This is a genomic window from Pseudomonas sp. LAIL14HWK12:I1, assembly GCF_003202095.1.
GTDB classification, from domain to species: domain Bacteria; phylum Pseudomonadota; class Gammaproteobacteria; order Pseudomonadales; family Pseudomonadaceae; genus Aquipseudomonas; species Aquipseudomonas monteilii.
The window spans coordinates 507358-622700 of the sequence record NZ_QJKG01000002.1 but is presented as its reverse complement, the minus strand read 5'-3'; the positions used below and the strand labels follow the sequence as shown (position 1 = coordinate 622700).

The 115343-nt window shown below is 63.3% G+C and carries 96 protein-coding genes, 2 pseudogenes and 1 riboswitch (2 of these 99 only partly in view); of the genes and pseudogenes, 51 read left to right on the top strand and 47 right to left on the bottom strand.

The features are described 5' to 3' along the window. From D906_RS07760 to putP, 6 genes are all read right to left on the bottom strand, one after another. On the bottom strand, window positions 1-1003 hold the 5' portion of the coding sequence (locus tag D906_RS07760; RefSeq protein ID WP_027610045.1) for a PIG-L deacetylase family protein. 401 nt of this gene lie to the left of the window's left edge; 1003 of the gene's 1404 nt are visible here — the first part of the coding sequence; it begins with the start codon at window positions 1001-1003; its stop codon lies beyond the left edge, outside the window. After that, entirely contained in the window at window positions 1000-1896 is an 897-nt protein-coding gene (locus tag D906_RS07755) for an antimicrobial resistance protein Mig-14 (RefSeq protein WP_025752394.1), read from the bottom strand. Before D906_RS07755 ends, D906_RS07760 begins: the two co-directional genes overlap by 4 nt. Beyond that, entirely contained in the window at window positions 1896-3026 is a 1131-nt protein-coding gene (locus D906_RS07750; protein ID WP_019097677.1) for a glycosyltransferase, read from the bottom strand. The genes D906_RS07755 and D906_RS07750 overlap by 1 nt, the downstream gene beginning before the upstream one ends. Then, on the bottom strand, window positions 3010-4767 hold the full coding sequence (locus tag D906_RS07745) for a carbamoyltransferase (protein ID WP_016712363.1): 1758 nt from the start codon (window positions 4765-4767) through the stop codon (window positions 3010-3012). The genes D906_RS07750 and D906_RS07745 overlap by 17 nt, the downstream gene beginning before the upstream one ends. Window positions 4768-4976: 209 nt before the next feature. Continuing rightward, complete coding sequence (locus D906_RS07740) at window positions 4977-5813, bottom strand: 23S rRNA (adenine(2030)-N(6))-methyltransferase RlmJ (protein ID WP_016712364.1); 837 nt, start codon at window positions 5811-5813, stop codon at window positions 4977-4979. A 106-nt stretch (window positions 5814-5919) separates the two neighbouring features. Beyond that, a complete protein-coding gene (gene putP, locus D906_RS07735; protein WP_025752393.1) occupies window positions 5920-7398 on the bottom strand; it encodes a sodium/proline symporter PutP in 1479 nt (492 codons plus the stop codon). A gap of 357 nt (window positions 7399-7755) precedes the next feature. On the opposite strand from putP, the gene putA reads away from it, so the two are divergent. Together putA and D906_RS07725 are read left to right on the top strand one after the other, a co-directional pair. After that, window positions 7756-11709: a trifunctional transcriptional regulator/proline dehydrogenase/L-glutamate gamma-semialdehyde dehydrogenase gene (gene putA / locus D906_RS07730; protein ID WP_027614859.1), complete on the top strand. Its 3954-nt coding sequence runs from the start codon at window positions 7756-7758 to the stop codon at window positions 11707-11709. Between the two features lie 440 nt (window positions 11710-12149). Further along, window positions 12150-13952, top strand: coding sequence for an acyl-CoA dehydrogenase (locus tag D906_RS07725; RefSeq protein WP_027614858.1), 1803 nt, complete (start codon window positions 12150-12152; stop codon window positions 13950-13952). A gap of 30 nt (window positions 13953-13982) precedes the next feature. On the opposite strand, the gene D906_RS07720 is transcribed toward D906_RS07725, so the two are convergent. The 3 genes from D906_RS07720 to D906_RS07710 are packed head-to-tail and all read right to left on the bottom strand — an operon-like array spanning window position 13983 to window position 16872. Then, window positions 13983-14906 carry a DMT family transporter gene (locus D906_RS07720; protein WP_016712368.1) on the bottom strand — a complete coding sequence of 308 codons (924 nt, stop codon included), beginning with the start codon at window positions 14904-14906 and terminating at the stop codon, window positions 13983-13985. 2 nt (window positions 14907-14908) lie between these two features. Continuing rightward, window positions 14909-15868, bottom strand: coding sequence for a 2OG-Fe(II) oxygenase (locus D906_RS07715; RefSeq protein WP_016712369.1), 960 nt, complete (start codon window positions 15866-15868; stop codon window positions 14909-14911). Between the two features lie 23 nt (window positions 15869-15891). After that, window positions 15892-16872: a hypothetical protein gene (locus D906_RS07710; RefSeq protein WP_019097672.1), complete on the bottom strand. Its 981-nt coding sequence runs from the start codon at window positions 16870-16872 to the stop codon at window positions 15892-15894. A 125-nt stretch (window positions 16873-16997) separates the two neighbouring features. Between D906_RS07710 and D906_RS07705 the strand changes: the two genes are divergently transcribed. From D906_RS07705 to yccS, 7 genes are all read left to right on the top strand, one after another. Further along, on the top strand, window positions 16998-17891 hold the full coding sequence (locus tag D906_RS07705) for a LysR family transcriptional regulator (protein ID WP_016712371.1): 894 nt from the start codon (window positions 16998-17000) through the stop codon (window positions 17889-17891). 87 nt (window positions 17892-17978) lie between these two features. Next, on the top strand, window positions 17979-19421 hold the full coding sequence (locus D906_RS07700) for a TldD/PmbA family protein (RefSeq protein WP_027610039.1): 1443 nt from the start codon (window positions 17979-17981) through the stop codon (window positions 19419-19421). Further along, window positions 19421-20740 (top strand): TldD/PmbA family protein, encoded by a 1320-nt coding sequence (locus tag D906_RS07695; protein WP_027614857.1) that lies wholly within the window; start codon window positions 19421-19423, stop codon window positions 20738-20740. Before D906_RS07700 ends, D906_RS07695 begins: the two co-directional genes overlap by 1 nt. Window positions 20741-20849: 109 nt before the next feature. Beyond that, on the top strand, window positions 20850-22277 hold the full coding sequence (gene mdtD / locus D906_RS07690) for a multidrug transporter subunit MdtD (RefSeq protein ID WP_019097669.1): 1428 nt from the start codon (window positions 20850-20852) through the stop codon (window positions 22275-22277). Window positions 22278-22389: 112 nt separating this feature from the next. Continuing rightward, window positions 22390-23727: an ATP-dependent RNA helicase DbpA gene (dbpA, locus tag D906_RS07685; RefSeq protein ID WP_232238295.1), complete on the top strand. Its 1338-nt coding sequence runs from the start codon at window positions 22390-22392 to the stop codon at window positions 23725-23727. Between the two features lie 138 nt (window positions 23728-23865). After that, the gene (locus D906_RS07680) at window positions 23866-25047 is read left to right on the top strand and encodes an NAD(P)/FAD-dependent oxidoreductase (RefSeq protein ID WP_016712376.1); all 1182 of its coding nucleotides are present in this window, start codon (window positions 23866-23868) and stop codon (window positions 25045-25047) included. An 83-nt stretch (window positions 25048-25130) separates the two neighbouring features. Beyond that, window positions 25131-27314: a YccS family putative transporter gene (yccS, locus tag D906_RS07675; protein ID WP_019097667.1), complete on the top strand. Its 2184-nt coding sequence runs from the start codon at window positions 25131-25133 to the stop codon at window positions 27312-27314. Window positions 27315-27329: 15 nt separating this feature from the next. Here yccS and D906_RS07670 read toward each other — a convergent pair whose 3' ends face one another. Then, window positions 27330-28067: an ABC transporter substrate-binding protein gene (locus D906_RS07670; RefSeq protein ID WP_019097666.1), complete on the bottom strand. Its 738-nt coding sequence runs from the start codon at window positions 28065-28067 to the stop codon at window positions 27330-27332. Between the two features lie 155 nt (window positions 28068-28222). Between D906_RS07670 and D906_RS07665 the strand changes: the two genes are divergently transcribed. Continuing rightward, window positions 28223-28675 (top strand): GNAT family N-acetyltransferase, encoded by a 453-nt coding sequence (locus D906_RS07665; RefSeq protein WP_016712379.1) that lies wholly within the window; start codon window positions 28223-28225, stop codon window positions 28673-28675. Window positions 28676-28707: 32 nt separating this feature from the next. Here the strand turns inward: D906_RS07665 and D906_RS07660 are convergent, their stop codons facing one another. The 9 genes from D906_RS07660 to tkt form a co-directional block, all read right to left on the bottom strand. Next, window positions 28708-29004, bottom strand: a complete 297-nt coding sequence (locus tag D906_RS07660; protein WP_016712380.1) for a helix-turn-helix domain-containing protein — start codon at window positions 29002-29004, stop codon at window positions 28708-28710. A gap of 12 nt (window positions 29005-29016) precedes the next feature. Further along, window positions 29017-29517, bottom strand: a complete 501-nt coding sequence (locus D906_RS07655) for a M48 family metallopeptidase (protein ID WP_026020381.1) — start codon at window positions 29515-29517, stop codon at window positions 29017-29019. A gap of 39 nt (window positions 29518-29556) precedes the next feature. Then, complete coding sequence (locus D906_RS07650) at window positions 29557-31683, bottom strand: bifunctional diguanylate cyclase/phosphodiesterase (RefSeq protein WP_019097665.1); 2127 nt, start codon at window positions 31681-31683, stop codon at window positions 29557-29559. Between the two features lie 210 nt (window positions 31684-31893). After that, a complete protein-coding gene (gene fba, locus D906_RS07645) occupies window positions 31894-32958 on the bottom strand; it encodes a class II fructose-bisphosphate aldolase (protein ID WP_012274520.1) in 1065 nt (354 codons plus the stop codon). Window positions 32959-33058: 100 nt separating this feature from the next. Beyond that, window positions 33059-33388: an MliC family protein gene (locus D906_RS07640; protein WP_016712384.1), complete on the bottom strand. Its 330-nt coding sequence runs from the start codon at window positions 33386-33388 to the stop codon at window positions 33059-33061. 63 nt (window positions 33389-33451) lie between these two features. Continuing rightward, the gene (locus tag D906_RS07635) at window positions 33452-33703 is read right to left on the bottom strand and encodes a hypothetical protein (protein ID WP_019097664.1); all 252 of its coding nucleotides are present in this window, start codon (window positions 33701-33703) and stop codon (window positions 33452-33454) included. After that, a complete protein-coding gene (locus tag D906_RS07630; RefSeq protein WP_016712386.1) occupies window positions 33703-34866 on the bottom strand; it encodes a phosphoglycerate kinase in 1164 nt (387 codons plus the stop codon). The genes D906_RS07635 and D906_RS07630 overlap by 1 nt, the downstream gene beginning before the upstream one ends. A gap of 12 nt (window positions 34867-34878) precedes the next feature. Continuing rightward, on the bottom strand, window positions 34879-35940 hold the full coding sequence (gene epd / locus D906_RS07625) for an erythrose-4-phosphate dehydrogenase (protein WP_012274524.1): 1062 nt from the start codon (window positions 35938-35940) through the stop codon (window positions 34879-34881). A 150-nt stretch (window positions 35941-36090) separates the two neighbouring features. Further along, window positions 36091-38088 carry a transketolase gene (tkt, locus tag D906_RS07620; RefSeq protein ID WP_019097663.1) on the bottom strand — a complete coding sequence of 666 codons (1998 nt, stop codon included), beginning with the start codon at window positions 38086-38088 and terminating at the stop codon, window positions 36091-36093. A gap of 229 nt (window positions 38089-38317) precedes the next feature. Between tkt and D906_RS07615 the strand changes: the two genes are divergently transcribed. From D906_RS07615 to D906_RS07600, 4 genes are all read left to right on the top strand, one after another. After that, window positions 38318-39310: a metalloregulator ArsR/SmtB family transcription factor gene (locus tag D906_RS07615; RefSeq protein WP_019097662.1), complete on the top strand. Its 993-nt coding sequence runs from the start codon at window positions 38318-38320 to the stop codon at window positions 39308-39310. Window positions 39311-39328: 18 nt separating this feature from the next. Continuing rightward, the gene (metK, locus tag D906_RS07610; RefSeq protein WP_003249375.1) at window positions 39329-40519 is read left to right on the top strand and encodes a methionine adenosyltransferase; all 1191 of its coding nucleotides are present in this window, start codon (window positions 39329-39331) and stop codon (window positions 40517-40519) included. A gap of 145 nt (window positions 40520-40664) precedes the next feature. Next, complete coding sequence (gene ligB / locus D906_RS07605; protein WP_027614856.1) at window positions 40665-42365, top strand: NAD-dependent DNA ligase LigB; 1701 nt, start codon at window positions 40665-40667, stop codon at window positions 42363-42365. A gap of 132 nt (window positions 42366-42497) precedes the next feature. Continuing rightward, window positions 42498-42890: a DUF1090 domain-containing protein gene (locus D906_RS07600; RefSeq protein WP_016712391.1), complete on the top strand. Its 393-nt coding sequence runs from the start codon at window positions 42498-42500 to the stop codon at window positions 42888-42890. Window positions 42891-42932: 42 nt separating this feature from the next. Here the strand turns inward: D906_RS07600 and D906_RS07595 are convergent, their stop codons facing one another. Beyond that, on the bottom strand, window positions 42933-43379 hold the full coding sequence (locus D906_RS07595; protein WP_025752378.1) for a cytochrome c: 447 nt from the start codon (window positions 43377-43379) through the stop codon (window positions 42933-42935). Window positions 43380-43498: 119 nt separating this feature from the next. On the opposite strand from D906_RS07595, the gene D906_RS07590 reads away from it, so the two are divergent. Next, on the top strand, window positions 43499-44650 hold the full coding sequence (locus D906_RS07590) for a murein transglycosylase A (protein ID WP_016712393.1): 1152 nt from the start codon (window positions 43499-43501) through the stop codon (window positions 44648-44650). A 49-nt stretch (window positions 44651-44699) separates the two neighbouring features. Here D906_RS07590 and D906_RS07585 read toward each other — a convergent pair whose 3' ends face one another. Both D906_RS07585 and D906_RS07580 read right to left on the bottom strand, forming a co-directional pair. Then, entirely contained in the window at window positions 44700-45086 is a 387-nt protein-coding gene (locus D906_RS07585) for an MAPEG family protein (RefSeq protein WP_019096159.1), read from the bottom strand. A 27-nt stretch (window positions 45087-45113) separates the two neighbouring features. Next, entirely contained in the window at window positions 45114-45947 is an 834-nt protein-coding gene (locus tag D906_RS07580) for an EamA family transporter (RefSeq protein ID WP_016712395.1), read from the bottom strand. 189 nt (window positions 45948-46136) lie between these two features. Between D906_RS07580 and D906_RS07575 the strand changes: the two are divergent. Further along, window positions 46137-47371 (top strand): annotated as a pseudogene (locus D906_RS07575) (cation:proton antiporter). A 33-nt stretch (window positions 47372-47404) separates the two neighbouring features. On the opposite strand, the gene D906_RS07570 reads toward D906_RS07575, so the two are convergent. Next, window positions 47405-47806: an acyl-CoA thioesterase gene (locus D906_RS07570; RefSeq protein ID WP_016712397.1), complete on the bottom strand. Its 402-nt coding sequence runs from the start codon at window positions 47804-47806 to the stop codon at window positions 47405-47407. A gap of 178 nt (window positions 47807-47984) precedes the next feature. Beyond that, window positions 47985-48081, top strand: a riboswitch (S-adenosyl-L-homocysteine riboswitch). 20 nt (window positions 48082-48101) lie between these two features. On the opposite strand from D906_RS07570, the gene ahcY reads away from it, so the two are divergent. The 5 genes from ahcY (at window position 48102) to D906_RS07545 (ending at window position 54601) form a co-directional block, all read left to right on the top strand. Next, on the top strand, window positions 48102-49511 hold the full coding sequence (ahcY, locus tag D906_RS07565; RefSeq protein ID WP_019096157.1) for an adenosylhomocysteinase: 1410 nt from the start codon (window positions 48102-48104) through the stop codon (window positions 49509-49511). Window positions 49512-49619: 108 nt separating this feature from the next. After that, on the top strand, window positions 49620-50465 hold the full coding sequence (gene metF / locus D906_RS07560) for a methylenetetrahydrofolate reductase [NAD(P)H] (RefSeq protein ID WP_016712399.1): 846 nt from the start codon (window positions 49620-49622) through the stop codon (window positions 50463-50465). Between the two features lie 93 nt (window positions 50466-50558). Further along, window positions 50559-51632: a hypothetical protein gene (locus D906_RS07555; RefSeq protein WP_027614855.1), complete on the top strand. Its 1074-nt coding sequence runs from the start codon at window positions 50559-50561 to the stop codon at window positions 51630-51632. A 66-nt stretch (window positions 51633-51698) separates the two neighbouring features. Further along, the gene (locus tag D906_RS07550; protein ID WP_019096156.1) at window positions 51699-52487 is read left to right on the top strand and encodes an ABC transporter substrate-binding protein; all 789 of its coding nucleotides are present in this window, start codon (window positions 51699-51701) and stop codon (window positions 52485-52487) included. Window positions 52488-52705: 218 nt separating this feature from the next. Further along, window positions 52706-54601, top strand: coding sequence for a DEAD/DEAH box helicase (locus D906_RS07545; protein WP_027610035.1), 1896 nt, complete (start codon window positions 52706-52708; stop codon window positions 54599-54601). A gap of 51 nt (window positions 54602-54652) precedes the next feature. Here the strand turns inward: D906_RS07545 and D906_RS07540 are convergent, their stop codons facing one another. The 3 genes from D906_RS07540 to D906_RS07530 all read right to left on the bottom strand — a co-directional run bounded on the left by D906_RS07540 (window position 54653) and on the right by D906_RS07530 (window position 57883). Further along, on the bottom strand, window positions 54653-55231 hold the full coding sequence (locus D906_RS07540; RefSeq protein ID WP_019096618.1) for a YceI family protein: 579 nt from the start codon (window positions 55229-55231) through the stop codon (window positions 54653-54655). Between the two features lie 32 nt (window positions 55232-55263). Beyond that, window positions 55264-55815 carry a cytochrome b gene (locus D906_RS07535; RefSeq protein WP_019096619.1) on the bottom strand — a complete coding sequence of 184 codons (552 nt, stop codon included), beginning with the start codon at window positions 55813-55815 and terminating at the stop codon, window positions 55264-55266. 211 nt (window positions 55816-56026) lie between these two features. Then, on the bottom strand, window positions 56027-57883 hold the full coding sequence (locus tag D906_RS07530; protein WP_019096620.1) for a flavin monoamine oxidase family protein: 1857 nt from the start codon (window positions 57881-57883) through the stop codon (window positions 56027-56029). A gap of 210 nt (window positions 57884-58093) precedes the next feature. Between D906_RS07530 and D906_RS07525 the strand changes: the two genes are divergently transcribed. The 3 genes from D906_RS07525 (at window position 58094) to D906_RS07515 (ending at window position 60901) form a co-directional block, all read left to right on the top strand. Continuing rightward, window positions 58094-58585: a hypothetical protein gene (locus D906_RS07525; RefSeq protein WP_016712406.1), complete on the top strand. Its 492-nt coding sequence runs from the start codon at window positions 58094-58096 to the stop codon at window positions 58583-58585. Window positions 58586-58664: 79 nt separating this feature from the next. Continuing rightward, a complete protein-coding gene (locus tag D906_RS07520) occupies window positions 58665-60071 on the top strand; it encodes an adenosylmethionine--8-amino-7-oxononanoate transaminase (protein WP_016712407.1) in 1407 nt (468 codons plus the stop codon). 110 nt (window positions 60072-60181) lie between these two features. Beyond that, a complete protein-coding gene (locus D906_RS07515; protein ID WP_019096621.1) occupies window positions 60182-60901 on the top strand; it encodes a 16S rRNA (uracil(1498)-N(3))-methyltransferase in 720 nt (239 codons plus the stop codon). Here the strand turns inward: D906_RS07515 and D906_RS07510 are convergent, their stop codons facing one another. From D906_RS07510 to D906_RS07480, 7 genes are all read right to left on the bottom strand, one after another. Next, complete coding sequence (locus D906_RS07510) at window positions 60902-61519, bottom strand: hemolysin III family protein (RefSeq protein WP_025752365.1); 618 nt, start codon at window positions 61517-61519, stop codon at window positions 60902-60904. Window positions 61520-61580: 61 nt separating this feature from the next. Then, window positions 61581-62054 carry a chemotaxis protein CheW gene (locus D906_RS07505; RefSeq protein ID WP_019096623.1) on the bottom strand — a complete coding sequence of 158 codons (474 nt, stop codon included), beginning with the start codon at window positions 62052-62054 and terminating at the stop codon, window positions 61581-61583. Continuing rightward, window positions 62047-66996, bottom strand: coding sequence for an Hpt domain-containing protein (locus D906_RS07500; protein ID WP_027614854.1), 4950 nt, complete (start codon window positions 66994-66996; stop codon window positions 62047-62049). The genes D906_RS07505 and D906_RS07500 overlap by 8 nt, the downstream gene beginning before the upstream one ends. Window positions 66997-67005: 9 nt before the next feature. After that, window positions 67006-69045 (bottom strand): methyl-accepting chemotaxis protein, encoded by a 2040-nt coding sequence (locus D906_RS07495; RefSeq protein WP_230852946.1) that lies wholly within the window; start codon window positions 69043-69045, stop codon window positions 67006-67008. Window positions 69046-69092: 47 nt separating this feature from the next. Continuing rightward, entirely contained in the window at window positions 69093-69647 is a 555-nt protein-coding gene (locus D906_RS07490; protein WP_019099365.1) for a chemotaxis protein CheW, read from the bottom strand. After that, window positions 69644-70009, bottom strand: a complete 366-nt coding sequence (pilH, locus tag D906_RS07485; protein WP_016712413.1) for a twitching motility response regulator PilH — start codon at window positions 70007-70009, stop codon at window positions 69644-69646. The genes D906_RS07490 and pilH overlap by 4 nt, the downstream gene beginning before the upstream one ends. A 47-nt stretch (window positions 70010-70056) precedes the next feature. Continuing rightward, complete coding sequence (locus D906_RS07480) at window positions 70057-70458, bottom strand: PleD family two-component system response regulator (RefSeq protein ID WP_019099364.1); 402 nt, start codon at window positions 70456-70458, stop codon at window positions 70057-70059. A 153-nt stretch (window positions 70459-70611) separates the two neighbouring features. Here D906_RS07480 and gshB point away from each other — a divergent pair, with 153 nt between their 5' ends. The 14 genes from gshB (at window position 70612) to D906_RS07410 (ending at window position 84389) form a co-directional block, all read left to right on the top strand. After that, entirely contained in the window at window positions 70612-71565 is a 954-nt protein-coding gene (gene gshB / locus D906_RS07475; protein WP_016712415.1) for a glutathione synthase, read from the top strand. Between the two features lie 91 nt (window positions 71566-71656). Next, complete coding sequence (locus D906_RS07470; protein WP_019099363.1) at window positions 71657-72562, top strand: energy transducer TonB; 906 nt, start codon at window positions 71657-71659, stop codon at window positions 72560-72562. Between the two features lie 138 nt (window positions 72563-72700). Further along, window positions 72701-73270: a YqgE/AlgH family protein gene (locus D906_RS07465; protein ID WP_016712417.1), complete on the top strand. Its 570-nt coding sequence runs from the start codon at window positions 72701-72703 to the stop codon at window positions 73268-73270. Then, window positions 73270-73695, top strand: coding sequence for a Holliday junction resolvase RuvX (gene ruvX / locus D906_RS07460; RefSeq protein WP_012312410.1), 426 nt, complete (start codon window positions 73270-73272; stop codon window positions 73693-73695). The genes D906_RS07465 and ruvX overlap by 1 nt, the downstream gene beginning before the upstream one ends. 49 nt (window positions 73696-73744) lie before the next feature. Continuing rightward, a complete protein-coding gene (pyrR, locus tag D906_RS07455) occupies window positions 73745-74263 on the top strand; it encodes a bifunctional pyr operon transcriptional regulator/uracil phosphoribosyltransferase PyrR (protein ID WP_019099362.1) in 519 nt (172 codons plus the stop codon). A gap of 12 nt (window positions 74264-74275) precedes the next feature. Then, the gene (locus tag D906_RS07450; RefSeq protein WP_011536054.1) at window positions 74276-75280 is read left to right on the top strand and encodes an aspartate carbamoyltransferase catalytic subunit; all 1005 of its coding nucleotides are present in this window, start codon (window positions 74276-74278) and stop codon (window positions 75278-75280) included. Next, window positions 75277-76548, top strand: coding sequence for a dihydroorotase (locus D906_RS07445; RefSeq protein WP_027614853.1), 1272 nt, complete (start codon window positions 75277-75279; stop codon window positions 76546-76548). The genes D906_RS07450 and D906_RS07445 overlap by 4 nt, the downstream gene beginning before the upstream one ends. A gap of 211 nt (window positions 76549-76759) precedes the next feature. Then, window positions 76760-77290: an ATP-dependent protease subunit HslV gene (hslV, locus tag D906_RS07440; RefSeq protein WP_003249309.1), complete on the top strand. Its 531-nt coding sequence runs from the start codon at window positions 76760-76762 to the stop codon at window positions 77288-77290. A 76-nt stretch (window positions 77291-77366) separates the two neighbouring features. Beyond that, complete coding sequence (hslU, locus tag D906_RS07435) at window positions 77367-78710, top strand: ATP-dependent protease ATPase subunit HslU (RefSeq protein WP_016712420.1); 1344 nt, start codon at window positions 77367-77369, stop codon at window positions 78708-78710. A gap of 86 nt (window positions 78711-78796) precedes the next feature. Next, a complete protein-coding gene (locus D906_RS07430) occupies window positions 78797-79174 on the top strand; it encodes a gamma-butyrobetaine hydroxylase-like domain-containing protein (protein ID WP_016712421.1) in 378 nt (125 codons plus the stop codon). A 268-nt stretch (window positions 79175-79442) separates the two neighbouring features. Then, window positions 79443-81122 (top strand): class II poly(R)-hydroxyalkanoic acid synthase, encoded by a 1680-nt coding sequence (gene phaC, locus D906_RS07425; RefSeq protein WP_027614852.1) that lies wholly within the window; start codon window positions 79443-79445, stop codon window positions 81120-81122. 62 nt (window positions 81123-81184) lie between these two features. Beyond that, the gene (phaZ, locus tag D906_RS07420) at window positions 81185-82036 is read left to right on the top strand and encodes a poly(3-hydroxyalkanoate) depolymerase (protein ID WP_019099360.1); all 852 of its coding nucleotides are present in this window, start codon (window positions 81185-81187) and stop codon (window positions 82034-82036) included. 42 nt (window positions 82037-82078) lie between these two features. Next, window positions 82079-83761 carry a class II poly(R)-hydroxyalkanoic acid synthase gene (gene phaC, locus D906_RS07415; RefSeq protein WP_027614851.1) on the top strand — a complete coding sequence of 561 codons (1683 nt, stop codon included), beginning with the start codon at window positions 82079-82081 and terminating at the stop codon, window positions 83759-83761. A 13-nt stretch (window positions 83762-83774) separates the two neighbouring features. After that, a complete protein-coding gene (locus D906_RS07410) occupies window positions 83775-84389 on the top strand; it encodes a TetR/AcrR family transcriptional regulator (protein ID WP_016712425.1) in 615 nt (204 codons plus the stop codon). Between the two features lie 151 nt (window positions 84390-84540). On the opposite strand, the gene D906_RS07405 is transcribed toward D906_RS07410, so the two are convergent. Further along, the gene (locus D906_RS07405) at window positions 84541-85326 is read right to left on the bottom strand and encodes a phasin family protein (RefSeq protein WP_027614850.1); all 786 of its coding nucleotides are present in this window, start codon (window positions 85324-85326) and stop codon (window positions 84541-84543) included. A gap of 10 nt (window positions 85327-85336) precedes the next feature. Next, window positions 85337-85756: a phasin family protein gene (locus D906_RS07400; RefSeq protein ID WP_016712427.1), complete on the bottom strand. Its 420-nt coding sequence runs from the start codon at window positions 85754-85756 to the stop codon at window positions 85337-85339. A 178-nt stretch (window positions 85757-85934) separates the two neighbouring features. On the opposite strand from D906_RS07400, the gene D906_RS07395 reads away from it, so the two are divergent. Further along, on the top strand, window positions 85935-90632 hold the full coding sequence (locus D906_RS07395) for a DUF6543 domain-containing protein (RefSeq protein WP_027614849.1): 4698 nt from the start codon (window positions 85935-85937) through the stop codon (window positions 90630-90632). A 12-nt stretch (window positions 90633-90644) separates the two neighbouring features. On the opposite strand, the gene D906_RS07390 is transcribed toward D906_RS07395, so the two are convergent. Then, complete coding sequence (locus tag D906_RS07390; protein ID WP_016712430.1) at window positions 90645-90920, bottom strand: polyhydroxyalkanoic acid system family protein; 276 nt, start codon at window positions 90918-90920, stop codon at window positions 90645-90647. Window positions 90921-91044: 124 nt separating this feature from the next. Between D906_RS07390 and ubiE the strand changes: the two genes are divergently transcribed. The 12 genes and pseudogenes from ubiE to D906_RS07335 all read left to right on the top strand — a co-directional run bounded on the left by ubiE (window position 91045) and on the right by D906_RS07335 (window position 101145). Then, window positions 91045-91815, top strand: coding sequence for a bifunctional demethylmenaquinone methyltransferase/2-methoxy-6-polyprenyl-1,4-benzoquinol methylase UbiE (gene ubiE / locus D906_RS07385; RefSeq protein ID WP_016712431.1), 771 nt, complete (start codon window positions 91045-91047; stop codon window positions 91813-91815). Next, complete coding sequence (locus D906_RS07380) at window positions 91815-92438, top strand: SCP2 domain-containing protein (protein WP_019099357.1); 624 nt, start codon at window positions 91815-91817, stop codon at window positions 92436-92438. Before ubiE ends, D906_RS07380 begins: the two co-directional genes overlap by 1 nt. After that, entirely contained in the window at window positions 92435-94054 is a 1620-nt protein-coding gene (gene ubiB / locus D906_RS07375) for a ubiquinone biosynthesis regulatory protein kinase UbiB (RefSeq protein WP_025752338.1), read from the top strand. The genes D906_RS07380 and ubiB overlap by 4 nt, the downstream gene beginning before the upstream one ends. Window positions 94055-94126: 72 nt before the next feature. Next, complete coding sequence (hisI, locus tag D906_RS07370; RefSeq protein WP_003249284.1) at window positions 94127-94519, top strand: phosphoribosyl-AMP cyclohydrolase; 393 nt, start codon at window positions 94127-94129, stop codon at window positions 94517-94519. A 1-nt stretch (window position 94520) separates the two neighbouring features. Continuing rightward, a complete protein-coding gene (locus D906_RS07365) occupies window positions 94521-94856 on the top strand; it encodes a phosphoribosyl-ATP diphosphatase (RefSeq protein WP_013974545.1) in 336 nt (111 codons plus the stop codon). 25 nt (window positions 94857-94881) lie between these two features. Continuing rightward, the gene (locus D906_RS07360) at window positions 94882-95169 is read left to right on the top strand and encodes a twin-arginine translocase TatA/TatE family subunit (protein ID WP_016712434.1); all 288 of its coding nucleotides are present in this window, start codon (window positions 94882-94884) and stop codon (window positions 95167-95169) included. A gap of 3 nt (window positions 95170-95172) precedes the next feature. Continuing rightward, window positions 95173-95550 (top strand): Sec-independent protein translocase protein TatB, encoded by a 378-nt coding sequence (tatB, locus tag D906_RS07355; protein ID WP_016712435.1) that lies wholly within the window; start codon window positions 95173-95175, stop codon window positions 95548-95550. Then, a complete protein-coding gene (gene tatC, locus D906_RS07350; protein ID WP_016712436.1) occupies window positions 95547-96335 on the top strand; it encodes a twin-arginine translocase subunit TatC in 789 nt (262 codons plus the stop codon). Before tatB ends, tatC begins: the two co-directional genes overlap by 4 nt. Beyond that, complete coding sequence (locus D906_RS07345; protein WP_019098458.1) at window positions 96332-97039, top strand: 16S rRNA (uracil(1498)-N(3))-methyltransferase; 708 nt, start codon at window positions 96332-96334, stop codon at window positions 97037-97039. Before tatC ends, D906_RS07345 begins: the two co-directional genes overlap by 4 nt. Before the next feature lie 46 nt (window positions 97040-97085). Continuing rightward, window positions 97086-98201: pseudogene (locus D906_RS26995) on the top strand (methyl-accepting chemotaxis protein); the annotation flags it as partial. After that, window positions 98184-99056, top strand: a complete 873-nt coding sequence (locus D906_RS26990) for a methyl-accepting chemotaxis protein (protein ID WP_371058789.1) — start codon at window positions 98184-98186, stop codon at window positions 99054-99056. The pseudogene D906_RS26995 and the gene D906_RS26990, both read left to right, overlap by 18 nt. A 148-nt stretch (window positions 99057-99204) precedes the next feature. Further along, window positions 99205-101145: a methyl-accepting chemotaxis protein gene (locus D906_RS07335; protein WP_019098456.1), complete on the top strand. Its 1941-nt coding sequence runs from the start codon at window positions 99205-99207 to the stop codon at window positions 101143-101145. 107 nt (window positions 101146-101252) lie between these two features. Here the strand turns inward: D906_RS07335 and D906_RS07330 are convergent, their stop codons facing one another. The 11 genes from D906_RS07330 to hutH form a co-directional block, all read right to left on the bottom strand. Continuing rightward, window positions 101253-101987: an amino acid ABC transporter ATP-binding protein gene (locus D906_RS07330; RefSeq protein WP_025752329.1), complete on the bottom strand. Its 735-nt coding sequence runs from the start codon at window positions 101985-101987 to the stop codon at window positions 101253-101255. Next, window positions 101980-102942 (bottom strand): amino acid ABC transporter permease, encoded by a 963-nt coding sequence (locus tag D906_RS07325; RefSeq protein WP_016712441.1) that lies wholly within the window; start codon window positions 102940-102942, stop codon window positions 101980-101982. Before D906_RS07325 ends, D906_RS07330 begins: the two co-directional genes overlap by 8 nt. A 79-nt stretch (window positions 102943-103021) precedes the next feature. Next, window positions 103022-103819 (bottom strand): transporter substrate-binding domain-containing protein, encoded by a 798-nt coding sequence (locus D906_RS07320; protein ID WP_025752328.1) that lies wholly within the window; start codon window positions 103817-103819, stop codon window positions 103022-103024. Window positions 103820-104070: 251 nt separating this feature from the next. Further along, window positions 104071-106644, bottom strand: a complete 2574-nt coding sequence (gene mdoH / locus D906_RS07315) for a glucans biosynthesis glucosyltransferase MdoH (RefSeq protein WP_025752326.1) — start codon at window positions 106642-106644, stop codon at window positions 104071-104073. Beyond that, complete coding sequence (locus tag D906_RS07310; protein ID WP_201296075.1) at window positions 106637-108376, bottom strand: glucan biosynthesis protein G; 1740 nt, start codon at window positions 108374-108376, stop codon at window positions 106637-106639. The genes mdoH and D906_RS07310 overlap by 8 nt, the downstream gene beginning before the upstream one ends. Before the next feature lie 263 nt (window positions 108377-108639). Continuing rightward, entirely contained in the window at window positions 108640-109077 is a 438-nt protein-coding gene (gene dtd / locus D906_RS07305) for a D-aminoacyl-tRNA deacylase (protein WP_019098637.1), read from the bottom strand. Then, window positions 109074-110045: a prolyl aminopeptidase gene (gene pip, locus D906_RS07300; protein ID WP_016712445.1), complete on the bottom strand. Its 972-nt coding sequence runs from the start codon at window positions 110043-110045 to the stop codon at window positions 109074-109076. The genes dtd and pip overlap by 4 nt, the downstream gene beginning before the upstream one ends. A gap of 250 nt (window positions 110046-110295) precedes the next feature. After that, complete coding sequence (gene hutG / locus D906_RS07295; protein WP_025752321.1) at window positions 110296-111099, bottom strand: N-formylglutamate deformylase; 804 nt, start codon at window positions 111097-111099, stop codon at window positions 110296-110298. 10 nt (window positions 111100-111109) lie between these two features. After that, window positions 111110-112315: an imidazolonepropionase gene (gene hutI, locus D906_RS07290; protein WP_025752319.1), complete on the bottom strand. Its 1206-nt coding sequence runs from the start codon at window positions 112313-112315 to the stop codon at window positions 111110-111112. Window positions 112316-112330: 15 nt separating this feature from the next. Beyond that, window positions 112331-113734 (bottom strand): amino acid permease, encoded by a 1404-nt coding sequence (locus D906_RS07285; RefSeq protein ID WP_019098305.1) that lies wholly within the window; start codon window positions 113732-113734, stop codon window positions 112331-112333. Window positions 113735-113881: 147 nt separating this feature from the next. Next, a protein-coding gene (gene hutH, locus D906_RS07280) for a histidine ammonia-lyase (RefSeq protein WP_019098304.1) crosses the window boundary here: on the bottom strand, window positions 113882-115343 show its 3' portion. The gene runs 71 nt beyond the window's last position; the window shows 1462 of its 1533 coding nt (coding positions 72-1533); its start codon lies off the right edge, out of view — the gene reads right to left on this strand; it ends in the stop codon at window positions 113882-113884.

Sequence of the window (115343 nt, the reverse complement as noted above, 5' to 3'; positions counted from 1 at the left end):
CGAGTTGCGGGTGCGGCATCACCAACACTTCCGGCTTGGCCATTTCCAGCAAGGCCCGCAGGTCGGCCAGCAGGTTGTGCCAGGTTGGCGCGCCATCGCGGTCGGCCGGTAGCGGGAACGGGTTGAACTGGCGGAACACGCGGATATCGGCCAGGTCAGCTTCACGGGAAGCAGCCGGCTGATCGGGCGCGGCCTGCATGGCAGGCAGTTGCAGGCAGAAGTAACCCAACTGCACACAACGTGACTCCGGCACACCAGCCCAGCGCGGCACGGCGATGCTGTCCCAGGCACGCAAGCGGCCCTTCAGGCGGGCGGCCTCGGCTTTTGGCAGGCCCATCTGCTGGTAGTGTTCGGCTTCGATCTCGCCAGCTGTCAGGGTGACCACCCAGGTTTCGTCGGCTTGGCTGTAGAGGCCATATGCAGCCAGCTCGGCGTCATCGGCGTGCGGCGCGATCACCATCACCCGGCGACGTTGCAGCTCGACAGCGGGGGTTATCCACAGGCGCGGCTGGCCTTGCAGCCGGCAATGACGACCGCGCAGGCGCAAGGTACCCGCTTGCAAGGGCACGGCCAGGCCGGTCAGGTTGAGAAAACGTACGCCATCGACACCACGCTCGAACGTTTGCCGGTCATACTGCTCAGCAGCATCCAGCTCTACCCGAGGGTCGAGAAACCGCCCCAGCCAGGAGCTTTTTACCTGCAGCTCAAGCATGAGGGTTTCGTCACCCTGCAGCACGCAATCGGCCTGGAGCCGGCCATCGCGCAGGCTGGCAGGCACTTCCCGCGCCTGTTCACCGAAGTCGTAGGCGTAATCCTCGCCCGGGGCGTAGAACAGATGGTCGGCAAACCAGGCTTCGTGAGCCGCCCAGACCAGCGGCAACAGCAGCAACGGCAGCCACCACCAACTGAAAACCCCCAAGGCGACCAACGCAACCAGGCCCGTCAGCAAGCCCAGGCGCTTGTTGCGCCGGTGGCGCTTGAGCAACTGCTGCTTGCGGCTCACGCCTGGTACACCGGCACAGGGTTGCACCAGCGGTCCTTGTACTCGCGGTCGGCACGGCCGAACGAGAACCGCAGTGGCTTGTTGCGCGTACGGGCGTCTTCCCAGGCGGCCTGGGTATTGAGGAAGCTCAGCACGCTACCCGGACTGAAAGCCTTGGTTTCAGGGTCTACGCCGCCATTGATGTACTCGACGCTGATCCATTCCGGCGCTTCGACGCGGTACACCAGCTGAATGGCAATCGGCTTGCCATCCAGCAGCAGTACCGAGCCGATCAGCAGCGCTTGCAGGCGCTCCAGCACCTGGGCCATGTGCTCGGCACCGGTGGCCGGGAAGCCCCAGCGGCGCTGGAACAGGTCGCAGTACATGCTGGCGATTTCCTGCGCACTGAAGTCGCTGATCGGGCGTACCAGGCCACCTGCTTCTTCCAGCAGGCGCAGTTCGCGGCGCTGGTTGTAGCGGAATTTTTTCGACAGGTCTTCAGGGGCGCGGGCCATGGCCAGCTGTTCCTTCTGCGCCTTGAGGCCGCTGAAGCGGCCCTGGTTCAGATCGGACAGGTAGCGCGCGGCATGGCGCAGCGGTGCAGCGGCATCGGCTGCCGCCGGCAGGATGATTTCGGCATTGCCCAGATCGAACAGGGCTTTCTTGCCAGCACGCTTGAGCACATCCTTGGACAGCGCCAGGTGACGCCCCCAGGTCGGGATGGCGGCCTTCAGCTCACCCGCCTGATGCCAGCCCAAGTATCGCACCGGGATCTGTGCCAGGTTTGCCAGCTGTTCGACCACCAGCGGATGAGTGGCAACACTGCCACCAAAGCGCGCCCATGCCTCGGCATAGGCCTTGGCATCTATAACTTGCCAACCGCGTTCGCGGAAGGCCTGGATTCGATTGAGCATCAGGCCTGCTCCACCAGCGCACGCACTTGCGGCAGCTGCCAGAAGGCCTCACGCACCGCGTGGTCGGAGAAGCGTTCACGCAGACGCTGCAGCATGTGCTCGGCACAGGCCTGGCGCTGCTCGCCGTCCAGCACGGCAAGATGCTTCAGCCCCTGCGCCAACTGTGCAGCATCGCCCAGCGGGAACAGCACCCCCACACCCTCGACCACTTCGCGAGCCCCGCCGCATGCCGTGGCGAGCACCGGCACACCGGCGACCATGGCTTCGAGCAGGACCATGCCGAACGGCTCATGGTCAGAGCTCAGGGCAAACACGTCGAACGCCTGGAAATAGCGCCGTGCATCCGGCACCTGGCCCAGGAAGTCCACTTGCCCGGCAATGCCCAGCTCGGCGGCCTGAGCCTTGAGCTTGGCCTCCAGCCGGCCCTTGCCGAGAATCGCCAGACGGGCGCCCGCTGGCAGCCCTGGCAACGCCTGAGCAAAACCACGCAACAGGGTTGCCTGGTCTTTGTCGGGGTGCAGGCGCCCGACATTGCCGACGATCCATGCCTGTGCATCCAGGCCCAAGGCCTGGCGTGCTTCGGCGCGCGGCACCAGTGCCGCTTGCAGGGCGTCGATATCGATGCGGTTGTACAGGGTCTGGATGCGTTCGGCCGGCCACTGCGGCAGGCAGCGGCGCATATCGTCACGCACGGCGTCCGACACGCCCAGCAAGCTCAGGCGCTTGCTGAACAGGTTGGCGAACAAACGGCGGCCTTTGCGCTCGTAGTCGCCAAAGGCATGATGCACGCCAATCACCGGCAGGCCGGTGCCCAGCAGGGCCACGTAGATCGGCTTGAAGCGGTGAGCAATGCAGAACGCGAAATTGCGCTCGGCCGCGATCCGCCGCAAGGCACGGATGGCGCCGAGCTTCAGGCCACGCACGGCCTTGGAGCTGAACGCCAGGAACAGCACCTCGTCCGACGCGCAGCCCGCCGCTACCTGCGGGTCGGCAGCGCCGGTAAGGAACACCGTGGTGACCTGGTAGCCACGGCCCTGGAACAGGCTGGCGTACTGACGGGCGCAATCCAGGAAAGGCCCGTCATAGCCATGGCAGAACTGCAGGATGCGCGGTTCAGAGCGGCTGGTCATAGGCGGCAGCGCCGTCCTTCACGACCAGGATGTCTTCCATGATCAGGTACTGCAGGTCCGAGCCGAAGAACATGTTCAGGGCATCGGTCGGCGAGCAGATCATCGGCTCACCACGGCGGTTCAGCGAGGTGTTCAGCGACACGCCGTTGCCGGTCAGGTCTTCCAGCGCCTTCATCATGTCGTAGTAGCGTGGGTTGTACTCACGCTTGAGCACCTGTGCACGCGAAGTACCGTCCTCGTGGACCACTTCCGGGACGCGGGTTTTCCACTCTTCAGCCACTTCGAAGGTGAAGGTCATGAATGGCGCCGGGTGGTCGACCTTGATCATCTGCGGGGCAACGGTGTCGAGCATCGACGGGCAGAAAGGTCTCCAGCGTTCGCGGAACTTGATCTGGTGATTGATGCGGTCAGCCACGCCCTCAACGCTCGGGCAGCCGATGATAGAACGACCACCGAGGGCGCGCGGGCCAAACTCCATGCGGCCCTGGAACCAGGCCACCGGGTTGCCGTCGACCATGATCTGGGCGATCTGCTGGGGCATGTTCTCCAGCTTGCGCCACTTCGGCTGGTTCGGGTGACGGGCGCAGGCCGCGATCACGTCTTCGTTGGAGTACGACGGGCCGAGGTAGACGTGTTCCATCTTCTCGACTGGTACGCCACGGGCATGGGAAACATAGGCTGCGGCGCCGACGGCAGTACCGGCGTCGCCGGAAGCCGGCTGGACGAACAGCTCTTTTACGTCCGGACGGGCGATGATCTTCTGGTTCAGTTTCACGTTCAGCGCGCAGCCGCCGGCGAAGGCCAGCTTGCCGGTTTCACGCAGGGTGTCGCCCAGGTAGTGGTCGATCATCTGCAGCGCCAGTTTCTCGAACAGCGCCTGCATGCTGGCCGCGTAATGAATGTACGGCTCGTCGGCGATGTCGCCTTCGCGCTTGGGGCCCAGCCATTCGATCAGCTTCGGCGAGAAGTAGAAGCCCTTGCCCTTCTCTTTATAGCGGCGCAGGCCGATAACGTTGGCATACTCGGTGTTGATCACCAGTTCGCCGTTTTCGAAGCTGGCCAGGCGCGAGAAGTCGTACTTGCTGGCATCGCCATACGGCGCCATGCCCATGACCTTGAACTCGCCGTCGAGCATTTCGAAGCCGAGGAACTCGGTAATCGCGCCGTACAGGCCACCCAGGGAGTCCGGGTCGAAGAACTCCTTGATCTTGTGGATCTTGCCGTTTTCGCCGTAGCCAAAGAAGGTGGTGGCGTATTCGCCTTTACCGTCGATGCCGAGGATGGCGGTTTTTTCCTTGAAGCCCGAGCAGTGGTAGGCACTGGAGGCATGAGCCAGGTGGTGCTCGACCGGCTCGATCTTGACCTTTTTCGGGTCGAAGCCCAGCTGCTCCAGGCACCAGACGATCTTCTTGCGGTAGCGCTTGTAGCGACGGTTGCCCATCAGGATGGCGTCGAGGGCACGATCCGGGGCGTACCAGTAGCGCTTGGCATAGTGCCAGCGCGCCTTGCCGAACAGGCTGATCGGGGCGAACGGGATGGCTACCACGTCGACGTCGGACGGCTTGATGCCTGCCTGTTCCAGGCAGAACTTCGCCGACTCGTAGGGCATGCGGTTCTTCGCATGCTTGTCACGCACGAAGCGCTCTTCTTCGGCGGCGGCAATCAGCTTGCCGTCAATGTACAGGGCCGCGGAAGGGTCATGGCTAAGGGCGCCGGACAGGCCAAGGATCGTCAATGCCAAGGGATTAGCCTCTTCATTCGGTAAAAATGCGCCAGCGGCCTCTTGGGCGGGTGGCGGCTAAAGGGCGGGATTATAACGCAAAGATCAGGAACTGCGCGGTCGTTGTGGGAGCTGGCTTGCCCCGCGAACACCGGCAAAGCCGGTGCCATACACCGCGTCGCCTGCTTCGCGGGACAAGCCTGCTCCCACAAGGGATAGGAGACAGCTGCTTACTCGGCGATCAACCAGTCCATACGGTAGCTGCCATCGGTCTGCGCCAACTCCTTGGCCAGCCAAGGCAGCAGCTCCTTGAGCTCTTCTTCCAGCCCCCACGGTGGATTGGCAATGGCCAGGCCAGAGCCATTGAGCCCCTGCGGGCTGTCCTGATGATGCACATACAGCTCGACCCGCAGCAGTTTCGGCGCACCGGTGCTGGTCAGGTCCTGGTAGTAGCGAGTCAGCGAGCGCTGGTCCTTGATCGGGTACCAGATGGCCGCAACAGTCTGGCGCATGCGGCCAATCGCCTCTTTCATGGCATTGGTGCAGCGCTTGAGCTCATCGGCCTGCTCGAACGGCGGGTCGATCAGCATGATCGCGCGCTTTTCCTGCACCGGCAGCAAGGCCCGCGGCACATGCCAGCCTTCACCCAGATGCACGACCACGCGCGGGTCTTTTTTCATGTTCTCCTTGAGCAGCGGCCCGTCTTCGGGGTGCTTCTCGTTGAGCAGGGCACGGTCCTGCTGGCGCATCAGGCGACGGGCCAGCTCGGGCGAACCGGGGTAGTAACGCAGCTCGCCGTCGGCGTTCAGGCGCTTGATGACGCGCAGGTAATCGGCAGCCATCGCTGGCAGGTCGTCACGATTCCACAAGCGGGCAACGCCTTCCAGATACTCGCCGGTACGGGTTGCCTGGTCGCCTTGCAGGTCGTACAGACCAAGCCCTGCGTGGGTATCGATGTAGGCGAACGGCTGCTCCTTGCGCGACATCAGGGCGATGAGGCGGGTCAGCACGATGTGTTTGAGGACGTCGGCGTGGTTGCCGGCGTGGAAGGCGTGACGATAGTTCATGGCAACTCCTGCGGGGGTGGCAAGTTTACCTTGCCTTGCAGGCGGAGTCAGGCCTTGCTGCTGATCGGTGGCGCCCGCGAAGCAGGCGCCGCCGATTCAACGGGTATTACTTGTCAGCGTGATAAGACGCATCAGCGGTTTCGAAGCGCTTGACCATCGACTGCGACGGGCTGCCCAGCTTGCTCACCAGCACAATGGCGATGCTGGCGAACAGGAAGCCCGGGATGATTTCGTACAGCCCGAGGGTGTCGAAGTTCTTCCACAGGATCACGGTCAGCGCGCCCACCACGATACCGGCCAGCGCGCCGTTACGGGTCATGCCTTTCCACAGTACCGAAATAAGCACTACCGGGCCGAAGGCCGCACCGAAGCCAGCCCAGGCGTAGGCCACCAGGCCCAGCACGCGGTTTTCCGGGTTTGCGGCCATGGCGATGGCGATCAGCGCAACGGCCAGCACCATCAGGCGGCCAACCCACACCAGCTCACCCTGCGAGGCGTTCTTACGCAGGAAGGCTTTGTAGAAGTCTTCGGTCAGGGCACTGGAGCACACCAGCAGCTGGCAGCTCAGGGTGCTCATTACTGCCGCCAGAATGGCCGACAGCAGCACACCGGCAATCCATGGGTTGAACAGGATCTTGGCCAGCTCGATGAACACACGCTCGTGGTTTTCAGTTACCGGACCCGCCAGGTCAGGGTGCGCCGAGAAGTAGGCGATACCGAAGAAGCCCACGGCACAGGTACCGGCCAGGCACAGGATCATCCAGGTCATGGAGATACGGCGAGCGTTGGCAATCGACTTCACCGAGTCGGCAGCCATGAAGCGCGCCAGGATGTGCGGCTGGCCGAAATAGCCCAGACCCCAGCCCATCAACGAGATGATACCGACGAAGGTCGCGCCCTTGAGCATGTCGAAGTTGGCCGGGTTCACCGCGTCGATGGCGGCGAAGGTGGTGTCGAAGCCACCGGTCGAGATCAGCACGATCACCGGGGTGAGGATGAGCGCGAAGATCATCAGCGACGCTTGCACGGTGTCGGTCCAGCTCACTGCCAGGAAGCCACCCACGAAGGTGTAGGCAATCGTGGCCGCAGCCCCCGCCCACAGGGCAGTTTCATACGACATGCCGAAGGTGCTTTCGAACAGGCGGGCACCGGCAACGATGCCAGAGGCGCAATAGATGGTGAAGAACACCAGGATGACGATGGCCGAGATGATCCGCAGCAGGCCGCTGTTGTCTTCGAAGCGGCTGGAGAAGTAATCCGGCAGGGTCAGTGCATCACCGTTGTGCTCGGTCTGCACGCGCAGGCGGCCGGCGACGAACAGCCAGTTCAGATAGGCACCGACGGTGAGACCGATGGCGATCCAGGCCTCGGAAAGACCGGAGAAGTAGATGGCGCCCGGCAGGCCCATGAGCAGCCAGCCGCTCATGTCGGAAGCGCCAGCGGAAAGCGCGGTCACCACGCTGCCCAGGCTACGACCGCCGAGGATATAGTCGGAAAGGTTGTTGGTGGAGCGATAGGCAGCGAAGCCGATCAGCACCATTGCCGCGATGTAGATCACGAAGGTGATCGTTAGTGGGTTGCCCATACGTGTGCCCTGGCGTTTGTTTTTATCTCATGCGCAACCGCAGCCATGGCGGTTGCACCCAGGCGGCGAATGCTATGCAACAACGCAAAGCGGGTGCAACCCTTTTTCATTTGCAAGTTGCACCTGCCGGTGCATTTTCCGATAAAGCTGCTTTCTTGCTCCTTTTTGGCGCATCAAGCCGTTTTTTCAGAATAAAAAGCACCGAAAACGACCCTTTCCATCGTGTGGAAATGACTGTCAGACGAGTTGCACCTTTTACACAAAAAATTCGGGTTGCACCTGGTTGCACCCGAATTGTCCTACAGATACTCTTGACGCCAGCTTAGGCCACAACCGTGGCAATAACGAGGATAAGAAATGGCGACTACCACCCTTGGGGTCAAACTCGACGACCCGACCCGTGAGCGACTCAAAGCAGCTGCGCAGTCCATTGACCGCACGCCGCACTGGTTGATCAAGCAAGCGATCTTCAATTACCTGGAGAAGCTCGAGGGTGGTGCCACCCTGACCGAACTCAACGGTCATGTCAGCAACCTGGCCGACGACGCCGGCGAAGTCCAGGCTGACCACAGCCACCAGTGCTTCCTGGAATTCGCCGAGAGCATCCTGCCGCAGTCCGTGCTGCGTTCGGCAATCACTGCCGCCTACCGCCGCCCCGAGCAGGAAGTGGTGCCAATGCTGCTGGAGCAGGCGCGCCTGAGCGCCCCGCTGGCAGAGGCAACCAACAAGCTGGCCGCCGGCATCGCCGAAAAACTGCGCAACCAGAAGAGCGCTGGTGGCCGTGCCGGCATCGTCCAGGGCCTGCTGCAGGAATTCTCGCTGTCGTCCCAGGAAGGCGTGGCGCTGATGTGCCTGGCCGAAGCCTTGCTGCGCATCCCCGACAAGGGCACCCGCGACGCGCTGATCCGCGACAAGATCAGCACCGGCAACTGGCAGCCGCACCTGGGCAACAGCCCATCGCTGTTCGTCAACGCCGCCACCTGGGGCCTGCTGCTGACCGGCAAGCTGGTCAGCACCCACAACGAATCCGGCCTGACCTCCTCGCTCACCCGAATTATTGGTAAAAGCGGCGAGCCGATGATCCGCAAGGGCGTCGACATGGCCATGCGCCTGATGGGCGAGCAGTTCGTGACCGGTGAAACCATTGCCGAAGCCCTGGCCAACGCCAGCCGCTTCGAAGCCAAAGGTTTCCGCTATTCCTACGACATGCTCGGCGAAGCGGCACTGACCGAGCACGACGCACAGAAGTACCTGGCGTCCTACGAGCAGGCCATCCACTCGATCGGCAAGGCCTCCCATGGCCGCGGCATCTATGAAGGCCCGGGCATCTCCATCAAGCTGTCGGCGCTGCACCCGCGCTACAGCCGCGCCCAGTACGAGCGCGTGATGGAAGAGCTGTACCCGCGCCTGCTGTCGCTGACCCAGCTGGCCAAGCAGTACGACATCGGCCTGAACATCGACGCCGAGGAGGCCGACCGCCTGGAGCTGTCGCTCGACCTGCTCGAGCGCCTGTGCTTCGAACCGTCGCTGGCCGGCTGGAACGGTATCGGCTTTGTTATCCAGGCCTACCAGAAACGCTGCCCGTACGTGATCGACTACGTCATCGACCTGGCCAAGCGCAGCCGCCACCGCCTGATGATCCGCCTGGTAAAAGGCGCCTACTGGGACAGCGAGATCAAGCGCGCCCAGGTCGAAGGCCTGGAAGGCTACCCGGTCTACACCCGCAAGGTGTACACCGACGTGTCCTACGTGGCCTGCGCCCGCAAGCTGCTGGCCGTGCCAGAAGCCATCTACCCGCAGTTCGCCACCCACAACGCCCACACCCTGTCGGCCATTTACCACATTGCCGGGCAGAACTATTACCCGGGCCAGTACGAGTTCCAGTGCCTGCACGGCATGGGCGAGCCACTGTACGAGCAAGTGGTCGGCAAGGTTGCCGACGGCAAGCTGAACCGCCCGTGCCGCGTGTATGCACCGGTCGGCACCCACGAAACACTGCTGGCCTACCTGGTACGCCGCCTGCTGGAAAACGGCGCCAACACCTCGTTCGTCAACCGCATCGCCGACCACTCGATTTCCATTCAGGAACTGGTTGCCGACCCGGTCGCCAGCATCGAGCGCATGGGCACCCAGGAAGGCAGCATCGGCCTGCCGCACCCGCGCATCCCGCTGCCGCGTGAACTGTATGGCAGCGAGCGCGCCAACTCGGCCGGTATCGACATGGCCAACGAACACCGCCTGGCATCGCTGTCCTGCGCCATGCTGGCCACCGCTCACAATGACTGGAAAGCCTCCCCGCTGTTGGCCTGCGCGGCCAGCCAAGGTGCCGCCGCGCCGGTACTGAACCCGGCAGACCACCGCGACGTGGTAGGCCATGTACAGGAAGCTACCGTCGCCGATGTCGACAACGCCATCCAGTGCGCGCTGAATGCTGCACCGATCTGGCAGGCTACCCCGCCCGCCGAGCGCGCCGCCATTCTTGAGCGCACCGCCGACCTGATGGAGGCCGAAATCCAGCCGCTGATGGGCCTGCTCATCCGCGAAGCGGGTAAAACCTTCGCCAACGCCATCGCCGAAGTACGTGAAGCCGTGGACTTCCTGCGTTACTACGCGGTACAGGCCCGCAACGACTTCAGCAACGACGCCCACCGCCCGCTGGGCCCGGTGGTGTGCATCAGCCCGTGGAACTTCCCGCTGGCAATCTTCACCGGCCAGGTAGCCGCTGCCCTGGCCGCCGGTAACCCGGTACTGGCCAAGCCAGCCGAGCAAACCCCGCTGATCGCCGCCCAGGCCGTGCGCCTGCTGCTGGAAGCCGGCATCCCTGAAGGCGTGCTGCAACTGCTGCCAGGCCGCGGCGAAACCGTTGGTGCCGGCCTGGTGGGTGATGAGCGCGTCAAAGGTGTGATGTTCACGGGCTCCACCGAAGTGGCCCGCCTACTGCAACGTAACGTCGCTGGCCGCCTGGACAACCAGGGCCGACCGATCCCGCTGATCGCCGAAACCGGTGGCCAGAACGCCATGATCGTCGACTCCTCGGCACTGACCGAGCAGGTGGTGATCGACGTGGTGTCCTCGGCCTTCGACAGTGCCGGCCAGCGTTGCTCGGCCCTGCGCGTGCTGTGCCTGCAGGAAGACTCCGCCGACCGCGTGATCGAAATGCTCAAGGGCGCCATGGCCGAAAGCCGCCTGGGCTGCCCGGACCGCCTGGCCGTGGACATTGGCCCGGTGATCGACGCCGAAGCCAAGGCCGGCATCGAGAAGCACATCCAGGGCATGCGCGAGAAAGGCCGCTCGGTCTATCAAGTGGCAATCGCCGATGCCGCCGAGATCAAGCGCGGCACCTTCGTGATGCCAACCCTGATCGAGCTGGAAAGCTTCGACGAGCTGAAGCGCGAAATCTTCGGCCCGGTGCTGCACGTGGTGCGCTACAACCGTCGCAACCTGGACCAGCTGATCGAGCAGATCAACAACTCCGGTTACGGCCTGACCCTCGGCGTACACACCCGTATCGACGAGACCATCGCCAAAGTCGTGGAAACCGCCAACGCCGGCAACATGTACGTCAACCGCAACATCGTCGGTGCGGTAGTAGGTGTGCAGCCATTCGGTGGTGAAGGCCTGTCTGGTACCGGCCCGAAAGCCGGTGGCCCGCTGTACTTGTACCGCCTGCTGTCGACCCGCCCGGCCGACGCGATTGGCCGCCACTTCCTGCATCAGGATGGCGAAGGCAAGCCGGACCGCACCCTGCACGATCAGCTGATCAAGCCGCTGCACGGCCTGAAGGCCTGGGCAGAAAACAACCAGCTGGCTGACCTGGCCGCGCTGTGCAGCCAGTTCGCCAGCCAGTCGCAGAGCGGCATCGCCCGCCTGCTGCCAGGCCCGACCGGCGAGCGCAACAGCTATACCATCCTGCCGCGCGAGCACGTGCTGTGCCTGGCCGACAACGAGGCCGACCTGCTGGCCCAGTTCGCGGCCGTGCTGGCGGTGGGCAGCTCGGCGGTATGGGCTGACGGCGAACCTGGCAAGGCGCTGCGCCAGCGCCTGCCACGCGAGCTGCAGGCCAAGGTGAAGCTGGTTTCGGACTGGAACAAGGATGAAGTGGCGTTCGACGCCGTGATCCACCATGGCGACTCGGACCAACTGCGCGGCGTTTGCCAGCAGGTGGCCAAACGCGCCGGGGCGATCGTGGGTGTGCACGGGCTGTCCAGCGGGGATCACCAGATTGCGCTGGAGCGCTTGGTGATCGAGCGGGCAGTGAGTGTAAACACTGCTGCTGCGGGCGGTAATGCCAGCTTGATGACCATTGGCTGAGGCTGAGGGTTGTTGATAAAGGAGAGCTTCGGCTCTCCTTTTTTATGGGCGCATGGCTTGAGATGTTCAGCGCCTATGATACCGAGCGCCGCCCGCGCGGCGCATCGCGAGCTGCGCTCGCTCCTACGTTTGTTTCGGGCCAATTATTCCTGCGGGATTTGCGCGCGAACGCTTTGGTGCATGACACGATATCGCGTCGTACAAACCAAGCGGTCGCGCGCCTCTGACACATGCATGACTGGCCCGAAACAAACGTAGGAGCGAGCGCAGCTCGCGATGCGCCGCGCGGGCGGCGCTCGATCGCGCAGGCGCCAAAAAACAAAAGACAAGCGCCTAAATGCCCCAAACCCTTTCTAAACCCATATCACCCAAACCTATTAACCTGTCCCCACCCCGACCTCGCCCCTACACTCGCAGCATCCCGCCTCAGGACCGCCACCATGCCCGAGACCCTGCTCAGCCCCCGCAACCTCGCCTTCGAACTCTATGAAGTCCTCGACGCCGAAGCCCTCACTCAGCGCCCGCGTTTCGCCGAACACAACCGCGAAACCTTCGACGCGGCACTGACCACCGCCCGCACCATCGCCGAAAAGTTCTTCGCCCCGCACAACCGCAAGGCTGATGAAAACGAGCCGCGCTATGTGGACGGCCGGGCCGAACTGATCCCGGAGGTGAAACCCGCGGTCGATGCCTTCCTCGAAGCCGGCTTCCTCAACGCCAACCGCGATTTCGAAGCCGGCGGCATGCAGTTGCCCAGCCTGGTCTCGCAGGCCTGCTTCGCCCACTTCCAGGCCGCCAACGCCGGCACTACGGCCTACCCGTTCCTGACCATGGGCGCAGCCAACCTGATCGAGAGTTTTGGCAACGACGAGCAAAAGCGCCTGTTCCTGCAGCCGATGATCGAGGGCCGCTATTTCGGCACCATGGCGCTGACCGAGCCCCACGCCGGCTCATCGCTGGCCGACATCCGCACCCGCGCCGAACCTGCCGGCGACGGCAGCTACCGGCTCAAGGGCAACAAGATCTTCATCTCCGGCGGCGATCACGAACTGTCCGACAACATCGTGCACATGGTGCTGGCCAAACTGCCGGACGCCCCGCCTGGGGTGAAAGGCATCTCGCTGTTCATCGTGCCGAAATACCTGGTGAACCAGAACGGCAGCCGTGGCCCACGCAATGATGTGCTGCTGGCCGGGTTGTTCCACAAGATGGGCTGGCGCGGCACCACCTCTACCGCGCTGAACTTCGGTGACAACGGCGAGTGCGTCGGCTACCTGATCGGCCAACCGCACCAAGGCCTGGCCTGCATGTTCCAGATGATGAACGAGGCACGCATCGGCGTCGGCATGGGCGCGGTGATGCTCGGTTACGCCGGTTACCTGTACTCGCTGGAGTACGCCCGCCAGCGGCCGCAGGGTCGGCTGCCGGATAACAAAGACCCGCACAGCCCGGCGGTGCCGATCATCGAACACAGTGATGTGAAACGCATGCTGCTGGCGCAGAAGGCCTACGTCGAAGGCGCCTTCGACCTGGGCCTGTACGCCGCTCGCCTGTTCGACGACACCCAGACCGCCAACGAAGAAAGCACTCGCAAGCAGGCTCAGGAGCTACTCGACCTGCTGACCCCTATCGTCAAATCCTGGCCCTCGGCCTTCTGCCTCAAGGCCAACGAACTGGCCATCCAGATTCTCGGCGGCCACGGCTATACCCGCGAATACCCGGTAGAACAGTACTACCGCGACAACCGCCTGAACCCGATCCACGAAGGCACCGAAGGCATCCAGTCGCTCGACCTGCTCGGCCGCAAGCTGGCGCAGAACAATGGCGCCGGCCTCAAGCAACTGATCCGCCTGATCGCCGGTACGGCCGAGCGCGCCAGCCATCACCCGAACCTCGACCCGCTACGCCAGCCGCTGGAGCAATTGGTCAACCGACTGCAAAGCGTGACGCTTGCCCTGCTCAGCGACCTGGCTCAGGGCAAAGTTGCTGGTGCCTTGGCCAACTCGGCCCTGTACCTCAAGGCGTTCGGCCACTGCGTGATTGGCTGGCGTTGGCTGGAACAGGCCATTCACGCCGAGCTTGGCCTGCTCAAGGGCAACGCCAGCGACCGCGACTTTTACCTCGGCAAGCTGCAAGCGGCGCGTTATTTCCTGACCTGGGAAGTACCGGGCTGCCATCATGAGCTGGCATTGCTCGAGGCACGCGACGCCACCTGCCTCGCGATGCAAGACGCCTGGTTCTAGGAGCGCATTGCGCGCCTTCATGCACGGTGCCTATCTCTCCACTGCATGTGCAGGCGAAGTCACCCTGCGCGGGCTACGCGCAATGGCGATTCCCGCAGCGACCACTGCGACGCCTGCATAGGTTGTCCAGTGGATCGCGTCCCCGAACATCAGTGCTGCCCATAGCAACGTCACTGGCGGCTCCAGATAGACCAGTGCCGAAACGCGAGTCGCCGACAGTTTTGTGAGCAGTATCCACAGGCTCAAGTAGGCGATGAACGTCGAGAACAAGGTCAGCCATGCAACAGCCGCCCAGACTTGCGTGCTGGCAGGCACCTCGATCAGGCCCAGCGGCAAGCCTGTGGCTGCCAGCAGTACCAACGTCGTGGTTGACTGCAAAAACAGCGGCATCAACAAGCCGTCCTTGCTGTGGTCGGTCGCCAGTACCGATTGCCGCCGCTGATAAAGGGTGGCAATGGACAACGTGACGGCGGCGATCAGCGGCAGAGCGTATAGCCAAAGCTCAAGCCGGGTCGTGGACAGGCTGTACTCTCCCAGCACGACCACACTTACGCCCGCGAACCCGACCCCAAGCCCCAGCCACTCCTGCCGGCCGCTGCGCTCATGCTGGTCCTTGCGGCTCATCGATGCCGTTATCAGTGGCTGCAGGGCGCAAATAATGGCAGCGATCCCGGCCGGTAGCCCACCTCGAATAGCGATGTAAACACTCACCAGGTAGGCGAACTGGGCCAAAAAGCCGATCACGGCGTTGTAGCGTATTTGTGCCCACGACAATGCCCCCAGTCGATGCGCGACAATGGGCAACAGGCAGATGCTGACCAGCAGAAAGCGCCAGAAGAGCAGGCTGATCGCACCCGCGTCCTCTGTACCCAGCCGGGCGCCAATGAAGCCCGAACTCCAGGACAGGACAAAAATGGCTTGCAGCAGGATCAGGTAGAGCACACTGCTTGGCATACTCACGCCCCTATGGGATGCAATTCCTCGAACGTAATCGGCTCAATGCCGATACGCGCATAGTGCCGGGCAGCCGGCCGGTGCAGTGCCCAGCGTAACCCCAGCCAATTCGGCAGGGTCGCGGGAATGCCGTCGTCAGAAGCCAGGTGCCAGAAACGGTTGGAGTCGTCACTGAACCAGGGACAATGGAACGACAACACCAGTGACATGCGTCGCCCGCTGAGTACCGGGCGAACACCGTGAAACAATCGGCTGCCGTAGATGAACAAGGCATCACCAGGCGCGTCCAGGCGTGCAGTTTCGAAGGTGCGGTAATCCAGGGCATCAAAGGTATCGACTGTACCGTTGTGGAACAGGAACTCGCCGCCGCTGTAATCGGAAGGCCCCGACAGCACGATGTTGAGCACATAATTGGTGCCGTCCGTGTGCCACATGCCCAGTTGCTGCTGTTGCTCCGCTGGCTTGGGATAGAAATAGTTGATCTGCGAGCGGGCGTTGAGCATGGGGTAAGGCACCAGCGGCACGCCCGCAATGCGCGACACGGCCAACAGGAATGCGCGACTGCACATCATGTCGTTGATGAACGACGACAGCGCGGTAACCCCTCGCGTGCGCCGGGAAATGATCCATTCACTGTCGCCAGCGGCTTCCTCCAGGCGTGTGCAGATGCCTTGCAAGGCCGCAACACCTTCAGGTGTGAACAGCCGATGGACAACCGCTACCCCAGTGATGGTATCGACCGAAATTTTGGCGTGCGGGCTGCGGGTATAGCCCAGCTCTCCCAGTGTTCGGGTATCGGCGATGGTGGCGCCTTGGGGCCAGAGCAGATCGTCCCGCCAGGCAACCTCCTCGCCGAGGCATATCGACGAAGGTCGCGGCGCGCGCTTCAGCGTTGACTTGAGCGCCAGCTTCACACGGCCAACGCCGCGCTCGAACAAAGGTAAGGTGTCTGAGTGGTTCATGATGAGTCTGTCCCTGTAAGCCGCTACTGGAGGTACTTCGCGATTTGATAGCGCACCGAGCCGTCGCCACTGGCGAATTCGTCCATCACGCTGCAGTTGCAGTGCTGTGCCCTGATGCGACGGAACTGTTCGGGCGTGTACTTGAGGCAGATATTGGTCAGCAGATACCCATGTTGATGTAGGCGTTGAACAGGCTGCAGGGTCACAGCCACATGGATCGACTCACCCAGCATTCGCAACGGCACGAGCATGGCTTCATGCGGCCCCGACGGTGTGAAGCCTTGTTGAAGCGCAACCATTCGGGAGAACTGCAGCATGTTGGGGTTGGCGTAGAACCCAAGGATGGGCTGTTCCAACCCTTCCTCGTACACCTGCATTTCCGAAAGAATGTAGGTCGTTTCACCTGCAAGACTACGGATCAGCCTTCCCGTGCTCACCGGCAACTCGTTACCCTCCTGAAAGCCCAGCAGGGTGATCAGGGTAAGCTCCTGGTCGTGACGTAAATCGTCATGGGTGACCGTGCGGTAGTCGGCGGCGATGTAGTTGAAGCTCCCGTCGCCTTGCACTATCGGCCGCACCGCATCACTCATCGCGGGCTCCGAAGTCTGGTTGATATCGATGGCGGTGTAGCGAATGGAGCTGGAAGTCTCGGCCATTCGCTTCAGCAGGCAAGCGCTCTTGATCGGCTCAGGGCCCAACTCGACATAGTGCACCCTGCGCCCATTGCCAAGTGCTGCCAGGCGGTCGGCAACATTGCTAATGACGCTTTTGAGCGCCCCCTGCCCTTGTGCGTCGGCACACAGCCCCTCCTGCCCCACACCCTGTTCATTCAAGGCCCGCATCAGCAGAAATATCTCGTGGTTAAAACGATGATCGCTTTGCGGCCCAAGCTCAGGCTGAGACAGGGTCGAGTACTTCTCGTGGTTCTCGACCGTCCATAGCCGAGCGTTCTGGTACGAAGGGGTATGCACAAGTGCATCTACAACGAAGTCGTTCAGGCTCATCCGTATCATTCCATTGCATTTTCGGGAGGTAGGCGTGCTTTGACCTCACAGTAAGAGGGGGTATAAAGCCTGTACAGTTGAATAAATCGAAGCGCTGGTTCGATCCGGCTAAATCAGGTGGCGCAATGGGCAAAGGCCTCGACATCAACGTACTGAGAACCTTCCAGGCAGTAGCGCGGCTGGGCCGCTTCAAGGATGCAGCCGACTACGTCCACCGCAGCCCTTCGGCGGTAACCACACAAATCCAGAAGCTGGAAGAAAAGGTCGGGCAACAACTGTTTGCCCGCAGCAACCAATCGGTGGAGCTGACCCCGGCAGGCCGGCACTTGCTGGGCGAGGCAACACGTTTTCTGATGGCGCATGACAGGTTGCTGGCTACGCTGTCACCGCAGCAGATCACCGGAAAAGTGCGCCTGGGTGTGCCCGACGGCTATGCCGCCAACCTCATGAGCGACTTCTTGCCGGTGTTTGTTGCCAGTAACCCGAAACTGGAACTGGAGGCCGTGGCACGGTCCAGCGCCGAGCTCATCGACCTGTTTGCCCGACAGCGGCTGGACCTGGCAGTGGCGGTCAGCAGTGAAGACTGGCAGCAAGGTGAATGGATACGATCGACTCAGCCTCGCTGGGCCGCCGCCCCGGGGTTCAATCATGATGCCAGCCGCCCCTTGCCACTGGCTCTGCAGTTGAAAGGCTGCCCGTACAGAGAGGCGGCCTTGCAGGCACTGAAAGCTCAAGGCATCGCGTACCGCATCCTGCTGGAAAGCGCCAACTGGCATGCCGTGCTGGCCTGCATGAGGAGTGGCCTGGCCGTTGGCATCGTCGAAGGGCTGGATAACGCCGACCCATCGCTCACTTACGTGGAGGGCATGGGCTTGCCCGACCTCGCCGAGCATCACGTCTACCTGCTGACGGACACCTCTCACCATGTCGCGCTGCATTTGAACGGAATGTTGAAAGCCGCCATCCAGAAAGAAGGGGTGGCAACACCCGACCATTTCCCGCCGCGCGTTATTTCCTGACCTGGAAAGTACCGGGCTGCCATAATGAGCTGGCATTGCTAGAGGGGTGGTTCTAGGGGGAGCCACCGTGTACACGGAGGCTTGTGCATGTTTGATTCCAGCGCCCTGCTGCGCCAGCGTTTTGCCGCGCTGCGCAGTACGGCCGAGTTGTTTTCCCTGCGCCATGTGAAACAGTCGCACCAGGCGCTATCGGTTCGCCGCAACGTTGCCGAACCTCCGTTCTTCAGCCAGGACGAAGGCGCCATGCTCACTGTGCGGGTCAACGGCGTGGAAGCTTACGCGGCCACCGCCGACCTGTCCCAGGCGGGCCTGCAACACGCGTTGGAGCAGGCCGAGGCCCTGGCCCGGCAGATCGCCCGGCACAGCTTGCTGGACCTGCGCGACCAACCCGTGACCAGCGCCCGTCACGATCATATTTCACCCAACTTCGACCAGCCCGTGCTGTCCCTCGCCGACTGCCTTGGCTTGCTCGCCGCCGAATCGGCCAGCGTGCCCAAGGACAGCCGCCTGGTGGACTGGCAGGCGAGCCTGGGCCTGACCCTGGTCGAGCAAACCTACCTGAACTCGGCCGGTGCCGAACTGCGCCACGCCCAGCGCTTCCTGTTCCCAGGCCTGGGTGTCACCGCCAGCGATGGCCAGGACAGCCAGAGCCGCAGCCTGGGCCGCGACAACTTCGGCCAGCAGGGCGGGTTCGAAATCATCGAGCGTTGCGGGCTGGTGGGCGCCGCCCGGCAAGTTGCCGACGAGGCACTGCAGTTGCTGCTGGCACCCAACACCCCCAGCGGCCCACGCGATCTGCTGCTGATGCCAGACCAGATGATGCTGCAGATTCACGAGTCCATCGGCCACCCGCTGGAAATGGACCGCATCCTCGGTGACGAGCGTAATTACGCTGGCACCAGCTTCGTCAAAGCCAGCGATTTCGGCCACCTGCAATACGGCTCCAGCCTGCTGAACGTGACGTTCGACCCGACCATCGGCGAAGAGCTGGCCAGCTACAGCTTCGATGACGACGGCACCCCGGCCAGCAAGCAGTTCCTGATCCGCGCCGGCCTGCTGTTGCGCCCGCTGGGCGGCGCATTGTCGCAATTCCGCTCTGGCCTGGACGGCGTGGCCAACAGCCGCGCCTGCGGGTGGAACCGTGCACCGATCGACCGCATGGCCAACCTGAACATCGAGCCGGGCGACCAAAGCCTGGAGCAACTGGTAAAGGGTATCGAGCACGGCATCCTGATGCGCACCAACCGCTCCTGGTCCATCGACGATGCACGCAACAAGTTCCAGTTCGGCTGCGAATGGGGCCAGCTGATCGAAAACGGTGAGCTCAAGGGCATCGTCAAGAACCCCAACTACCGCGGCATCTCCGCACAGTTCTGGCGCAACCTGGCGGCGGTTGGCGACCGCAGCACCTTCCAGGTACTCGGCACGCCCAACTGCGGCAAGGGCGAACCCAACCAGGTGGTGCGGGTCGGCCATGCATCGCCCGCCTGCGTATTCCGCCAGATTGATGTATTCGGAGGAGACGCCTGATGAAACAGGCTTTCGAAACCCTGGTCGGGGATGTGCGCGCCGCCCTGCAAGCAGGCGAGCAGTTCACCCTCGGCTACAGCGCCGAACAGTCGCAATTCGTGCGTTTCAACCACGCCAAGGTGCGCCAGGCCGGCACTGTCAGCCAGGCCAGCGCGCAACTGCGGTTGGTCGGTGATGGCCGCCAGGCGGAACAGCAGGTGACCTTGAGTGGCGACGCGCAACTGGACCGCCAGCGCCTTGGCGATGCGCTGGAGCAACTGCGCCAGACGTTGCCACTGTTGCCCGTTGACCCTTATCTGCGGCTAGACGAAAGTGCCTGGCAAAGCCACAGCCTGCAGGCGCAGCCCCTGCCCGAACTGGACGAAGTACTGGCCCTGCTCGACCGCGAAGCAGGCGAGCTGGACCTGGTCGGTATCTACGCTGCCGGCCCGATCTGCCGGGGCTTTGCCAGTTCGTTCGGTGCCTTTGGCTGGCACCAGGCCAACAGCTTCAACTTCGACTGGAGCCTGTTCCACAAAAACGGCCAGGCGGTGAAGGCCAACTATGCCGGCCAGGTGTGGAGCACGGATGACTTCATCGCACGTCTGCGCCAGGCGCGAGAACAGTTGGGCTTCCTCGGCCGCCCGGCAGTCACCCTCAAACCCGGCAGCTACCGCGCCTACCTGGCCCCGGCGGCCATGGACGAAATCGCCGGCATGCTGTGCTGGGGCGGTTTTTCCGCGCAGGCGCTGGCCACTGGCAACAGCGCCTTGCAGCGTTTGTACAACGGTGATGCCCGGCTGAGCCCGCTGGTGAGTTTCTCCGAGCAGGTTAGCGGGTCGCTGAGCCCGGCGTTTTCCGATGAGGGGGCACCGCGCCTGGATGTGCCGTTGATTCAGCAAGGAGAGGCGCAGCAGAGGTTGATCAGTGCACGCAGTGCAGCCGAGTTCGCGTTGCTGGCCAATGGTGCCGACAGTTACGAATCGCCGTGTGCGCTGAGCCTGGCGCCGGGTACTCTGGCCAGCGAGCATGTGCTTGAGCGGCTGGGTACCGGGCTGTACATCAGTAACCTGTGGTACCTGAACTACTCTGATCTGCCGGCGGCGCGCATGACGGGGTTGACCCGATTCGCTACCTTCTGGGTGGAAAACGGGCAGATTCAGGGGCCCGTGAGCACCATGCGCTTCGATGACAGCCTGTACAGTTTGCTTGGCAGCCAGCTGGAGGACCTGACCCGCGAGCGCGAGATGATCCTGTCGACCAGCACCTATGGACAGCGCAGTACCGGGTCGAGTCATTTGCCGGGAGCACTGGTCAAAGGTCTCACACTGACATTGTGACTGGATTTGCTGGCCCTTTCGCGGCTAAAGCCGCTCCTACAGGGATCGCATAACCCTTGTGGGAGCGGCTTTAGCCGCGAAGAGGCCGGCACTGACAAACGAGGAAGTCATGCCCGATCGAGCACCGCTAGACCCCGTCACCGCCCGCTGGATCCCTTGGGTGGTGGCCATCGCCTTCTTCATGCAGTCCCTGGACGGCACCATCCTCAACACCGCACTGCCGGCCATGGCCCGCTCGCTGGCCGAAGACCCGCTGCGCATGCAGGGCGTGATCATCGCCTACATGCTCACCGTAGCCCTGCTGATCCCCGCCTCGGGCTGGATCGCCGACCGTTTCGGCACCAAGCGCATCTTCTTCAGTGCCATCCTGCTGTTCAGCTTCGGCTCGCTGCTGTGTGCCGCTGCCAACAGCCTGGGCTTTTTGATCTTCGCCCGGGTCGTGCAGGGCCTGGGCGGTGCGCTGATGCTGCCGGTCGGGCGCCTGGTGGTGCTGCGCGCCTACCCACGCAGCGAGTTGGTGCGAATCATGAGTTTCATCACCATCCCCGGCCTGCTCGGCCCATTGCTAGGCCCGACGGTCGGCGGCTGGCTGGTGGAGATCCTCAGCTGGCACTGGATCTTCCTGCTCAATCTGCCCGTCGGCCTGATCGGTTGCTTTGCCGTATGGAAGTTCATACCAGACCTACGCGGCGCCGAGCGCACCACGTTCGACGGCCCCGGTTTCCTGCTGTTTGGTGCCGCGATGGTACTGATCACCATCGCCATGGAAGGCCTGGGCGAGCTGCACCTGCCGCACTTGCGGGTGATGTTGCTGCTGTTCGCCGGCATGGCGTGCCTGGCCGCCTACTGGCTGCGTGCCGGGCGCGACCCGGAGCCTTTGTTCTCGCCCAGCCTGTTCCGCGTGCGCACCTTCGCCATCGGCATCCTCGGCAACCTGTTCGCCCGCTTGGGCAGTGGCGCCCTACCGTTCCTGGTGCCGTTGCTGCTGCAGGTCGCGCTGGGCTACTCACCGGCCCAGGCCGGCATGAGCATGATCCCGCTGGCGGCAGCGGCCATGCTGGCCAAGTCCGTTGCCCGCCCGCTGATCGAGCGCTTCGGTTACCGCATCATCCTCACCGGCAACACCCTGCTGCTGGGCCTGCTGCTGGCCAGCCTAGGGCTGGTCGACGAGCAGACGCCCTACGCGGTGCTACTGATTCAGTTGGGCTTGCTGGGGGCGGTCAACTCGATGCAGTTCACCGCGATGAACACCGTGACCCTGATCGACCTGGACGACGCCAGCGCCAGCAGCGGCAACAGCCTACTATCGGTGGTCGCGCAACTGGCCCTGAGCCTGGGCGTGGCCTGTGCCGGTGCCTTGCTGGGCGGCTTTACCGCAGCGGGCAGCGCCGAAGGCGTGGAGTCCACCTTGGGCGCCTTCCAGCTGACCTTCGTCACCATCGGCGTGATGGCCATGCTGGCGGCAGCGATCTTCCTGCAACTGGCGCCCACGGACGGAAGGCGTGCCCGTCGTCCGGAAGAACACATGGAGTCGTAGGGCGAATGGCCATGAGGCTGGTAGACTGTGCGGCATTTTTCGCTTCGCACCGCAGGCCAGCCTCGTGACCACCGAATCCACCGCCTTTGCCACTCTGCCGTTGTCCGCCGCCATGCTGGCGAATCTGGACGCCCTCGGCTATGCCTCGATGACGCCGATCCAGGCCCAGAGCCTGCCGGTCATCCTCAAAGGCCAGGACCTGATCGCCCAGGCCAAGACCGGCAGCGGCAAGACCGCCGCCTTCGGCATCGGCCTGCTGAACCCGATCAACCCGCGCTACTTCGGCTGCCAGGCGCTGGTGCTGTGCCCTACCCGCGAACTCGCCGACCAGGTGGCCAAGGAGCTGCGCCGTCTGGCCCGCGCCGAGGACAACATCAAGATCCTCACCCTGTGCGGCGGCGTTTCGCTGGGCCCGCAAATCGCCTCGCTGGAGCACGGTGCGCACATCATCGTCGGCACCCCGGGGCGTATCCAGCAACACCTGGACAAGGGCACCCTGGTACTCGATGGCCTGAACACGCTGGTACTGGACGAAGCCGACCGCATGCTCGACATGGGCTTCTTCGACGCCATCGCCAGCATCATCGGCAAGACCCCGTCGCGCCGCCAGACCCTGCTGTTCTCGGCCACCTACCCGGCCGGTATCAAGCAACTGGCCGCCGACTTCATGCGCAACCCGCAGCAAGTGAAGGTCGAAAGCCTGCACACCGACAACCAGATCGAACAGCGCTTCATCGAGATCGACCCGCAGCAGCGCCTGGAGGCCGTCACCCGCGTGCTCGGCCACTACCGCCCGCAGTCCTGCGTGGCGTTCTGCTTCACCAAGCAGCAATGCGAGGACGTGGTTGCCCACCTCACCGCCAAGGGCATCGTTGCCCAGGCGCTGCATGGCGACCTGGAGCAGCGCGACCGCGACCAGGTGCTGACCATGTTCGCCAACCGCAGCAGCTCGGTGCTGGTGGCTACCGACGTGGCTGCGCGCGGCCTGGATATCGATGGCCTGGACATGGTCATCAACGTGGAACTGGCGCGTGATGCCGAAATCCACGTACACCGTGTGGGCCGTACTGGCCGTGCGGGTGAGAAAGGTGTTGCAGTCAGCCTGGTGGCACCAGCCGAAGGCCACCGCGCCCAGGCCATCGAGGCGCTACAGAAGAGCCCGCTGCGCTGGGACCAGCTGGACAGCCTGAAGAACAAGGGCGGCGAGCCGCTGCTGCCGGTGATGAGCACCCTGTGCATTGCAGCCGGGCGCAAGGACAAGCTGCGCCCGGGCGATATTCTCGGGGCACTGACCGGTGATGCCGGCATCCCGGGCAAGCAGGTGGGCAAGATTGCCATCTTCGACTTCCAGGCGTTCGTTGCCGTGGAGCGGGCGCTGGCCAAGCAGGCCATGCAGCGGCTGAACAGCGGCAAGATCAAAGGGCGTTCACTGAAAGTCCGCATCATCTGATGATTTTTTTGGGGCCGCCTTGCGGCCCTTTCGCGGCACAAGGCCGCTCCTGCAAGCGATCGCGTATCTCCTGTAGGAGCGGCCTTGTGCCGCGAAAGGGCTGCCAAGCAGCCCCGGCAATTCCCAAGAGGTAACACCGTGCATTCCACCGACGTCATCATCCTCGGCGCCGGCGCCGCCGGCCTGATGTGCGCCCAGCTCAGCGCCCGCCGTGGCCGCCGGGTGCTGCTGCTCGACCACGCCAACAAGCCCGGCAAGAAGATCCTCATGTCTGGCGGCGGGCGCTGCAACTTCACCAACATGTACACCGAGCCGGCCAACTTCCTGTCGCAGAACGCGCATTTCTGCAAGTCGGCCCTGGCCCGCTACACCCAATGGGACTTCATCGAACTGGTGTGCAAGCACGGCGTGGCGTACCACGAGAAAAAGCTCGGCCAGCTGTTCTGCGACAACAAGGCCAGCGACATCCTCGACATGCTGCTGGCCGAGTGCGACGAGGCTGGCGCCGAAATCCGCATGCATACCAGCATCGAACAGATCGAAAAGACCGAAACCGGCTACCTGCTGCAGACCAGCGGTGGCCAGTTCGCCTGCCAGTCACTGGTGATTGCCACCGGCGGCCTGTCGATCCCGACCCTGGGTGCCACCGGTTTCGGCTACCAGGTGGCGCGCCAGTTTGGCCACACCCTGCTGCCGACCCGCGCCGGGCTGGTGCCGTTCACCATCACCGAGCCCCAACTCAAGGCACTGTGCACCGAGTTGTCCGGCACCTCGCTGGACTGCACCGCCAGTTGCAATGGCACCAGCTTCCGCGAAAACCTGCTGTTTACCCACCGTGGCCTGAGCGGCCCGGCGATCTTGCAGATTTCTTCGTTCTGGGAAGCCGGTGACACGGTGGAGATCAACCTGCTGCCCGACCGCGATGCGCTCACCTGGCTGCAACAGATGCAAACCGAGCGCGCCAACGCCGAACTGAAGACCGTGCTGGGCGAGGTGTTCACCCGCAAGCTGGCCAACCTGCTGGCCGAGCAGTGGTTCGAGTCCAGGCCGATGAAGCAGTACACCCCGGCAGAGCTGGCACAGATCGCCGAAAAGCTGGCGAACTGGCAAGTGGTACCGGCCGGCACCGAAGGCTACCGCACCGCCGAAGTCACCCTGGGCGGCGTGGATACGCGCGAAGTATCGTCCAAGACCATGGAATCGCTCAAAAGCCCGGGCCTGTACTTCATCGGCGAAGTGCTCGACGTCACCGGCCACCTGGGCGGTTTCAACTTCCAGTGGGCCTGGGCGTCGGCCAACGCCGCAGCGCAGTTCGTGTAGAGTAGAATCCATTCAGCAGCACGGAACGCTTCTTGCTGGCCCGTGCTGCAATGCATTCTTCGCTTACTGCCTAGCAGGCCATCATGTCATCGAGCTCGTTCCGTCAGTCACTGCGTCGCCTGTGGGGCCAAGACAAGTTCAGCTACAGCATCCGGGTCACCATCGCCCTCACCGGCAGCCTGGCCCTGTGCTGGTACCAGAACGAGATGGCCCTGCTGATCCCCCTGTTCCTCGGCATCATCGCCAGTGCCCTGGCCGAAACCGACGACAGCTGGCAGGGCCGTCTCAGCGCCCTTGCCGTTACCCTCGTGTGTTTTGCCATCGCCGCGCTGGCGGTGGAGCTACTGTTCCCCTACCCCTGGGTTTTCGTTGTTGCCTTGGCCTTGGCCGCATTCGGCCTGACCATGCTCGGTGCACTGGGCGAACGCTACGGTGCCATCGCTTCAGCGACCTTGATCACAGCGGTTTACACCATGATCGGCGTTGACCAGCGCGGTGGCCAGGTGACGGACTTCTGGCACGAGCCTTTGCTGCTGGTGACGGGGGCGGCCTGGTACGGGCTGCTGTCGGTGCTATGGCAGGCACTGTTCTCCAACCAGCCGGTGCAGCAAAGCCTGGCCAAGCTGTTCTACGAGCTGGGCAGCTACCTCAAGCTCAAGGCCAGCCTGTTCGAGCCGGTACGCACCCTCGATGTCGAGGCCCGCCGCCTTGAGCTGGCGCAGCAAAACGGCAAGGTGGTGGCGGCGCTCAACGCAGCCAAGGAAATCATCCTGCACCGGGTCGGCAACAGCCAGCCGAACTCCAAAGTCAGCCGCTACCTCAAGCTGTATTTCCTGGCCCAGGACATCCACGAGCGGGTCAGTGCCTCGCACTACCCCTATAACGCCCTGACCGACGCGTTCTTCCACAGTGATGTGATGTTTCGCTGCCAGCGCCTGCTGCGCAAGCAGGGTTCGTCCTGCCAGGAGCTGGCGCGCTCCATCCGCCTGCGCCAGCCATTCGTGCTGGCCAGCGGTTATCCCGAAGCCCTCGAAGACCTCAACGCTTCGCTAGAACACCTGCGCATCCAGAGCAACCCGGCCTGGCGTGGCCTGTTGCGTTCGCTGCGGGCACTGGCCGCCAACCTGGCAACACTGGACCGCCTGCTAAGCGCCGCCAGCAACCCGGACAGCCTGGCCGACGCCAGCGACAGCAGCCTGCTCGACCGCTCCCCACGCTCGCTTAAAGACGTGTGGACACGCCTGCGCACCCAGCTGACGCCGACCTCGCTGTTGTTCCGTCATGCCCTGCGCCTGCCGCTGGCGCTGTCGATCGGCTACGGCATGGTGCACCTGATCCACCCCACCCAAGGCTACTGGATCATCCTGACCACGTTGTTCGTGTGCCAGCCCAACTACGGCGCAACCCGGCGCAAGCTGGTACAGCGAATCTTCGGCACCGCCGTCGGCCTGACAGTGGGCTGGGCGTTGTTCGACCTGTTCCCCAACCCGGTCATCCAGTCGCTGTTCGCCGTGGTCGCCGGGGTGGTGTTCTTCGTCAACCGCACCACCCGCTACACCCTGGCCACGGCGGCGATCACCCTGATGGTACTGTTCTGCTTCAACCAGATCGGCGATGGCTATGGGCTGTTCCTGCCGCGCCTGTTCGATACCCTGGTGGGCAGCCTGATCGCCATCCTGGCGGTGTTCCTGTTCCTGCCGGACTGGCAAGGGCGGCGGCTGAACAAGGCACTGGCCAATACCCTGGCCTGCGCCAGCGTATACCTGCGCCAGATCATGCAGCAGTATGCCCACGGCAAGCGCGACGACCTGGCCTACCGCCTGGCCCGGCGCAATGCCCACAACGCCGACGCGGCGCTGTCCACCACCTTGGCCAACATGCTGATGGAGCCTGGGCATTTCCGTAAGGAAGCGGATGTGGGCTTCCGTTTCCTGGTGCTGTCGCACACCCTGCTCAGCTACCTCTCCGGGCTGGGTGCACACCGCGACACAGCGTTGCCGGCGGAGGTCCAGGAGCAACTGATCGAAGGCGCCGGGCAAAGCCTGGCCAACAGCCTGGACGAAATAGCCAATGGGCTGGCGGCGCGGTTACCGGTGGCGATTCACAGTGATGAAGAAGAGGCGCTGGCCAATGCCCTTGAGCAGATGCCGGAAGAGCTGGATGAGCATCAGCGGCTGGTGCAGACACAGTTGGCGCTGATTTGCCGGCAGCTGGGGCCATTGCGGACCTTGGCGGCGCATTTGATCAAGGAGGGTGCGCCTGCCTGAGAGCAGGCACAACCCTCAGAAACCATGCTGGCGCAGCAACCGCGCGTAACTGCCATCCGCCTTCATTGCCGCAATCGCCTGCTCGAACCCCTCGACAATCCGCGCATGCCCCGGGTGCTTCAGGCTAACCAGAATATGCAGGGTGTTCTCCCCCAACGGCGGCTCCACCAGCATCACCCCATCGCGCACTTCCTGCGGCTCACGCTGCAAGTTGTAACGTGCCACATACTCATCCTCCACCGCCAGGTTCACCCGCCCGGCCGCCAGCATGCGCACGGCCGACGAAAAGTTGCGCACCGGCACCTTGTTCAACCGGGTATCGCCGTCAAACTCAGGTGAGTAGGCGTAATCACGCACCACAGCAATGCTGTAGGGGTACAAGTCCGACGGGTGCTGATAGCGCAATGGCTCGCCCGTGCGTTGCAGCAGGCGAATACGGTTAGTCAGGTAAGCGCTGGAGAACTGCCCGATACGGGCACGCGCGTCGTTCTGCCAGGCATTGATCAGCACGTCGTAACGCCCTTCACTCACCCCCAGCAACGCCCGGGCCCAAGGCGCTTCTTCAAACGTTGTGGCATAGCCCGCGCGGGCCAGCGCCGAGGTGACAATGCTGGTGGCCAAGCCCCCGCCCGGCATGCTGGTATCGGTGAACGGCGGCCAGCTGTCGGCCACCAGGCGCAGTTTGTCCTGGGGTGCGACGGGTGTTGCCAGCATCATTGCCAGTAATCCCAGAACACAAAGCAGTGGCCGCATGCTCACGTCCTTTCGCGATGGGGGGCACACACTGCCGATGAGATTACACAAAGCCATCGCCGAGGGCAGCGGCCAATAGTGTCATTTAGCCTCTATTTTGGCCGAAGGGCACAGGCCATGCGATGATCGACCGCTCACTCAAGGAGTTCGCGCCTATGTCCATCGACTGGCTCTGCAAGCACCACACCGACCTCGGCAAGGACCAGCTCTACGCCATTCTGCAATTGCGCACGGAAGTGTTCGTGGTAGAGCAGCGCTGCGCCTACCAGGAAGTGGACGGCCAGGACCTGACGGGCGATACGCTGCACCTGATGGCCTGGCAGGATGACAAGCTGGTCGCCTACCTGCGCCTGCTCGATCCGCAGTCCCAGGGCGGGGATGTGGTGATCGGACGAGTGGTGACTTCGCCGTCAGCGCGCGGGCTGAAGCTGGGGCATCCGTTGCTGCTCAAGGGGCTGGAGGCGGCTGAGCATTGCTGGCCAGGCGTGCCGGTTTACCTGTCGGCGCAAGCGCATTTGCAAGGGTTCTATGCCCGGCACGGGTTTGTGGTGGTGGGAGAGGAATACCTTGAGGACGATATTCCGCATATCGGGATGCGCAAAGGTTGAGGTTGCCGGGGCCATGCTGCGGCCCCGGAACTTCACGGGTAGCCCAAGACTTCGCGGATCTGCCGCAGGTGCTGGATGATCCACTGCTTGTCGATCGCGCCCCAGTCATGAATGCGGTAATGCCCGGCATGATTGCGCGCGCCTTCCTGCTGCTCGAACTCACAGACGATGTCCAGGTCGGCCAGGGCGGCGATGGTGTCCTGGGCCGTGCGCCGTGGCATCCCGGTGGCCTCCATCAACGCGGGTACGCTGGTCGCGGTCCGGCTGTCGATCAGCCAGGCCACGTACAAACGGCGGTAGAAGCTGCTCTTGGTCTTGCTCACTTCCATGCTGCGTGGTCCTTAAACGTTGCCCGGCAGCTCCCGATAAGTCAGGTAGACGCGCAGGTCGAATTCCAGTTGGTGGTAGTCCGGCTCCATGTGCTGGCAGAGCTGGTAGAACGCCTTGCTGTGATCGCGCTCGCGCAGGTGCGCCAGTTCGTGCACCACGATCATGCGCAAGAACTGTGGCGCGGCCTCCTTGAACAACGAGGCAATGCGGATTTCCTTTTTCGCCTTGAGCTTGCCGCCCTGCACCCGCGACACCGCCGTATTCAGGCCCAAGGCCCGATGGGTCAGGTCAAGGCGGTTGTCGAACAATACCTTGTCCAGGCCCGGCGCGGTGCGCAGGTACTGCTGGCGCAGGTCCTGGGCATAGCCATACAGCGCCTTGTCGCTTTGCACGTCATGGCGGTCGGGGTAGCGTCGCTGCAGGTACTCGCCCAGGCGGCCGCTGTCGATCATCTGCCGCACCTGCGCTTGCAGGTGCGGGGGGTAGGCTTGCAAGTAACGTAATACGGTCATGGCGCTGCATTCGGCGTAACGAATGCCGATTCTAGCCAATCATGGCCCTGGCCACGAGAAAATTGCCGGAAAGCCGCTGGCGTCCGCTGCGATCATCGGGTGAGCCACCAGGAAGCCCTGCACATATTCACAGCCATTGGCCTTGAGCCAGGCCGCCTGAGGCGGGGTCTCCACCCCTTCGGCAATCACCGTGATACGGTAGTCGGCACACAGGCCAATCACACTGCGGACCAAAGCCGCATCCACCGTCGAGTCGGGCAGGCGTGCCACCAGGTGGCGGTCAAGCTTGAGGGTGTCGATTGGCAAGTCGCGCAGCATGCGCAATGAGCAGTCACCCGCCCCAAAGTCATCCAGCGCCACCCGAACTCCCAACTCGCGCAGGCGGTGTATCTGCTTTACGGCCGCATCGATGTTGTACATCAACGAGGTCTCCGCCACTTCCACCTCCAGCTGCGCCGGGTCCAGTTGGTAAAGCTGGATGACCCGCTGCAACTCCTCAACCAGGCTGGGCATGACGAACTGCGCACGGCTCAAACTGATGCCAAGTACCAGGTCTGCGGGGAAGCGTTCGTACCAGGCCTGGCGCTGAGCGGCCCCCTGCCGATAAATCCAGCTGGCCAGGCGGTTGATCAGCCGTGCTTCCTCCAGCAACGGAATGAACAGCCCCGGCGGTACGTCGCCGACGCTGGGGTGCTGCCAGCGCAACAATGCTTCGAATCCACGCAGACGGCCATCGATGAACGACACCTGAGGCTGATAGACCAAGGTGAAGTCCTGCTGCTCGATGGCGGCGCGCACGCCGTCTTCAAGCATCAGGCGCGAACGTGCGCGGCCGTTGAGTTCCTGGTCATAGAAGCGGTACTGCTGGCGCCCGGCCTGCTTCGCGGCATACATCGCCGCATCGGCTGCACGCAACAGGCCCTCCACATTGGCGCCGCAGTCCGGGTAGGTGGCGATGCCGATACTGACCCCAAGGCTCACATCAAGCCCTTCGATCTGATGGCTGATCGAAATACGCTCAAGCAGTTTCTCGGCATAACGGCCCGCCTGCTCGGGGTAAGGCAGGCTGTCGAACAGTGCAGTGAATTCATCACCGCCCATCCGCGCCAGCAACGCCTCGCTACCCAGGCAGTCCTTGAGTTGCTCGCCTACCCAGCGCAGCACGCGGTCACCGGTTTCATGGCCCAGCGAGTCGTTGATGCGCTTGAAGCCATCCAGGTCCATGTACATCAGCGCCTGCGCCTTGTCCGAGCGCTCGTTACGCAGCAGAGCACCTTCGGCGGCCTGGTAGAAACCCCGCCGGTTGAGCAACCCGGTGAGCGGGTCGGTAACCGCCTGGTACTCCAATTGCTGGTGCAGGTTGCGCACCACCGACATGTCCAGCACCGTCACCACCATGGCCTGCTGGTCGGCCGGCAGCGGTGCACAGGACAGCGCCACCGGCACCAGCTCGCCCCCCAAAGTGCGCAACAGGGCATCGTGTACGCGGAAAATGCGCCGCCCCAGGTAGGCCTGATAGAAGTCGGACTCCTCCCACAGCCTGGCATTGGCCAGTTGCACCAGGTCAAGCAGGTGAGCGCCCTGCAATTGCTGAACCGGTGCCGCCAGCAAGCGCGAAATGGCCGGGTTGGCAAAACTGATGACACCTTGTGCATCTACCACCAGGATGCCCTCGGCAGCATTCTCCAGGATCGATGCATTGAATGCCCTGGCGGCCTCCAGCTCTCGGCTCAGACGTTGCAGCATGCGCCGGTTGCGCTGCTGTTCGAGCAAGGCCTGAACCTTGGGCTTGAGGATTTGCGGGTCGAACGGCTTGAACATGTAGTCCACGGCGCCGCTGGCGTAGCCTTTGAGCACGGCGGCTTCGGACTGTTCGTTGGCGGTGAGGAAGATAATCGGGGTCAGCCGGGTGCGTTGGCTGCCACGCATTAGCCGGGCGACTTCGAAACCGTCCATTTCCGGCATTTGCACATCCAGCAGCACCAGGTCGACATCGTGCTCGAGCAACGCGCTCAAGGCTTCCATCCCTGAGCTTGCCGTCAACACTTGCCAATCCTGCCGGGCCAACAAGGCCCGCATGCTGATGAGGTTCTCGGGGTAGTCGTCTACCACCAGAAGAACCGAGCAGCCATCCAGTGGCTGTGGTTGAGCTTGAGCGCCATCCATGCTGCTTCTCTGTTATGTGACCGACTTCAAAATACGGTTGGATCCATCAATACTCTAGACCCGAGGCTGTAACGCGCAATGCAATCAGAACGCTATCAGCGGCTCAACTGTACGGTAGCCGACTAACGGTCGGTCTGCCGGGATTATGTGCAGGTTCTGTCGCCCATAAAAAAACCCGCATCGCTGCGGGTTTTTCATGCTGCCGGTTGATCAGTTGACCTTGGCGGCCAGCTCACCTTTCAGGTAGCGCTGGTACATGCCTTCCAGGGAGATCGGCTTGATCTTCGAGGCATTGCCGGCAGTGCCGAAGGCTTCGTAACGAGCGATGCACACGTCGCGCATGGCCTTGACGGTTTCACCGAAGAACTTGCGTGGGTCGAACTCGCTCGGGTTGGTCGCCATCAGGCGGCGCATGGCACCGGTAGAGGCCAGACGCAGGTCGGTGTCGATGTTGACCTTACGTACGCCGTACTTGATACCTTCGACGATCTCTTCAACCGGTACACCGTAGGTTTCCTTGATGTCGCCGCCGTACTGGTTGATGATCGCCAGCCACTCTTGCGGTACCGAGGAAGAACCGTGCATCACCAGGTGGGTGTTGGGGATGCGCTTGTGGATTTCCTTGATGCGGTCGATGGCCAGCACGTCGCCGGTAGGCGGCTTGGTGAACTTGTAGGCACCGTGGCTGGTACCGATGGCGATCGCCAGGGCGTCGACCTGGGTCTTCTTGACGAAGTCGGCAGCCTCTTCCGGGTCGGTCAGCATCTGGCTGTGGTCCAGCACGCCTTCGGCGCCGATGCCGTCTTCTTCACCGGCCATGCCGGTTTCCAGCGAACCCAGGCAGCCCAGCTCGCCTTCTACCGAAACACCGCAGGCGTGTGCCATGGCAACGGTCTGCTGGGTAACGCGGACGTTGTACTCGTAGTCGGTCGGGGTCTTGCCGTCTTCACCCAGCGAGCCGTCCATCATGACCGAGCTGAAGCCCAGCTGGATCGAGCGCTGGCAGACGTCAGGGCTGGTGCCGTGGTCCTGGTGCATGCACACCGGGATGTGCGGGAATTCTTCGATGGCCGCCAGGATCAGGTGGCGCAGGAACGGGGCGCCAGCGTATTTGCGGGCACCGGCCGAAGCCTGGACGATCACCGGGGAGTCGGTCTTGTCGGCCGCTTCCATGATGGCGCGCATCTGCTCGAGGTTGTTGACGTTGAAAGCTGGTACGCCGTAACCGAACTCGGCGGCGTGGTCCAGCATCTGGCGCATGCTAATGAGTGCCATTGTGTATCTCTCTCCCGACAAGCGTCGTTTGTTTCGTGCAAGCCTGCCGCAGGGGCGGTTGCTGTTCAAGTAGTGTGGGCCACCGTCGCGGCCCGGCCAGTCACGGTGCCTTGCAGCCCCGCCCAATCAGATCGTTGGTTGCCACCCAGTACACCAGGCCTTCTTCGCCCTTGGTGTGGAAGGCCAGCATGCCATCGCTGTACAGCGCACCCGAGGCACCCGGCTCGGACTTGAGCCGGTAGACCTGGTCGCCGCCACCCAGGCGCACGTCGACCTGGTCGCGTTGTGCATCGGCGAAGCGCCACAGCACTTCGGCCTGGGTGTCGCAGACCCAACGGGTCCAGTTGTCTGCCGGGGCGGGTTGCGCCGGCTGCAGCAGTGAGCATCCTGCCAGTGTCGCCAGGGCCGTAGCGGCCAAAAGCGCTTTCATTACATATCCTCTAGATGACCACACAGCGGTCGCTTGGTTGCCTGAGCCGACGAAACGCCGGGCTCAAGGGCAACCCGGCGCCTTGCGCTGGTGGTCTTCGTCGTACTTTTCCAGGCCTTCCGGGCCCACGCGCTTGCTGATGACCGGCACGGTTTCGGCCTGCCATTCGGACTGATAGCAGCCGCCCTTGGGCGAATGCGCCGGATCGGCATCGGAAGCCGGGCTGCCAGAGCAGGCGCTCAGCAGGCCGGCCAGCATCATCACAGGCAATTGCTTGACCATCAGGCCACTCCCTTTGCCAAGCGCCGACGTCATCAGGCCTTGGCCCGCTCTTCCAGGATTGCCACGGCGGGCAGGACCTTGCCCTCGACGAACTCGAGGAAGGCACCACCACCGGTAGAAATGTAGGAGATATCCTTGCTGACGCCATATTTGTCGATGGCTGCCAGGGTGTCACCGCCACCGGCGATGGAGAATGCAGCGCTGTCGGCGATGGCCTTGGCCAGTACCTGGGTGCCGTTGCCGAACTGGTCGAACTCGAACACGCCGACCGGGCCGTTCCACAGGATGGTCTTCGACGACTTCAGCAGCTCGGCGAAGTTGGCCGCGGTTTGCGGGCCGATGTCCAGGATCATGTCATCGGCTGCCACGTCGGCAATGGCCTTGACGGTAGCTTCGGCCGTTTCGGCGAATTCCTTGGCAACCACCACGTCTACTGGCAGTGGCACGCTGACCTTGGCGGCGATGGCCTTGGCGGTATCGACCAGATCAGGCTCGTACAGCGACTTACCCACCGGGTGGCCAGCAGCGGCCAGGAAGGTGTTGGCGATGCCGCCACCGACGATCAGCTGGTCGCACACGGCGCTCAGGCTGTTCAGCACGTCCAGCTTGGTGGACACCTTGGAACCGGCAACGATGGCCGCCATCGGCTTGGCAGGCGCCTTCAGGGCTTTGCCCAGCGCATCCAGCTCGGCAGCCAGCAGCGGGCCGGCAGCAGCGACCTTGGCGAACTTGGCCACACCATGGGTCGAACCTTCGGCGCGGTGAGCGGTGCCGAACGCGTCCATTACGAACACGTCGCACAGAGCAGCGTACTTCTGCGCCAGTTCGTCAGCGTTCTTTTTCTCGCCCTTGTTGAAGCGCACGTTCTCGAACAGCACCAGGTCACCGGCCTGTACCGCGACACCGTCCAGGTAGTCGGCAACCAGCGGCACGTCGCGGCCCAGGGCCTTGCTCAGGTAGTCGGCAACCGGCTTGAGGCTGTTCTCGGCAGAGAACTCGCCTTCGGTCGGGCGGCCCAGGTGCGAGCAGACCATTACCGCCGCGCCCTTTTCCAGGGCCAGCTTGATGGTCGGCAGCGCTGCCAGGATACGCGCATCGCTGGCTACCACACCGTCCTTGACAGGCACGTTGAGGTCTTCGCGGATCAGTACGCGTTTACCTTGCAGGTCGAGGTCGGTCATCTTCAACACGGTCATGAATGCAGTCCTTCAGGGCTGTTTGTTGCGGGTTGGGTGAACGACGTGCAGAAAGTGTTCGGCAACGTCGAGCATTCGGTTGGCAAAACCCCATTCGTTGTCGAACCAGGCCAGCAAGTTCACCAGGCGGGGGCCGGAAACACGGGTCTGGCTGGCATCGACGATCGCCGAATGCGGGTCATGGTTGAAATCACAGCTGGCGTGCGGCAGTTCGGTGTAGGCCAGCAAGCCTTTGAGCGGGCCTTCCAGTGCCGCCTCGCGCAATACCCGGTTGACCTCGGCCGCGCTGGTGTCGCGGGCGGTCTGCAGGGTGATGTCCAGGCACGAGACGTTGACGGTGGGCACGCGTACCGCTTTGGCCTGGATTCGCCCGGCAAGTTCCGGCAGCAGGCGCTCGATGCCACGCGCCAGACCAGTGGACACCGGGATCACCGACTGGAAGGCCGAACGCGTGCGGCGCAGGTCTTCGTGGTGGTAGGCGTCGATCACCGGCTGGTCGTTCATCGCCGAGTGAATGGTGGTGATCTGCACGTATTCGATGCCGAACGCCTGGTCCAGCACACGCAACAGCGGCACACCGCAGTTGGTGGTACACGAGGCGTTGGACACCAGGCGCTCGCTGCCGGTCAGGCAGGCCTGGTTGATGCCGTAGACCACCGTGGCGTCTACGTCGGCTTCGCTGGCCATGGGCTGCGAGAACAGTACCCGGGGCGCACCGGCGTCGAGGAAACGCTGGCCATCGGCGCGGGTGTTGTAGGCGCCGGAGCATTCCAGCACCAGATCGATGCCGAGCGCTGCCCAGTCGATGCCTTCAGGGGTAGCACTGCGCATTACCTTCACGCAGTCGCCATTGATATGCAGACAATCGCCATCGACCTTCACCTCACCGGGGAAACGCCCGTGGGTGGAGTCGAAGCGAGTCAGGTACTCCAGGCTGGCCTGATCGGCCAGGTCGTTCAGCGCGACGATCTCGAAACCGGCCTTCGCCCCCCGCTCGAACAGCGCGCGCAGGACACAGCGGCCGATACGGCCATAACCGTTGAGTGCAACTTTGTAGGGACGCAGGTGGGGCATAGGTAGCTCTTGAACTCCGGCAGTTGAACGGGGCCGCTGCGCAGCCCATTCGCGGCACAAGGCCGCTCCTACAGGGGACGGCGTACGCAATACCCTGTAGGAGCGGCCTTGTGCCGCGAACGAGGGCCAAAGGCCCTCGCCTTCCTTGTATCAGTCTTCCAGCAGCTCTTCGGCAGTACCGAGGATGTTCTCCAGGGTGAAGCCGAACTCTTCGAACAGTGCCGAAGCCGGCGCCGACTCACCGTAGGTGGTCATGCCGATGATACGGCCTTCCAGGCCGACGTACTTGTACCAGAAGTCGGCGTGGGCCGCTTCGATGGCGATACGCGCACCCACTTCCAGCGGCAGCACCGACTGCTTGTAGGCAGCGTCCTGGGCATCGAACACGCTGGTGCACGGCATGGAAACCACGCGCACCTTGCGGCCTTGCTCGGTCAGCTTGTCGAACGCCTGAACGGCCAGGCCCACTTCGGAACCGGTGGCGATCAGGATCAGCTCAGGCTCGCCAGCACAATCCTTGAGCACGTAGCCACCACGGCTGATGTCGGCGATCTGCTGGGCGTCACGTGCCTGGTGCTGCAGGTTCTGGCGCGAGAAGATCAGTGCCGAAGGGCCGTCCTTGCGCTCCAGGGCACTTTTCCAGGACACGGCGGATTCCACCGCGTCGGCCGGGCGCCAGGTGTCCAGGTTCGGCGTGCTGCGCAGGCTGGTCAGTTGCTCGATTGGCTGGTGAGTCGGGCCGTCTTCACCCAGGCCGATGGAGTCGTGGGTATAGACGTGGATCACACGCTGCTTCATCAGTGCCGACATACGCACGGCGTTGCGGGCGTATTCCATGAACATCAGGAAAGTCGCGCCGTAAGGCACCAGGCCACCGTGCAGGGCAACGCCGTTCATGATGGCGGTCATGCCGAACTCGCGCACGCCGTAGAACACGTAGTTGCCGCTGGCGTCATTGGCTTCGACGCCCTTGCAGCCCTTCCACAGGGTCAGGTTGGAGCCTGCCAGGTCAGCCGAGCCACCCAGGAACTCGGGCAGCAGTGGGCCAAAGGCGTTCAGGGCGTTCTGGCTGGCCTTGCGGCTGGCAATGGTTTCGCCCTTGGCGGCCACTTCGTTGATGTAGGCCTGGGCCTTCTCGCTGAAGTCGGCCGGCAACTCGCCGCTGTCACGGCGCTTGAATTCGGCAGCCAGTTCCGGGAAGGCCTTGGCGTAGGCGTCGAAACGCTGGTTCCAGTCAGCTTCAGCCTTGGCACCAGCGGCCTTGGCGTCCCACTCGGCATAGATGTCGGCCGGGATTTCGAACGGACCGTGGTTCCAGTTCAGTTCCTTGCGGGCCAGGGCGATTTCGTCGTTGCCCAGCGGGGCACCGTGGCAGTCTTCCTTGCCCTGCTTGTTCGGCGAACCGAAGCCGATGATGGTCTTGCAGCAGATCAGGGTCGGGCGGTCGCTCTTGCGCGCCGTCTCGATGGCCATCTTGATTTCTTCGGCATCGTGGCCGTCGACGTTGCGAATCACCTGCCAGTTGTATGCTTCGAAGCGCGCCGGGGTGTTGTCGGTGAACCAGCCGTGCACTTCACCGTCGATGGAGATGCCGTTGTCGTCGTAGAAGGCGATCAGCTTGTTCAGGCCCAGAGTGCCGGCCAGCGAGGCGACTTCGTGGGAGATACCTTCCATCATGCAGCCATCGCCCAGGAACACGTAGGTGTTGTGGTCGACGATGGTGTGGCCTTCACGGTTGAACTGGGCAGCCAGTACTTTTTCGGCCAGGGCGAAGCCCACGGCGTTGGCGATACCCTGGCCCAGTGGGCCGGTGGTGGTCTCGACGCCTGGGGTGTAGCCGTATTCCGGGTGGCCCGGGGTGCGGCTGTGCAGCTGACGGAAGCCTTTGATGTCATCGATGGTGACGTCGTAGCCGGTCAGGTGCAGCAGCGAGTAGATCAGCATCGAGCCGTGGCCGTTGGACAGCACGAAGCGGTCACGGTCAGCGAAGCTCGGGTTGCTCGGGTTGTGCTTCAGATAGTCGCGCCAAAGCACTTCGGCGATATCCGCCATGCCCATAGGGGCACCTGGGTGGCCGCTGTTGGCCTTTTGCACGGCATCCATGCTGAGGGCACGAATGGCGTTGGCACGTTCACGACGGCTGGGCATCGCTGATCTCCTGGGGGGCTTGAATAGGTGGTGTCACGAAAAAAGGCGGCCATTTTCGCCCACTGGGGGGGCTTGGGGCAATGACGTATGGTCGCAGTCGGGGGATTTTCCTGTGATTGGCCTTCAATTCGGGGCAAAACCGGGATAACCGCCCCGCCCATCACTCAATATCAAAACTTTTTGATATTGGCCTTGCTAGGGCATTGATGCCTGTCTAGACTGCCGCCCCATGAACCTCCGTGCGCAATCGATCCCCGAGCAACGCGAAGCATTGGCCGCCCTGTGCAAGGCCAGTGGCGACGCGCTGCGCCTGAACGTATTGCGCGCCCTGGCCAACGACTCTTTCGGTGTGCTGGAACTGGCGCAGATCTTCGACATCGGCCAGTCGGGCATGAGCCACCACCTGAAGGTGCTGGCCCAGGCCGAGCTGGTGGCAACCCGTCGCGAAGGCAACGCCATCTTTTACCGCCGCGCCCTGCCCGATGGCCTGCGCCTGGGCGGCCGGCTGCACGCGGCATTGCTTGAAGAAGTGGATGACATGGCCCTGCCGCCTGACGTGCAAGCGCGGATCGCCCAGGTGCAACAACGCCGCGCGGCCACCAGCCAGGACTTCTTCCTGCGTGTGGAAGAGAAATTCCGCGCCCAGCAAGACCTGATCGCCGGCCTGCCGCAATACCGCGAAAGCCTGCTGACACTGCTCGACAAACTCAATTTCGACCCGGCCGCCAGCGCCTTGGAGGTTGGCCCCGGCGACGGCGGCTTCCTGCCAGACCTGGCCCGGCGCTTTGCCCACGTCACCGCCCTGGACAACAGCCCGACCATGCTTGAGCTGGCGCGCCAGGTGTGCCAACGCGAAGGGCTTCACAACGTCAACCTGCAGTTGGCCGATGCACTGGATGCAACGGATGTGGCCGCCGACTGCGTTGTGCTGAACATGGTGCTGCACCATTTCAGCGACCCGGCCCTGGCCTTGCGCCAGCTGGCCAAACGGGTAAAGGCAGGCGGCAGCCTGCTGGTCACCGAACTGTGCAGCCATGACCAGGGGTGGGCGCGTGAAGCCTGCGGCGACCTGTGGCTTGGCTTCGAGCAGGACGACCTGGCCCGCTGGGCCAACGCTGCCGGGCTCGCCCACGGGGACAGCCTGTACGTAGGCTTGCGTAACGGTTTCCAGATCCAGGTCCGCCATTTCCAGCGGACGGCTGGCGACATACACCATCGGTAAATTTCAGGAACCTTCGAGATGAGCGAATACTCCCTTTTCACCTCCGAGTCCGTGTCCGAAGGGCATCCGGACAAGATCGCCGACCAGATTTCGGACGCTGTCCTCGATGCCATCATCGCCCAGGACAAATACGCCCGCGTGGCCTGCGAAACCCTGGTCAAGACCGGTGTCGCCATCATCGCCGGCGAAGTCACCACTTCGGCCTGGGTCGACCTGGAAGACCTGGTGCGTAAAGTCATCATCGACATCGGCTACAACAGCTCCGACGTCGGCTTCGACGGTGCCACCTGCGCCGTGATGAACATCATCGGCAAGCAGTCGGTGGACATCGCCCAGGGCGTGGACCGCTCCAAGCCTGAAGACCAGGGCGCTGGCGACCAGGGCCTGATGTTCGGCTATGCCAGCAACGAAACCGAAGTGCTGATGCCGGCACCGATCTGCTTCTCGCACCGCCTGGTCGAGCGCCAGGCCGAAGCGCGCAAATCCGGCCTGCTGCCGTGGCTGCGCCCGGATGCCAAGTCGCAGGTCACCTGCCGCTACGAAAACGGCAAGGTGGTCGGTATCGACGCCGTGGTGCTGTCGACCCAGCACAACCCTGAGGTGTCGCAGAAAGACCTGCAAGAAGCCGTGATGGAGCTGATCGTCAAGCACACCCTGCCTGCCGAGCTGCTGCACAAGGGCACTCAGTACCACATCAACCCGACCGGCAACTTCATCATCGGCGGCCCGGTGGGTGACTGTGGCCTGACCGGCCGCAAGATCATCGTCGACTCCTACGGCGGCATGGCCCGCCACGGTGGTGGCGCGTTCTCCGGCAAGGACCCGTCCAAGGTCGACCGTTCCGCCGCCTACGCCGGCCGCTACGTGGCCAAGAACATCGTTGCCGCCGGCCTGGCAGAGCGTTGCGAGATCCAGGTGTCGTACGCCATTGGCGTGGCCCAGCCGACCTCCATCTCGATCAACACCTTCGGCACCGGCAAGGTTTCCGACGACAAGATCATCCAGCTGGTGCGCGAGTGCTTCGACCTGCGTCCGTACGCCATCACCACCATGCTCGACCTGCTGCACCCGATGTACCAGGAAACCGCTGCCTACGGCCACTTCGGTCGCACCCCGCAGCAGAAGACTGTCGGCGACGACACCTTCACCACCTTCACCTGGGAGCGCACCGACCGCGCCCAGTCGCTGCGTGACGCTGCCGGCCTGTAAGCTTCCTACAGCGCCTGGCGAAAGCCCCTGCCGAGTGATCGGCAGGGGCTTTTTTGTGACATATCGGCTGACAATCTCGCTGCGGCAAGCACCAGCAAACCTGCCTAGGCTGGGGGCTCCTACACGCCACGCAAGGATGCTGGCCATGCTTCACCCTTTGTTGCTTACCCTGCTGCTGTTGCTGCAGGCCCCAATGGCCCGGGCCGAGCAGTGCCCCGACTGGTCTGCACAACACGTCGACGCCGAAGTAGCGCAACTGCGGGCCACACTTGCCCGCTGGGACGATCACTACCACCGACAAGGTGTTGCGCTGGTGGCCGACGCGCTTTACGACCAGAGCCGCCTACGCCTGGAGCATTTGCAGCAATGCTTTGGCCTGGCCACCGCTCCATCCCCCTTGGCCAGCGCGCGAGGCCCGATCCCTCACGCGGTACCGCATACCGGCATCGACAAGCTGGCTGATCGCCAGGCCGTCGCACGTTGGCTGGTCGGCAAGACCGGTGTATGGGTGCAGCCCAAGATCGACGGTGTTGCCGTCTCGCTCACCTATCGGCAAGGCCAGCTGGTGCAGTTGGTCAGTCGCGGAGACGGCGTGCAAGGGCACGACTGGAGCCGGCACATTCCCCAGCTAGGCACCCTCACCCGGCAGTTGCCTCAGGCAATCGACCTGCAATTGCAGGGTGAGTTGTATCTGCGCCTGGACCAGCATGTGCAAGCCCGGGCAGGCAGCGCCAACGCCCGCGGCACCGTGGCCGGGCTGCTCGCACGCAAACAGCTGACAACTGAACAAGGCGCCGGCATCGGCCTGTTCGTCTGGGACTGGCCGCACGGCCCCAGCCAGCAGGCTGAGCGCCTCAAGCAACTGGCGCAACTGGGCTTTCCGGACAGCCTGCGCTACAGCATCGCCATAGACACCACGGACGAGGCCGCCCATTGGCGCGACCACTGGTACCGCTCTGCCCTGCCTTTCGCCACCGATGGTGTGGTGCTGCGCCAGGGCAGTCGGCCGCCGGCAGAGCGCTGGCAAGCCAAGGCGCCTTACTGGATCGCGGCCTGGAAGTACCCCTATGCACAGGCCTTGGCCGAAGTGCGTGACGTACGCTTCCGGGTCGGTCGCACCGGCAAGGTCACGCCAGTTTTGCAATTGCTGCCGGTCACCCTGGACGACCGGCGCATTACCCAGGTGAGCCTGGGCTCACTGGCGCGCTGGCACAGCCTCGACATCCGCCCCGGAGACCAAGTGGCCATCAGCCTGGCCGGCCTGACCATCCCACGCCTGGAGCAGGTGGTGCATCGCGCAGTCGAACGCCAGGCGGTCAGCGCGCCGGCGCCCGACCGGTACCACGCCCACACTTGCTGGCAGGCCAGCGAGGGCTGCGAGGAGCAGTTCATTGCCCGCCTGACGTGGCTCAGCGGTAAACACGGGCTGGCCTTGCCACGCACCGGGCCTGGCACCTGGCGCCGGCTGGTGGACGCCGGGCTAGTGACATCGATGGCCGACTGGTTGCATCTGGATGCCGAGCGCCTGGGCCAGGTGGCAGGCATCAGTGATGCGACATCTGTGCAGTTGGCGAGCAGCTTCGATGCGGCCCGCTCACGGCCTTTTGCCCAATGGTTGCGCGGGCTGGGCACACCCCTACCGTCGAGCCTGCAACTGGCAGGCGACTGGCCAGGGCTGGAAAAACGCAGCAGCCGTGAATGGCAAGCCTTGGCCGGGATTGGCGAAAAGCGTGGGCAGCAACTGGCGGCGTTTTTTGCTGCCAATGAGGTTCAAGCCCTTGCCGCAGAGCTGGCCCTGGCAGGGATCAACGGGTTCCAGAATGGCAGCGAACCCATCGAGCAATGATTTTTTACCAATTTACTTGTAGGGAAACCCTGAGATTGCTCCGGAAAAAGCCGACAAGGGTTCCTAAATGGGCAAAACCAAGGCAGGATTTCCACCAACTTTTGCTGCCCCGCCCCGTCCAGGAGGCTTTTCATGAAACGTATTTCGACCCTTTTGCTGCTCGCGACACTTGGCCTGGCCGCAGGCACCGCACAGGCTGCCCAGCCGGATGCCGGCCTGACCGGCTGCGCCGCCAAGCGCAGTGCCATCGAAAACCAGCTGAAGATTGCCCGTGACCATGGCAACAGCGACCAGGTTGCAGGGTTGGAAGAAGCCCTGCGCGGGGTGGACAACTGCACCGACGCCAGCCTGCGCAAGGAACGTGAGCAGAAGGTGCTCGACGCCCGCCATGAAGTGGCGCAGCGGGAAAAAGACTTGAAGAAGGCCGAGAAGAAAGGCGACGCCGAGAAGATCAACAAGCGCAAGGACAAGCTGGCCGAGTCGCGTAAAGAATTGCAGGAAGCAGTCGACGACCTGGACCGCTGAGACCAGCAGCAAACGCGGTCAATGTAGAAGCGGCCCATGCCATCAGTGATTGCGGAATTCGGTATGACAGGCCTTGCACGCCGCTTCGACCTTGTCCATCGGCGCCTTCAACTGCGCGGCATCCAGCGGCTGGCTGCGGGTTACACCGACCAGTTCGCCGGTAACGCCCTCCAGTTGCCGGGCCAGGTCATGAAAACGCGCTTGGCGCTCCCATACCTCGGCACGGGCGGCGCTGTCGCCGCCATCGCGTACCTGAGGAAAGTGCTGCCAGGGTTGATGGACAAGGCCGTCCAGCTTCAGCGCACCTTCGGCAAACTTCACCCCGTCGAACGGCAACCGGCCACGCAGCATGCCACCCAGGTCTTCGCTGGTCTTGAGCATGTCCTTGAAGATCACCTTGCGCTTGCCCAGCGGCGAGTTCGGGTCAACCCGGTCACAACCGCCCAGGGCCAGTGCTGCCAGCAGAACAACGGTCAATCGCTTCAACATCACGCTCACTTCGGCCTACGCAAATGGGCGGCCAGTATCGCTGCCCAAGGGCCAAAGACCAATAGCCACATAAATTACAGGGGTGAATCTTCATATTCGCCCATGACAGGAATGCACTCATGAAATCTGCCCTGCGCCATCTGGCCTGGACACTCCCTGTACTGGCGTTGCTGGCCGGCTGCAATGGCGGCGAGAACGCCAAGCCCGAGCCCCACGCCATCGCCACCTATGCCCCGGCCACCTGGAAAGACCTGCCGGCGGTCAGCGATGAAGACCTGTTGGCCGGCTTTTACGCCTGGCGTAGCGGCTGCGAGAAGCTCAAGCGCGATCCCGTGTGGGCTGCCACCTGTGAAGCGGCCGGAAGCGCCACGGCAAGCGCCGCGCAAGTGCGCACCTTTCTGGAGCAGAACCTGGAGGTGTACGGCCTGCGCTCTGCCGAGAACAACGCCAACGGCCTGATCACCGGTTACTACGAGCCGGTCTACCCCGGCAGCCTGAAGCAGTCGTCGACCAACCATGTGGCGGTTTATGGCATTCCTGAGGACATGATCGTGGTCGACCTGGCCAGCGTGTACCCCGAGCTGAAGGGCAAACGCCTGCGCGGTCGCCTCGATGGCCGGGTGCTCAAGCCTTACGACACTGCCGAGGTGATCAACCGTGACGGCGTCAAGGCGCCGGTGCTGGCCTGGCTGACCGACCCGATGGACCTGCAGTTCCTGCAGATCCAGGGCTCCGGCCGCGTCCAGCTGGAGGACGGTCGGCAACTGCGCCTGGGCTACGCCGACCAGAACGGCCACCCCTACCGGCCAATCGGCCGCTGGCTGGTGGAACAGGGCCAGCTGAAAAAAGAAGAGGTGAGCATGGGCGCGATTCATGCCTGGGCCCAGGCCAACCCGCAGCGCGTGCCGGAACTGCTGGCCAGCAACCCCAGCTACGTGTTCTTCAGCACCCGCCCGGACAGCAACGAGGGCCCGCGCGGGTCGCTGAATGTGCCGCTGACTGCCGGCTACAGCGTGGCCATCGACCGCAAGGTGATACCGCTGGGTAGCCTGTTGTGGCTGTCCACGACTCGCCCGGATGGCTCGCCGGTGGTGCGCCCGGTTGGGGCGCAGGACACGGGCGGGGCGATTGCTGGCGAGGTGCGTGCGGACCTGTTCTGGGGTACCGGGCCGCAAGCCGGCGAGCTGGCCGGGAACATGAAGCAGCAGGGGCAGATCTGGATGCTGTGGCCCAAGGGCCAGCCACTGCCAGAAGTACCCAAAGTGCCTTGATCGGCGCTGGATTCTTCGCGGGCTTGCCCGCGAAGAAGGCCACTCTGTTTCAGATGGAAACCACAAAGAACGACACGATCAGCGCCAGCCCGGCAAACCACACCAGCGACCTCAAGGCAGCCCAATCCGCCAGATAGCAGATGATGTACAGCAGCCGGCTGGTGATGTACATCACCCCCAGCACATCCTGCGTCACCTGCTCGGCATTGCCGACGATGTCCGCTACCAGCACCGCTGCGGCAAACGCCGGAAACGCCTCGTAGCCGTTCTGCTGCGCAGCATGCGCACGCCGCGGTAAACCCGACAAAGTATCAAGGAAGGCGCGCGGATCATGGTTGTCCTTGAGGCCGAAGCGGCCGCTGGCCACCTTGGCGATCAAGGCACACAGCGGATTCAACAGCAGCGCGATCAAAATGCACCACAGGGCAACGGTCATGCTCAGGACTCCTTGTTCGAAAATGGGTTAGAGCTTCATCACCAGCATGCCTGCCAGGACCAGCCCGCAAGCTAGGAGTCTTGGCCCGCCAAAAGGTTCTTTGAGGTAGCGCATGCCCAGCAGCACCACCAGGATCACGCTCAACTCGCGCAACGCAGCTGCCTCGGCCACCGACCCCAGATGCATGGCCCAGAGCACCAGGGCGTAGCTGAACAATACGCAAAAGCCCACCGCCAGCCCCAGGCGCCATTGTGTTCGCCAGAACAGCATGAACGGCGCGCGCCGAGCCACGCTGGCCAGCAGCGGAAATTGCCAGGCGCTGAGCAGGGTCAACCACACCAGGTAGTCCCAAGGCTTGCCCCACAAGCGCACCGCCTGGCCATCGAACCAGGTGTAGCAGCCGATGCACAGGCCAATTAGGGCAACCACCGGCAGCATCGACCAAGGCAGCCGGTCGCCACCACCGCCCTGCCACAACAGGCAGGCCATGCCACACGGGATCAACAGGATGCCGATGATCTGCTGCTGGCTCAGCGACTCCCCGGCGAAGGCCAGGGTCAGCCCCAGCACCACCAATGGTGACAGGCCGCGCATCAGAGGATAGACCAGCCCCAGGTCGCCCACGCGATAGGCCTGGATCAGCAAATAGCGGTACAACTGCTCGGCGAGTGCCGACGCGATCAACCAAGGCCAGATTTCAGCGGGCGGCACATCGACGAACGCCACGGCCAGCACCGCGAAAGCGAGTGCAACCGTGTCCATGCTGGCGATTACCAGCAGGCGTTCGCCGCTGAATTTGATCAGGGTATTCCAGGTCGCATGCAGCAGGGCGGCGACCAGCACCAGGGATGTTGCCAACACGCCTTCTTATCCTTGCAGGGTTGTAAGGGCTCGAATATAGGGCATTCCGGGGGGCCGCCGCGCCCCCGACATGGGAACGATTTAAGGGAATCCGGTCAAACCCTGTGTCCCGAACCCCGCGCCAGGTCATCAAAGAACTGCCCGAGCCATTCGGGTAACGACTTGGAAGCCACTGTTACAGGATTCGGGATGCTTGAATTAGTTGCCGCGTTTATCTGCCTCACCACCCTTCTTACCTACGTCAATTACCGCTTCATCGGCCTGCCCCCCGCCATCGGCGTGATGGTCACGGCATTGCTGTTCTCCCTGATGCTGCAGGGCCTGAGCCTGATCGGCTTCCCGGGCTGGAAGAACGCGTCGAAGGCTTGATGAACCAGATCGATTTCAACGACCTGCTGATGCACTGGATGCTGGCCTTCCTGCTGTTTGCCGGCGCACTGCACGTCAACCTCAGCGACCTGCGCAGCTACCGTTGGCCCATTGGCCTGCTGGCGACATTGGGCGTGCTGATCGCCACCGTGGTTATCGGCTACTTGTCGCACTGGGTATTCGCCCTGTTCGGCTGGCAGGTGCCGTTGATTTACTGCCTGCTGTTCGGTGCACTGATTTCCCCCACCGACCCGATTGCCGTGCTGGGCGCGCTGCGTACCGCCAACGCCTCCAAACCGCTGAAAACCACTATCGTTGGCGAGTCGCTGTTCAACGATGGCACGGCGGTAGTGGTGTTCACCGTGCTGCTGGGCATCATCCAGCTGGGTGAAACACCGAGCATGACCGACACCGCCATCCTGTTCGCCCGGGAGGCCATCGGTGGCGTGGTGTTCGGCGGCCTGATCGGCTACGCCACCTACCGCATGATCAAAAGTGTCGAGCAGTACCAGGTCGAGGTCATGCTGACCCTGGCACTGGTCATTGGTGGCTCGGCCATGTGCTACGAGCTGCATGTCTCCGCGCCGATCGCCATGGTGGTGGCCGGCCTGATCATCGGTAACCTGGGGCGTAACCTGGCGATGAATGACATGACTCGTCGCTACATGGACGGTTTCTGGGAGTTGATCGATGACATGCTCAACGCCTTGTTGTTCGCGTTGATCGGCCTGGAGCTGTTGCTGCTGCCGTTCAACTGGATGCACCTGGCGGCCGGCGGCGTGCTGGCGCTGGCGGTGCTGCTGTCGCGGTTGCTGACCGTGGCCCCGGCCATTGTGCTGCTGCGGCGCTGGCGCCCGGTGCCGAAAGGCACGGTGCGGGTGCTGACCTGGGGTGGCTTGCGGGGTGGGGTGTCGGTGGCCCTGGCGCTGTCGTTGCCGCTGGGCGAGGAGCGTGACCTGCTGCTGTCGATCACCTACATCGTGGTGCTGTCGTCGATTCTGGTGCAGGGGTTGAGCATCGGGCGGGTGGTGCGCAAGGTCAGCGCCCAGCCTTGAGATTCTGGGGCCGCTTTGCGGCCCCCGGAATCGTCATTCCACCGCAGAATCCGGGAACTGGTCCTGGATGTACTTGATCTCGGTACGCCCATGCGGCGCCGGCAGGCCGTCTTCACCCAGGTTGACGAAGACCATCTTGTCGACCGTGAGGATGGCCTTGCGGCTGATCTTGTTGCGCACTTCGCACTTGAGCGTGATCGAGGTACGACCAAACTCGGTGGCGGTGATGCCCAGCTCGATGATGTCGCCTTGGCGCGAAGCGCTGACGAAGTTGATTTCCGAAATGTACTTGGTTACCACGCGCTGGTTGCCCAGCTGGACGATGGCGTAGATCGCCGCCTCTTCGTCGATCCAGCGCAACAGGCTGCCACCGAACAGGGTGCCATTGGGGTTGAGGTCTTCGGGTTTAACCCACTTGCGGGTGTGAAAGTTCATCTGTACTCCTGACCTGCTTGGCTAACGTAGAGCAATGATGGCAGAGCGGCCGCCATCGCTCCATTGAACATCGACTATCGTCGCGATTAATCGACAGAAAACCTTGGGCAAGCGGGCGGGGGCGGCTATAATCTGCGCCGCTTCACATGGTTGCCCACAGCGGTGCCATGCCCGCCACCTGTCCGAGGGGCGCTGCAGCAGGCTAGGCCTGTCAGGCTCGGATGGGGCGTTGCTCGCTCTTGCGGGCGCTTAACGCACAACGGCGCCCATTCGCACACTACGAATGGAGGCTCTCATGAGCGCTGCAAACATGCCTGCTGGTTTTACCGATTACAAAGTCGCCGACATCTCCCTGGCCGCCTGGGGCCGTCGCGAAACCATCATTGCCGAATCGGAAATGCCTGCGCTGATGGGCCTGCGTCGCAAGTACCTGGCCGAGCAGCCGCTCAAGGGTGCGAAAATCCTGGGCTGCATCCACATGACCATCCAGACCGCCGTGCTGATCGAAACCCTGGTAGCCCTGGGTGCCGAAGTGCGCTGGTCGTCCTGCAACATCTTCTCCACTCAAGACCAGGCCGCCGCGTCCATCGCCGCCGCTGGCATTCCGGTATTCGCCTGGAAAGGTGAAACCGAAGAAGAGTACGAGTGGTGCCTGGAGCAGACCATCCTGAAAGATGGCCAGCCATGGGACGCCAACATGGTCCTCGACGACGGTGGCGACCTGACCGAGCTGCTGCACAAGAAGTACCCACAGGTACTGGACCGCGTACACGGCGTGACCGAAGAGACCACCACCGGCGTACACCGCCTGCTGGACATGCTGGCCAAGGGCGAGCTGAAGGTGCCGGCCATCAACGTCAACGACTCGGTCACCAAGAGCAAGAACGACAACAAGTACGGCTGCCGTCACAGCCTGAACGACGCCATCAAGCGCGGCACCGACCACCTGCTGTCGGGCAAGCAAGCCCTGGTGATCGGCTACGGTGACGTGGGCAAGGGCTCGGCCCAGTCCCTGCGCCAGGAAGGCATGATCGTGAAGGTCACCGAAGTTGACCCGATCTGCGCCATGCAGGCCTGCATGGACGGCTTCGAGCTGGTCTCGCCGTTCATCGATGGCATCAACAACGGCACCGAAGCCAGCATCGACAAGGCCCTGCTGGGCAAGATCGACCTGATCGTCACCACCACTGGTAACGTCAACGTCTGCGACGCCAACATGCTCAAGGCCCTGAAGAAGCGTGCCGTGGTCTGCAACATCGGCCACTTCGATAACGAAATCGACACCGCGTTCATGCGCAAGAACTGGGCCTGGGAAGAGGTCAAGCCGCAGGTACACAAGATCCACCGTACCGGCGCTGGCAGCTTCGACCCACAGAACGACGACTACCTGATCCTGCTGGCCGAAGGCCGCCTGGTCAACCTGGGTAACGCCACTGGCCACCCAAGCCGCATCATGGACGGTTCGTTCGCCAACCAGGTACTGGCCCAGATCTTCCTGTTCAAGCAGAAGTTCGCCGACCTGTCGGCCGAGAAGAAGGCCGAGCGCCTGACCGTAGAAGTGCTGCCGAAGAAACTCGACGAAGAAGTGGCCCTGGAAATGGTTCGCGGCTTCGGCGGTGTGGTCACCAAGCTGACTCAGCAACAAGCCGACTACATCGGTGTGACCGTCGAAGGCCCGTTCAAGCCGCACGCCTACCGCTACTAAGCGTTCGTAGGCAACGCTTCGCAACGATGCCCAAGCCAGGCCGGCCCACACCGCCCTGGCTTTTACTTGCAGCCTGCCGCGTGAAGCAGGCTGCTTGAGGAACGAGTGATGTCACAAGAACGCCGCTACAGTTTCGAGTTCTTCCCCACCAAGACCGACGCCGGTCACGAAAAGCTGATGGGCGTCGCCCGCCAGCTGGCAAGCTACAACCCGGACTTCTTCTCCTGCACCTACGGCGCCGGCGGCTCCACCCGCGACCGCACGCTGAACACCGTGCTGCAGCTGGAAAGCGAAGTGAAGGTACCTGCCGCGCCGCACCTGTCGTGCGTGGGCGACTCCAAGGACGACCTGCGCGCCCTGCTGGCCGAATACAAGGCCGCCGGCATCAAGCGCATCGTCGCCCTGCGTGGCGACCTGCCGTCGGGCATGGGCATGGCCAGTGGCGAACTGCGCTACGCCAGCGACCTGGTCGAGTTCATCCGCCAGGAAACAGCTGATCACTTCCACCTGGAAGTGGCCGCCTACCCTGAGATGCACCCGCAGGCGCGCAACTTCGAGGCCGACCTGGCCAACTTCGTGCACAAGGTCAAGGCCGGTGCCGACAGCGCCATCACCCAGTACTTCTTCAACGCCGACAGCTACTTCTACTTCGTCGAGCGCGCACAGAAGCTGGGCGTGGACATCCCGGTGGTGCCTGGCATCATGCCAATCACCAACTACAGCAAGCTGGCCCGTTTCTCCGACGCCTGTGGCGCCGAGATCCCGCGCTGGATCCGCAAGCAGCTGGAAGCCTATGCCGACGACACCGCCAGCATCCAGGCCTTCGGCGAAGAAGTGATCACCCGCATGTGCGAACAGCTGCTGCAAGGTGGCGCACCGGGCCTGCACTTCTACACCTTGAACCAGGCCGAACCGAGCCTGGCGATCTGGAACAACCTCAAGCTGCCGCGCTGAAATCTTTTGGCAAAGTCTGCTTAAGAAATGATTAAGGCTTTGGTCATAGACTAAAGCCTTATTCATTTTCGGGTTACACAGGTCTTGCCTGCCATGCAGCATTCCCAGCCATCGCGTCCACAGCTTGTCTACCTGGCTTTTGGCCCGGCAACCTATCACCAGGAAGCCTGCTTCAGCATCGTCAGCGCCCTTGCCCACCTGGGTACGGCACGTGAAGCCATGGACATCCAGGTGTACACCGACAACCCGCAGCCCTATGCCAAACTGCCTGTCAGCATCCACCTGCTGGACGAAGCCACGCGCCAGGCATGGAACGCCCCCCACGGTTATCACTTTCGCAGCAAGCACGTGCTGTTGCGCCAGGTGCTGGAGCAACACCCGCTGGCGGTGCTGATCGACACCGACACCTTTTTCCGCACGTCGCCACTGCAACTGTTCGCCCGCGTGGCCCCGGGCAAGCTGCTGTGCAATGCCATCGGCCCGCGCTACGGCGCGAACCAGAAGTGCCTGCTGTACAAGAACCTGCTGACCATTTTGCAAGGCCGGGGCCTGGCCGACTGCCAGATGCCACTGATCAACTCCGGCGTGATCGGCCTCACGGCCGAGGACGCCAGCACACTGGACAGCTCCATCGCCATGATGGACGAGTTCTACCCCCTCGCCCGCGAGGCCTATACCCTCGAAGAGTTCTGCCTGGCGGTGGCGGCCTATCGCCAACTGGAGCTGGCTGAATGCACCGATGTCATCCACCACTACTGGAGCCGCAAGGCGCAATTCCGCGCCAAGATCCAGGCCTGGCTGCGCAAGCACGGCCACGACCCGCTGGGCCAGGCGGCGCTGGCTGACGTCAAGCTGGTCAACGACCAGCTACCCCGGCCTCCCGCGCTGCACCGCCTGGGCTACAAGGCGTTGAGCATGACCCTACCCAGGCACGAGCGCCAGTTCGCCCGCGAGTTGCTCTATGGCTGCTACCCCTACCCCAATGAGTTCGACCGCGCCTGCGCGCCGGCCTGGTGGGACAAGGCCCTGGAAAACCTCAACGCCCGCTACGGCCAGCTGCAGCCCGAGCAACTGCGCCAGTGCTTGCGCCACCCGGGGCTGCGGCTGTCGCTGGGTGAGCGGCGCAAGGAAATCGAGACACATTTGCTGAGGTCCTCCCACATTTGAGTGGGCCGGCACAGGAGAACATCACACCCTCTGGCCTAGAACAGGCCGAGCGCGTAATCTCCGGCCATGCCACTCGTCGCCCGCCTGTTCTGCACCCTGCTGCTCGCCTGCCTGAGCCCGTCGGCCTTGGGCGAGCGTCTGCGTCTGGTGTCCGATGACTGGGCACCCTACATCTACCAGCAGAATGGCCAACCCCACGGCATCGACTACGAAGTCACCACCGAAGTGTTCAAACGCCTCGGCGTCGAGGTGGAATGGCAGTTCCTTCCATGGAAGCGCTGCCTGGCAATGATCGAGCAAGGCCTGGCCGACGGGATTCTGGACATCTTCCAGACCGAAGCCCGGCGCCCCTACCTGGTCTATGCCCCCGAGCTCTTGTCGCAAGTCGAATTCGTGTTGTTCCAGGCGCGCGCACGCCGCCACCCTGTGACCGCCACAGACGACCTCGCAGGCCTCACCATCGGCACCTCGCCCGGCTATGCCTACGGCGCCGCGTTCAACGAGGCCACGCATTTCCGTCGGGAAGCCGCACCCACCCAGGAAGCCAACTTCGGCAAGCTGCTGCTGGGCCGTATCGACCTGGCAATCACCGATCGCAAGGTTGGTCATTACCTGCTCCGGCAACTGGGCCTGGAACAGCAAGTAGAGGCGCTGCCGCTGGTGATCAGCCGCCAGGCCCAGTATCTGGGGCTGGTACGTAAACCCGGGCGTGAGGCATTGGCCCTGGCCTTTGCCGAAGCACTGCAGCGTTTCAAACAGGAACCGGCCTTTGCCGCCATCAACCAACGCTACACAGGCGACATCGGAAACATTCTCAACGCCGTTGAGCAGCAGGAAAGCAGCACAGCGCGATAGCTCTGTTATACTCGGGCCTTCCCGCCCGGCTCACGCCCGGACGCTCGGCCTCGCAACAGGCATCCCGATCGGCACCGACGCCCCTTCGCGTCCACCCTCCGTTTCCCGGATGTGCAGTGAAAGCCCAGCTGGACCGGACGCGATCGCATCCCACCGATGCCCGTCGCGCCAGGCAGAACATCCCAACGGGCCCAGCCCACACGAGAACAGGATCGCCCATGTCCTTTGCTTCCCTCGGTCTCTCCGAGGCTCTTGTCCGCGCTATCGAGGCTGCGGGCTATACCCAGCCGACCCCCGTGCAACAGCGGGCCATTCCCGCCGTGTTGCAAGGCCGTGACCTGATGGTTGCCGCACAGACAGGTACTGGTAAAACCGGCGGTTTCGCCCTGCCGATTCTCGAGCGCCTGTTCCCGGCCGGCCACCCCGACAAGTCGCAACGTCACGGCCCGCGTCAGCCGCGCGTTCTGGTCCTGACCCCGACCCGCGAACTGGCAGCCCAGGTGCACGACAGCTTCAAGGTGTATGCCCGCGACCTGCCCCTGGTCAGCGCCTGCATCTTCGGCGGCGTTGGCATGAACCCGCAGATCCAGGCCATCGCCAAAGGCGTTGACGTGCTGGTTGCCTGCCCGGGCCGCCTGCTCGACCTGGCCGGCCAAGGCAAGGTCGACCTGGCCCACGTGGAAATCCTGGTACTCGACGAAGCCGACCGCATGCTCGACATGGGCTTCATCCACGACGTCAAGAAAGTACTGGCCCGCCTGCCGGCCAAGCGCCAGAACCTGCTGTTCTCGGCCACCTTCTCCAAGGACATCACCGACCTCGCCGACAAGCTCCTGCATAACCCGGAGCGTATCGAGGTCACCCCGCCGAACACCACGGTCGAACGTATCGAGCAACGCGTCTACCGCCTGCCTGCCAGCCACAAGCGCGCGCTGCTGGCACACCTGATTACCCTGGGTGCCTGGGAACAGGTGCTGGTGTTCACCCGTACCAAGCACGGCGCCAACCGCCTGGCCGAGTACCTGGAAAAACACGGCCTGAGCGCCGCTGCGATCCACGGCAACAAGAGCCAGAACGCCCGCACCAAGGCGCTGGCCGACTTCAAGGCCAACAGCGTGCGCGTGCTGGTTGCCACCGACATCGCCGCCCGCGGCCTGGACATCGACCAACTGCCTCATGTGGTCAACTTCGAGCTGCCCAATGTCGAGGAAGATTATGTTCACCGCATTGGCCGTACCGGCCGTGCCGGTCGTTCGGGCGAGGCGATTTCCATGGTCGCGCCGGATGAAGAGAAGCTGCTCAAGAGCATCGAGCGGGTTACCAGGCAGAAGATCCCTGACGGCGACCTGATGGGCTTCGACGCCAGCCAGGTAGAAGCCGAAAAACCCGAAGTGCGCGAGCGCCCGCAGAACAATGGCCGTGGCGGCCGTAATCAGCCACGCGGCGAAGGCAGCAAGGACGCCAACGGCGGCCGCAAGGACAAAGGCAAGGATAAAGGCAAGACCAAGCAGCAGGCTGCGGACAAGCCAGCCGACAAGGAAAAGAGCGGCGACAAGCAACAACAACCGCGCAAGCCGCGTGACAAGAAGCCGCGCCAGCAGCAACAGCAACAGGCCAGCAACAGCAGCGTACCGAAAGCACCAGCCGACCGTGACCCGGAAGAGTTCCTGGACGACGATATCGACAACTTCGGTAACCGCGCCGACTACGTCAGCCCCTACCAGGGCAAGAACCAGGGCCGCAACCGCCGCCCAGGTGGTGGTGCCGGCCAAGGTCAGGGCCAGGGCAATGGCCAGCGCAGCAATGCCGGCGGCCAGGGTCAGGCCCGCAGTGGTGGCCAGCAGCGCAGCGGCGGCGGCGAAAAACGCCCGCCTCGCGCCAACAACGGTAGCGGTGCCCGTCGCGATGGCGGCGGCGCAGGCCGTGGCCGCCCTGCCCGTGACGATGCCGCCCGGCAAGAGCCGGCCGTGCGCAACTCGCGCCAGCCGGAAAAACAGCCGGTGATCATCCGCAAGGAGTCCAAGCTCGACCGTTACCCAACGCCTGAGCAGCTGGATGACCTGCCAAGCCGCCCGCGCGGTGAGCGCCCAGCCTTGTTGACCCGAAAAGGCTAAGAAACGAAAACGCCGCCCAATGGGCGGCGTTTTTTATTGCCGAAGCATCACTTACTTCTGCTTCACACCTTCAACACTGATATCCAGGTCCAGGGTCTGCGAAGTAGCACCCGGGCCTTTGATGCCGAAGTCGTTCAGGTTAAGGGTGGTGGTGGCGTTGAAACCAGCGCGCTCACCGCCCCATGGGTCCTTGCCTTCACCGTTGAAGGTAGCCTTGAAGGTGACCGGCTTGGTCACGCCGTGCAGGGTCAGGTCGCCGGTCACGTCAGCAGTCTTTTCACCTGTGGTCTTGACGGCGGTAGAGACGAACTTGGCTTCCGGGTACTTCTTCACGTCGAGGAAATCGGCACTGGCGATGTGCTTGTCACGCTCGGCGTGGTTCGACCACAGGCTGGCGGTTTTCAGGTCGACGTTGATCTTGCTGGCTTCAGGCTTGGCGCTGTCCCACGTGAAGTTACCGTCGAAGTCCTTGAAGGTACCGTGGATGAAGCTGTAGCCCAGGTGGCTGATTTTCCAGTCAACGAACGCGTGCTGGCCTTCCTTGTCGATCTTGTACTCGGCAGCCATGGCCTGGCCAGCGGAGAGCAGTGCGGTACCGAGCGCCAGAGCGGCAAAAGTCTTTTTCAACATCCTGTTCCTTCCTATGCAATTGAGGTTGAGGGTCAAGCTTTGCGGCCCAGCATGCGGGTCAGGGTCGCGTCACGGTCGATGAAATGGTGCTTGAGCGCTGCCAAGGCATGCAGCACGGCAAAAATGACCAGGCCCCAGGCCAGCCACAGGTGAATCACACCCGCCACGTCTGCCTGATCGGGCAAGTCGCTGATCAATGCCGGCACTTCGAACAGGCCAAACACCGGAATGCCGACGCCATCGGCGGTGGAAATCAGGTAACCGGCCGCCATCACCGCAAACAGCCCAAGGTACAGGGCCAGGTGCCCCAGCTTGGCCGCCAGGCGGGTGAAGGCGCCATGGTTGGCCGGTGCCGGAGGTGGCGGGCTGACGAAACGCCAGACTACGCGCAGCAACATCACCGCCAACAGCACCAGGCCGATGCTCTTGTGCAGGTCCGGGCCGGCTTTGCGCCAAGGGCTGTAATAGTCGAGGCCGACCATCCACAAGCCCAGGCCAAACAGGCCGAAGACTGCCAGCGCCACACCCCAGTGCAGGATGATGCTGACCACGCCGTAGCGAGAAGATGAATTGCGCAGTTGCATGTTGGCGTGTTTCCCCGTGAAAGCTGTGCACAGACTAACGCGAAATGTATCGAAGAAAAGCGGAAAAAATTGCTTCGGATTATCGAGAAATCCGATAGTTATTCTGTAACCTTCCCATTAAGGAAACATTAACGATAGCCGGGGTGTGCAAGGTTGCCAGTGCCGGCCTCTTCGCGGGTTTACCCGCGAAAGGGGCGGCGCTGGCAATAAATCAACCCGCCTTGGCCTGGGTATTGGCCACAGGTTTCCTGGTCGGTTCGGACTTGGCTGTCGCCTTCTTGGTCTCGGCAGGCTTGTGCGCGGGTTTGTGCGCCGGCGCATGCTTGGCCGGGGCCGCCTTGGTCGCTGCTGGCTTGGCAGCCGCCTCCTTGACCACAGGTGCAGGCGCAACCGGGGCCGGCGCGGCTTGTGGAGCTGGCGCGGATGCCGGCACCACTTCCTCAGCCTTGGCGATCGGCTCGGCCTTCGCTTGCGGCTTGTCCGCCCCGCCAAACAGGCGCTTGAAGAAGCCCGGCTTGTCCTGCTTGGCCTCTTCGACCTTTTTCGGCTCCTCTTTCACTGGCGCCTTGTCAGCCTTGTCGGACGAACCACCGAACAGATTGGAGAAGAAACCGCCCTTGCTTTGCTTGGCGGCCACCGCACCGGCTGCCGCTGCCGCCGCAACCGGCGCCGCTTTGGCCGGGTCGAACGACTTGCCGGCCAACAGGTCCTGCACCTGGCTGGCCGCACGCTGGCCGCTGCGCAGGGCGCCTTCCAGGGTGCCAGGGTACAGGGCATCGGTATGCTCACCGGCAAAGGTGATGCGTTGCACCGGGCGCTCCCACAAGCGCCAGTACTTGCTGATCTGCCCCGGGCCATAAGCCAGGTAGGCGCCGCCGGTGCCGGCGTCGGTGCTGTAGCGCTTGAGCTCGTAACCGGTAAACGCACCACGGGCCTGTGGGTAGAACGCATGCAGGCGGATCAGCACCTGGTCGACCATCTGCTTGTCGCCAAATGCCTGCAGCAGGCGGGCGTTGTCGCCGGACAGGTTGATCACCACGTTGGCGCCGCCCTTGAGCGCAGGCTCGATCCACAGCATGCCGAGGCCGGCGTTACTGAAGATTTCGCCCGACATGCGTGCGCGGCTTTCCCACACGGGCTTCTTGAACTTGAGCATCAGCTGGTCGCGCCAGCCATAGTTGGTGCCCTTCAACGCTGCCAGGTGCTGGTTGTCCAGGCCCGGGGTCATCTGGATCTTGGCCAGGGCGCGCAACGGCACGGCCATGACCAGGTAATCGGCCTGGTAGCCGACGCTGCCGACTTTTACCGTTACCCCGTCCTTGTCCTGGACGATGGCGGTGACCGGCGAGCTGGTCTTGATGGTTTTCAGCTGTTTGACGAAAGCCTGGGCCAGCACCGGGCTGCCACCCGGCAGGCGTGCGGCACGCAGGTCGCGGTCGCTGACGCCACGGTACACGCGGTTCTGCTGGGCGAAGTACAGCAGCGACAGGCGTGACGGCTCATCGTAGCGGGTACGGATCTGCTGGTTGACCAACTGACGGGCCGTGGCCGGCAGCTGCAACTTGTCGAGCCAGGTGGAGACGTTGATCTGGTCGAGGGCAAACAATGTGCTGGTTGCCTGCGGGTTCAGCGGGTCGTCGATGGAGCGGGCCAGGTCGTCGAGGGTTTTCTCGTAGCGCTTGAGTGCTTCGGCGGTAGCAGGCTGCTTGGTGGCCAGGTCGGTGGCGCTGAAATACTCGCCGTCGATCAGGTAACCGGGGGTACGCACGAACTCCGGCGCCGGCAGTGTTTCAAGTTTGAAACGGTCCAGGTACTGGTTAAGCACCGGCTGCGCCTTGGCGTTGCCGATCCATTCACTGGTGGCCAGGCCCGAACGCCCCCCCATGCCCGATTTGGCTTCCAGCAGGGTCACCTGCCAGCCTTTGGTCTGCAGCTCGTAGGCTGCCGTCAGGCCTGCCAGGCCGCCGCCCACCACGATTGCCGTGGGCGTCTTGTCCTTTGCCAGCGCGGCGCCGCTGGACACACCAATCAATACCAACGCGCACAGGCGCACCCAAGCAGCAGCCATGTCGGCGAACTCCGAGTCAGAGGTTACAGATACGGGAAGAGGCAGGAATGCCCCGAGAGAGATGCGTTAAGAATACGTCACCTCCGCCAACCCTGCCAGCGCAGTGACATCAAGTGCTTTTGGCAACTGACATTTTTGCCAGTAGCCCGGTCACACAGCGGCAAGTGAAACTGACGAAGGTGGCCAGAGCCCCGCCAGGAGGGCACGAACATGATCTTCGAGGAGCACTTTCAACACGTCGAACGGCAGTTTTTGTGGCACAAGCAAACGCTTCGAACAGCCTCTGGCCTGAGTATCCGCTCCAACAGCACCTCATGGACCGGCTTTCATGAAGCGTTCAAGGGCGAAGACGGCACCGAACTGGTCATTGGTGAGCACAGCGATGTGGAGATCACCTTCGCTCAGGAAGTCGCATGCCTGCGGCTGGAGTACTATGTGGTCAGCGATTTCCTCTGTGACGACCTGAACATGCTGTTCGATGCCGACAATAATGACTACGACCTGATTGCTCCGGCGCCGCGCCACTTCTACTGGCTCACCCTGGAAGGCTACGGCGTCCGTGACCTGCGCCCCGGGCCTATTGCGACGTCTCCCTATCACCAGGTGATCGATGGGCCTTTCCGGCGGCTGACCATCTCCACCTCGCAGGCAGGGACCGTACACATCCGCAAGCTTGAATGGACCGGCACCCACCGCCATTGAACGCCAGCGGTTGTCCTGCCCTGCGGCATTGCTTAGGCTTACGCGGTCGAACCACGCCGCAAAGCCAGGAGAAGTGCCCATGGGCCTCAATGATCAGTGGATGCAACGCGACCTCAAGGTCCTGTGGCACCCCTGCACCCAGATGAAAGACCACGAGCAGCTGCCGCTGATCCCGATAAAGCGCGGCGAAGGCGTGTGGCTGGAGGACTTCGAAGGCAAGCGCTACCTGGACGCGGTGAGCAGTTGGTGGGTCAACGTGTTCGGCCATGCCAACCCGCGCATCAACCAGCGCATCAAGGACCAGGTCGACCAGCTGGAACATGTGATTCTGGCCGGGTTCAGCCACCAGCCTGTGATCGAGTTGTCCGAGCGCCTGGTGGCCATGACCCCGGCCGGGCTCGACCGGGTGTTCTATGCCGACAATGGCTCGTCGTGCATCGAAGTGGCGCTGAAGATGAGCTTCCACTACTGGCAGAACGTCGGCAAGCCAGGCAAGAAGCGCTTCGTTACCTTGACCAACAGCTACCACGGCGAAACCATCGCCGCCATGTCGGTAGGCGATGTGCCGTTGTTCACCGAAACCTACAAAGCGTTGCTGCTGGACACCCTCAAGGTGCCCAGCCCCGACTGCTACCTGCGCCCCGAGGGCATGGGCTGGGAAGAGCACTCGCGCAACATGTTCCAGGCCATGGAACAGACCCTGGCTGAGCATCACGCCTCCATCAGCGCCGTGATCGTCGAGCCACTGATCCAGGGCGCTGGCGGCATGCGCATGTACCACCCGGTGTACCTCAAGCTGCTGCGTGAGGCCTGCGACCGCTACGACGTGCACCTGATCCACGACGAGATCGCCGTGGGCTTTGGCCGCACCGGCACGATGTTCGCCTGTGAACAGGCGGGCATCCGCCCGGACTTCCTGTGCCTGTCCAAGGCCCTGACCGGTGGTTATCTGCCGTTGGCCGCCTGCCTGACCACCGACAAGGTGTACCAGGCGTTCTACGACGACTACCCGACCCTGCGCGCATTCCTGCACTCGCACAGCTACACCGGCAACCCGCTGGCATGCGCTGCAGCGCTGGCGACCCTGGACATCTTTGAGCAGGACAACGTGATCGAGGCCAACAAGGCCTTGGCTACGCGCATGGCAACGGCGACTGCACACCTGGCCGATCATGCTCACGTTGCCGAAATTCGCCAGACCGGCATGGCCCTGGCCATCGAGATGGTCAAGGACAAGGCTGGCAAGGTCGCCTACCCGTGGCAGGAGCGGCGCGGCCTGAAGGTGTTCGAGCATGCCCTGACCCGCGGCGCCCTGCTGCGCCCGCTGGGCAGCGTGGTCTACTTCCTGCCGCCTTACGTGATCACACCCGAGCAGATCGACTTCCTGGCGGAAGTGGCCAGTGAAGGCATCGACATCGCTACCCGGGAAAGCGTCAGCGTTGCCGTGCCTGCCAACTTCCACCCCGACTTCCGTGACCCGGGCTAGGCCCGGCAGTTCGCCACATCACTTTTCCTGTGGGAGCGAGCACGCTGCCTGCTTCGCGGGCATGCCCGCTCCCACAGGGGATCTGCGTCTCTCTTCTACCGAGCAAATCCATGAGACTGTCCCGCTTCTTCATCGACGCCCCCCTGAGCCTTGGCGAGCACGACCTGCCCGAAGCCCAGGCCCACTATATCGGCCGCGTACTGCGCATGGTCCCCGGCGACGCCGTGCAGCTGTTCGACGGCAGCGGCCAGGAATACCTCGGCCAGTTGCTCGAAGTGGGCAAGAAAACCGTACGCGTCAACCTCGACCAGGCACTGCCTGGCCAGACCGATTCGCCACTGCATGTACACCTCGGCCAGGGCCTGTCCCGTGGCGAGCGCATGGACTGGGCGATCCAGAAAGCCACCGAACTGGGCGCCAACGAAATCACCCCGATCGTCAGCGAGCGCTGCGAAGTGCGGCTGAAGGACGAACGCGCCGACAAACGCCTGGCCCACTGGCGCCAAGTGGCAATCAGCGCTTGTGAACAATGCGGTCGCTCGACCTTGCCCGTCATTCACCCGCCGATCACGCTGGCCGAGTGGCTGAACAGCACCAAGGCTGACCTGAAACTGGTACTGCACCCGGTGGCCGAGCCGCTCACCAGCCACGACAAGCCTGCCAACCTGGCCTTCCTGATCGGCCCCGAAGGCGGCCTGAGCGAAGGCGAAGTCGAGCACGCCAAAGCATCCGGCTTTCATGCCGCACGCCTCGGCCCACGGGTGCTACGCACCGAGACCGCGCCAGTGGTGGCGCTGTCGGTGGCACAACAGCTTTGGGGCGATTTTTAACTAGCGTACGTAGAACGACACCGCCACGAAGTGCATGAGGCTGCCGGCAATCACGAACAGGTGCCAGATGCCGTGCCCGTGACGCAAGCGGCTGTCGAGGGCGAAGAAGATGATGCCGACGGTGTAGAACACCCCGCCGGCAGCCAGCCAGGCAAAACCGGCAGTGCCCAGCGAGTGGAGCAATGGATTGACCGCCACCAGCACGATCCAGCCCATCACCGCATAGATGATGATCGACAGAACCCGCGCCTCGGAGCGCGGTTTGATCTCTTGCAGCATGCCGATCACCGCCAGCCCCCAGACCACGCCAAACAGGCTCCAGCCCCAGGGGCCGCGCAGGCTGACCAGGCAGAAGGGGGTGTAGCTGCCGGCGATCAGCAGGTAGATCGAAAGGTGATCGAGCTTGCGCATGATCACCTTCGCCCGCCCGCGGGTGCTGTGGTACAGGGTGGAAATGCTGTACAGCAACAGCAGCGTGCTGCCGTAGATGGAGAAACTGACAATCTTCCACGGGTCGCCTTGCAGGCCCGCGACCACGATCAGCCAGATGGCACCGATACAGGCCAGGACAGCACCGACCAGGTGGGTCCAGGCGTTGAAGCGTTCACCGTAATACATGCAAACACAGACCTCCTGAGGTGGGCTGGGTTCCTCATTCCGTCAGTGACGGCCCTGAATCTTACCCAAACTCAGGTTGCAGTTCCGCGTCACGCACCAGCCTTTCCAGCCCGGCCAGGTCAGGCACCCGCGCCACCTGCTCGCCCACCTGCACCGCCGCCAGCTCCAGGCGCCCCAGCGCCACATCCACATAATTCAGCTGGCTGTCGAGCTTGCACGAACGCGGAATGTCCTGCAGCAACAGCGCCAAATAGCGCAGGCCGGTGTCGCCCAAAGCATTGAGCACCACAACCCGCGCCCGCTCGCCGCACGGCGTCTCGCCACCACACGCCGCTTCGAACCCGATCAGCGGCAGGCGCTGCTTTCGCCAGTCGATCCAGCCCAGGTGCCAGGCCGGCTCACCGCGTTGGCACACCAAATTGCGCTGGCCGCTCAACTCGGCCACCGCCACGTTGGGCAATACCAGGGTGCGGTCGCCCAAGGGCAGCAACAGCCCGGTCAGGCTGCTGCGCTGGCCGGCAATCAGTTCAAGCATGAGGCTGGCTCCAGTGTGCAATGCTCTGCAGCAACAACGACTCCTGATACGGCTTGCCCAGGTATTCGTTGACGCCGATGGCCATGGCGCGGTCGCGGTGCTTCTGCCCGGTACGCGAGGTAATCATGATGATCGGCAGGTCTTTCAGCCGCGCGTCACGGCGAATGCGAGTGGCCACCTCGAACCCGTCCATGCGCGGCATCTCGATATCCAGCAGCAACACGTCCGGACGGTGCTCTTCCAACAAGGCCATGGCATCGACCCCGTCCTTGGCCGTCAGCACGCTCATGCCGTGGCGTTCCAGCAAGCGACTGGTAACCTTGCGCACAGTCACCGAGTCGTCCACCACCATCACCAACAATGCGCGGCGCGGCACCGGGCCGAGCAACTGGCGTGGGGTGCCGCCACCGGGCAAACGAGCCAGGCGCCGCTGCTGGCCGCGCAGCTGGCCAAGCAGGTCGAGAATCAGCACGACCCGGCCGTCGCCCAGCAGCGTCGCCCCCGACAGCCCGGCAACGGCAGCAAACTGCGGCCCCAGGCTCTTCACCACGATTTCGCGGCTGGGCGACAGGCTATCGGCTTGAATGGCGAAAGATTGCTCCTTGGCATGCACCAGCAGCACGGGCAACGGCACACTCTGCCCCAGCAAGGCCGGGCGCGGCAGGCCTTGCAGCAACTCGCCCAGGTAACGCAGCTCGTATTCATGGCCGGCATAAACATAGCGGGGCGGGTCCAGCTGATAGCACACCGCCAGCTCTGCCGGCGGCACACGGACGATGCCCTCGATGGTATTGAGCGGGATGGCGTACTGCTCCTCACCCAGATGCACCATCAGTGCCCGGTTGATCGACACGGTGAACGGCAAGCGGATGAGGAAACGCGCGCCCTTGCCCTGAGCCGACTCGATGCTCATCGAGCCCCCTAGTTGCTTGACCTCCTCGTGCACCACGTCCATGCCCAGGCCGCGCCCGGAGATCTGGGTGATTTTCTCGGCGGTGGAAAAACCCGGGCGCAGGATGAACTGCAGGATCTCGTGATCGCTCAACTGCGCCTGTGGGTCCAGCAAGCCGCGCTTGATGGCCTTGCGCCGCACCGCTTCAAGCGGAACGCCAGCACCGTCGTCGGTCATTTCGATCACGATATCGGCGCCTTCGTGCAGCAAATTCAGGTGGATGGTGCCCTGCTCCGGTTTGCCGGCGGCCAGGCGTGCTTCGCGGCTTTCCAGGCCATGGTCGACGGCGTTGCGCAGCATGTGCTCAAGCGGTGCCACCATGCGCTCAAGCACACTGCGGTCCAGTTCACCTTCGGCGTTGCCGACCACCAGTTCTACCTGCTTGCCCAGCTCGCTGGCCACCTGCCGCACCACACGCTGCAAGCGCGGCACAAGGCGCTCGAACGGCACCATCAAGGTTGCGGTCAAGCCTTCCTGCAACTGGCTGTTCACCCGCGCCTGCTGCTGCAGCAGGCTGTAGGCCTCCTGGGCACGCTGAGTCAGGGTTTCCTTCAGGTCGAGCAAGTCCGAGGCGGACTCGAACAAGGCCCGCGACAACTGCTGCAACTGTGAATGACGGTCCATTTCCAGTGGGTCGAAATCATCATAGGCATCGCCTTCGAACTGCTGGCGGCTGGAGATTCGCCCTTGGGTCTCGATGTCCAGGCGCAGCAGCTGGTCGCGCATGCGCTCCAGGGTGGTTTCCATCTCGTTGAGGGTGAACTGTGCATCGTTGACTTGCTGCTCGATGCGCCCACGGATGATCGAGTGCTCACCCGCCAGGTTACCCAGGTCGTCGAGCAACTCGGCATCGACCTTGACCATGTCGCCTGGCGCCCGCTCTGGCGCTGCTGTCGGCACCTCGCTGGCGGCGGCTTCGACCGGCCCCTGGCCGGCAGCACTGTCGGTCAGGGCCGCGCTGCTGAAGTTGCGGATATAGTCGATCAGCGCCGTGGCGGCATGCAGTGGCTGCCCCAGACGCACGGCATCGAGCATGTGCGCCAGGCGGTCGTGGCAGTTCTGCAACAGCGCGAACAAAGGCGCGCTCGGCGGCAAGCGGCCGGCAGCCAGCAGTTCGTACAGAAACTCCAGTTCGTGAGCCAGGTCACCAATGGGGGCAATTTCGACCATGCGCGCCACACCCTTGAGGGTGTGCAGGTCGCGCATCAGGTTGTCTACCTCGACGCTGCTGCGCGGGTCGGCCTGCCAGCGCGCCAAGGCTGCGGCGGCGCTTTCGACGATGTCCGAGCTTTCTTCGAGGAACACCTCCAGCAGCTCTTCGCCTGGGCTTTCCGGTTCCTCAAGCAGAGGCTCGGTCACGTCAGGCAGCTGCGGCTGATGGGGCAGCCCCAGGCCCAGGGTATCGGCCACGTCCATGTCCGGGTGCAACGGCGTGACCGTGTCGATGCCCACCAGACCAGTGGCCTCTGGCGCCAAGGCTTGGTCCAGCAGGTTGCGCAGACCGTCGAGCGTTTCTGACCGCGGCGCGATGTCCTGCCCGGCCGCCACTTCATCGAGCATGTCCAGCAGGGCTTCATGGGCGCGCCGGGCGTGGGCGAAGAAACGCGCATTGGCAGGCAGGCTGCCCTCTTCCACGGCGCCATACAGGTCCAGCAAGGCCTCGCACACATCATCCATCTGCCACAAGTCGGCCAGGTGCGCGGCGTGCCCCAGGGTGGTCAGCTGGTCGAGCAGGGTGTCCAGCGCATCACGCTGCCCAGGCTGTTGCTGCCAGCGCGATAGCAACGACTCGGCATCGAGCAGGATATCCATGGCTTGGGCCAGGAAACTGGCGACCAACTGCGGGTCGCGCTTGCCGCGCCGGACATGCTGCGGGTCGTCATGCAAGCTGGCCAGGCGTGCGTCTACGGCCTGGCCAACCTGTTCGATCAGCTCCGCAGCACCAGCGATGGCGGCCAACGGTGTGCTGTCGAGTTGCGCCAGACCCAGGTGGAACAGCGAGCGTGCGGCTTCCAGCCATTCGATCTCGGCCATTTGCAGGGGGAGTTGGTGGCCCTTGTATTCCCGGGCCAGGCGGTCGAAGGCGGTGGCCAGCTCGGCGACCGGCATCACCCCGGCCATGGCAGCACTGCCCTTGAGCGTATGCAGGGCGCGCTGAAGGCCATCGCTGACCGGCGTATCGTGGCCGTCTGCGCCTTGCAGAAATGCATCGAGGCTGGCCAGGTGGCCTTGCGCCTCCGTGCGGAAAATATCCAGCAGCTGCGGGTCGAGGCCATCGATATCGGCAGCACCCGGTTCGTCGTTTTCTGCCAGGGCATGCAGGTGCCCAGCCAACTGTTCGATTTCGGTCAGTTGCGGCAATTGCCCAGCCGCAAAGTCGGCCAGCAAATCAGGTAGGTGGACGAACACTTGCTGCAGGGCCACCACGCCTTCCGGGCTCAGCACGCTACGGCCCTCCAGCACCCGGTTCAGCAGGTGCTCGGCGCCCCAGGCCAGCTCGGCCACCGCTTCGGCATGCACCATGCGGCCGCTGCCCTTGAGCGTATGCAGCGCACGGCGTACTTCCCCCAGCGCCTCGCGCTGCTGGTTGTCGGCACGCCAGCGCAGCCAGTGCCGCTCGATCTCCGGCAGCAACTCGCCGGCTTCATCGAGAAACACCTCGCGCAGCTCGTCATCGATACCGTCGCCATTGGCATCCAGGCCTGCACGGGTGTCGGCCTGCGCACAATACACGCCCAGCGCTGCCAGGCTGGCACGGGCCATGTCGATGAACGGCTGGGCATCCGCCAGCGGGTCGGCCACCCGCCATTGCAGGTAGCATTCGGCGGCACTCATGGCCTCACCCAAGTGGGCCAGCTCATCGGCGGGCGGCTCTACATCCAGGTGCTGCAACCAGCGCTGCACATAGCTGGCGCAGCCGGCGAACAGCTCGGCTACTGCGGGCAGCATCAACATGGCCAGCGCGCCGCGAATCTGCTGCAACAGCCCCGGCAACGGTTGCAGGCGTTGGCGCGGCCAGTCGGACTCCAGGTAGTCGCCGATCAGGTCCTTGGCCTGCTGCAGTACGTTCAGCGATTCGTTCAGCACCAGTTGGCGTATCTCGGCCAGGTCCGAGCCTGGCAGCCCGCCCTGCCCGTTTTCTTCCAGCGGGCCGACCATGCCGTTCAGCGAAGCCTCCACGTACAGCAAGGCGCCCGCCACATCCATCAGTACCGCGTCATCCACCACGCGCTCGCCCTGGGCCAGGGCCTGCAGCGCCAGCACCTGGTCGATGATGACCCGCCGTGGTTGCTGGAAGCCCAGCACAGCCAGGGTATCGGCTACATGCCGCAGCGGCGCCAGCAGGGCATCGAGCTGCTCGCTGTGCTGGCGGTCGCTGCGCACGAACTGGTCCAGGCGCTCCTTGATGCGCATCAGGTCGTCGCACAGGGCAGTCACCACCGAGCGCAGGGCATCGCGGCCCGGCCCGGCCTGCAATTGTTCACGCCAATTGCCCAACGACAGGTCAAGGTTGGCCAAGTCGTCGGCGCCGGCAAAACGCTGTGCTGCACCGCTGGTCAGGCTGGCCTGGGCCAAGGGCTCGATACCTCGGCAGGCACGTAACTGATTGAGCAGCGGCAGCATCACCAAGGGCAGGTCGTGGCGGGCACCGCGCAAGCGCTCAAGGTACGAAGGCAATTGCTCCAGGCCACGAAACAACGCCCCCAGGCAATCGCCCCGTGGGCTGACCTGGCCGTCGGCCAGCGCCTTGGCGAACAGTTCCAGCTCTTCGGCCAGGCGCGTCGCTCCGCGCAGTTCAAGCATGCGCAGGCAACCATGTACCTGATGCAGGTTGTCGACCACGAAGGCCAGCATCGACAGGTCGCCCGGTTCGCCGGCAAAACGCTCCAGCGCCTGGCGCGCCTGGCCCAAGCAGTCGAGGATGGCAGCCTTGGTCCAGGCCAGCGCTACGGTGTCGTGGCGTTCGGGACTTACAGCAGCAGAAGCCATGGGCACTCCTCAGCGCGGCGCATCGGTGGGGCTTTGCGCAGGTGGCGGCAGGGTGAAACCGGACACCGAACGGCGCATCTCACTGGCCATGCGGGCCAAGTGACGGATACTGTCGGCGGTGGCACCGGAGCCGGCGGAGGTTTGTGCGGTAATCTGCTGGATCACCGCCATGGTGTGGGAAATCTGCCCGGCCGACGAGGTCTGCAACTGGGCAGCGTCAGAGATGCTGTGGATAAGATCGGCCAGGTTCTGCGATACCCCTTCGATCTCGGCCAGCGCCACCCCGGCATCCTGCGCCAGGCGAGCGCCACGCACCACTTCGGCGGTGGTCTGCTCCATGGAGATGACTGCCTCGTTGGTGTCGGCCTGAATGGTACGTACCAGCGCCTCGATCTGCCGGGTGGCCGACGACGAGCGCTCTGCCAGGCGCTGCACTTCGTCGGCAACCACGGCAAAACCACGGCCAGCCTCGCCGGCCAGCGAGGCCTGGATGGCCGCGTTGAGGGCAAGGATGTTGGTCTGGTCGGCAATGTCGTCGATCAGGCTGACGATGTCGCCGATTTCCTGAGAAGACTCGCCCAGGCGTTTGATCCGCTTGGCGGTGTCCTGGATCTGCTCGCGAATGTTGTCCATGCCGTTGATGGTGTTATGCACCACCTCGTTACCCTTGTTGGCAATGGCCACCGAGCGCTCGGCCACCTTGGCCGATTCGTAGGCATGTGCCGAAACCCGGTCGATCGACTCGACCATGTCGCCGACCGCCTCGGAGGCCTCGCTGATCTGCTCGGCCTGGTGTTCGGAAGCCTTGGCCAGCTGGCGGGCGGTGTTCTGGGTGTCCTGTACGGCAGCGGCAACCTGCACGGCGCTGTGGTTGATGGTAGCGACCAGGTCGCGCAGCTGGTCCACGGAATAGTTGATCGAGTCGGCAATGGCGCCAGTGAAGTCTTCGGTCACCGATACGGTCACGGTCAGGTCGCCGTCGGCCAGCTCTTCGATTTCATCCAGCAGACGCATGATTGCCTGCTGGTTGCGTTCGTTCTTTTCTGCCGTTTCACGCAACTGGCGGTTGGTGGTGCGCACCATGACCAGGCCGATGAGGATGATCGAAGCCAGCGCCAGCAGGCCCAAGGCATAGCCGCCAACGGTATCGAGGGTGCGCCCACCGGCCAGGTTCTCGAAACCGTTGGCCAGGTGTGATGCCTCGTCCAGCAGGGTTTGCGACAGGCTGAAAATGTTGCCCGCGGCCTCACGCACGCGGAACAGTTCGGGCGAGGTTTCGAGAATTTCATCGACCGAGCCCGCGACGAACTGGAACAGTTCGGCGATTTCGGCCAGCCGCGCACGGGCATCGGCGTCCTCGACACGGGTTACCTGGATGGCCGCGTTACCCCTGAGCATCCCCTCCAGCACCTGGCCAAAGCGCCCGGCATCGCGGCCAAAGGCATCAGCTGCCTGAGCGGCGGTATCGTCACCCGCGAGCACGGTGTTGACCGAACCGAGGATGCGCTCGGCCAGCAAAAGCTGGCGCTGCGCCACCGCCACCTGGTTGGCCGGAGCGCCGCTTTGCAGCAGGATCTCGACCACTTTTTCGTATTCCACCTGCAACTGCGGCACGGTTTCGGCCAGCGTCGCCGCCACCTGGTGCAGCGACAGCACGGTCTGCTCACTGGCCAGGATGGTGTCGGTGTTCTTGCGCAGGTTTTCCCAGTCGCGGCGTACCGCCTCCATCTCGTCTCGCACCGTAGGCGGCGCAGCCGGCAACCCGGTGGACTTGTCACCCTGGCGCAGGTAGCCCCAGCGCCGCTCGAAGTCGTTGCGTGCATCCGACAGCAGCTTGAAGGCCAGGGCCTTGCCGGCGGCGGCTTCGGTGGCGTTCTTGGCAATGCGCTGAGACAGCACCCGCAGCTCGCCGGCATGGCCGATGTACTGCTTGTCGTAGTTGGACTGGGTGTTCAGGTAGGCAAAGTTGGCGAACAGCAGGATGATCGACAGGATCAGGATCAGAAACAGCACGGTGATCTGCGCGATGCTGCGGGTACGTGGGGTCACTGTGGTGGCTGTGACGGGGGTGGCAGGCTTGTTCACGTTCGCAGGTCCTATAACGCCACATCAAGAAAGCCCGGCGCCTGGGCCAGGGCGAAGGGGCTGAAGATTGCCCAGTTGCGTTCACGCGGGAAATGCCCCTGCACGAAGCGTGCAGCGGCGCGGATCAATGGCTGCGGCGGCGACAGCTGCAGGCTGTCGAGGGCGAAGTGTTGCAGGCCAAGTACCTCGTCCACCAGCAAACCGACGAACAGGTCGTCGTGGTCCAGCACCAGCACCCGCCGCTGCTTGCCCGGAGCGGCGTGGCCCAGGCCGAAGAAACTGCTCAGGTCCATCACCGGCAACAGCCGCCCACGCAGATTGGCAACCCCGCATACCCACGGTTGCACACCCGGGACGCGGCTGCTGCGCGGTTCGCGCAGTACCTCGGCCACCTCACCCATGGGCGCGACGAACCACTGCCCGGCAAGGCGAAAGCCGATACCGCTCCACTGTTGCAGGCGGTTGTCCTGCGGGGGCTGGTCGGCGACCAGCAGGCGGCAGCGCCGGTCGATGTCCAGCAACAACTCGAAGGCGGTCAGCGACGCGCCTTGCGGGCGGGTGGTCAAGCCCCCAGCACTTCTTTGAGCTTGGCGATCAGCGCGTCTTCTTCCACCGGTTTGGTCAGGAAGTCACGGGCGCCCTGGCGCGTGGCCCAGATGCGGTCGGTTTCCTGGTCCTTGGTGGTGACCACGATCACGGGGATGGCGGCGGTTTCCGGGTCCTTGCTGAGCTGGCGGGTGGCCTGAAAGCCGTTCATGCCGGGCATGACGATGTCCATCAGCACCGCGTCGGGCTTGTCCTGCCGGGCCAGGGCCACGCCATCGGCACCGTTGCTGGCCTTGAGCACCTGGTAGCCGTGCTTTTCCAGCCACTCGGTCAAGCGGTACATCTCTGTCGGCGAGTCGTCGACAATCAGAACTCGGGCCATGCTGTTTCCCCATCAGGAAAGTAAGACCGTGCCATGGCGGGGCACGGTCAGGGTGCGGGTTGTTGGGTTGCGGCAAAACCGGGCACGTGGGCGCGGATCGCATCGAGCAGTTCTTCTTTGCTGAACGGCTTGGTCAGAAACCGATCAGAACCGACCACCCGGCCGCGGGCTTTGTCGAACAGGCCGTCGCGCGACGACAGCAGGATGACCGGCGTGTCCTTGAAAGCACTGTTGTGCTTGATCACGGCGCAGGTCTGGTAGCCGTCCAGGCGCGGCATCAGCACATCGACGAAGATGATGCCGGGCTGGTGGTCGACGATTTTGGCCAGGGCATCGAAGCCATCGCTGGCGGTGATTACCTCGCAGCCCGCTTCACCGAGCAACATCTGTGCGGTGCGCCGGATCGTGCGGGAATCGTCGATCACCATCACCTTCAGGGGTTGTTCCATAGACGCCTACCAATGGAAATTAGCTGCATTTTTAGCACACTCCGGGTGGCCATTCCATCTGCGCCGCCCCTTGACCGGCGGCGTTTGCGGCGCCACCCTGAGCCACTTTTCTTTCGAGCCATCGCGGCACCTGCCGCCAAGAGGAACCACCCCATGAGCGTACGCCTCGGCATTGTCATGGACCCCATCGCGTCCATCTCCTACAAGAAGGACAGCTCGCTGGCCATGCTGCTGGCCGCCCAGGCACGCGGCTGGAGCCTGTTCTACATGGAACAGCAAGACCTGTACCAGGGCGAAAGCAAGGCCCGCGCCCGCATGCGCCCGCTGAAGGTGTTTGCCGACCCGGCGCACTGGTTCGAACTGGGCGAAGAGCAGGACAGCCCCCTGGCCGAGCTGGACGTGATCCTGATGCGCAAGGACCCGCCGTTCGACATGGAATTCGTCTACAGCACCTACCTGCTGGAACAGGCCGAGAATGATGGCGTGCTGGTGGTCAACCGCCCGCAAAGCCTGCGCGACTGCAACGAGAAGATGTTCGCCACGCTGTTCCCGCAGTGCACCACGCCGACCCTGGTCAGCCGCCGCCCGGACATCATTCGTGAGTTTGCAGCCAAGCATGTTGACGTGATCCTCAAGCCGCTGGATGGCATGGGCGGTACGTCGATCTTCCGTCACCGGGCTGGCGACCCCAACCTGTCGGTGATCCTGGAAACCCTGACCGCGCTGGGCACCCAGCAGATCATGGCCCAGGCCTACCTGCCGGCCATCAAGGACGGCGACAAGCGCATTCTGATGATCGATGGCGAGCCGGTGGACTACTGCCTGGCGCGCATCCCGGCCAGTGGCGAAACCCGTGGCAACCTGGCCGCCGGCGGCCGTGGCGAGGCCCGCCCATTGACCGACCGCGACCGCTGGATTGCCGCCCAGGTCGGCCCGACCCTGCGCGAAAAGGGCCTGCTGTTCGTGGGCCTGGACGTGATCGGCGACTACCTCACCGAAATCAACGTCACCAGCCCTACCTGCATCCGCGAAATCGACGCTGCCTACAACACCGACATCGGTGGCAAGCTGATGGATGCCATTGATCGCAAGCTGAAGGCGCGCTGACAGCCAACGCGAAGCAAACGCGTAGAGTGGGGTATGATGCCGGTCCTATTCGATTGAGCTGCTGCCCCGCCCTGCGGTTGCTGGATACCTGATGACGCTGCCCGCTGACATCCCCGCCACCCTGCTGCCTCCCCGTGTTCGCCCGGTGGACCGGCTCGGCTTTACCCTGTTCCTGGCTGCCCTGGTGCACCTGGCGCTGATCCTTGGCGTCGGCTTCAGCGTGGTCAAGCCTGCCGAAATCCGCCACACCATGGACATCACCCTGGCCACCTTCAAGAGCGAGAAACCGCCCGAGAAGGCCGATTTCCAGGCCCAGGACAACCAGCAGGGCAGCGGCACCCTGGACAAGAAAGCGGTGCCTACAACCACTGAATTGGCGCCGTTCCAGGACAGCAAGATCAACAAGATCACCCCACCGCCTGCCGCCAAGCCCGAGGTGGTGCCGCCCCCTACCCCACAAAAGTCGGCGGTGGTGACCACGGCGCCCAAGCCGCAGAAGCTCGAGCCCAAACCCAAGGAAAGCAAGCCACAGCCCAAGCCGGCGGCGCCAGCGCCAGACTTCGACAGCTCGCAGCTGTCCAGCCAGATCGCCAGCCTGGAGGCGGAGCTGTCCAACGAACAGCAGATGTACGCCAAGCGGCCGAAGATTCACCGCCTGAATGCTGCATCGACCATGCGCGACAAGGGTGCCTGGTACAAGGAAGAGTGGCGCAAGAAGGTCGAGCGGGTGGGCAACCTGAACTACCCCGACGAAGCGCGCCGGCAACAGATTTACGGCAATTTGCGGATGATGGTGTCGATCAACCGCGATGGTTCGTTGTATGAGGTGCTGGTGCTGGAATCGTCCGGGCAGCCGGTGCTGGACCAGGCGGCACAACGTATTGTGCGACTGGCGGCGCCTTTTGCGCCGTTTACCGGGGATCTGGCCGAATTTGACCGGCTGGAGATCATTCGTACCTGGCGTTTTGCGCGAGGGGACCGTTTGTCCAGTAACTGATCTCGGGCCTCGGTATAGGGCTTGCTATATGCGGCGGCGCTCGATTTCACAGGCACCAAAACCCTCAAGACAGTCGCCAACCAAACGACACAAATCCGCACCTTGTCAGCCCCGCCACCTGGCGCCACACTATCCCTCATGAAAACCCTCGCCCCGAGCTACCTCAAGCATCAGTTCCTGATCGCCATGCCACACATGGCCGATCCGAACTTCGCCCAGACCCTCACCTACATCGTCGAGCACAACGAGCATGGCGCCATGGGCCTGGTGGTCAACCGGCCGCAGGAGCTGAGCCTGGCCGACATCCTCGAGCAGCTGCGCCCGGATGAAACACCACCGGCCAGCACCTTGCAGGTGCCGATCTACCAGGGTGGCCCGGTGCAGACCGACCGCGGCTTCGTGTTGCACAGCAGCGAGTGCAGCTTCCAGGCCACCGTGGCACTGGAAGGGCTGGCGCTGACCACGTCGCAGGACATCTTGCTGGCCATCGCTGCCGGGGTAGGCCCGAAACAAAGCCTGATCACCCTGGGTTATGCCGGCTGGGAAGCCGGACAGCTGGAAGCCGAACTGGCCGACAACGCCTGGCTCAACTGCCCGTTCGACCCGGAAATCATCTTTGGCCTGGCCAGCGACCTGCGCCTGGACGCGGCCGCCGCCAGCCTGGGGATCAACCTGAACCTGCTGACCAGCCAGGCGGGCCACGCCTGATGGCCGAACTACGCCTGCTACTGGGCTTCGACTACGGCAGCAAACAGATCGGCGTGGCCGTTGGCCAGGTGGTCACCGGCCAGGCCCGCGAACTGTGCACCCTTAAGGCACAAAATGGCGTACCGGACTGGGCTCAGGTGGAAAAGCTCATCAATGAGTGGAAACCCGACGCCATCGTCGTCGGCCTGCCGCTGAACATGGACGGCACGCCCAGCGAAATGAGCGCCCGCGCCGAAAAGTTCGCCCGCCGCCTGAATGGCCGCTTCAACCTGCCCGTGCACACCCACGACGAGCGCCTGACCACCTTCGAGGCCAAAGGCGAGCGCATGGCCCGTGGAGGCCAGCGCGGCAGCTACCGCGACAACCCGGTCGATGCCATCGCCGCCGCCCTGTTGCTACAAGGCTGGCTGGAGGCCAATACCTGATCATCTTTGCCGCCGGGCCCGCCCGGCGCACCCTTCCGAGGAGCCCGCAATGAGCCTACCCAATCCCGCCGAGCTGATCCGGCAGATGGCTGTCGACCTTCGCGCCCACCTGGCCCGCCGCAACATCAGCGAGCCACGTTACATCGGCATCCGCACCGGCGGTGTCTGGGTTGCCCAGGCCCTGCAGGAAGCCATGGGTGATACCAGCCCCATGGGCACCCTGGACGTTTCGTTCTACCGCGACGACTTCAGCCAGAACGGCCTGCACCCGCAAGTGCGCCCGTCCGAGCTGCCATTCGAAGTGGAAGGCCAGCACCTGGTGCTGGTAGATGACGTGCTGATGAGCGGTCGCACCGTACGCGCTGCACTCAACGAACTGTTCGATTATGGCCGCCCGGCCAGCGTCACCCTGGTCTGCCTGCTGGACCTGGATGCCGGCGAACTGCCGATCCGCCCGAATGTGCTGGGCGCCACCCTGTCGCTGGCGGCCCATGAACGGGTAAAATTGACCGGACCCGCACCGCTCGTCCTCGAGCGCCAGGACCTCGCCTCCGCTTCCGCCCTTTAAGAGTCCCCCGCGATGACGCCATTCGACGCCAAGCGCCCGCTGCAGCTCAATGATCAGGGCCAGCTGCGCCACTTCCTCTCGCTGGACGGTTTGCCCCGCGAACTGCTCACCGAAATCCTCGACACCGCCGACTCCTTCCTGGAAGTCGGTGCCCGGGCCGTGAAAAAAGTCCCGTTGCTGCGCGGCAAGACCGTGTGCAACGTGTTCTTCGAGAACTCCACCCGTACCCGCACCACTTTCGAGCTGGCGGCCCAGCGCCTGTCGGCCGACGTGATCAGCCTGAACGTGTCGACCTCCTCGACCAGCAAGGGCGAGACCCTGTTCGACACCCTGCGCAACCTCGAAGCCATGGCCGCCGACATGTTCGTCGTGCGCCACTCCGACTCAGGCGCCGCACACTTCATCGCTGAGCACGTGTGCCCGGATGTTGCCGTGATCAACGGCGGTGACGGCCGCCATGCGCACCCGACCCAGGGCATGCTCGACATGCTCACCATCCGCCGCCACAAGGGCAGCTTCGAGAACCTGTCGGTGGCCATCGTCGGCGACATCCTGCACTCGCGCGTGGCCCGCTCCGACATGCTGGCGCTCAAGGCGCTGGGTTGCCCGGACATCCGTGTGATCGGCCCGAAAACCCTGATCCCGATCGGCATCGAGCAGTACGGCGTGAAGGTGTACACCGACCTCGCCGAAGGCCTGAAAGACGTCGATGTGGTGATCATGCTGCGCCTGCAACGCGAGCGCATGGCTGGCGGCCTGCTGCCCAGCGAGGGCGAGTTCTACCGCCTGTTCGGCCTGACTACCGCACGCCTGGCCGGGGCCAAGCCTGACGCCATCGTCATGCACCCAGGCCCGATCAACCGGGGCGTGGAAATCGAGTCGGCCGTGGCCGACGGCAAGCACTCGGTGATCCTCAACCAGGTCACCTACGGCATCGCCGTGCGCATGGCCGTGCTGTCCATGGCCATGAGCGGGCAGAACGCGCAACGTCAATTCGACCAGGAGAACGCCCAGTGACCCTCAGTATTCTCGGCGCCCGGGTCATCGACCCCAAGACAGGCCTGGACCAGGTTACCGACCTGCACCTGGACGGCGGTCGCATTGCCGCCATCGGCACCGCCCCGGCCGGCTTCAGCGCCAGCCGCACGATCCAGGCCGATGGCCTGGTTGCCGCGCCTGGCCTGGTCGACCTTGGCGTGTCCCTGCGCGAGCCGGGCTACAGCCGTAAAGGCAACATCGCCAGTGAAACCCGCGCGGCCGTGGCGGGTGGTGTCACCAGCCTGTGCTGCCCGCCGCAAACCAAGCCGGTACTGGACACCTCGGCCGTGGCCGAGCTGATCCTCGACCGTGCCCGCGAAGCCGCCAACAGCAAGGTCTACCCGATCGGCGCCCTGACCAAGGGCCTGGAAGGCGAACAACTGGCCGAGCTGGTAGCCCTGCGCGACACCGGCTGCGTGGCCTTTGGCAACGGCCTGAAGGAAATCCCCAACAACCGTACCCTGGCCCGCGCCCTGGAATACGCCGCCACCTTCGACCTGACCGTGGTGTTCCACTCCCAGGACCGCGACCTGGCCCAAGGCGGCCTGGCCCATGAAGGGGCCATGGCCAGCTTCCTCGGCCTGCCGGGCATCCCGGAAACCGCCGAAACCGTGGCCCTGGCGCGCAACCTGCTGCTGGTGGAACAGACCGGCGTGCGTGCGCACTTCACCCAGATCACCAGCGCCCGTGGCGCACGGTTGATCGCCCAGGCCCAGGCCCTCGGCCTGCCGGTAACCGCCGATGTGGCGCTGTACCAACTGATCCTCACCGATGAGTCGCTGCGCGAGTTCTCCAGCCTGTACCACGTGCAGCCGCCACTGCGCACCGCTGCTGACCGCGACGGCCTGCGGGAGGCGGTGAAGTCGGGCGTGATCCAGGCGATTTCCAGCCACCACCAGCCGCACGAACGCGACGCCAAGCTGGCCCCGTTCGGCGCCACCGAGCCGGGCATCAGCAGCGTTGAATTGCTGCTGCCACTGGCCATGACGCTGGTGCAGGACGGCCTGCTCGACCTGCCGACCCTGCTGGCCCGGCTGAGCAGCGGCCCGGCTGCTGCCCTGCGCCTTCCGGCTGGTGAGCTGAAGGTGGGTGGCGCGGCCGACCTGGTGCTGTTCGACCCGCAAGCCTCCACCGTTGCCGGCGAGCAATGGTTCTCGCGCGGCGAGAACTGCCCGTTCATCGGCCACTGCCTGCCGGGTGCAGTGCGTTATACCTTGGTCGATGGGCACGTTTGCCACGAGGCCTGAGTAACACTTTTCGCAAGCACGCCCGCACCCACAGGATCACCACTATCCCAAGGCATGTGGTGATCCAGTGGGAGCGGACGTGCCCGCGAATGCCCAACGCTGTTCATCCTGCCAAGCGCGACCATTCATCCCCCACGGTTGAAATCCTTCCCCCCACCCCCATATGAGTCTGCATCAGGCACTTTCGCCCCGCTGCGTGGAGACTCTCCCCTTGACCACCATCGTTTCTGTCCGCCGTAACGGCAAAGTCGTCATGGGTGGCGACGGCCAGGTATCCCTCGGCAACACCGTGATGAAAGGCAACGCCAAGAAGGTGCGCCGCCTGTACCACGGCCAGGTCATTGCGGGCTTCGCCGGTGCCACCGCCGACGCCTTCACCCTGTTCGAACGCTTTGAAGGCCAGCTGGAAAAACACCAGGGCCACCTGGTACGTGCCGCCGTCGAGCTGGCCAAGGAATGGCGTACCGACCGTTCCCTGAGCCGCCTGGAAGCCATGCTGGCCGTGGCCAACAAGGACGCTTCCCTGATCATCACCGGCAACGGCGACGTGGTCGAACCCGAAGACGGCCTGATCGCCATGGGTTCCGGTGGCGCCTACGCCCAGGCCGCAGCCCGCGCCCTGCTGAACAAGACCGACCTCTCGGCCCGTGAAATCGCCGAAACCGCCCTGAACATCGCCGGTGACATCTGCGTGTTCACCAACCACAACCTGACCATCGAGGAGCAGGACCTGGCCGACTGACTCAGCTGTTCTGGCGCCCCTTCCCGGTGACGGGGCTTTTCCACGCTGATTCATCTGCCCAAGGACCGTATTGACCATGTCCATGACCCCCCGCGAGATCGTCCACGAACTCAACCGCCACATCATCGGCCAGGACGACGCCAAACGCGCCGTGGCCATTGCCCTGCGCAACCGCTGGCGCCGGATGCAGCTGCCTGCCGAGCTGCGTGCCGAAGTGACCCCGAAGAACATCCTGATGATCGGCCCTACCGGCGTCGGCAAAACCGAAATCGCCCGTCGCCTGGCCAAGCTGGCCAACGCGCCCTTCCTCAAGGTGGAAGCGACCAAGTTCACCGAAGTGGGCTACGTGGGCCGTGACGTCGAGTCGATCATCCGTGACCTGGCCGATGCCGCGCTGAAGATGCTGCGCGAGCAGGAGATCATCCGCGTGCGCCACCGCGCCGAAGATGCCGCCGAAGACCGCATCCTCGATGCCCTGCTGCCGCAGGCACGGGTGAGCAGCTTCGCCGAGGAAGCCGCACAGACCAGCACCGACTCCAACACCCGCCAGCTGTTCCGCAAGCGCCTGCGTGAAGGCCAGCTGGACGACAAGGAAATCGAAATCGAAGTGGCCGATGCCGTGGGCGTCGAAATTGCCGCGCCACCCGGCATGGAAGAAATGACCAACCAGCTGCAAAGCCTGTTTGCCAACATGGGCAAAGGCAAGCGCAAGGCGCGCAAGCTGAAGGTGAAAGAAGCGCTGAAGATGGTGCGCGATGAAGAAGCGAGCCGCCTGGTCAACGAGGAAGAGCTCAAGGCCAAGGCCCTGGAAGCGGTCGAGCAGCATGGCATCGTGTTCATCGACGAAATCGACAAGGTTGCCAAGCGCGGCAACGTGGGCGGCGCTGACGTGTCCCGTGAAGGCGTGCAGCGCGACCTGCTGCCGCTGATCGAAGGCTGCACCGTCAACACCAAGCTCGGCATGGTCAAGACCGACCACATTCTGTTCATTGCCTCCGGTGCGTTCCACTTGAGCAAGCCAAGCGACCTGGTGCCCGAGCTGCAAGGCCGTCTGCCGATTCGCGTGGAACTGAAGGCACTGACCCCGGAAGACTTCGAACGCATCCTGCAAGAGCCGCATGCCTCACTGACCGAGCAGTACCAGGCCCTGTTGAAAACCGAAGGCCTGAACATCGCGTTCCAGGCTGACGGCATCAAGCGCCTGGCCGAGATTGCCTACCAGGTGAACGAGAAGACCGAGAACATCGGTGCCCGCCGCCTGCACACCCTGCTTGAACGCCTGCTCGAAGAGGTGTCGTTCAGTGCTGGCGATCTGGCGAGCGCCCACGACGAAACGCCGATCCAGATCGACGCTGCGTATGTGAACAGCCACCTGGGTGAGCTGGCGCAGAACGAAGACCTGTCGCGTTACATCCTGTAAGTCCGCACGGGGCCGCTTTGCGGCCCCTTGCACATTCCTCCAAATCTCCAGAAGCTGTACTTCATCAGCTCCCGAGAGATTCCCCCATGGCCCGTCTACCTACCGCCATCAACCTGCACAAAGCCTCGAAAACCCTCACCCTCACCTACGCCCCCGGCGAGGCCTACAACCTGCCTGCCGAATTTCTGCGCGTGCATTCCCCCTCTGCCGAGGTCCAGGGCCACGGCAACCCCATCCTGCAATTTGGCAAGATCAACGTCGGCCTCGTCGGCCTGGAACCTGCCGGCCAATATGCACTGAAACTGACCTTCGACGACGGCCATGACAGCGGCCTGTTCACCTGGGAGTACCTCGAACAGCTGTGCCTGCGCCAGGAACAGTTGTGGGCCGAGTACCTCGACGAACTGCACAAGGCCGGGAAATCCCGCGACCCGGCCGAATCGGTGGTGAAACTCATGCTCTAGCGCAAGGGCTGCAGGGTTTAGAGCGCATTTTCTAAATTCATCTGTTTGAATGACTTGCAGACAGCCCAGTGAAGGGCTGTCTTGCGCATTACATGAAAGTCGGGTAACCAATGGGTATGGCAAGTTCCCTGCATCATTTTGCAGGCAGTCAGAACCCCCGCAGCACCGCTGTTCCTTATCACTGGTCACCCGAGTAGCAGTACCGGGCTCAGGGCTGTGCTCCTGCCACAGCAACCGGTACTCGTCTCAGGACAACGGAGCGTCGTAGATGAGTAACAAGAACAACGATGAGCTGCAGCGGCAGGCCTCGGACAATACCTTGGGGCTGAACCCGGTCATCGGCATTCGCCGCAAGGACCTGTTGAGCTCGGCACGTACCGTGCTGCGCCAGGCCGTGCGCCAACCGCTGCACAGCGCCAAGCATGTGGCCCACTTTGGCCTGGAGCTGAAGAACGTGCTGCTGGGTAAATCCAGCCTGGCCCCGGAAAGCGACGACCGTCGCTTCAATGACCCGGCCTGGAGCAACAACCCGCTGTACCGCCGCTACCTGCAAACCTACCTGGCCTGGCGCAAGGAGCTGCAGGACTGGATTGGCAACAGCGACCTGTCACCGCAAGACATCAGCCGCGGCCAGTTCGTCATCAACCTGATGACCGAAGCCATGGCACCGACCAACACCCTGTCCAACCCGGCAGCGGTCAAACGCTTCTTCGAAACCGGAGGCAAGAGCCTGCTCGACGGCCTGTCCAACCTGGCCAAGGACATGGTCAACAACGGCGGCATGCCCAGCCAGGTGAACATGGACGCCTTCGAAGTGGGCAAGAACCTGGGCACCAGTGAAGGTGCCGTGGTGTACCGCAACGATGTACTGGAGCTGATCCAGTACAGCCCCATCACCGAACAGGTGCATGCCCGCCCGCTGCTGGTGGTACCACCGCAGATCAACAAGTTCTACGTGTTCGACCTGAGCCCGGAGAAGAGCCTGGCGCGCTACTGCCTGCGCTCGCAGCAGCAAACCTTCATCATCAGCTGGCGCAACCCGACCAAGGCCCAGCGCGAGTGGGGCCTGTCCACTTACATCGATGCGCTCAAGGAAGCGGTCGATGCCGTGCTGGCCATTACCGGCAGCAAGGACCTGAACATGCTCGGTGCCTGCTCCGGCGGCATCACCTGCACCGCGCTGGTAGGCCACTATGCCGCCCTCGGTGAGAACAAGGTCAATGCCCTTACCCTGCTGGTCAGCGTGCTGGACACCACCATGGATACCCAGGTTGCACTGTTCGTCGACGAGCAGACCCTGGAGTCTGCCAAGCGCCACTCCTATCAGGCCGGCGTACTGGAAGGCAGCGACATGGCCAAGGTGTTCGCCTGGATGCGCCCCAACGACCTGATCTGGAACTACTGGGTCAACAACTACCTGCTCGGCAACGAGCCGCCCGTATTCGACATCCTGTTCTGGAACAACGACACTACACGCCTGCCGGCCGCCTTCCACGGCGACCTGATCGAAATGTTCAAGACCAACCCGCTGACCCGACCGGACGCCCTTGAAGTGTGCGGCACTCCGATCGACCTGAAGAAAGTGCAGTGCGACATCTTCAGCGTTGCCGGCACCGCCGACCACATCACCCCGTGGCAGTCGTGCTACCGCTCAGCGCACCTGTTCGGTGGCAAGATCGAGTTCGTGCTGTCCAACAGTGGCCATATCCAGAGCATCCTCAACCCGCCAGGCAACCCCAAGGCACGCTTCATGACCGGTGCCGATCGCCCGGGTGACCCGGTGGCCTGGCAGGAAAACGCCACCAAGCATGCCGACTCCTGGTGGCTGCACTGGCAAAGCTGGCTGAGCGAACGTGCCGGGGAGCTCAAAAAGGCGCCGACCCGCCTGGGCAACCGCGCCTATGCCGCTGGCGAAGCCTCACCGGGTACCTACGTTCACGAGCGTTGAGTGGCCTTGCCGTGGCCGCCACGGGCGCGCCACGGTGCTTTTTTCACCGAAGAGTCGAACGCATGCCGGAACCCTACATCTTCAGGACCGTCGAACTGGACGATCAATCCATTCGCACTGCCGTCCGCCCGGGCAAGCCGCACCTGACACCGTTGCTGATTTTCAACGGCATCGGCGCCAACCTGGAGCTGGTGTTCCCGTTCATCGAAGCACTGGACCCGGACCTTGAGGTCATCGCCTTCGATGTGCCCGGGGTGGGCGGTTCGTCCACACCGCGTCATCCCTATCGCTTTCCGGGGCTGGCCAAGCTGACCGCGCGCATGCTCGATTACCTGGACTACGGCCAGGTCAGCGCCATCGGCGTGTCCTGGGGCGGCGCCTTGGCCCAGCAGTTCGCCCATGACTACCCGGAGCGCTGCAAGAAGCTGGTGCTGGCCGCCACTGCCGCCGGCTCAGTCATGGTGCCGGGCAAGCCCAAAGTGTTGTGGATGATGGCCAGCCCCAGGCGCTACGTGCAGCCCTCCCATGTCATCCGCATCGCGCCGATGATCTATGGCGGCGCTTTCCGGCGCGACCCGGACCTGGCCATGCACCATGCGTCCAAGGTCCGCTCTGGCGGCAAGATGGGTTATTACTGGCAACTGTTCGCAGGCCTGGGCTGGACGAGCATCCACTGGCTGCACAAGATCCACCAGCCGACCTTGGTGCTGGCCGGTGATGACGACCCGCTTATTCCGCTGATCAACATGCGCCTGCTGGCCTGGCGGATTCCCAACGCCCAGCTACACATAATCGACGATGGTCACCTGTTCCTGATTACCCGGGCCGAGGCCGTCGCACCGATCATCATGAAGTTTCTCCAGGAAGAACGTCAGCGCGCGGTCATGCACCCGCGCCCCGCCTCCGGCGGTTGATTGTCGCTGCCCGGAAAACGGGTAAGACGAGGGAGTGTTGCCATGACAGACAAACCGGCCAAAGGAACGAAAACGCTCCCCGCCACCAGCATGAACGTACAGAACGCCATACTCGGCCTGCGCGGGCGTGACCTGGTGTCGACCCTGCGCAGGGTGGGCCGCCACGGCTTGACCAACCCGCTGCATACGGCGCGGCACCTGCTGGCACTCGGCGGCCAGCTGGGCCGCGTGATGCTGGGCGACTCGCCCTACCAGCCCAACCCCCGCGACGCCCGCTTCAGCGACCCGACCTGGAGCCAGAACCCGTTTTACCGCCGTGGCCTGCAGGCCTACCTGGCCTGGCAGAAGCAGACCCGCCAATGGATCGACGAAAGCCACCTGGACGACGATGACCGGGCCCGCGCGCACTTTCTGTTTGGCTTGATCAATGACGCCCTGGCGCCTAGCAACTCGCTGCTCAACCCGCTGGCAGTAAAGGAACTGCTCAATACCGGCGGGCAAAGCCTGGTGCGTGGCGTGGCCCACCTGCTCGACGACCTGCGCCATAACGACGGCCTGCCGCGCCAGGTGGACGAACGCGCTTTCGAGGTCGGTGGCAACGTCGCTGCTACGCCCGGCGCAGTGGTGTTTCGCAACGAGCTGCTGGAACTGATCCAGTACAAGCCGATGAGTGAAAAACAGCACGCCAGGCCCTTGCTGGTGGTGCCGCCGCAGATCAACAAGTTCTATATCTTCGACTTGCAGGCACACAACAGCTTCGTCCAGTACATGCTCAAGAACGGCCTGCAGGTGTTCATGGTCAGTTGGCGCAACCCCGACCCTCGTCACCGCGAGTGGGGGCTGTCCTCGTATGTGCAGGCCTTGGAAGAAGCGCTCAACGCCTGCCGCAGCATCAGTGGCAACCGCGACCCCAACCTGATGGGCGCCTGCGCCGGCGGGCTGACCATGGCCGCGCTGCAGGGGCATCTGCAGGCCAAGCGCCAACTGCGCAGGGTGCGTAGCGCCACGTACCTTGTCAGCCTGCTGAACAGCAAGTTCGACAGCCCGGCCAGCCTGTTCGCCGACGAGCAGACCGTCGAGGCCGCCAAGCGTCGCTCGTATCAACGGGGGGTGCTGGACGGCGGCGAGGTGGCCAGGATTTTCGCCTGGATGCGCCCCAACGACCTGATCTGGAATTACTGGGTCAACAACTACCTGCTGGGCAAGACGCCGCCAGCGTTCGACATCCTTTACTGGAACGCCGACAACACACGCCTGCCGGCAGCCCTGCACGGCGACTTGCTGGACTTCTTCAAGCACAACCCGCTGACCCACCCCGCAGGCCTTGAAGTGTGCGGCACGCCCATCGACCTCAAGCAGGTCGACCTGGACAGTTTCACCGTAGCCGGCAGCAACGATCACATCACACCGTGGGATGCCGTGTATCGCTCGGCCTTGCTGCTCGGTGGCGACCGGCGCTTCGTGCTAGCCAATAGCGGGCACATCCAGAGCATCATCAACCCGCCGGGCAACCCAAAGGCTTACTACCTGGAAAACCCCAAGCTTTCGGGCGACCCGCGCGCCTGGTTCTACGAAGCCAAACGCAGCGACGGCAGCTGGTGGCCGTTGTGGCTGGAATGGATCACGCCACGTTCCGGCCCGCTCAAGGCGCCCCGTACCGAACTGGGCAACAGCACGTATCCACCGCTCGGCCCGGCGCCAGGCACCTATGTCCTGACCCGATGAGCCTGACGACTGGATGAAGACCCGCGACCGTATCCTCGAATGCGCCCTGCAACTGTTCAACCAGCAGGGCGAACCGAACGTTTCCACGTTGGAGATTGCCAACGAGCTGGGCATTAGCCCCGGCAACCTGTACTACCACTTCCACGGCAAGGAGCCGTTGGTGCTGGGCCTGTTCGAGCGCTTCGAAGAAGCGCTGATGCCCCTGCTCGACCCGCCGCTGGAGGTGCGCCTGGATGCCGAGGATTACTGGCTGTTCCTGCACCTGATCGTCGAGCACATGGCCCAGTACCGCTTCCTGTTCCAGGACCTGTCCAACCTGACCGGGCGCCTGCCCAAGCTGGCGCGTGGCATGCGCAGCCTGATCAACGCGCTCAAGCGTACGCTGGCGGCGTTGCTGGCGAGCCTCAAGGGCCAGGGGCTGGTGGAGAGTGAGACCCAGGCGTTGGGGCAGTTGGTGGAGCAGATCACCCTGACGCTGATGTTCTCGCTGGATTACCAGCGGGTGCTGGGGCGCGAAGGGGATGTGGGGATTGTGGTGTATCAGGTGATGATGCTGGTTGCGCCGCATTTACAGGCACAGGCGCGAGCGGCAGCGGAGCAGTTGGCGGTGCGGTATCTGGAGGGGTAACAATGATGCCAGCCAAGTAAGTACTCCAGTTTGACTGGGGCTGCTTTGCAGCCCTTCGCGGGCTCGCCCGCTCTCACAGGGATCGCACAAACCAAGGGTTCTGCGATAAACCTGTGGGAGCGGGCAAGCCCGCGAAGCAGGCGACGCGGTATCAGATCAGGGTACCGGTGCCCGTTGGTGCCGACGGCGTGCTGCTGGCCGGGGCTGCAACAGGTGCCGGTGCTGCGGTAGCGGCCGGGGCGGCGCTGGCCGTTGGGGCTGCTGGCTTGGCGGCTGCCGGTTTGGCCGGGGCTTTTTTCACCGCAGGCTTCTTCGCCGCAGCAGGCTTGGCCGCTGCCGGTTTGGCGGCTGGCTTGGCCGCCGCCACCTTGGCCGCAGGCTTGGCAGCCGGTTTTGCCGCTGTGGTTTTAGCTGCCGGTTTGGCCGCCGCCGTTTTCGCCGCAGGTTTAGCTGCCGCTTTGCCCAGTGGCTTGGCCGCCGCCTTGCTCGCAGCCGGCTTGGCAGCAGCGGTGCGCGACGAAATCGGCGTAACCGAAGCACCGGTCAGCTTCTCGATCTGCTTGGTCAGGCTGTCCACCTGCTGGTGCAGGGCCTTGATCTCGTTGCGGCTCGGCACACCCAGGCGCGAGATGGCGCTGTTCAGGCGCTTGTCAAAAGCCTCTTCGAGTTCGCTCCATTTGCCCAATGCACGGTCCTTCACGCCAGACACGCGCGAAGTGGTGGAGGACTTGGCGGTTTCGGCCACGTCTTCAGCGGTTTTCTTCGCCTGCTTCTCGGCCTTCTCGCCATCCTTCACCAGCGAGTCGAACAGCTTCGGGCCGTCCTGGTCGATCTTCGAATAGATACCCAGCCCCGCCAGCCAGATCTTGCGGGAGTATTTCTCGATCCCGCCGACCCAGGAGCTGCCTTCTTTTTCGGTGTTCTTCTTGCCAGCCATCCTGCTCTCCTTATGGTTTGTGCGCGACGCGCTCAAGCAGCTCGTGCAACTGTTCAAGCTTGATCGACAGCGCCTCAACGTCATGTTTAGACGGAATGCCCAGGCGATTCAAGGCGCGCCCTACCCGTGCGTCGAAAGCTTTTTCGATCTTGTCGAGTTGAATTTCTACCTTGCCGCGTACGCGACTGACTTCTTCAGCCGCTTCGTCGATCTGGTTGTTGGCAGCATCGAGCTCTTTGTCGATGCGTTTCTTGCCACGCTTCTCGACGCCTTCGCCGGCCTTGACCAGCTCCTGAAAGTAGTCGGAGCCTTCCTGGCCCACCCGCGCATAAGCGCCGATGCCAGCCAGCCAGATCTTGCGCGCGTAGCCGCGCACCTCGCCCAGCGTGCCCGGGGCATCGTCCTTTTTCTTCACAGTCGCTTTGGCCATGCTCTGTACCTCATGCTCATGAGTGGAGGAGGAACCGCCCATGGAGGTTGGGCTTGAGCATAAGGTAGGGCCTGGAATTAGAATCTTCACCCTAAGATGGCCGCGCTGACTTATCTACCGCAGCGGCTTCAGGTTAACGCTTCAGCATTCGGCTCCCCTTTGACCGGAGCCTGATGCCATGCCCCAATCACTGCCCTCGCCATCTGTGTCCTTCAAGCATCTGGTAGCGACGCAGTTCGCCAGCCGCCCCGGCCTGCGCGAAGTCGTGGCCAGCGCTGGTTTCGACGCACTCGCAGCACGCTACCCATGGACCCGCAAGAACCACCCGCAGCTGCAATCCCTGACCGGTTTCAGCATCCTGCATGATCTGGATGAAGGACCACCGACTCCGCCAGGCAACCTGGTGGATACATTGCTCGAACATTTCCTCAGCGGCCAACCCATGGCGCTCAAGCCCACGGACCAACTCAGCCTGAACCCACCCGCCATCTTTCGTCCCCAGCATGTTGCGCCGGCCATCGATATCCGCATGGCCGACCTGAACACTGACTACGACGATGTGCTTGCAACCCTTTCCGAGACCTTTCAACAGGCGCAGGTCAGTTTCTGGAACAGCCGCGACGGTGATTCAGATGTAACCCGCCTGCGTTGGATGCAGCAGGTTCTCAAGGCCGCACTGCTCGGCACCCTTGAACGCCAGGGCCTGGACAGCGATCAGAAGGCCCTGCTGTACGCCATTCTCGCTCAAGCCGGCACAGAGGCAAACGTGCAGGGGTTGCAGGTTTCACTCGCCAGCCCAGGCAGCACGGTTCACGAGGTAATACCGGACCTGCTCATCACCGGCAATCAAAATGCGCGCGATCTGGTCTTGTGGTGCAAGCCCTCAGGCACCGTGCGCGGCTTCAACGGGATCACTGCGTTCACCACCGCCCTGCGCGACGAGCTTTCAGAGCATCATACGTTCGACACGATGTCCTGGGCCTGCACGGCATTGACCGAAGACCCGTTCAGCTATCAGGCTCGGCAATTGCTCAACGGCCTGCTGCAAAAAATTGACCGGGTGCAGCTTGGCGCCATCGAACACGTTGCCGATCTGGAAGCGCTCTTCAACACGCTGAGTGACCCCTCATCGATATTCCCGGCGTGCTTCCACCTCGTGCAATCGACACCCGCGATCCCGCTGCCTGACTGGCTCGAGAGCGCCACCGTGACTGACCGTTTTCAGTACCACACGGCACTGCTGAAGCTGTCGGCAGGGCAAATGCTGGCGCAAGGTGAAACCTCCCTGGACGGGATCGAAACCCTGCAGCAATACACGGTTCGTCGCCTGCGTGAGCAAATGCGCGATGACCACCCGAACCAGCAACCGTGCAACCCAGACCAGGTGCTGATCACAATTTCACAAGTTGTACAGATGTCCTCCGTGGGGCCCGCAAAGCTTGAATACCTGAAAACCATCAGCCTGACCGAGCTGGCCATCTCACGCCTGCAATTGGGTAGCGACCAGGTGGCCTCGGCTATTCAATTGGCCGGGCAACAGCCGACAAGCAGCTGGATGGACCTTGACTATGTCAACGCACTGATCGTTGCCGTGGATGTCGGTGGCCAGTATCCGCAGTTTGTCCACGACCAGTTGCAGACGAGCACTGACATCGACAAACGGCGCCAGCGCTTTGCCGAAGAATGGCGCAATGCCTTACTGCTGAGCGCATTACACGCCAAGATCGCGGGGCAGCTGAGCGAACGCAACTGGCAGGTCGTCGCAGATTTTTGCCACCGTGAAGCCCACTCGGGCACATCGCTGAAGATGGGGCCTCTGTCGTTCAGCAGCGTGCCGGGTGGCCCAAAGGCAAACCGGGTGCATGCCATGTTCGTCATCGAGGTGTCCGCCACCGGGGCCTGGATACTCTACCGGCCTATGTATGCCACGCAGGCCATCAGACAGTTCGACAGCCGCAATCAATTGATGACCGCCATCCGGACCGAACAAGCCCTGCAGCAGGACATCCTCACCTGGCTGGATGACGACGCCCGCCCTATTTATGCCAATCATGGTTTTACCCATCCGCATCTGCATGCCGGTCTCAATGAACTGGCGCATCTGGTGGGGCCAGGATCGGCAATGACCGCTGACACGATCGAGCGCTTGAGGGCGCCTGTCAGCTTGGCCTTCACTCCATGGTCGGGCAACCTGGACAATTCGATGTATGAAGCCAGGGCTGACATGCTCGTGTTGCTGGCCTCATGGCAGAGCATCTCCAACGCCCAGCAACGCTGGGCCCTGGTCAGGCAGTTCGCATGGCTGGCGTTCAATACGGCGGCGCCCTTGCTGCGAGGGCCTGCAGGTTTGCTGGCCTGGCTGGTCACAGCCTTGCTCAGTATCAAGGACGACCTGGTCACATTGACCCAAGGCAGCAACGACGAAAAGTGGCTCGCCGGTGCCGACCTCCTGCTGAACCTGGCCATGTTGCTAGCCCATGGGCCCGCTACCGCCAGCCCCGAGATGGAACTGCCCATTCAGCCCGGACCGCGCAGAGTTTCCAGCCCAACTGTAACGCAGCCGCCCGAGAAATCAGCCTGGGTCCCTGTCACCGAGCAACCCGGGCCTGCTGCGCTCAACGTCAGCCAATGGGGCCGCGACCAGCGGCTCGGCAACCTGCCGCGTGAAGCCCGTGTGGCGCTCAACACCTTACGCGCCAAGGCCAACCTCAACGGGCAAAATGCAGTGGCCAACGGCCGAATGCGAGGCCTGTACAAGGTTGACGACCGCTACTATGTGAAACTGCAGGATGTTGCCTATGAGGTCGAAGAGACCTATAGCGGCATGCGCATCATCGGACCGGAAGTCAGCCAGAGTGAATGGTCACAGACGTGGGGCGCAGAACCTGACGGTTACTACATTGTCGGCCGCGAACGCGCCCGTGGACCTTGGCTGACGCGCTGGAACGGCGAATGGATGCTCGACCTGCACCTGCCGGGCGGGATGCCGAAAGCGACCAAGGTGCTGATTGATGAAAAGAAACAAGCTTTCACGAGAATGCTGGAAAGCCGCGCGGCAAATGACAAAAAACTCACCAGCATGGAAACGTTCCTCAATGGCTATCTGGAACGGGTAAAACCGTATGACGAGGCACACCTGGCATTCCAGCAATCCCTGGATGCCAACCCCGGCGTAGACCTTGGCGACCTGCCAGAGGAACTGCAGATACGACGACAGGCACTACAGGCACTGCGCAACGAGGCGCGTGCGATCTTTGATGTGCTGGCCCTTACCTACGAAAAACAGGCCACTCTGATAAGGGATCAAGCGCAGCTTTTCGCCAGCATGAGTGACCCGAAATACGCCAGGCTCGACCCAAACGCAACTGCCTCCTATGCCCGTGGGCAGTGGTGGGAGCAGTTGCTCGCCGCCGACGTGCAGCAGTTCCGACGCCTGCTCGAAATGAATGACTATGGGGCACTCAAAGACCAATCGCGCCGGCTCGTACAGCTGCCTTTTGGCCACGAGCAGACCCAGCTGTACCTGGATTACAGCAAGAACGTCGAGGCAGCACTGGCAACCCATAGACGCCTCTTCAACGTCAGCCAACGCCTCGACCAAAACCTCAGCGAAGCGCTGACAGATGGGCAGATCCAGTTCTCTGGCAAGCGCAAGAAGCTTGATGCCATTATCAACAACCGGCGCTATTCGACGCTGATTGTCCGAGCCCAGATCCTCAGCGACCTGTATCAGTTGGTCGTGAACAGAGACCGGCTAACCGCTGAGAACTTCGAAAGCACCCTGCTCTCACAGAAAACCCTGCGCAGCAAACATCTGCATGAAGCGCTGCTGAGCCATGACAGCCTGGCTGCAGCCGGCCTGAAGCCAGAGGAGCAGAAAGAGCCGCTGGAGAGCGCACTGAGCGAATACAAGCTGTCACTGGGCAATGCCGAGTATCTGCTTTCGCGCAACCTGCCGGCAGTGGACAGCGGCAAGCTCAATGAATACATCGCTGAACTGCAAGCACTGATAAACCTGACCGAGAATGACCTGGGCGTGATCTCTGCTGCGGCCGACACGCAGGCTGCAGTGCCCGAAAAGCCTGTGACGCACAGGGTGCGCCCCGTCAGACGCAAGGTGATCCGCACCAACCGGGGCAGATCACTGGTTGTCGAGCAGGCTGATGAAAACAGCGAAGCCGTGCAGATCGACCCGCTGACCGAACACACCGTTGCGCGCTATCAGCAACAAGCAGATCACTGGGAGGCCGTGGCGCAAGTTGCGACGGTAACGGACTACGCTCGCCTTCGCCGCACCGGTAACGACCTGCTGGCCCAGAAAACCGCCAGGGTCGCTTACGCTGCCCGCCACCTGGAAGGTCCCAACAGTCTGGCGGACCAACTCGACTTCTATATTCAGGACATGGCGGACATCGCTGCTACTTTGCGTACCGGCCCGGATCAAGGGCATTCACTGGCCGCCAGGCTGGAACAGGCAATAACCGAGGTACAAGCAGAAAAAAAGCGCTTGTTGACCACGGCTTACCTGGACACCCAGCACCCGGACAGCAAAGCGTTGCGTTTCCTGATAGAGGCCGGCGAAGTCGAGGTCAGGCTGACCAGAAGCCGCAAGAGGCTCAAGGCCAACGATTTTCTGGATGTGTATGACATTTATCGGCTGCAGCCCAGAGCCAAGCTCTGGGAAGCTCATTTTCATTACACCAGCGCCACTGCCAATGCCCGGCGGTTTGCCAAAGGGCATTTGAAGTTCCCGGACGCCATGAGCCGCGACGAGCGGTTACAACGGGTTCTGGCGCCCTCGGAGCGCTATCAGATCTATCGGGGTGACCTGCGCCTGGAGCAGATCGAGGACCTTGTCCCGTTCCCCGACAACTGAGCGCAGCGGGCGTCAGGCCAGTGCCTTGTCCAGCGCCCGCTCTATTTCACCTTTGATGGTGCCGCTCATCATCGACAGCATCATGCCCAGCTTCAGCTCCACACGGATGCTGTCCTCGCCAATGTGCACGCTACCGTTGGCGCCGCTGCGCGCCACATCGACCCGGTCACCGTTCCAGGTGGCCTTGAGGTCGTATTCGCGGCTGAGCTTGTCGACCAGGGCTTCGGCCTTGGCGCGGGCGGCATCGCGGCCGAGGGAGTGTTTGCGTTCGACGCTGATCTGGGTCATGCGGGTGTTCCTGAAGATGTAGACATAATCGGCATTATGCCCGCCCCTGCCCACTGGCACACCCCGCCAAGACAAATCCGCCCGTTCGCCCTAGAATGGCGGTAATTTTTTCCGGTGAAGCGATATGAACGACCAGCGCAAAGGCGAACACGCCGAACCCACCACCCATTTCGGCTACCAGGACGTCCCTGAAAGCCAGAAGGCGAAGAAAGTCGCCGAAGTGTTCCACTCGGTGGCCGCCAAGTACGACCTGATGAACGACGTGCTGTCCGGCGGCATGCACCGCCTGTGGAAGCGCTTTACCATCGAGCTGTCGGGCGTGCGCAGCGGCAACCGCGTGCTGGATATCGCCGGTGGTACCGGCGACCTGGCCGCCAAGTTCTCGCGCCTTGTAGGTCCGACCGGCCAGGTGGTGTTGGCCGACATCAACGATTCGATGCTCAAGGTCGGCCGTGACCGCCTGCTCGACCGTGGCGTGGCCGGCAACATCGAGTTCGTCCAGGCCGACGCTGAAAAGCTGCCGTTCCCGGACAACCACTTCGATTGCGTGACCATCGCCTTCGGCCTGCGCAATGTCACCCACAAGGACGAAGCCATCCGTTCGATGCTGCGCGTGCTCAAACCCGGCGGCCGCCTGTTGATCCTGGAGTTCTCCAAGCCGACCAACAAGCTGATGTCCAAGGCCTACGACGCCTACTCGTTCGCCTTCATGCCACTGGCCGGCAAGCTGATCACCAACGACTCGGAAAGCTACCGTTACCTGGCCGAATCGATCCGCATGCACCCGGACCAGGAAACCCTGAAGAGCATGATGGTCGAGGCCGGTTTCGACCGCGTCACCTACCACAACATGACCAGCGGCATCGTTGCCGTACACCGGGGGATCAAGCCCTGATGCTGCTGGCCGGGCTGCTCGCCAGCGTCGAACATGGCCTGAACCGCATCCTGCGCATGGACAGCACGGCCCTGCCGCGCCTGGCCTCGCTGGATGGCAAGGTCATCGAGATCGACTGCCGCCAACCGGCCCTGCAGGTCTTCATCCTGCCCGATGGAGAAGGCCTGATGCTGGCCGCGCACTGGCAGGGCGAAGTCGACTGTAGCCTGCGCGCCCCGGCTGGCAGCCTGGCGCAACTGGCCCTGGCCAAAGACAAGACCGCCGTGCTGCACAGCCCGCAGGTGGAGCTGCATGGCGACAGCGCCGTACTGCTGGACCTGTTCGGCGTGCTGCAAGACCTTGAGCTGGACTGGGAGCACGAGCTGCAACGCTGGCTTGGCCCGGTCGCCACGGCCATGCTGGCAGGCCATATCCGCCTGCGTGCACGCTGGACCCGCCAGGGCCTGGCGCGCTTCAGCCAGAACCTGTCCGAGTACCTGGCTGAAGAGTCCCGCACCCTGGTGGGCAAACGCGAAGCCGAAGCCGCCTTCAGCGAACTCGATGCCCTGAAGCTCGACACAGAACGCCTCGAGGCGCGCCTCAAGCGCCTCTCCCGATCCCTTGATACCAGCGATAACGCATGAAGCTGCTCGCCGTCCGCCGTCTTTTTCGCATCCAGCGTGTGGTGATCCGCTACCGTCTCGATGACCTGCTGTTCGACCTGCCGCTGCCCTGGTGGCTGATGAGCCTGCGCCTGCTGATGCCGTGGCGCTGGCTGCCACGCAAGCCGTCCGAGCTGAGCCGTGGGGCGCGCCTGCGCCTGGCACTGCAGGACCTGGGGCCGATCTTCATCAAGTTCGGCCAGTTGCTGTCCACCCGTCGCGACCTGCTGCCCAACGACATCGCCGATGAGCTGATGCTGTTGCAGGACCGTGTACCGCCGTTCGACCCCAAGCAGGCCGTGGCCTTGATCGAGGCACAGCTGGGCGCCCCGGTGGCGCAGCTGTTCAGCCGCTTCGACGTGGAGCCACTGGCCTCGGCCTCGGTGGCCCAGGTACATGCTGCACGTCTCAAGACCGGCGAAGAAGTGGTGGTCAAGGTCGTGCGCCCGGGCCTGAAGCCGGTCATTGCCCAGGACCTGGCCTGGCTGTTCCTGATCGCCAAGGCCGCCGAACGCGCCTCGGCCGATGCCCGCCGCCTGCACCCGGTGGAAATCGTCGGCGACTACGAAAAAACCATTTACGACGAGCTCGACCTGCTGCGCGAAGCGGCCAACGCCAGCCAGCTGCGGCGCAACTTCGAAGGCTCCGAGCTGATGTACGTGCCCCAGGTGTACTGGGACCTGTGCCGCCCCAAGGTGCTGGTGATGGAGCGCATCTACGGCGTGCCGGTGACCGACATGGCCACCCTGGCCGACCAGCGCACCGACATGAAACTGCTGGCCGAGCGTGGCGTGGAAGTGTTCTTCACCCAGGTGTTCCGCGACAGCTTTTTCCATGCCGACATGCACCCCGGCAACATTTTCGTCAGCACCGTAAAACCGTGGAGCCCGCAGTACATCGCTATCGATTGCGGCATTGTCGGCAGCCTCACCGCCGAGGACCAGGACTACCTGGCGCGCAACCTGATTGCCTTCTTCAAACGTGACTACCGCCGTGTCGCCCAGCTGCATATCGACTCGGGCTGGGTACCGGCACACACCAAGGTCAACGAATTCGAAGCGGCGATCCGCACCGTGTGCGAACCGATCTTCGAAAAACCGTTAAAGGATATTTCCTTCGGTCAGGTGCTGATGCGCCTGTTCCAGACCGCGCGGCGCTTCAACATGGAAGTGCAGCCGCAGTTGGTGCTGCTGCAAAAGACCCTGCTCAACATCGAAGGCCTGGGCCGCCAGCTGTACCCCGACCTGGACCTGTGGAGCACCGCCAAGCCGTACCTGGAACGCTGGATGCGCGACCGCTACAGCCCCAAGGCGATGTTCGGCAACATCCACAGCCAGGTCGAGCAACTGCCACACCTGGCCGACATGGCCCGCGACCTGCTAGAACGCCTGTCTCAGCCGCACCTGCACGACCCGCAACTGCCGGAACGGCGCCGCCAGGGCGACCGCTGGGCACTGCGCCTGCTGGGCGCCGGCCTGCTCGGTGGTGGTGCGGTGCTGGCCGCTGGCGCCGCCGAAACCGCCAGCCTGGCCGCCCCGGCTGCGTGGCCGGCCTGGCTGATGCTGGCCGCAGGCCTTTACCTGATCGTACGCCAATAGCCAGCCGCGCCCGTGGCTGGCACACTAGCGCAAAGGGCCCGGTACAGGAGCGGGCCCGTTTTGGAGTCGACGATGAAAGACTGGCTGGACGAGATCAAGTGGAACAGCGATGGCCTGGTACCGGCAATCGCCCAGGACCACAAGACCGGACGCGTGCTGATGATGGCCTGGATGAACCGCGAATCGCTGGCACTTACCGCCGCCGAGCAACGCGCCATCTACTGGTCGCGTTCGCGTGGCAAGCTGTGGCGCAAGGGTGAGGAATCCGGGCATGTGCAAAAGCTGCATGAGCTGCGCCTGGACTGCGACGCCGACGTGATCATCCTGATGGTCGAGCAACTGGGTCATATCGCCTGCCATACCGGCCGTGAAAGCTGCTTCTACCGTGTGTACGAAGACGGCCAGTGGAAAATCGTCGACCCGGTCCTGAAGGACCCGGATGCCATCTACAGCGCAGGACACTGACATGAGCGACACCCTCAACCGCCTGGCCGAAGTGCTTGAAGAACGCAAGCAAGCAGCGCCTGACAGCTCCTACGTGGCCAGCCTGTACCACAAGGGCCTGAACAAGATCCTCGAAAAGCTCGGCGAAGAATCGGTCGAGACCATCATCGCGGCCAAAGATGCTGCCGTGAGCAAGGATTACAGCGATGTCATCTACGAAACCGCCGACCTGTGGTTTCATAGCCTGGTGATGCTCAGCGCGCTGGGACAGCATCCACAAGCCGTGCTCGATGAGCTGGAGCGCCGTTTCGGGCTGTCCGGGCACGATGAAAAGGCCGCGCGACAGCCTTCGGCTTGAGCACAACGCATTCTAGGAGAGCACCATGGGTATTTTTGACTGGAAACACTGGATCGTCCTGCTGGTCGTCGTGGTCCTGGTGTTCGGCACCAAAAAGCTGAAAAACTTCGGCAGCGACCTGGGCGAGTCGATCAAGGGCTTCCGCAAAGCCATGAACGACGAAGAGAACAAGCCGGCCGAGCAAACCCCGCCGCCTGCCCAACCGGTGCCACCGGTGCAGGCGCCTCACCAGCAGAGCACCGCGCAGCCGCAGCAAGGCCACACCATCGAAGGCCAGGCCCAGCCGGTCCAAGAGCCACAGCGGAAAGACTGACCCATGTTCGGCATCAGTTTCAGCGAGCTGCTGCTCGTCGGCCTGGTCGCTCTGCTGGTGCTCGGCCCCGAGCGCCTGCCGGGTGCCGCGCGCACGGCAGGCCTGTGGATCGGCCGGCTCAAGCGCAGCTTCAACAGCATCAAGATGGAAGTGGAGCGCGAAATCGGCGCCGACGACATCCGCCGCCAGCTGCACAACGAGCACATCCTGCAGATGGAAGAGGAAGCCAAGCGCATCCTCAACCCGCTGACGCCACCTGCACAGCCGCCGGTGACCACGGCCAGCGTGCAGCCACCTGCCGGGCTGGAAGCCAGGCCGGTCGAGCCGCCTGCCGCCCCGGCCACGCCTTCTGAACCGCCTCAACCGCCGCGAGCCCCATGAGCGAGATCCCGGAACACGACCAGCCGATGCCGCTGGTTTCGCACCTGACCGAACTGCGCACCCGCCTGCTGCGGTGCGTTGCCGTCATTTTCCTGATCTTTGCCGGGCTGTTCTCCTTCGCCCAGCAGATCTACACACTGGTCTCGGCGCCGCTGCGCGAGCACTTGCCGGCCAATGCGACGATGATCGCCACCGACGTGGCCTCGCCGTTCCTCACGCCGTTCAAGCTGACCATGATCGTGTCGCTGTTCCTGGCGATCCCGTTCATCCTGCAGCAGATCTGGGGCTTTATCGCACCCGGGCTGTACCGCCATGAAAAGCGCATCGCCATTCCGTTGCTGGTGTCGAGCATCTTCCTGTTCTATGCCGGCATGGCGTTCGCCTATTTCCTGGTGTTCCCGCTGATCTTCGGCTTCTTCGCCAGCGCCACGCCGGAAGGTGTGTCGATGATGACCGACATCGCCAGCTACCTCGACTTCGTGATGACGCTGTTCTTCGCCTTTGGCGTGGCCTTCGAAATCCCGGTAGCGGTGGTGCTGCTGGTGTGGATCGGCGTGGTCGACGTGAAGTACCTGAAGAAGATCCGCCCCTACGTGATCATCGGCTGCTTCGTGGTCGGCATGGTGCTCACCCCGCCGGATATCTTCTCCCAGACCCTGCTGGCCGTGCCCATGTGGCTACTGTTCGAGGTGGGTGTGCTGTGCGGCAGTATGATCCGCAAACGCAGCGCCCATGACGAAACTGCCGACGACCATAACGACCAGCCACCTGCGACCCAACCGTGAACCTGTTGCTTCTTGAAGAGGCCGACTTCGTTTCGGCCGACCGCGTCGTTCTCGCTGACCGGCGCTTCACCCACATGCAGGATATCCACCGCGTGGCGGTGGGCGACAACCTGCGCGTGGGCCGTATCGGCGGCCTGATGGGCAAGGCCACGGTGCTGCGGCTGGAAAAGCACGAAGCCGAGCTGGAAGTTGCGTTTGACCAACCGCCGCCGGCCAAGCTGCCGCTGACCCTGGTGCTGGCGGTGCCGCGGCCGAAAATGCTACGTCGGCTGTTCCAGACCGTGGCCACCCTGGGCGTGCCACGCCTGATCCTGGTGAACAGCTACAAGGTCGAGAAAAGCTTCTGGCAAACGCCCTTCCTTCAGCCCGAAAGCATTCGCGAAAACCTGATCCTTGGCCTGGAACAGGCGCGCGACACCGTGCTGCCCGAAGTCATCATTGAAAAACGCTTCAAGCCCTTCGTCGAAGACCGCCTGCCCGCCATCGCTGCTGGCACCCTGGGCCTGGTCGGCCACCCTGGCCCCTACCCCGCCTGCCCCCGTGCCGTGGAGCAAGCCGTTACCCTGGCCATCGGCCCCGAAGGCGGCTGGATCCCCTACGAGGTCGACCTGCTGGGCAAGGCCGGGCTGGCGCCGGTGCAGCTGGGTGAGCGCATCTTGCGGGTCGAGACTGCGGTAACAGCGCTGCTTTCGCGTATTTTCTGACGCAAACGCCGTTTTTTAGCCCATCAAGTTTCCCTCTCCCAGGCCGATGCCTTGGCAATACAACAACTATTTGTACTGCCAAGTCGCCAGGGAGTCGTACATGTATCAATGGTTAGCCCAATCGCTGGGCAATGTGAGCGTCAATCGCAAACTTGGGCTGGGCTTCGGCCTGGTGCTGCTGTTGACCCTGGCTATTACCCTGACCGGCTGGCACGGCATGGACAGCATCATCGACCGTGGCGACAAGCTGGGGAACATCTCGGTCATCCAGCAGTACACCCAGGAACTGCGCATTGCTCGCCAGCACTACGAGCGCCGGCGTGACGATGCCTCAGTGGCCGAGCTTGAAAAGGCCTTGGCCAACCTCGACCGCCAGGTACAGCTGATGCTCGGGCTGATCGAGCACCCCGCCGATCGCCAACGCCTGGAGCAGCAGCGCGAAGCCGTGCGCACCTACCAGCAGGCATTCAACGAGCTGAAGCAGGCCGGCCAGCGCCGCGAAGCCAGCCGTGACGTGCTCGGCGACAGCGCCGACAAGGCAGCGGAACTGATCGGCCGCGTGCAGCGAGGGCTGCAGCAAGGTGGCGATATCAACCAGTACCAGCATGCGGTGGATGTGAGCGCCCTGCTGCAGCAGGCACGTTTTCAGGTGCGCGGCTACACCTACAGCGGCAACGCCGACTTCCAGCAAACGGCGTTGAAGGCCATCGACCAGGCGCTGGCCGAACTGCGTGCACTGCCGTCCAAGGTGCCTGCCGAACATGCCGCCAGCCTGGACGATGCCGCCACAGCCATGGCTGGCTACCGCGATGCAGTCATCCAGTTCGGCAATGCCCAGACCGCCAGCGAGCAAGCCCTGCAACGCATGGCCGAACAAGGCACGGTACTGCTGCAGACCAGCCAGGCGATGACCACGTCTCAAACCGAGGTGCGCGACGCCGCTGCAGCCCAGGCCAAAACCCTGCTCGCGCTCGCCACCGTGCTGGCCCTCGCCTTCGGCCTGGTGGCCGCCTGGGCCATTACTCGGCAGATCATCATCCCGCTGCGCCAGACCCTGCGCGCCGCCGAACGTGTGGCCAATGGCGACCTGACCCAGAGCCTGCCCGTACAGCGCCGCGACGAACTGGGCCAGTTGCAGGCCAGCATGCAGCGCATGACCCAAGGCCTGCGCGAGTTGATCGGCGGCATTGGCGACGGCGTAACGCAGATCGCCAGCGCCGCCGAACAGCTCTCTGCCGTCACCGAGCAAACCAGCGCCGGGGTCAACAACCAGAAGGTCGAGACGGATCAAGTGGCGACCGCCATGAACCAGATGACCGCCACTGTGCATGAAGTGGCGCGCAACGCCGAGCAGGCCTCGGAAGCCGCCCTGATGGCCGACCAGCAAGCCCGCGAAGGTGACCGGGTGGTGGGCGAGGCCGTGGCGCAGATCGAGCGCCTGGCGGGCGAAGTGGTCAACTCCAGCGAAGCGATGAACCAGCTCAAGGCCGAGAGTGACAAGATCGGCAGTGTGCTCGACGTGATCAAGTCGGTGGCCCAGCAAACCAACCTGTTGGCCCTGAACGCGGCAATCGAAGCCGCCCGTGCCGGCGAGGCCGGGCGTGGCTTTGCCGTGGTGGCCGACGAAGTGCGCAGCCTGGCCCAGCGCACCCAGCAGTCGACCGAAGAGATCGAAGAACTGATTGCCGGCCTGCAAAGTGGCACCCAACGGGTGGCCACTGTGATGGACAACAGCCGCCAGCTGACCGACAGCAGCGTCGAGCTGACCCGCCGCGCCGGCAGTTCGCTGGAAACCATCACCCGGACCGTGTCGTCGATCCAGGCGATGAACCAGCAGATTGCCACGGCTGCTGAAGAACAGACGGCCGTGGCCGAAGAGATCAACCGCAGCGTGATGAATGTGCGGGACATTTCCGACCAGACCTCAGCAGCCAGTGAAGAGACGGCCAGCTCCAGCGTGGAGCTGGCGCGGCTGGGCACCCACCTGCAGGGGTTGGTGGGGCGGTTCAGGCTCTAAACGAGGACCGGAAGAGCCTTCCTACATACCGCGGCGAAATTTCCTACCTGATTATCAGGTCAAGTCCTACAGCTCCGCAGCCGATTGGCAGAGGTGTAATGCCGGCAATACGCCTGCATGCCCTCCCCCAATCGCACGGAGACTTCCCATGCTCGGCTACCTCAACCGCAAGCTCGGCAACCTCAATGTCGCCGCCAAGCTGGCCCTCGGCTTCGCCGTGGTCCTGCTGCTCACCCTGGCCACCACCATCAGCGGCTGGCGTGCACTTGATGGCGCCATCAACCGCTCGCAACAGCTCAGTGAAATTGGCCAGATCAACGATCTGGTCAAAGACCTGCGTGCCGAGCGCATCACCTTCCGCGTACTCAGCGACGACACCAGCAAGGCACGTATCCAGCAGGCCATCGAGCAACTGGAGCGCATGCTGAGCACGTTGCAGCAACGCAGTAACGTTGACGAATCCCGTCAGTTGCTCACACAAAAACTGCAATTGCTGCAACAGCTGCGCGAAGACTTCACCGAGCTGCAAAGCACCGTCGCCAGCCGCACGGCACTGCGCCAGGCCATGCAAGCGCAAGCGCTCAAACTGGACGATGTCATCGACGACTTGCAGACCCAAGCCTTGCTGACGATGTCTGAGAGTCAACAAGGCAGCGCGCTGGGCCTGATGGAAAGCCTCGGTCGCCATGTCGAAGGCGCCAACCAGCAAAGCCTTGTACCGGCCTACACCTTCTCGCCCGTCGAGGCGTTCGCCAAGGTCGGCGACGAGGCACTGGACGCCGCCGACAAGAGCCTTGAGCAACTGCTAAAGGCATTGGCCCCACTGAGCTTGCCACGATCACTGACCGAGCAGCCCGGCGTCGAGTTGGCCAAGTACCGGGCCAGCCTGGATCAGTACCGCCGCGCAGCGGTGCGCGCCGAGCAGCTGCAGGGCAGCATGGAAAAAATGGGCGACGAACTGGGCGTGGCGAGTGTCGAACTGGCCGGGCGCAAAGTTGAACAACGGGACAGCGAAGCCCTGGCTGCCCGCTCGCTGCTGACCAGCGTGGCATTGCTGGCCATGGTGCTTGGGGTGATAGCCGCCTGGCTGATTACCCTGCAGATCACCCAGCCACTACGTCAGACACTGGCCGTGGCCGTGCGCATCGCCAAGGGTGACCTGAGCCAGGTTGACACCGTGCAACGCCGCGACGAAATGGGCCAGCTGCAAACCAGCATGCGCGAAATGACCTTGAGCCTGCGCGAGCTGATCGGGGGCATCGACCAGGGTGTCGGCCAGCTGTCACAGGCCGCCACACAGCTGGCGACCAGCAGCGAGGACACCAAGCTGCGCATCAACCAGCAGCGTGAGGAAACCGACCAGGTAGCCACTGCCATGAACCAGATGAGTGCCACCGTGCAGGAAGTGGCACAGAACGCCGAGCAGGCCTCGCTCGCCGCGACCAACGCCGACCAGCAGGCGCAACTGGGCGACCAGGTGGTAGCCGAAGCCATCGGCCGTATCGAGCAACTGGCCGGGCAAATGGACCATTGCCTGACGGCCATGCAGCACTTGGCGGGCGAAAGCCAGCGGATTGGCAGCATCCTCGATGTGATCAAGTCGGTGTCCGAACAGACCAACCTGCTGGCCCTGAACGCGGCGATCGAAGCGGCACGGGCCGGTGAAGCCGGGCGTGGCTTTGCCGTGGTGGCCGACGAGGTACGCGGCCTGGCCCAACGCACCTCGACAGCGACCGAGGAGATTGGCCAACTGATCGACAGCCTGCACAACGGCACTGACGAAGTGACCCGCTTGCTGGACAGCAGCAAGAACCTGACCGAGCAGAGCGTGGAACTGAGCCGCCGCGTCGGGGATGCACTGAGCCAGATCACCGACACGGTGTCGAGCATTCAGGGCATGAACCAGCAGATCGCCACGGCCAGCGAGGAACAGAGCGTGGTGGCCGAGCAGATCAACCGAAGCGTCATCAGCGTGCGGGATGCGTCAGATCAGACCAGTGCGGCCAGTGAGCAGACGGCGGCTTCGAGTGGGGAGTTGGAGCAACTGGGGCAGCAGTTGAGGGGGATGGTCGGGCGATTCAGCATTTGAGACCGGGTCACCCTCTTCGCGGGACAAGCCCCACAAGTCAATCACCAGCCTTGAGGGCGGTGCAGCACTTGTGGGAGCGGGGTTGTCCCGCGAAAGGGCCGGTGCGGTTACAGCACCTGGCGCAGGAAGGCCTGGGCCCTTGGGTCTTTCGGCGCCGCAAAGAAGGCGGCCGGGGCCGAGTCTTCCAGCAGCTTGCCATGGTCGAAGAACAGCACCCGGTCCGCCACTTCGCGGGCGAAGCCCATTTCGTGGGTGACGCAGACCATGGTCATGCCTTCCTGGGCCAGGGTCTTCATTACGTCCAGCACTTCGCCGACCATTTCCGGGTCGAGCGCCGAGGTGGGCTCGTCGAACAGCATCACTTTCGGGTCCATCGCCAAGGCGCGGGCAATCGCTACCCGCTGCTGCTGGCCACCGGACAGGCGCGACGGGAATTCGTTGGCCTTCTGCGCAATACCCACTTTTTCCAGCAGCGCACGGGCCTTGGCTTCACGCTCGGCCTTGTTGCGCTTGCGCACCACCTTCTGCGCCAGGCACAGGTTTTCCAGCACGGTCATGTGCGGGAACAGGTTGAAGTGCTGGAACACCATGCCCACTTCGCGGCGGTAGGCGTTGATGTCGGTCTTGGGGTCGGCCAGTTGCAGGCCGTCGATGGCCACATGGCCTTCGTCGAAATGCTCCAGGCCGTTCAGGCAGCGCAGGAAGGTCGACTTGCCCGAGCCCGATGGGCCGAGCACCACCACCACTTCGCCTTTGGCGACCTGGGTGGTGACGTTATCCACCGCCCGTACCACCTGGCCACGGGTGTCGAAGACTTTCAGCAGGTCACGGACTTCAATCACTTTGCGCAAGCCTCCGCTCGAGCCGGCTGGCAATGTGCGACAGCGGCAGGTTGATCAGCAGGTACAGACCTGCCACGCAGAACCAGATCTCGAACGTCGAGAACGAGGTGGTGATGGCCTCACGGCCGCTCTTGGTCAGTTCGGTAATGGCAATTACCGACACCAGCGAGGTGTCCTTGACCAGGCTGATGAACTGGCCGGCCAGCGGCGGCAGCACGCGTTTGAACGCCTGCGGCAAGATGACATGACGCATCGACTGGCCGGCGTTCAGGCCCAGCGAGCGGGCCGCTTCGTTCTGGCCCTTGGCAATGGACTGCACACCGGCACGGACGATTTCGGCCACATAGGCGCCAGTGAACAGCGCCAGCGCTGCCACCCCGGCAAACTCGCGGGAGAGGTTGAGCACGGTGCCGATGAAGAAGTAGAAGATGAAGATCTGTACCAACAGCGGCGTGCCGCGCACCAGTTCGACATAAACGGTCGACAGGTCGCGCAGGGTCGGGTTGTTCGACAACCGGCACAGGCCGGCGAACAGGCCGATCACCAGCCCCAGTGCCCCGGACACCACCGAAATCCACAAGGTGGTCCACAGGCCCCAGGCCAGCGGGCCCGCTGCCCAATGGCGGGTTACGCCTATCGCGTCGCCTTCGGCAACATCGTCGCCACGGCTCAGTTGCAGGCTGTCCTTGGCGACATCGAGTACTTGTTCCGCGCCGCTTTCATCCTTCAGCGTGACGCGCGCGTTATCGCCAGAGACGACGATGTCCTGCACGGTACCGTAATTGGCTGCGCGCTGCGTTTCCTCGGCCTTGTAGGCGAAGTACTGCGGTACGCGGTTCCAGCGCCACTCGTAGGAAATCATCGAGGTGGCCATGTACAGGCTGAACGCCAGGCCCACCAGAACCAGGGCCGTCAGCCCATGCCAGGGCCACTGGGCTTTCTTGTGTTTGATCACGTGGGGTACTTCCGTAAATGCGAACGCGCAGGGTTTGCCTGCGCGTCGGGGTCATAAAGCCGGGCTTGTGGCCTGGGCCTTATTCCATTTCCTTCAGCCAGTCCTTGTTCTTGAACCACTTGTCGTGAATACGATCGTAGGTCCCGTCATGCTTGATCTGGTGCAGGAAGTTGTTGATGAAGTTGATGCTGTCGTAGTCGCCTTTCTTCAGGCCGAAGGCCAGCGGCTCGTAGGTGAAGGGTTCTTCGAGGAACAGCAGCTTGCCAGCGCCGGCTTTTTCTACGGCCACCACGTTATACGGCGCATCATAGACAAAGGCGTCAGCCTTGCCGTTGACGACGTCCATCACCGCTTCCTGCTCGTTGTCGTAGCCGTGGTACTTGGCTTTGCCGATCAGCTTCTTGGAAACCATCTCGCCGGTGGTGCCGAGCTTGGAGGTAAGGCGGTACTTCTCGTTGTTCAGGTCCTTGTACGACTTGATCTCGCCAGCCAGTTCCTTGCGGATCAGCAGGGTCTGACCAACCACGATGAAGGGTTCGCTGAAGTTCAGACGCAGGTTGCGTTCCTGGGTCAGGGTCATGCCGCTGCCGATCATGTCGAACTTGTCGGTCAGCAGGGCCGGGATGATGCCGTCGTAGGCGGTGGATACGGCCTCGAACTTGACGCCCATGGACTTGGCCATGGCTTTGAGGATATCGACTTCGAAGCCGATGATTTCGCCACGCTTGTTGGTCATCTGGAACGGCATGTAGGTCGGGTCCATGCCCACCCGCAGGGTGCCGCGCTTGACTGCATCATCGATGGCGCCGGCCTGGGCCGCTGTCACGGCGACCAGGGCGGTAACACCGACCAGCAGTCGCGAAAGGTATTTCTTGATCATCACCAAGTCCCCTAGCAAGAAAAGTAGCGAATCTTATTGTGTTGGCACGGCCGTACTGGCCGAGGCGTCGTATCGGAATGGGATGCTAACGCATGGCGGCTCGGGGACCTAGAGCCGGGGGGGACTTTGTTGGCCAAAATCGGATTGTGGCCGAAGAATCGAGCGCCGCTTGCGCGGCGCATCGCGAGCTACGCTCGCTCCTACGGGTGTTCATCGTAGAAGCGAGCGTAGCTCGCGATTGCAATCGATCAGGCGCCGACGAGTGCCGGTTGGCCTTCACTCTCCGGGTGCAGCGGCAACAGCGGCGAGTGCGGGTCGTTCTTGATCGACGCACGCCACACATCGATCCACGCCGTATTGTGCTCGGCCCACACCTGCTCGTGCAGGCGGGTGAGCGCCACCGGGTCGCTGAGCAGGGCCAGGCGGGTATTGAGGTCCAGCCCTTTCGGCCCGACTTCCATCGCCTTGGCCACGCGCTCGGCACGCAGCGCTTCGATCGGCGCCGCCTGGCCATGACGGGCAGTGGCCATGGCGCAGGCCAGGGCGTTCTGCCGAGGGTCGACCACGGCCCGCACGAAGCCGTCGTGCAGGGCATGCCAGCGGTTCTCGTGGGTGTACCGGTCGGTGGCCAGCAACTCTTGCGGGGTAGCGTATTCCTCGGGGATGAGGAACAGCTTCTCGTCCTTGGCCGCCAGGCCCAGGCGCGTACGGCTGGAAATCACCGAAACCGGGATCGACAGCACCAACGAGCCAACGATAGGCGCCAGCCACCACAGGAAGCTCGGGTTCAGCCACGCCACCAGCCCAGCCCAGGCGATACCCAACAGGGTTTGCGGACCATGGCGGCGCACAGCCTCGCCCCACGGGGTGGAGTCGTCGTCACGTTGCGGCGAATTCCAGGTCGCGGCCCAGCCGAGGAACGCCGCCAGCACGAAGCGGGTGTGGAAGATCATACGTACCGGTGCCAACAGCATGGAGAACAGCATCTCCATCAGCATCGACAAGGTGACCTTGACCCGCCCGCCGAACTCGACGGCACCTTTGGCCCAGATCAGGATGACACTGAGCAGCTTGGGCAGGAACAGCAGCACGATGGTGGTGGAGAACAGCGCCACGGCCTTCTCCGGGTGCCACTGCGGCCACAGCGGGTACAGCTGGTACGGCTCGATGAAGTACTGAGGCTCCATCAGCGTGTTGGTCGCCAGCAGCGCGGTCGACAGCACCAGGAACAGGAACCACAGCGGCGCCGACAGGTACGACATCACCCCGGTGAGGAACACCGCACGGTGCACCGGGTGCATGCCCTTGACCAGGAACAGGCGGAAGTTCATCAGGTTGCCGTGGCACCAGCGACGGTCACGCTTGAGCTCGTCCAGCAGGTTCGGCGGCAGCTCTTCATAGCTGCCCGGCAGGTCGTAGGCGATCCACACGCCCCAGCCGGCACGGCGCATCAGCGCGGCTTCGACGAAGTCGTGAGAAAGGATCGCACCGGCGAACGCGCCCTTGCCCGGCAACGGCGCCAGGGCGCAGTGCTCGATGAACGGCTTCATGCGGATGATCGCGTTATGGCCCCAGTAGTGCGACTCGCCCAGCTGCCAGAAGTGCAGACCGGCGGTGAACAGCGGGCCGTATACGCGGGTGGCGAACTGCTGCATGCGCGCATACAGGGTATCCATGCCCGAGGCTTTCGGCCCGGTCTGGATGATGCCGGCGTCCGGGTTGGCCTCCATCAGGCGCACCAGGCTGCTCAGGCACTCGCCGCTCATGACGCTGTCGGCGTCCAGCACGACCATGTACTTGTACTCGCCGCCCCAGCGACGGCAGAAGTCGTCAAGGTTGCCGCTCTTGCGCTTCACCCGGCGCCGACGGCGGCGGTAGAAGATGCGGCCAAAGCCCTTGGTTTCGCGGCACACGTCCAGCCAGGCCTGTTGTTCGGCCACGGCGATATCGGTGTCGTTGGTGTCGCTGAGCACGAAGAAGTCGAAACGGTCGAGGTTGCCGCTGGCAGCCACCGACTCGAACGTTGCACGCAGGCCGGCGAACACGCGCGGCACGTCTTCGTTGCAGATCGGCATCACCAGCGCGGTACGCGCCTCGGGAGCAATCGGCTCGTTGCCGGCGCTGCTGCCCGAAATCTTGTACTTGTCACGCCCGGTGAGCAGCTCGAGGAAGCCCATCAGCGCAGTCCAGAAGCCCGCCGACACCCAGCAGAACAGGATGCCAAAGAGGATCAGGATGGAGGTTTGCAAGGCATACGGCCAAACCTGCACCACCGTATCCCACAGCGACTGGTTGAGGATTTCGTCGAGGTCGACGAACGACCAGCCCTGGTACGGCAGGATGCCCTTCATGTACCAGCCGGCGACGATGGTCTGGCCGATCATCAGGGCCAGCAGGATGTAGCGGCGGATCGAGCCGACCGTACGCCAGCGCGCCGGCGGCAGCTCGCGCTTGGGTGGCTGCGGGGCATTGGTGCGGCCGGTCATGCGCCGCCACATGCGGATCAGCACGTTGGTGCGCCAAGGCTCTGGCACCACTTTGGTGCGCTTGATCGGCGGGGCGATTTTCAGACACAGGCGACCGCTGCCGTCGACGCCGAGCATTTCGGCGTCCTCCAGCTCGGCGGCGCTGCCCACGGTCAGGCGCGGGCCCACCGAGGCCTGCACGGCCTCGGCAGCGTCGGCGGCCGGTTTGGCAGCCAAACGTTGGTGCAGCTCACTGAACGACGTGCAACTGGCGAGTTCCGCCCGTTGCTCGTCACTCAGTGGTAGGTGAGCCAGGTACTCGCCAAGCGATACTGGCCTTGCGCTTGAGTTACTCATCGGCAGGCAACTGATAGCTCCAGGTCTCGGTCAGCACCTTCTCGGTGGTGGCCGGGGCCCCGTTGGTGGGCGCCGCATCGGCGGCAGGTTGTTCGGCCTTGGCCGTTTGCTCAGCCTTGACGGCTTTCTCGGCCTTGGCATGCTTGGCTGCGGCCTTGTCCTGCTTGGCGTCCTGCGCAGGCTTGGCGGGTTCGACCGGCACATCGCGCACCAGCGCGGCACGCATTTCGGTCGATTTGTTGGCTTCCTTGACCTTCAAACGCAGGGTCAGGCGCCAGCCCTTGGTCTCAGGGTTATAGCGCAGATTGTTCTCGACCACCTCGGCGTTGTCACCCACGCTGATCTGGCTGCGCACGGCGGTGTCTTCCGGCAGGGCGGCCAGGGCCGGGCCGGCGAAGTCGACCAGGAAGGCCACGCTGCCGTCTGGCTGGCGAATCAGGTTGGACTGCTTCACGTCACCGGTGGAGCGCAGGGTCTGCTTGACCGAGCCCAACTCAGGCGCCTGGAACTTCGCCTCGTTGATGGTCCAGTGCAGGCGGTAGGCGTACTCGAACGGCTTGCCCGGCTCCGGCAGCTTTTCCGGGCTCCAGAAGGCAACGATGTTGTCGTTGGTCTCGTCGGCAGTCGGGATTTCGACCAGGTCGACGGTACCTTTACCCCAGTCACCTTTCGGCTCGATCCAGGCGCTTGGGCGCTTCTGGTAGTTGTCGTCGAGGTCTTCGTAGTCGCTGAAGGCGCGCTGACGCTGCATCAGGCCGAAACCACGCGGGTTCTCGACGCTGAAGTTGCTCACGGCCAGGTGTTTCGGGTTGTTCAGCGGGCGCCAGATCCACTCGCCGTTACCGGCATGGATCGACAGGCCTTCAGAGTCGTGCAGGGCCGGGCGGTAGTTGAGCACCTTGGACGGCTGGTTGGGGCCGAACAGGTACATGCTGGTCAGCGGGGCGATACCCAGGCGGCTGACCTGATCACGCAGGAAGACCTGGGACTGTACGTCGACCACGGTATCGTTGCCCGGGCGCAGGGTCAGCTTGTAGGCACCGGTGGAGCGCGGCGAATCCAGCAGTGCGTAGATCACCAGGTGCTTGTCGGCCGGTTTGGGTTTTTCGACCCAGAACTCGGTGAAGCGCGGGAATTCCTCGCCCGACGGCAGCGCGGTGTCGATGGCCAGGCCACGGGCCGACAGGCCGTACACGTGGCCCTTGCCGACCACGCGGAAATAGCTGGCGCCAAGCAGGGTCATGATCTCGTCCTGCTTGTCGGCCTTGTTGATCGGGTACAGCACGCGGAAACCGGCGTAACCCAGGTTTTTGGTGGTTTCCGGGTCGTGTGGCACGTCACCGAACTCGAAGCGGCTCGGGTCGTACTTGATTTCCTCGACCTTGGTGGCGGTGACCTCGTTGATTTTCACCGGGGTATCGAAGTGCATGCCCTGGTGATAGAACGACAGCTTGAACGGGGTCTTGTCCTTGGCCCACTCGGCCTTTTCCTGCAGGAAATGAATTTTCTGATAGTCCGCAAACTTCATGTCGCGGAAAACGGCCGGCAGGTTGCTTTTGGGTGCTTCGTACTTCTGGCCGGCCAGATCCTTTGCCTTGGCTGCAACATCGTCAAGATTGAATGCCCACAGCTGGCCCGCGCTCATCAGGCCTACCAGTGCCACACTGGCCATCAAAGCCTTGCGCAGCCCGGTTCCGGGGATTCTTGATGCTTTTTGGGGACTAACAATCACGAGCAACCCTCGCCGAAAACAGATCATGAAACCAACGGCCAGCGACAAATGCCGGGTTGGCGAGCACTGTTCGGACCCCGTGAGGGCGTAATGATTCCCCAAACGGATCCAGACAATGCTCGAGTCAGAGTGAAACGAACCTGCGAACGCAGGTCCATGCAGCGCGCGATTATCCAGCAGGTCGCGTGACAACGCATCAGGCTGGAACAACTATTTATCGTACAAAACCCCTTGTTTTCCTATAAACAAAGGGTTTTTTGAGCTCACATTTGTAACATAAATGTTACGGGGCCATCATTGACCAGGTGCACCTGCATATCCGCACCGAAGCGGCCACTGGCCACGTCGGTATGCTGCGCGTTTGCCTGCTGCAAAAGATAGTCGAACAACTCGGCGCCGAGGGCCGGTGGCGCTGCCGTCGAGAAGCTCGGGCGCATGCCGTTGCGGGTGTCCGCCGCCAAGGTGAACTGCGACACCAGCAACAAACCGCCACCGACATCCTTGAGCGACAGATTCATCTTGCCCTGCTCGTCGCTGAACACACGGTAGTTCAACAGCTTGTGCAACAGCTTATCGGCCTGTTCACGGGAATCTTCAGGCTCGACGGCCACCAGCACCAGCAAACCCTGGTCGATGGCGCCGACCACCTCCCCTGCTACCTCAACCCGCGCACCACGCACGCGCTGGAGCAGGCCCCTCATGCTTCTTCCAGAGGCAGGTCGAGCAGGCGCCGGGCCATCTGGTCGGCCGCACGCACCAAGGCATCGGTAATACCCGGCTCGGAAGCCGCGTGGCCAGCGTCGCGGATGACTTTCAGCTCGCTGTTGGGCCAGGCCTGGTGCAGTGCCCAGGCGTTGTCCAGCGGGCAGATCACGTCATAGCGGCCGTGCACGATAACCGCCGGTAGGTGGGCGATTTTCGGCAGGTCGCGGATCAGCTGGTCCGGCTCGAGGAACGCATTGTTCATGAAGTAGTGGCATTCGATGCGGGCGATCGACAGCGCACGTTGCGGCTCGGAGAAGCGATCGACCACCAGCGGGTTGGGGCGCAGGGTGGCAGTGCGGCCTTCCCAGGTGGACCAGGCCTTGGCGGCGTGCATCTGGGCAATCTGGTCATTGCCGGTCAGGCGCTTGTGGAAGGCCTTGACCAGGTCGCCGCGCTCATCCGGCGGAATTGGCGCGATGTAGTCCTGCCAGTAGTCCGGGAACATTCGGCTGGCACCTTCCTGGTAGAACCACTCGATCTCCTGCGGCCGGCACAGGAAGATGCCGCGCAGGATCAAGCCATGCACGCGCTCGGGGTGGGTCTGGGCATAGGCCAGGGCCAGGGTGGAGCCCCAGGAACCGCCGAACAGCACCCACTTGTCGATACCCAGGTGCTCACGAATGCGCTCCAGATCCTCGACCAGGTGCCAGGTGGTGTTGTTCTCCAGGCTGGCGTGTGGCGTGGAGCGGCCACAGCCGCGCTGGTCGAAGGTGATGATGCGGTACAGCGTGGGGTCGAAGTAGCAACGGCTCTGGGCGTCGCAACCGGCGCCCGGGCCACCGTGGATGAACACCACCGGCAGACCTTCTGGCGAGCCGCTTTCGTCGACATACAGCACATGCGGCGCTTCCACGGCCAGATCGTGCCGGGCGTAGGGTTTGATCTGCGGGTACAGGGTCTGCATTGCGCACTCCGTGTGAGGATTATTCGGCCGTGGGCCATCATAAACCTGAATTGCACTTTCAGCACCGTCCTCGCTGATACGGCCAACCTTGCGGACACATATATCTACCCCCAGCCGGCCAAGCGGCCCAGCCTTGTTCGACAACCCTTTACCGCTTGAAACGATTTTGCGCGTGCGCACATATTGCGCAGGTAGCCAACGACTGAACACCCATGAAGCGGGGCGAAGCCAATGGCGTCGCCCCTTCCACTCAACGCTTGTAACGCTCCTCGCCCCAAGCCAGCAGCGCCTGCAGAAGCTGCTTCAGTACGTCTTGTGTAGGCCTCGCCAAGTCTTCCCGGTAGGCAAACGGCTCGGTTTCGTCCATGTACGTGCTTTGTGCCAGCTCCAGTTGCACAGCATGAATATGGTTGGCCGGGTCACCGTAATGCCGGGTGATGTGCCCGCCTTTGAAGCGGCCATTAAGCACATGGCTGTAACCTTGTACCTTGGCGCACACGCCTTGCAGCCGCTCAGCCAATGCCGGGTCACAACTGGCGCCGTTGAAAGTGCCCAGGTTGAAGTCCGGCAGCTTGCCGTCGAACAAGTGCGGGATCAGCGAGCGAATGGAATGGGCATCCCACAGCAGGGCGTAACCAAACTGCTCGCGCAACCGGTCCAGTTCGCTGCGGATCGTGCCGTGGTAGGGACGCCAGATCTGCTCCAGATAACCTTTGCGTTCTTCACCTGAGGGCGCCAGCCCATCCTTGAACAGCGGCTCGCCATCGAACAACGTGGCCGGATACAGGCCAGTGGTAGCGCCGGCATACAACGGCTTGTCGTCATCCGGGCGGTTGAGGTCGATGACGAAGCGCGAGTACTCCGCCGCGACCACGCTGGCCCCCATGTCACGGGCAAAGGCGTACAACCGGGGGATGTGCCAGTCGGTGTCCGGCAAGCTGCGCGCCTCATCGACCAGGCCGTCGCGCACCGCGTTGCTCAAGCCCAGGCCGGCGTGCGGCATGCTGATCAGCAGCGGCAGGTGGCCTTGGTGAAAACTCAGTACCTTGTCCATCGTGCCTCGCTCAATTGGAGATTTCGTTGCCCTTGCGCACCACGCGCTTGGGCAGGTCGCCGCCCAGCCAGTAGGCCAGGTCGGCAGGGCGTTCGATTTGCCAGGCGACGAAGTCGGCCACCTTGCCCACTTCCAGCGAGCCGTGGCTGTCGCCCAGGCCCAGTGCCGTGGCGGCATGTACCGTAACGCCAGCTAACGCTTCTTCCGGGGTCATGCGGAAACAGGTGCAGCCCATGTTCAGCATCAGCCGCAGCGACAACCCAGGTGACGTGCCGGGGTTGAGGTCGCTGGCCAAGGCAATTTTCACCCCGTGGCGACGCAGTGCATCCATGGGCGGCAACTGGGTTTCACGCAGGAAGTAGAAGGCGCCCGGCAGCAGCACAGCAACAGTGCCGGCTGCGGCCATGGCGATGGCGTCTTCCTCGGTCATGAACTCCAGATGATCCGCCGACAGCGCCTGGTAACGCGCTGCCAGGCTGGAGCCGTGCAGCGACGACAACTGTTCGGCGTGCAGCTTGACCGGCAGGCCCAGCTCACGCGCCTTGATGAAGAGCCGCTCGACCTGGGCCGGGGAAAACGCCAGGTGTTCGCAGAAGGCATCCACTGCGTCCACCAGGCCCTCGGCAGCCAAGGCTGGCAGCATCTCGTCGCAGATATGCGCGATATAGTCGTCGGGCCGGCCGGCGTACTCCGGTGGCAGGGCGTGCGCGGCCAGGCAGGTGGCCCGCACCGCCAGCGGCAGTTCGTCCGCCAGGCGCCGGGCCACGCGCAGCATCTTGCGTTCGTTGGCCAGGTCCAGGCCGTAGCCAGACTTGACCTCGATCGTGGTCACGCCATCGCGCATCAGCGCCTGAACCCGCTGACGAGCACTGGCGAACAGTTCGTCCTCGCTGGCCGCGCGGGTGGCCCGCACGGTGCTGGCGATACCACCGCCCTGGGCAGCAATTTCGGCATAGCTCACGCCCTGCAGGCGCTGCTCGAACTCACCGCTACGGTTGCCACCGAACACCGCGTGGGTGTGGCAGTCGATCAGCCCCGGGGTGACCCAGGCGCCGCCCAGGTCCACCGTGCGGTCAGCGTCGACCGGCGCCAGCTCGGCGCGTGGGCCGATCCACTCGATCAGCCCGGCACGGGTGACGATGGCCGCGTCCTCGATGGCCGAATAACGGCCCTCGGCCATGGTAGCCACATGGCAATGCTGCCAGAGGGTTCTCATGCACAATCTCCTTTACTAACGGTGCAGCTCTACGGGTTCTGCTGCCGGCCTGCCCTGCCCTGCACGCGGCTTGCACCACAGCAGGTAGGACGCCACCAGGAACACCACCCAGACCACGCCGACGATCAGTGCCGCCTGGGTGTCCGGGAAGTAGCCGAGCACACCAAAGATGAACACCATGAACGCAATGGCCATGGCCGGGCCGTAGGGCCAGAACGGTACCGGGAACTTGAGTTGGGCCACTTCCTCACGGCTCATGCTGCGGCGCATGGCCACCTGGGTGAGCAGGATCATCAGCCACACCCATACAGTGGCGAAGGTGGCAATGGAAGCGATGAGCAGGAACACGTTCTCCGGGATCAGGTAGTTGAGCAGCACGCCAATCAGCAGTGCAGCGCCCATCACCACCACGGTCATCCACGGCACGCCATGCTTCGACAGTTTGCCGAAGCTGCGTGGCGCATGGCCTTGGTGGGCCAGGCCGTACATCATGCGGCCGGCGCCGAAGATGTCGCTGTTGATGGCCGAGATGGCGGCAGAAATCACCACGATGTTCAGCACAGCGGCGGCAGAGCCAATGCCCAGGTTGCTGAAGATCTGCACGAACGGGCTGCCCTGGCTGCCGATCTGCGGCCATGGGTACAGGCACATCAGCACGAACAGGGTGAGTACGTAGAACAGCAGGATGCGCAGCGGCACGGCATTGATCGCCTTGGGGATGACGCGCTGCGGATCTTTGGCCTCACCGGCGGTGACGCCAATGATCTCGATGCCGCCGAAGGCGAACATCACCACGGCAAAGGACGCGATCAACCCACCCACGCCGTTAGGCATGAAGCCGCCGTGGTCGAACAGGTTGCTGACGCCGACGGCATGCCCGGTACCCACCTGGCTGAAGCCGAAGGCCATGATGCCGAGGCCGGCCAGGATCATCGCCACGATAGCGCCGACCTTGAGCAGCGACAGCCAGAACTCCATTTCGCCGAACACCTTGACGTTGCACAGGTTGAGGCCGCCGATCAGGAAGACGATGCCAAGCACCCAGATCCAGCGGGCCACTTCCGGGAACCAGAAGCCCATGTAGATACCGAAGGCGGTGACGTCGGCGATGGCGACGATGACCATTTCGAAGGCGTAGGTCCAGCCGAGGATGAAGCCGGCCATGGGGCCGAGGTAGGTGCTGGCGTAGTGGCCGAAGGAGCCGGCCACCGGGTTATGCACGGCCATTTCGCCGAGGGCGCGCATGACCATGAACACGGCAGCGCCGCCGATCAGGTAGGCCAGCAGCACGGCCGGGCCGGCCATCTGGATGGCCGAGGCAGAGCCGTAGAACAGCCCGGTGCCGATGGCGGAACCGAGGGCCATGAAACGGATGTGGCGGGCACTTAGCCCGCGCTTGAGACCTGGAGCTTGTTGCATGTCACGTCCTTAAATTGTTTTTGTGGTCGTGAGATCAGGGGGCCGCCATGCAACCCAATCGCGAGCAAGCTCGCTCCTACAAGGGAACGCGTTGCCTTTATAGGAGCGAGCTTGCTCGCGATGGGCCGCAACGCGGCCCTAGGGGCATTACAGGCTTGGCAGCACACCCGCCGGCAGCAAGCCGGTCAGGCTACCCTTGGCCAACAGTTCCACGGCCTTTTCGATGTCTGGCGCGAAGAAACGGTCACGGTCGTAGTGCGGCACTTCGCTGCGCAGCGCCTTGCGCGCCTGCTCCAGCTTGGCGGAAGTCTTCAGGCCTTTGCGCAGGTCCAGGCCCTGGCAGGCGCCCAGCCATTCGATGGCCAGTACGCCACGGGTGTTTTCAGCCATTTCCCACAGGCGCTTGCCAGCAGCCGGGGCCATCGACACGTGGTCCTCCTGGTTGGCCGAAGTCGGCAGGCTGTCGACGCTGTGTGGGTGCGAAAGGGCCTTGTTTTCGCTGGCCAGGGCGGCAGCGGTCACCTGGGCGATCATGAAGCCGGAGTTGACCCCACCGTTCTCCACCAGGAATGGCGGCAGCTGGGACATGTGCTTGTCCATCATCAGCGAGATGCGGCGCTCGCTGAGCGAGCCGATTTCGGCGATGGCCAGGGCAATGTTGTCGGCAGCCATGGCCACCGGCTCGGCGTGGAAGTTACCACCGGAAATCACATCACCTTCGGCGGCGAACACCAACGGGTTGTCGGACACGGCGTTGGCTTCGATGCCCAGCACTTCGGCAGCCTGGCGCAGCTGGGTGAGGCAGGCGCCCATGACCTGCGGCTGGCAGCGCAGGGAGTACGGGTCCTGGACCTTGTCGCAGTTCTTGTGCGACAGCGACACTTCACTGGAATCGCCCAGCAGGTCGCGGAAGCAGGCGGCGGTGTCTATCTGGCCGCGCTGGCCACGCACTTCGTGGATACGCGCATCGAACGGCGAACGCGAGCCCAATGCCGCTTCGACGCTCAGGCCACCGCAGGCGATGGCAGCAGCGTACAGGTCTTCACCCTGGAACAGACCACGCAGGGCGTAGGCGGTGGAAGCCTGGGTACCGTTGAGCAGGGCCAGGCCCTCTTTGGCAGCCAGGGTCAGCGGTTCGAGGCCGGCAACTGCCAGGGCTTCGGTGGCCGACAGCCACTGGCCTTTGTAGCGGGCCTTGCCTTCGCCCAGCAGCACCAGCGACATGTGCGCCAGCGGCGCCAGGTCACCGGACGCGCCCACCGAGCCTTTCAGCGGGATGTGCGGGTAGACTTCGGCGTTGACCAGGGCGATCAGCGCGTCGATGACCTTGCGGCGAATGCCGGAGAAGCCACGGCTGAGGCTGTTGATTTTCAGCACCATGATCAGGCGCACCAGGTCGTCATCCAGCGGCGCGCCGACACCGGCGGCGTGGGACAGCACCAGCGAGCGCTGCAGGTTTTCCAGGTCGTGGCTGGCGATGCGGGTCGAGGCCAGCAGGCCGAAACCGGTGTTGATGCCGTAGGCGGTGCGGTCTTCGGCAATGATCTGCTCGACACAGGCAACGCTGGCGTCGATGGCCGGCGCGGCGCTGGCATCCAGTTGCAGGCGC

Bases quoted from the DNA above. Each gene is read 5' to 3' on its own strand.
- D906_RS07755 (WP_025752394.1), bottom strand. From the start codon at position 1,896: ATGCTCAATCGAATCCAGGCCTTCCGCGAACGCGGTTGGCAAGTTATA.
- D906_RS07750 (WP_019097677.1), bottom strand. From the start codon at position 3,026: ATGACCAGCCGCTCTGAACCGCGCATCCTGCAGTTCTGCCATGGCTAT.
- D906_RS07740 (WP_016712364.1), bottom strand. From the start codon at position 5,813: ATGAACTATCGTCACGCCTTCCACGCCGGCAACCACGCCGACGTCCTC.
- putP (WP_025752393.1), bottom strand. From the start codon at position 7,398: ATGGGCAACCCACTAACGATCACCTTCGTGATCTACATCGCGGCAATG.
- putA (WP_027614859.1), top strand. From the start codon at position 7,756: ATGGCGACTACCACCCTTGGGGTCAAACTCGACGACCCGACCCGTGAG.
- D906_RS07725 (WP_027614858.1), top strand. From the start codon at position 12,150: ATGCCCGAGACCCTGCTCAGCCCCCGCAACCTCGCCTTCGAACTCTAT.
- D906_RS07720 (WP_016712368.1), bottom strand. From the start codon at position 14,906: ATGCCAAGCAGTGTGCTCTACCTGATCCTGCTGCAAGCCATTTTTGTC.
- D906_RS07715 (WP_016712369.1), bottom strand. From the start codon at position 15,868: ATGAACCACTCAGACACCTTACCTTTGTTCGAGCGCGGCGTTGGCCGT.
- D906_RS07710 (WP_019097672.1), bottom strand. From the start codon at position 16,872: ATGAGCCTGAACGACTTCGTTGTAGATGCACTTGTGCATACCCCTTCG.
- D906_RS07705 (WP_016712371.1), top strand. From the start codon at position 16,998: ATGGGCAAAGGCCTCGACATCAACGTACTGAGAACCTTCCAGGCAGTA.
- D906_RS07700 (WP_027610039.1), top strand. From the start codon at position 17,979: ATGTTTGATTCCAGCGCCCTGCTGCGCCAGCGTTTTGCCGCGCTGCGC.
- D906_RS07695 (WP_027614857.1), top strand. From the start codon at position 19,421: ATGAAACAGGCTTTCGAAACCCTGGTCGGGGATGTGCGCGCCGCCCTG.
- mdtD (WP_019097669.1), top strand. From the start codon at position 20,850: ATGCCCGATCGAGCACCGCTAGACCCCGTCACCGCCCGCTGGATCCCT.
- dbpA (WP_232238295.1), top strand. From the start codon at position 22,390: ATGCTGGCGAATCTGGACGCCCTCGGCTATGCCTCGATGACGCCGATC.
- yccS (WP_019097667.1), top strand. From the start codon at position 25,131: ATGTCATCGAGCTCGTTCCGTCAGTCACTGCGTCGCCTGTGGGGCCAA.
- D906_RS07670 (WP_019097666.1), bottom strand. From the start codon at position 28,067: ATGCGGCCACTGCTTTGTGTTCTGGGATTACTGGCAATGATGCTGGCA.
- D906_RS07665 (WP_016712379.1), top strand. From the start codon at position 28,223: ATGTCCATCGACTGGCTCTGCAAGCACCACACCGACCTCGGCAAGGAC.
- D906_RS07660 (WP_016712380.1), bottom strand. From the start codon at position 29,004: ATGGAAGTGAGCAAGACCAAGAGCAGCTTCTACCGCCGTTTGTACGTG.
- D906_RS07655 (WP_026020381.1), bottom strand. From the start codon at position 29,517: ATGACCGTATTACGTTACTTGCAAGCCTACCCCCCGCACCTGCAAGCG.
- D906_RS07650 (WP_019097665.1), bottom strand. From the start codon at position 31,683: ATGGATGGCGCTCAAGCTCAACCACAGCCACTGGATGGCTGCTCGGTT.
- fba (WP_012274520.1), bottom strand. From the start codon at position 32,958: ATGGCACTCATTAGCATGCGCCAGATGCTGGACCACGCCGCCGAGTTC.
- D906_RS07640 (WP_016712384.1), bottom strand. From the start codon at position 33,388: ATGAAAGCGCTTTTGGCCGCTACGGCCCTGGCGACACTGGCAGGATGC.
- D906_RS07635 (WP_019097664.1), bottom strand. From the start codon at position 33,703: ATGACGTCGGCGCTTGGCAAAGGGAGTGGCCTGATGGTCAAGCAATTG.
- D906_RS07630 (WP_016712386.1), bottom strand. From the start codon at position 34,866: ATGACCGTGTTGAAGATGACCGACCTCGACCTGCAAGGTAAACGCGTA.
- epd (WP_012274524.1), bottom strand. From the start codon at position 35,940: ATGCCCCACCTGCGTCCCTACAAAGTTGCACTCAACGGTTATGGCCGT.
- tkt (WP_019097663.1), bottom strand. From the start codon at position 38,088: ATGCCCAGCCGTCGTGAACGTGCCAACGCCATTCGTGCCCTCAGCATG.
- D906_RS07615 (WP_019097662.1), top strand. From the start codon at position 38,318: ATGAACCTCCGTGCGCAATCGATCCCCGAGCAACGCGAAGCATTGGCC.
- metK (WP_003249375.1), top strand. From the start codon at position 39,329: ATGAGCGAATACTCCCTTTTCACCTCCGAGTCCGTGTCCGAAGGGCAT.
- ligB (WP_027614856.1), top strand. From the start codon at position 40,665: ATGCTTCACCCTTTGTTGCTTACCCTGCTGCTGTTGCTGCAGGCCCCA.
- D906_RS07600 (WP_016712391.1), top strand. From the start codon at position 42,498: ATGAAACGTATTTCGACCCTTTTGCTGCTCGCGACACTTGGCCTGGCC.
- D906_RS07595 (WP_025752378.1), bottom strand. From the start codon at position 43,379: ATGTTGAAGCGATTGACCGTTGTTCTGCTGGCAGCACTGGCCCTGGGC.
- D906_RS07590 (WP_016712393.1), top strand. From the start codon at position 43,499: ATGAAATCTGCCCTGCGCCATCTGGCCTGGACACTCCCTGTACTGGCG.
- D906_RS07585 (WP_019096159.1), bottom strand. From the start codon at position 45,086: ATGACCGTTGCCCTGTGGTGCATTTTGATCGCGCTGCTGTTGAATCCG.
- D906_RS07570 (WP_016712397.1), bottom strand. From the start codon at position 47,806: ATGAACTTTCACACCCGCAAGTGGGTTAAACCCGAAGACCTCAACCCC.
- ahcY (WP_019096157.1), top strand. From the start codon at position 48,102: ATGAGCGCTGCAAACATGCCTGCTGGTTTTACCGATTACAAAGTCGCC.
- metF (WP_016712399.1), top strand. From the start codon at position 49,620: ATGTCACAAGAACGCCGCTACAGTTTCGAGTTCTTCCCCACCAAGACC.
- D906_RS07555 (WP_027614855.1), top strand. From the start codon at position 50,559: ATGCAGCATTCCCAGCCATCGCGTCCACAGCTTGTCTACCTGGCTTTT.
- D906_RS07550 (WP_019096156.1), top strand. From the start codon at position 51,699: ATGCCACTCGTCGCCCGCCTGTTCTGCACCCTGCTGCTCGCCTGCCTG.
- D906_RS07545 (WP_027610035.1), top strand. From the start codon at position 52,706: ATGTCCTTTGCTTCCCTCGGTCTCTCCGAGGCTCTTGTCCGCGCTATC.
- D906_RS07540 (WP_019096618.1), bottom strand. From the start codon at position 55,231: ATGTTGAAAAAGACTTTTGCCGCTCTGGCGCTCGGTACCGCACTGCTC.
- D906_RS07535 (WP_019096619.1), bottom strand. From the start codon at position 55,815: ATGCAACTGCGCAATTCATCTTCTCGCTACGGCGTGGTCAGCATCATC.
- D906_RS07530 (WP_019096620.1), bottom strand. From the start codon at position 57,883: ATGGCTGCTGCTTGGGTGCGCCTGTGCGCGTTGGTATTGATTGGTGTG.
- D906_RS07525 (WP_016712406.1), top strand. From the start codon at position 58,094: ATGATCTTCGAGGAGCACTTTCAACACGTCGAACGGCAGTTTTTGTGG.
- D906_RS07520 (WP_016712407.1), top strand. From the start codon at position 58,665: ATGGGCCTCAATGATCAGTGGATGCAACGCGACCTCAAGGTCCTGTGG.
- D906_RS07515 (WP_019096621.1), top strand. From the start codon at position 60,182: ATGAGACTGTCCCGCTTCTTCATCGACGCCCCCCTGAGCCTTGGCGAG.
- D906_RS07510 (WP_025752365.1), bottom strand. From the start codon at position 61,519: ATGTATTACGGTGAACGCTTCAACGCCTGGACCCACCTGGTCGGTGCT.
- D906_RS07505 (WP_019096623.1), bottom strand. From the start codon at position 62,054: ATGCTTGAACTGATTGCCGGCCAGCGCAGCAGCCTGACCGGGCTGTTG.
- D906_RS07500 (WP_027614854.1), bottom strand. From the start codon at position 66,996: ATGGCTTCTGCTGCTGTAAGTCCCGAACGCCACGACACCGTAGCGCTG.
- pilH (WP_016712413.1), bottom strand. From the start codon at position 70,009: ATGGCCCGAGTTCTGATTGTCGACGACTCGCCGACAGAGATGTACCGC.
- D906_RS07480 (WP_019099364.1), bottom strand. From the start codon at position 70,458: ATGGAACAACCCCTGAAGGTGATGGTGATCGACGATTCCCGCACGATC.
- gshB (WP_016712415.1), top strand. From the start codon at position 70,612: ATGAGCGTACGCCTCGGCATTGTCATGGACCCCATCGCGTCCATCTCC.
- D906_RS07470 (WP_019099363.1), top strand. From the start codon at position 71,657: ATGACGCTGCCCGCTGACATCCCCGCCACCCTGCTGCCTCCCCGTGTT.
- D906_RS07465 (WP_016712417.1), top strand. From the start codon at position 72,701: ATGAAAACCCTCGCCCCGAGCTACCTCAAGCATCAGTTCCTGATCGCC.
- ruvX (WP_012312410.1), top strand. From the start codon at position 73,270: ATGGCCGAACTACGCCTGCTACTGGGCTTCGACTACGGCAGCAAACAG.
- pyrR (WP_019099362.1), top strand. From the start codon at position 73,745: ATGAGCCTACCCAATCCCGCCGAGCTGATCCGGCAGATGGCTGTCGAC.
- D906_RS07450 (WP_011536054.1), top strand. From the start codon at position 74,276: ATGACGCCATTCGACGCCAAGCGCCCGCTGCAGCTCAATGATCAGGGC.
- hslU (WP_016712420.1), top strand. From the start codon at position 77,367: ATGTCCATGACCCCCCGCGAGATCGTCCACGAACTCAACCGCCACATC.
- D906_RS07430 (WP_016712421.1), top strand. From the start codon at position 78,797: ATGGCCCGTCTACCTACCGCCATCAACCTGCACAAAGCCTCGAAAACC.
- phaC (WP_027614852.1), top strand. From the start codon at position 79,443: ATGAGTAACAAGAACAACGATGAGCTGCAGCGGCAGGCCTCGGACAAT.
- phaZ (WP_019099360.1), top strand. From the start codon at position 81,185: ATGCCGGAACCCTACATCTTCAGGACCGTCGAACTGGACGATCAATCC.
- phaC (WP_027614851.1), top strand. From the start codon at position 82,079: ATGACAGACAAACCGGCCAAAGGAACGAAAACGCTCCCCGCCACCAGC.
- D906_RS07410 (WP_016712425.1), top strand. From the start codon at position 83,775: ATGAAGACCCGCGACCGTATCCTCGAATGCGCCCTGCAACTGTTCAAC.
- D906_RS07405 (WP_027614850.1), bottom strand. From the start codon at position 85,326: ATGGCTGGCAAGAAGAACACCGAAAAAGAAGGCAGCTCCTGGGTCGGC.
- D906_RS07400 (WP_016712427.1), bottom strand. From the start codon at position 85,756: ATGGCCAAAGCGACTGTGAAGAAAAAGGACGATGCCCCGGGCACGCTG.
- D906_RS07395 (WP_027614849.1), top strand. From the start codon at position 85,935: ATGCCCCAATCACTGCCCTCGCCATCTGTGTCCTTCAAGCATCTGGTA.
- D906_RS07390 (WP_016712430.1), bottom strand. From the start codon at position 90,920: ATGACCCAGATCAGCGTCGAACGCAAACACTCCCTCGGCCGCGATGCC.
- ubiE (WP_016712431.1), top strand. From the start codon at position 91,045: ATGAACGACCAGCGCAAAGGCGAACACGCCGAACCCACCACCCATTTC.
- D906_RS07380 (WP_019099357.1), top strand. From the start codon at position 91,815: ATGCTGCTGGCCGGGCTGCTCGCCAGCGTCGAACATGGCCTGAACCGC.
- ubiB (WP_025752338.1), top strand. From the start codon at position 92,435: ATGAAGCTGCTCGCCGTCCGCCGTCTTTTTCGCATCCAGCGTGTGGTG.
- hisI (WP_003249284.1), top strand. From the start codon at position 94,127: ATGAAAGACTGGCTGGACGAGATCAAGTGGAACAGCGATGGCCTGGTA.
- D906_RS07365 (WP_013974545.1), top strand. From the start codon at position 94,521: ATGAGCGACACCCTCAACCGCCTGGCCGAAGTGCTTGAAGAACGCAAG.
- D906_RS07360 (WP_016712434.1), top strand. From the start codon at position 94,882: ATGGGTATTTTTGACTGGAAACACTGGATCGTCCTGCTGGTCGTCGTG.
- tatB (WP_016712435.1), top strand. From the start codon at position 95,173: ATGTTCGGCATCAGTTTCAGCGAGCTGCTGCTCGTCGGCCTGGTCGCT.
- tatC (WP_016712436.1), top strand. From the start codon at position 95,547: ATGAGCGAGATCCCGGAACACGACCAGCCGATGCCGCTGGTTTCGCAC.
- D906_RS26990 (WP_371058789.1), top strand. From the start codon at position 98,184: ATGCAGCGCATGACCCAAGGCCTGCGCGAGTTGATCGGCGGCATTGGC.
- D906_RS07335 (WP_019098456.1), top strand. From the start codon at position 99,205: ATGCTCGGCTACCTCAACCGCAAGCTCGGCAACCTCAATGTCGCCGCC.
- mdoH (WP_025752326.1), bottom strand. From the start codon at position 106,644: ATGAGTAACTCAAGCGCAAGGCCAGTATCGCTTGGCGAGTACCTGGCT.
- dtd (WP_019098637.1), bottom strand. From the start codon at position 109,077: ATGAGGGGCCTGCTCCAGCGCGTGCGTGGTGCGCGGGTTGAGGTAGCA.
- pip (WP_016712445.1), bottom strand. From the start codon at position 110,045: ATGCAGACCCTGTACCCGCAGATCAAACCCTACGCCCGGCACGATCTG.
- hutG (WP_025752321.1), bottom strand. From the start codon at position 111,099: ATGGACAAGGTACTGAGTTTTCACCAAGGCCACCTGCCGCTGCTGATC.
- hutI (WP_025752319.1), bottom strand. From the start codon at position 112,315: ATGAGAACCCTCTGGCAGCATTGCCATGTGGCTACCATGGCCGAGGGC.
- D906_RS07285 (WP_019098305.1), bottom strand. From the start codon at position 113,734: ATGCAACAAGCTCCAGGTCTCAAGCGCGGGCTAAGTGCCCGCCACATC.